Origin of the sequence: Brevundimonas lutea, assembly GCF_003704105.1 — a bacterium.
GTDB lineage: Bacteria > Pseudomonadota > Alphaproteobacteria > Caulobacterales > Caulobacteraceae > Brevundimonas > Brevundimonas lutea.
In genome coordinates this window covers 1-113,815 of the sequence record NZ_QUOQ01000005.1, presented here as the reverse complement: position 1 = coordinate 113,815, position 113,815 = coordinate 1, and the positions used below count along the sequence as shown (strand labels likewise).

104 protein-coding genes and 1 riboswitch (1 of these 105 cut by a window edge) are annotated in these 113,815 nt (G+C 68.7%); of the genes, 46 read left to right on the top strand and 58 right to left on the bottom strand.

Going from position 1 to position 113,815, the window contains the following annotated elements; all coding sequences use genetic code 11:
• The 3 genes in view from EES48_RS10370 to EES48_RS10360 are tightly spaced (at most 15 nt apart) and all read left to right on the top strand, a layout consistent with a single transcriptional unit that may run on beyond the window.
• Nucleotides 1-960 carry the 3' portion of an MJ0042-type zinc finger domain-containing protein gene (locus EES48_RS10370; protein ID WP_122466482.1) on the top strand. 3 nt of this gene lie to the left of the window's left edge, so only the last 960 of its 963 coding nucleotides appear in the window; the start codon falls outside the window, past its left edge; it ends in the stop codon at nt 958-960.
• A gap of 15 nt (nt 961-975) precedes the next feature.
• Nucleotides 976-1,512, top strand: coding sequence for a phosphoribosyltransferase (locus EES48_RS10365; RefSeq protein ID WP_122466479.1), 537 nt, complete (start codon nt 976-978; stop codon nt 1,510-1,512).
• On the top strand, nt 1,422-3,251 hold the full coding sequence (locus EES48_RS10360; protein ID WP_122466476.1) for an FAD-dependent oxidoreductase: 1,830 nt from the start codon (nt 1,422-1,424) through the stop codon (nt 3,249-3,251). Before EES48_RS10365 ends, EES48_RS10360 begins: the two co-directional genes overlap by 91 nt.
• On the opposite strand, the gene EES48_RS10355 is transcribed toward EES48_RS10360, so the two are convergent.
• The 12 genes from EES48_RS10355 to EES48_RS10305 form a co-directional block, all read right to left on the bottom strand.
• Nucleotides 3,248-3,847 (bottom strand): response regulator, encoded by a 600-nt coding sequence (locus tag EES48_RS10355; protein ID WP_162998119.1) that lies wholly within the window; start codon nt 3,845-3,847, stop codon nt 3,248-3,250. The two genes, EES48_RS10360 and EES48_RS10355, sit on opposite strands and share 4 nt — an antisense overlap.
• Nucleotides 3,848-3,945: 98 nt before the next feature.
• Nucleotides 3,946-5,148: a divergent polysaccharide deacetylase family protein gene (locus tag EES48_RS10350; protein WP_122466470.1), complete on the bottom strand. Its 1,203-nt coding sequence runs from the start codon at nt 5,146-5,148 to the stop codon at nt 3,946-3,948.
• Nucleotides 5,149-5,248: 100 nt separating this feature from the next.
• Nucleotides 5,249-5,986, bottom strand: coding sequence for a methyltransferase domain-containing protein (locus EES48_RS10345; protein ID WP_162998118.1), 738 nt, complete (start codon nt 5,984-5,986; stop codon nt 5,249-5,251).
• Nucleotides 5,983-6,627 carry a hypothetical protein gene (locus tag EES48_RS14875; RefSeq protein WP_162998117.1) on the bottom strand — a complete coding sequence of 215 codons (645 nt, stop codon included), beginning with the start codon at nt 6,625-6,627 and terminating at the stop codon, nt 5,983-5,985. The genes EES48_RS10345 and EES48_RS14875 overlap by 4 nt, the downstream gene beginning before the upstream one ends.
• Nucleotides 6,624-8,351 carry a hypothetical protein gene (locus EES48_RS10340; protein WP_162998116.1) on the bottom strand — a complete coding sequence of 576 codons (1,728 nt, stop codon included), beginning with the start codon at nt 8,349-8,351 and terminating at the stop codon, nt 6,624-6,626. Before EES48_RS10340 ends, EES48_RS14875 begins: the two co-directional genes overlap by 4 nt.
• On the bottom strand, nt 8,348-10,048 hold the full coding sequence (locus tag EES48_RS10335; protein WP_162998115.1) for a heparinase II/III domain-containing protein: 1,701 nt from the start codon (nt 10,046-10,048) through the stop codon (nt 8,348-8,350). The genes EES48_RS10340 and EES48_RS10335 overlap by 4 nt, the downstream gene beginning before the upstream one ends.
• Before the next feature lie 61 nt (nt 10,049-10,109).
• A complete protein-coding gene (locus EES48_RS10330) occupies nt 10,110-12,032 on the bottom strand; it encodes a glycosyltransferase (RefSeq protein ID WP_122466460.1) in 1,923 nt (640 codons plus the stop codon).
• A 69-nt stretch (nt 12,033-12,101) separates the two neighbouring features.
• Nucleotides 12,102-13,370, bottom strand: a complete 1,269-nt coding sequence (gene wecC / locus EES48_RS10325) for a UDP-N-acetyl-D-mannosamine dehydrogenase (RefSeq protein WP_276309609.1) — start codon at nt 13,368-13,370, stop codon at nt 12,102-12,104.
• Nucleotides 13,361-14,575, bottom strand: coding sequence for a non-hydrolyzing UDP-N-acetylglucosamine 2-epimerase (gene wecB, locus EES48_RS10320; RefSeq protein WP_276309608.1), 1,215 nt, complete (start codon nt 14,573-14,575; stop codon nt 13,361-13,363). The genes wecC and wecB overlap by 10 nt, the downstream gene beginning before the upstream one ends.
• Nucleotides 14,464-15,615: a glycosyltransferase family 2 protein gene (locus EES48_RS10315; protein WP_122466457.1), complete on the bottom strand. Its 1,152-nt coding sequence runs from the start codon at nt 15,613-15,615 to the stop codon at nt 14,464-14,466. The genes wecB and EES48_RS10315 overlap by 112 nt, the downstream gene beginning before the upstream one ends.
• 196 nt (nt 15,616-15,811) lie before the next feature.
• Nucleotides 15,812-16,228: an adenylyltransferase/cytidyltransferase family protein gene (locus EES48_RS10310; RefSeq protein WP_122466454.1), complete on the bottom strand. Its 417-nt coding sequence runs from the start codon at nt 16,226-16,228 to the stop codon at nt 15,812-15,814.
• A 91-nt stretch (nt 16,229-16,319) separates the two neighbouring features.
• Complete coding sequence (locus EES48_RS10305) at nt 16,320-17,966, bottom strand: hypothetical protein (RefSeq protein WP_122466452.1); 1,647 nt, start codon at nt 17,964-17,966, stop codon at nt 16,320-16,322.
• Nucleotides 17,967-18,267: 301 nt separating this feature from the next.
• On the opposite strand from EES48_RS10305, the gene EES48_RS10300 reads away from it, so the two are divergent.
• The 4 genes from EES48_RS10300 to EES48_RS10285 all read left to right on the top strand — a co-directional run bounded on the left by EES48_RS10300 (nt 18,268) and on the right by EES48_RS10285 (nt 22,642).
• Nucleotides 18,268-19,695 carry a heparinase II/III family protein gene (locus tag EES48_RS10300; protein ID WP_240623315.1) on the top strand — a complete coding sequence of 476 codons (1,428 nt, stop codon included), beginning with the start codon at nt 18,268-18,270 and terminating at the stop codon, nt 19,693-19,695.
• Nucleotides 19,696-19,740: 45 nt separating this feature from the next.
• On the top strand, nt 19,741-20,151 hold the full coding sequence (locus tag EES48_RS10295; protein WP_122466447.1) for a TadE/TadG family type IV pilus assembly protein: 411 nt from the start codon (nt 19,741-19,743) through the stop codon (nt 20,149-20,151).
• Nucleotides 20,152-20,189: 38 nt separating this feature from the next.
• Complete coding sequence (locus EES48_RS10290; RefSeq protein ID WP_205679433.1) at nt 20,190-21,770, top strand: TadG family pilus assembly protein; 1,581 nt, start codon at nt 20,190-20,192, stop codon at nt 21,768-21,770.
• Nucleotides 21,771-21,862: 92 nt separating this feature from the next.
• Nucleotides 21,863-22,642, top strand: a complete 780-nt coding sequence (locus tag EES48_RS10285) for a tryptophan 2,3-dioxygenase (RefSeq protein WP_122466925.1) — start codon at nt 21,863-21,865, stop codon at nt 22,640-22,642.
• Nucleotides 22,643-22,766: 124 nt separating this feature from the next.
• On the opposite strand, the gene EES48_RS10280 is transcribed toward EES48_RS10285, so the two are convergent.
• On the bottom strand, nt 22,767-23,441 hold the full coding sequence (locus tag EES48_RS10280) for a hypothetical protein (RefSeq protein WP_122466441.1): 675 nt from the start codon (nt 23,439-23,441) through the stop codon (nt 22,767-22,769).
• A 366-nt stretch (nt 23,442-23,807) separates the two neighbouring features.
• On the opposite strand from EES48_RS10280, the gene EES48_RS10270 reads away from it, so the two are divergent.
• Nucleotides 23,808-24,335 carry a PAS domain-containing protein gene (locus EES48_RS10270; protein ID WP_162998113.1) on the top strand — a complete coding sequence of 176 codons (528 nt, stop codon included), beginning with the start codon at nt 23,808-23,810 and terminating at the stop codon, nt 24,333-24,335.
• A 76-nt stretch (nt 24,336-24,411) separates the two neighbouring features.
• Nucleotides 24,412-25,470, top strand: a complete 1,059-nt coding sequence (locus EES48_RS10265; protein WP_122466436.1) for a S41 family peptidase — start codon at nt 24,412-24,414, stop codon at nt 25,468-25,470.
• On the opposite strand, the gene EES48_RS10260 is transcribed toward EES48_RS10265, so the two are convergent.
• Genes EES48_RS10260 through EES48_RS14865 form a run of 3 tightly spaced genes read right to left on the bottom strand, consistent with a single transcriptional unit; the run spans nt 25,442 to nt 28,356 of the window.
• Complete coding sequence (locus EES48_RS10260; RefSeq protein WP_122466434.1) at nt 25,442-26,413, bottom strand: TraB/GumN family protein; 972 nt, start codon at nt 26,411-26,413, stop codon at nt 25,442-25,444. The genes EES48_RS10265 and EES48_RS10260 overlap by 29 nt on opposite strands.
• A 2-nt stretch (nt 26,414-26,415) precedes the next feature.
• Complete coding sequence (locus EES48_RS10255) at nt 26,416-27,423, bottom strand: fumarylacetoacetate hydrolase family protein (RefSeq protein ID WP_122466431.1); 1,008 nt, start codon at nt 27,421-27,423, stop codon at nt 26,416-26,418.
• Between the two features lie 48 nt (nt 27,424-27,471).
• Nucleotides 27,472-28,356 (bottom strand): hypothetical protein, encoded by an 885-nt coding sequence (locus EES48_RS14865; protein WP_162998112.1) that lies wholly within the window; start codon nt 28,354-28,356, stop codon nt 27,472-27,474.
• A 255-nt stretch (nt 28,357-28,611) separates the two neighbouring features.
• Between EES48_RS14865 and EES48_RS10235 the strand changes: the two genes are divergently transcribed.
• Nucleotides 28,612-29,205: an OmpA family protein gene (locus EES48_RS10235; RefSeq protein ID WP_122466422.1), complete on the top strand. Its 594-nt coding sequence runs from the start codon at nt 28,612-28,614 to the stop codon at nt 29,203-29,205.
• Nucleotides 29,206-29,266: 61 nt separating this feature from the next.
• Here the strand turns inward: EES48_RS10235 and putP are convergent, their stop codons facing one another.
• A complete protein-coding gene (gene putP / locus EES48_RS10230; RefSeq protein WP_122466419.1) occupies nt 29,267-30,778 on the bottom strand; it encodes a sodium/proline symporter PutP in 1,512 nt (503 codons plus the stop codon).
• 104 nt (nt 30,779-30,882) lie between these two features.
• Here putP and EES48_RS10225 point away from each other — a divergent pair, with 104 nt between their 5' ends.
• Nucleotides 30,883-31,881 (top strand): LLM class flavin-dependent oxidoreductase, encoded by a 999-nt coding sequence (locus tag EES48_RS10225; protein ID WP_122466923.1) that lies wholly within the window; start codon nt 30,883-30,885, stop codon nt 31,879-31,881.
• Here the strand turns inward: EES48_RS10225 and EES48_RS10220 are convergent.
• Genes EES48_RS10220 through EES48_RS10205 form a run of 4 tightly spaced genes read right to left on the bottom strand, consistent with a single transcriptional unit; the run spans nt 31,878 to nt 35,687 of the window.
• A complete protein-coding gene (locus EES48_RS10220; protein WP_122466417.1) occupies nt 31,878-32,204 on the bottom strand; it encodes an Mpo1-like protein in 327 nt (108 codons plus the stop codon). The two genes, EES48_RS10225 and EES48_RS10220, sit on opposite strands and share 4 nt — an antisense overlap.
• A gap of 41 nt (nt 32,205-32,245) precedes the next feature.
• Nucleotides 32,246-32,974 (bottom strand): ligase-associated DNA damage response endonuclease PdeM, encoded by a 729-nt coding sequence (gene pdeM / locus EES48_RS10215; protein ID WP_122466414.1) that lies wholly within the window; start codon nt 32,972-32,974, stop codon nt 32,246-32,248.
• On the bottom strand, nt 32,971-35,460 hold the full coding sequence (locus EES48_RS10210; RefSeq protein ID WP_122466411.1) for a ligase-associated DNA damage response DEXH box helicase: 2,490 nt from the start codon (nt 35,458-35,460) through the stop codon (nt 32,971-32,973). Before EES48_RS10210 ends, pdeM begins: the two co-directional genes overlap by 4 nt.
• On the bottom strand, nt 35,457-35,687 hold the full coding sequence (locus tag EES48_RS10205; RefSeq protein WP_122466408.1) for a hypothetical protein: 231 nt from the start codon (nt 35,685-35,687) through the stop codon (nt 35,457-35,459). The genes EES48_RS10210 and EES48_RS10205 overlap by 4 nt, the downstream gene beginning before the upstream one ends.
• 65 nt (nt 35,688-35,752) lie before the next feature.
• Here EES48_RS10205 and EES48_RS10200 point away from each other — a divergent pair, with 65 nt between their 5' ends.
• From EES48_RS10200 to EES48_RS10175, 6 genes are all read left to right on the top strand, one after another.
• Nucleotides 35,753-38,602 (top strand): ATP-dependent DNA helicase, encoded by a 2,850-nt coding sequence (locus EES48_RS10200; RefSeq protein WP_240623331.1) that lies wholly within the window; start codon nt 35,753-35,755, stop codon nt 38,600-38,602.
• Nucleotides 38,603-38,610: 8 nt separating this feature from the next.
• Nucleotides 38,611-39,672, top strand: coding sequence for a DUF2125 domain-containing protein (locus EES48_RS10195; protein WP_122466405.1), 1,062 nt, complete (start codon nt 38,611-38,613; stop codon nt 39,670-39,672).
• Nucleotides 39,672-40,349: a hypothetical protein gene (locus EES48_RS10190; RefSeq protein ID WP_122466403.1), complete on the top strand. Its 678-nt coding sequence runs from the start codon at nt 39,672-39,674 to the stop codon at nt 40,347-40,349. The genes EES48_RS10195 and EES48_RS10190 overlap by 1 nt, the downstream gene beginning before the upstream one ends.
• 32 nt (nt 40,350-40,381) lie before the next feature.
• The gene (gene hisC, locus EES48_RS10185; RefSeq protein WP_122466400.1) at nt 40,382-41,485 is read left to right on the top strand and encodes a histidinol-phosphate transaminase; all 1,104 of its coding nucleotides are present in this window, start codon (nt 40,382-40,384) and stop codon (nt 41,483-41,485) included.
• 616 nt (nt 41,486-42,101) lie between these two features.
• Nucleotides 42,102-42,827, top strand: a complete 726-nt coding sequence (gene phbB, locus EES48_RS10180; RefSeq protein WP_122466398.1) for an acetoacetyl-CoA reductase — start codon at nt 42,102-42,104, stop codon at nt 42,825-42,827.
• A 49-nt stretch (nt 42,828-42,876) separates the two neighbouring features.
• Nucleotides 42,877-43,671, top strand: coding sequence for a DUF4908 domain-containing protein (locus tag EES48_RS10175; protein ID WP_162998111.1), 795 nt, complete (start codon nt 42,877-42,879; stop codon nt 43,669-43,671).
• Nucleotides 43,672-43,674: 3 nt separating this feature from the next.
• On the opposite strand, the gene EES48_RS10170 is transcribed toward EES48_RS10175, so the two are convergent.
• On the bottom strand, nt 43,675-45,933 hold the full coding sequence (locus tag EES48_RS10170) for a hybrid sensor histidine kinase/response regulator (RefSeq protein WP_122466392.1): 2,259 nt from the start codon (nt 45,931-45,933) through the stop codon (nt 43,675-43,677).
• A gap of 178 nt (nt 45,934-46,111) precedes the next feature.
• Here EES48_RS10170 and EES48_RS10165 point away from each other — a divergent pair, with 178 nt between their 5' ends.
• Together EES48_RS10165 and EES48_RS10160 are read left to right on the top strand one after the other, a co-directional pair.
• Nucleotides 46,112-47,482, top strand: coding sequence for a sensor histidine kinase (locus EES48_RS10165; RefSeq protein ID WP_122466389.1), 1,371 nt, complete (start codon nt 46,112-46,114; stop codon nt 47,480-47,482).
• A gap of 47 nt (nt 47,483-47,529) precedes the next feature.
• On the top strand, nt 47,530-48,420 hold the full coding sequence (locus EES48_RS10160; RefSeq protein ID WP_240623314.1) for an aldo/keto reductase: 891 nt from the start codon (nt 47,530-47,532) through the stop codon (nt 48,418-48,420).
• On the opposite strand, the gene EES48_RS10155 is transcribed toward EES48_RS10160, so the two are convergent.
• Nucleotides 48,404-50,218, bottom strand: coding sequence for a TonB-dependent receptor plug domain-containing protein (locus tag EES48_RS10155; RefSeq protein WP_122466387.1), 1,815 nt, complete (start codon nt 50,216-50,218; stop codon nt 48,404-48,406). The genes EES48_RS10160 and EES48_RS10155 overlap by 17 nt on opposite strands.
• Nucleotides 50,219-50,368: 150 nt before the next feature.
• A riboswitch (cobalamin riboswitch) is annotated at nt 50,369-50,569 on the bottom strand.
• Between the two features lie 57 nt (nt 50,570-50,626).
• Here EES48_RS10155 and mutS point away from each other — a divergent pair.
• Complete coding sequence (mutS, locus tag EES48_RS10150; RefSeq protein ID WP_122466384.1) at nt 50,627-53,341, top strand: DNA mismatch repair protein MutS; 2,715 nt, start codon at nt 50,627-50,629, stop codon at nt 53,339-53,341.
• A 13-nt stretch (nt 53,342-53,354) separates the two neighbouring features.
• Complete coding sequence (gene glnD, locus EES48_RS10145) at nt 53,355-55,991, top strand: [protein-PII] uridylyltransferase (RefSeq protein WP_122466382.1); 2,637 nt, start codon at nt 53,355-53,357, stop codon at nt 55,989-55,991.
• On the opposite strand, the gene EES48_RS10140 is transcribed toward glnD, so the two are convergent.
• The 3 genes from EES48_RS10140 to EES48_RS10130 are packed head-to-tail and all read right to left on the bottom strand — an operon-like array spanning nt 55,988 to nt 58,689.
• Nucleotides 55,988-56,833: an alpha/beta fold hydrolase gene (locus EES48_RS10140; RefSeq protein WP_122466379.1), complete on the bottom strand. Its 846-nt coding sequence runs from the start codon at nt 56,831-56,833 to the stop codon at nt 55,988-55,990. The genes glnD and EES48_RS10140 overlap by 4 nt on opposite strands.
• Before the next feature lie 30 nt (nt 56,834-56,863).
• Entirely contained in the window at nt 56,864-58,153 is a 1,290-nt protein-coding gene (locus EES48_RS10135) for a pentapeptide repeat-containing protein (RefSeq protein ID WP_122466376.1), read from the bottom strand.
• A 47-nt stretch (nt 58,154-58,200) separates the two neighbouring features.
• On the bottom strand, nt 58,201-58,689 hold the full coding sequence (locus EES48_RS10130; protein WP_122466373.1) for a Fur family transcriptional regulator: 489 nt from the start codon (nt 58,687-58,689) through the stop codon (nt 58,201-58,203).
• Between the two features lie 174 nt (nt 58,690-58,863).
• Here EES48_RS10130 and EES48_RS10125 point away from each other — a divergent pair, with 174 nt between their 5' ends.
• Nucleotides 58,864-59,685, top strand: a complete 822-nt coding sequence (locus EES48_RS10125; RefSeq protein WP_122466371.1) for a hypothetical protein — start codon at nt 58,864-58,866, stop codon at nt 59,683-59,685.
• Nucleotides 59,686-59,706: 21 nt separating this feature from the next.
• Here the strand turns inward: EES48_RS10125 and EES48_RS10120 are convergent, their stop codons facing one another.
• Nucleotides 59,707-60,189: a hypothetical protein gene (locus EES48_RS10120; protein ID WP_122466368.1), complete on the bottom strand. Its 483-nt coding sequence runs from the start codon at nt 60,187-60,189 to the stop codon at nt 59,707-59,709.
• Nucleotides 60,190-60,327: 138 nt separating this feature from the next.
• Between EES48_RS10120 and EES48_RS10115 the strand changes: the two genes are divergently transcribed.
• Complete coding sequence (locus tag EES48_RS10115) at nt 60,328-60,669, top strand: TFIIB-type zinc ribbon-containing protein (protein WP_122466365.1); 342 nt, start codon at nt 60,328-60,330, stop codon at nt 60,667-60,669.
• 13 nt (nt 60,670-60,682) lie between these two features.
• Here the strand turns inward: EES48_RS10115 and EES48_RS10110 are convergent, their stop codons facing one another.
• The gene (locus tag EES48_RS10110) at nt 60,683-62,401 is read right to left on the bottom strand and encodes a hypothetical protein (RefSeq protein WP_122466363.1); all 1,719 of its coding nucleotides are present in this window, start codon (nt 62,399-62,401) and stop codon (nt 60,683-60,685) included.
• 188 nt (nt 62,402-62,589) lie between these two features.
• Between EES48_RS10110 and EES48_RS10105 the strand changes: the two genes are divergently transcribed.
• From EES48_RS10105 to EES48_RS15265, 6 genes are all read left to right on the top strand, one after another.
• On the top strand, nt 62,590-63,297 hold the full coding sequence (locus tag EES48_RS10105) for a response regulator transcription factor (protein WP_122466361.1): 708 nt from the start codon (nt 62,590-62,592) through the stop codon (nt 63,295-63,297).
• Nucleotides 63,266-64,897: a sensor histidine kinase gene (locus tag EES48_RS10100; RefSeq protein ID WP_122466359.1), complete on the top strand. Its 1,632-nt coding sequence runs from the start codon at nt 63,266-63,268 to the stop codon at nt 64,895-64,897. Before EES48_RS10105 ends, EES48_RS10100 begins: the two co-directional genes overlap by 32 nt.
• Nucleotides 64,897-65,331, top strand: a complete 435-nt coding sequence (locus EES48_RS10095) for an HPr kinase/phosphorylase (RefSeq protein WP_122466356.1) — start codon at nt 64,897-64,899, stop codon at nt 65,329-65,331. Before EES48_RS10100 ends, EES48_RS10095 begins: the two co-directional genes overlap by 1 nt.
• A 71-nt stretch (nt 65,332-65,402) precedes the next feature.
• Nucleotides 65,403-65,807, top strand: a complete 405-nt coding sequence (locus tag EES48_RS10090; protein WP_122466354.1) for a PTS sugar transporter subunit IIA — start codon at nt 65,403-65,405, stop codon at nt 65,805-65,807.
• Nucleotides 65,804-66,082, top strand: coding sequence for an HPr family phosphocarrier protein (locus EES48_RS10085; RefSeq protein WP_122466351.1), 279 nt, complete (start codon nt 65,804-65,806; stop codon nt 66,080-66,082). The genes EES48_RS10090 and EES48_RS10085 overlap by 4 nt, the downstream gene beginning before the upstream one ends.
• Before the next feature lie 59 nt (nt 66,083-66,141).
• Nucleotides 66,142-67,320: an aspartyl/asparaginyl beta-hydroxylase domain-containing protein gene (locus tag EES48_RS15265; protein WP_122466349.1), complete on the top strand. Its 1,179-nt coding sequence runs from the start codon at nt 66,142-66,144 to the stop codon at nt 67,318-67,320.
• Here the strand turns inward: EES48_RS15265 and EES48_RS10075 are convergent.
• Complete coding sequence (locus tag EES48_RS10075) at nt 67,317-67,646, bottom strand: hypothetical protein (RefSeq protein WP_122466917.1); 330 nt, start codon at nt 67,644-67,646, stop codon at nt 67,317-67,319. The genes EES48_RS15265 and EES48_RS10075 overlap by 4 nt on opposite strands.
• 144 nt (nt 67,647-67,790) lie before the next feature.
• Here EES48_RS10075 and EES48_RS10070 point away from each other — a divergent pair, with 144 nt between their 5' ends.
• From EES48_RS10070 to EES48_RS10060, 3 genes are read left to right on the top strand one after another with little or no spacing between them, the layout of a single operon-like run.
• Nucleotides 67,791-68,552 carry an electron transfer flavoprotein subunit beta/FixA family protein gene (locus EES48_RS10070; protein WP_122466346.1) on the top strand — a complete coding sequence of 254 codons (762 nt, stop codon included), beginning with the start codon at nt 67,791-67,793 and terminating at the stop codon, nt 68,550-68,552.
• Nucleotides 68,552-69,481: an electron transfer flavoprotein subunit alpha/FixB family protein gene (locus EES48_RS10065; RefSeq protein WP_122466343.1), complete on the top strand. Its 930-nt coding sequence runs from the start codon at nt 68,552-68,554 to the stop codon at nt 69,479-69,481. The genes EES48_RS10070 and EES48_RS10065 overlap by 1 nt, the downstream gene beginning before the upstream one ends.
• Before the next feature lie 28 nt (nt 69,482-69,509).
• Nucleotides 69,510-69,875, top strand: coding sequence for a bleomycin resistance protein (locus EES48_RS10060; protein ID WP_122466340.1), 366 nt, complete (start codon nt 69,510-69,512; stop codon nt 69,873-69,875).
• A 56-nt stretch (nt 69,876-69,931) separates the two neighbouring features.
• Here EES48_RS10060 and pnp read toward each other — a convergent pair whose 3' ends face one another.
• The 6 genes from pnp to EES48_RS10030 all read right to left on the bottom strand — a co-directional run bounded on the left by pnp (nt 69,932) and on the right by EES48_RS10030 (nt 75,680).
• Entirely contained in the window at nt 69,932-72,175 is a 2,244-nt protein-coding gene (gene pnp, locus EES48_RS10055; RefSeq protein WP_122466338.1) for a polyribonucleotide nucleotidyltransferase, read from the bottom strand.
• Nucleotides 72,176-72,425: 250 nt separating this feature from the next.
• Nucleotides 72,426-72,695, bottom strand: a complete 270-nt coding sequence (rpsO, locus tag EES48_RS10050; protein WP_122466336.1) for a 30S ribosomal protein S15 — start codon at nt 72,693-72,695, stop codon at nt 72,426-72,428.
• A gap of 81 nt (nt 72,696-72,776) precedes the next feature.
• Nucleotides 72,777-73,709: a tRNA pseudouridine(55) synthase TruB gene (gene truB, locus EES48_RS10045; protein WP_122466334.1), complete on the bottom strand. Its 933-nt coding sequence runs from the start codon at nt 73,707-73,709 to the stop codon at nt 72,777-72,779.
• 2 nt (nt 73,710-73,711) lie between these two features.
• Entirely contained in the window at nt 73,712-74,158 is a 447-nt protein-coding gene (rbfA, locus tag EES48_RS10040; RefSeq protein WP_122466332.1) for a 30S ribosome-binding factor RbfA, read from the bottom strand.
• Nucleotides 74,159-74,255: 97 nt separating this feature from the next.
• Nucleotides 74,256-74,942: a response regulator transcription factor gene (locus EES48_RS10035; RefSeq protein WP_122466330.1), complete on the bottom strand. Its 687-nt coding sequence runs from the start codon at nt 74,940-74,942 to the stop codon at nt 74,256-74,258.
• Between the two features lie 63 nt (nt 74,943-75,005).
• Nucleotides 75,006-75,680: a YggS family pyridoxal phosphate-dependent enzyme gene (locus tag EES48_RS10030; protein WP_122466327.1), complete on the bottom strand. Its 675-nt coding sequence runs from the start codon at nt 75,678-75,680 to the stop codon at nt 75,006-75,008.
• On the opposite strand from EES48_RS10030, the gene EES48_RS10025 reads away from it, so the two are divergent.
• A complete protein-coding gene (locus EES48_RS10025) occupies nt 75,679-76,317 on the top strand; it encodes a thiamine phosphate synthase (protein ID WP_122466325.1) in 639 nt (212 codons plus the stop codon). The genes EES48_RS10030 and EES48_RS10025 overlap by 2 nt on opposite strands.
• On the opposite strand, the gene EES48_RS10020 is transcribed toward EES48_RS10025, so the two are convergent.
• Nucleotides 76,307-76,714 (bottom strand): NtrZ family periplasmic regulatory protein, encoded by a 408-nt coding sequence (locus EES48_RS10020; RefSeq protein WP_122466322.1) that lies wholly within the window; start codon nt 76,712-76,714, stop codon nt 76,307-76,309. The genes EES48_RS10025 and EES48_RS10020 overlap by 11 nt on opposite strands.
• 333 nt (nt 76,715-77,047) lie before the next feature.
• On the opposite strand from EES48_RS10020, the gene EES48_RS10015 reads away from it, so the two are divergent.
• The 4 genes from EES48_RS10015 to holA are packed head-to-tail and all read left to right on the top strand — an operon-like array spanning nt 77,048 to nt 81,674.
• Nucleotides 77,048-77,488 (top strand): DUF3576 domain-containing protein, encoded by a 441-nt coding sequence (locus tag EES48_RS10015; protein WP_122466319.1) that lies wholly within the window; start codon nt 77,048-77,050, stop codon nt 77,486-77,488.
• Nucleotides 77,489-77,538: 50 nt separating this feature from the next.
• The gene (gene leuS / locus EES48_RS10010) at nt 77,539-80,100 is read left to right on the top strand and encodes a leucine--tRNA ligase (protein ID WP_122466317.1); all 2,562 of its coding nucleotides are present in this window, start codon (nt 77,539-77,541) and stop codon (nt 80,098-80,100) included.
• The gene (gene lptE, locus EES48_RS10005; protein ID WP_240623313.1) at nt 80,097-80,609 is read left to right on the top strand and encodes an LPS assembly lipoprotein LptE; all 513 of its coding nucleotides are present in this window, start codon (nt 80,097-80,099) and stop codon (nt 80,607-80,609) included. The genes leuS and lptE overlap by 4 nt, the downstream gene beginning before the upstream one ends.
• Nucleotides 80,610-80,624: 15 nt before the next feature.
• On the top strand, nt 80,625-81,674 hold the full coding sequence (holA, locus tag EES48_RS10000) for a DNA polymerase III subunit delta (RefSeq protein WP_122466314.1): 1,050 nt from the start codon (nt 80,625-80,627) through the stop codon (nt 81,672-81,674).
• Here the strand turns inward: holA and EES48_RS09995 are convergent.
• From EES48_RS09995 to hemE, 10 genes are all read right to left on the bottom strand, one after another.
• Nucleotides 81,671-82,546, bottom strand: coding sequence for a ParB/RepB/Spo0J family partition protein (locus EES48_RS09995; RefSeq protein WP_122466311.1), 876 nt, complete (start codon nt 82,544-82,546; stop codon nt 81,671-81,673). The two genes, holA and EES48_RS09995, sit on opposite strands and share 4 nt — an antisense overlap.
• Nucleotides 82,547-82,556: 10 nt before the next feature.
• A complete protein-coding gene (locus EES48_RS09990) occupies nt 82,557-83,354 on the bottom strand; it encodes a ParA family protein (RefSeq protein WP_122466913.1) in 798 nt (265 codons plus the stop codon).
• A gap of 7 nt (nt 83,355-83,361) precedes the next feature.
• A complete protein-coding gene (gene rsmG, locus EES48_RS09985) occupies nt 83,362-83,952 on the bottom strand; it encodes a 16S rRNA (guanine(527)-N(7))-methyltransferase RsmG (protein ID WP_122466911.1) in 591 nt (196 codons plus the stop codon).
• A gap of 50 nt (nt 83,953-84,002) precedes the next feature.
• On the bottom strand, nt 84,003-85,853 hold the full coding sequence (gene mnmG / locus EES48_RS09980; RefSeq protein WP_122466908.1) for a tRNA uridine-5-carboxymethylaminomethyl(34) synthesis enzyme MnmG: 1,851 nt from the start codon (nt 85,851-85,853) through the stop codon (nt 84,003-84,005).
• 103 nt (nt 85,854-85,956) lie between these two features.
• Nucleotides 85,957-87,252: a tRNA uridine-5-carboxymethylaminomethyl(34) synthesis GTPase MnmE gene (gene mnmE, locus EES48_RS09975; protein WP_122466309.1), complete on the bottom strand. Its 1,296-nt coding sequence runs from the start codon at nt 87,250-87,252 to the stop codon at nt 85,957-85,959.
• A gap of 7 nt (nt 87,253-87,259) precedes the next feature.
• Complete coding sequence (locus tag EES48_RS09970; RefSeq protein WP_122466306.1) at nt 87,260-87,493, bottom strand: DUF6489 family protein; 234 nt, start codon at nt 87,491-87,493, stop codon at nt 87,260-87,262.
• Nucleotides 87,494-87,565: 72 nt separating this feature from the next.
• Nucleotides 87,566-89,050, bottom strand: coding sequence for a transcription termination factor Rho (gene rho / locus EES48_RS09965; RefSeq protein WP_122466304.1), 1,485 nt, complete (start codon nt 89,048-89,050; stop codon nt 87,566-87,568).
• Nucleotides 89,051-89,280: 230 nt separating this feature from the next.
• Complete coding sequence (locus EES48_RS09960; RefSeq protein WP_122466302.1) at nt 89,281-89,745, bottom strand: CopD family protein; 465 nt, start codon at nt 89,743-89,745, stop codon at nt 89,281-89,283.
• A 13-nt stretch (nt 89,746-89,758) separates the two neighbouring features.
• Nucleotides 89,759-90,811: a ferrochelatase gene (gene hemH, locus EES48_RS09955; protein ID WP_122466300.1), complete on the bottom strand. Its 1,053-nt coding sequence runs from the start codon at nt 90,809-90,811 to the stop codon at nt 89,759-89,761.
• Nucleotides 90,808-91,848 (bottom strand): uroporphyrinogen decarboxylase, encoded by a 1,041-nt coding sequence (gene hemE / locus EES48_RS09950; RefSeq protein WP_122466298.1) that lies wholly within the window; start codon nt 91,846-91,848, stop codon nt 90,808-90,810. Before hemE ends, hemH begins: the two co-directional genes overlap by 4 nt.
• Before the next feature lie 469 nt (nt 91,849-92,317).
• Between hemE and EES48_RS09945 the strand changes: the two genes are divergently transcribed.
• The 8 genes from EES48_RS09945 to smc all read left to right on the top strand — a co-directional run bounded on the left by EES48_RS09945 (nt 92,318) and on the right by smc (nt 100,739).
• The gene (locus EES48_RS09945; protein WP_122466296.1) at nt 92,318-93,172 is read left to right on the top strand and encodes a pyruvate, water dikinase regulatory protein; all 855 of its coding nucleotides are present in this window, start codon (nt 92,318-92,320) and stop codon (nt 93,170-93,172) included.
• Nucleotides 93,169-93,762 (top strand): Maf family protein, encoded by a 594-nt coding sequence (locus EES48_RS09940; protein ID WP_122466293.1) that lies wholly within the window; start codon nt 93,169-93,171, stop codon nt 93,760-93,762. The genes EES48_RS09945 and EES48_RS09940 overlap by 4 nt, the downstream gene beginning before the upstream one ends.
• A complete protein-coding gene (locus tag EES48_RS09935; protein ID WP_122466291.1) occupies nt 93,759-94,595 on the top strand; it encodes a shikimate dehydrogenase family protein in 837 nt (278 codons plus the stop codon). Before EES48_RS09940 ends, EES48_RS09935 begins: the two co-directional genes overlap by 4 nt.
• Nucleotides 94,592-95,221 (top strand): dephospho-CoA kinase, encoded by a 630-nt coding sequence (gene coaE / locus EES48_RS09930; protein WP_122466288.1) that lies wholly within the window; start codon nt 94,592-94,594, stop codon nt 95,219-95,221. The genes EES48_RS09935 and coaE overlap by 4 nt, the downstream gene beginning before the upstream one ends.
• A 6-nt stretch (nt 95,222-95,227) precedes the next feature.
• Nucleotides 95,228-95,935, top strand: coding sequence for a DNA polymerase III subunit epsilon (dnaQ, locus tag EES48_RS09925; protein ID WP_122466286.1), 708 nt, complete (start codon nt 95,228-95,230; stop codon nt 95,933-95,935).
• A 124-nt stretch (nt 95,936-96,059) separates the two neighbouring features.
• Nucleotides 96,060-96,683, top strand: coding sequence for a DsbA family protein (locus EES48_RS09920; RefSeq protein ID WP_122466284.1), 624 nt, complete (start codon nt 96,060-96,062; stop codon nt 96,681-96,683).
• The gene (locus EES48_RS09915) at nt 96,680-97,294 is read left to right on the top strand and encodes a DsbA family protein (protein WP_122466282.1); all 615 of its coding nucleotides are present in this window, start codon (nt 96,680-96,682) and stop codon (nt 97,292-97,294) included. Before EES48_RS09920 ends, EES48_RS09915 begins: the two co-directional genes overlap by 4 nt.
• A 10-nt stretch (nt 97,295-97,304) precedes the next feature.
• Nucleotides 97,305-100,739, top strand: a complete 3,435-nt coding sequence (gene smc / locus EES48_RS09910; RefSeq protein ID WP_122466280.1) for a chromosome segregation protein SMC — start codon at nt 97,305-97,307, stop codon at nt 100,737-100,739.
• On the opposite strand, the gene EES48_RS09905 is transcribed toward smc, so the two are convergent.
• The 3 genes from EES48_RS09905 to EES48_RS09895 are packed head-to-tail and all read right to left on the bottom strand — an operon-like array spanning nt 100,736 to nt 102,134.
• Nucleotides 100,736-101,308, bottom strand: a complete 573-nt coding sequence (locus tag EES48_RS09905) for a cob(I)yrinic acid a,c-diamide adenosyltransferase (RefSeq protein WP_122466278.1) — start codon at nt 101,306-101,308, stop codon at nt 100,736-100,738. The genes smc and EES48_RS09905 overlap by 4 nt on opposite strands.
• Nucleotides 101,308-101,508 carry a twin transmembrane helix small protein gene (locus tag EES48_RS09900; RefSeq protein ID WP_122466275.1) on the bottom strand — a complete coding sequence of 67 codons (201 nt, stop codon included), beginning with the start codon at nt 101,506-101,508 and terminating at the stop codon, nt 101,308-101,310. Before EES48_RS09900 ends, EES48_RS09905 begins: the two co-directional genes overlap by 1 nt.
• Nucleotides 101,509-101,537: 29 nt before the next feature.
• Nucleotides 101,538-102,134 (bottom strand): lipid A-modifier LpxR family protein, encoded by a 597-nt coding sequence (locus EES48_RS09895; protein ID WP_122466273.1) that lies wholly within the window; start codon nt 102,132-102,134, stop codon nt 101,538-101,540.
• Nucleotides 102,135-102,510: 376 nt separating this feature from the next.
• On the opposite strand from EES48_RS09895, the gene EES48_RS09890 reads away from it, so the two are divergent.
• Nucleotides 102,511-105,381, top strand: coding sequence for a M16 family metallopeptidase (locus tag EES48_RS09890; protein WP_122466270.1), 2,871 nt, complete (start codon nt 102,511-102,513; stop codon nt 105,379-105,381).
• A 55-nt stretch (nt 105,382-105,436) separates the two neighbouring features.
• Here EES48_RS09890 and EES48_RS09885 read toward each other — a convergent pair whose 3' ends face one another.
• From EES48_RS09885 to EES48_RS09845, 9 genes are all read right to left on the bottom strand, one after another.
• On the bottom strand, nt 105,437-107,491 hold the full coding sequence (locus EES48_RS09885; protein ID WP_122466267.1) for an NAD(+) synthase: 2,055 nt from the start codon (nt 107,489-107,491) through the stop codon (nt 105,437-105,439).
• 51 nt (nt 107,492-107,542) lie between these two features.
• Nucleotides 107,543-108,202 carry a hypothetical protein gene (locus EES48_RS09880; RefSeq protein ID WP_122466265.1) on the bottom strand — a complete coding sequence of 220 codons (660 nt, stop codon included), beginning with the start codon at nt 108,200-108,202 and terminating at the stop codon, nt 107,543-107,545.
• Nucleotides 108,165-108,968 carry a DUF72 domain-containing protein gene (locus EES48_RS09875; RefSeq protein ID WP_122466263.1) on the bottom strand — a complete coding sequence of 268 codons (804 nt, stop codon included), beginning with the start codon at nt 108,966-108,968 and terminating at the stop codon, nt 108,165-108,167. The genes EES48_RS09880 and EES48_RS09875 overlap by 38 nt, the downstream gene beginning before the upstream one ends.
• Nucleotides 108,969-109,009: 41 nt before the next feature.
• Nucleotides 109,010-109,378, bottom strand: coding sequence for a hypothetical protein (locus tag EES48_RS09870; protein ID WP_122466261.1), 369 nt, complete (start codon nt 109,376-109,378; stop codon nt 109,010-109,012).
• Between the two features lie 43 nt (nt 109,379-109,421).
• A complete protein-coding gene (locus EES48_RS09865; protein WP_122466259.1) occupies nt 109,422-109,832 on the bottom strand; it encodes an OmpA family protein in 411 nt (136 codons plus the stop codon).
• A gap of 28 nt (nt 109,833-109,860) precedes the next feature.
• Nucleotides 109,861-111,291: a metalloprotease TldD gene (gene tldD, locus EES48_RS09860; RefSeq protein WP_122466257.1), complete on the bottom strand. Its 1,431-nt coding sequence runs from the start codon at nt 111,289-111,291 to the stop codon at nt 109,861-109,863.
• 46 nt (nt 111,292-111,337) lie between these two features.
• On the bottom strand, nt 111,338-112,615 hold the full coding sequence (locus EES48_RS09855) for a lytic murein transglycosylase (RefSeq protein WP_122466255.1): 1,278 nt from the start codon (nt 112,613-112,615) through the stop codon (nt 111,338-111,340).
• 228 nt (nt 112,616-112,843) lie between these two features.
• Nucleotides 112,844-113,404, bottom strand: coding sequence for a TspO protein (locus EES48_RS09850; RefSeq protein WP_240623312.1), 561 nt, complete (start codon nt 113,402-113,404; stop codon nt 112,844-112,846).
• 112 nt (nt 113,405-113,516) lie between these two features.
• The coding region (locus EES48_RS09845) for a M10 family metallopeptidase C-terminal domain-containing protein (RefSeq protein ID WP_205679429.1) at nt 113,517-113,815 on the bottom strand (299 nt) is incomplete at its 5' end.

The window sequence follows — 113,815 nt, the reverse complement described above, 5'->3', positions numbered from 1 at the left end:
ATACTGACCTGCCCGGACTGCGCCACCAGCTATTTCGTGGCCGACGCCGCGATCGGTCCTGAAGGGCGAAAGGTGCGCTGCAAGTCCTGCGGGCACATCTGGCGCGCCCAGTCGGAGGAGCCGCTGGAGCTGACGCCGGCCGACGCCGCGCCAGTCCCCTCAACCCCGGCCGCCGGCTTCGGAAAGCGCGAGGAGACATCCGAGGCCGAGGCCCTGAGCGCGCCCGAGCTGCCGCGCGCCTATCGCACCCGGGTCGAGCAGCAGCGGCGCTTCCGCCGCGCGGCGGTGGCCGGCGCGGTCTGGGCCGGGATAGCCGGCGTTTTCGTGGCCCTGATCGGGGCCGCCTGGCTGTTCCGGGTCGATGTGGTCACCCTGTATCCCCGCGCGGCCGCCGCCTATGCCGCCGTCGGTATGCCGGTGAACCCCGTGGGGCTTGAGTTCGAGGCGACCACGGCGAGACCCGCGCCCAGCAACCCCGACATGGTTCTGGTGTCGGGCGCGGTGCGCAACATCCGTGACCGATCGATCACTCCGCCGCCGGTCCGCGTCGCCCTGCTCGACGCCGACGGGGCGGAAATTCGCCACCGGGTGACGCCGATCCCGGCGCGCTCGATCCGCCCGGGCTCCGTGGCCGGCTTCGCCGTGCTGATCCCGGACCCAGGCTCGCGCGCCGCCGATGTCGGCTTCGCCTTCGCCGAACTCGCGCGCGTCGCCCCCCGCCCGACCCCTCGGTCGGAGACCGACGCCGAAGCACCCGCGCAGGAAGCGGCGGCGCCGGCGGACACGGGCGAGACGCGATTGGCCGAGGCCGTGACGCCGCCCCCACCGTCGGCCCTTCGCGGCTCGCTCGACCTCGGGCCCGGCCCCTCCAGCGAAGGGGTCGCGTCGGAATTGACGCCCGTCGACGCCGTGCCGATCAGCGGCGCGACCAGTGAAGGCCTCGACAGCGCAACGCACTAGGGGCTAGCAGCGGCGATGGCCTCTCCCGTCGACAGCCCTCGCACCGTCCTGCTTCCCGAGACCGAGGTGGCCGCTCGCGTCGCCGACATGGCCGCCGCCATCGCCCCCGCCATCGACGATGAGACGGTGGCGGTCTGTCTGCTGACCGGCGGTCTGTGGTTCGCCGCCGATCTGACGCGAGCCTTGGCGCGGATCGGGCGGCACGTGCGCTTCGACGCCCTGTGGCTGGCGTCCTATGGCGACGGCGAAACGTCGAAGGGGCGCGTCGAGGTGCGTGCGCCGTTCCAGCGCCCCATGAAGGGCCGCACCGTGCTGGTCCTCGACGACGTGTTCGACACCGGCCTGAGTCTTTCCGAAGCGGCGCGGCTCGCGAGGGAGGCTGGAGCGGACCGCGTGCTGACCGCCGTCTTCGCCCGCAAGCCTTGGCCCGAGCCCCGCGCGATCCAGCCGGACTTCGTCGGATGGGAGGCTCCGGCGCGATATCTGGTCGGCTACGGCCTGGATTCGGCCGGCGCCCTGCGCGGCCTGCCCGACATTTGCGCCCTGGACTGAAGACGCGAGGGTTGTCAGGCGCTAGAGCTCTTCTACCGCCATGGCGCATCAAGGAATGCAGGAGCGAAGACGCTTTGGAATTCGACGTCGTGTTCTACGGTGCGACGCCAGGCGGCATCGCTGGGGCGTACGAGGCCAGGCGCCAGGGCTTGACCGCCATCATCGTAGGTGGCTGGCGAGAGCGACATCTCGGCGGGATGATGAGTGGTGGACTGGGCGGGACGGACCTCCACGGTCTGGACAGCGTCACCGGCCTGGGGCGCACGGTGTTGGCGCGCATCGCTGAGCAGGAAGTACGAGACGCCGGCAGCGTCAAGTTCCAGCCGCGGTTCGCCGAGCAGGTTTTCGAGGACATGGTGCGCGAGGCCGCCATTCCCGTCGTGTGGTCCGACGGCGTCGTGGGAGTCGAGCGCACCGGCGATCGTCTCACGGCCCTGAGACTGGCCGACGGACGCGTCGTTCGCGGGCGTTACTTCGCGGACTGCGGATACGAAGGCGACCTCATGGCGCTCGCTGGAGTGACCTACGCTGTTGGTCGGGAGCCAGCCGACCAGCAGAACCCGCTGAACGGCTACCGAGGCCTGTCGACCGACGCACGCGGGCGGAACCACAACTGGAGCTTCGCCGCCGGACGTGTTGACCCCTTTGTCGTTCGAGGGGACCCGTCGAGCGGCCTCTTGCCGGGGGTGGTTTACGAGACCCGTCAGAGAGTCGGGAGCGGGGACGATAGGGTTCAGGCCTATTGCTTCCGCATGATTATGACGACCGATCCGGATCGACGCGTCGATCTTCCATCAGACACGCCTGCCGGCTTCAGCCCAGGGGATTACGAACTCCTGTTTCGGTGGCTGGCCAGTCTGACGCGCTCGGGAGCTCGCTACGGGGTCGACTACTCATTGCGAAGCCACTTCCTGCTGACCAAGTTTTTGGGATCGCGCGTGTGGGACGTGAACAATCGAGGAGCCTTTTCTCTCGATCTGATCGGGGGGTCTCATGCGTATCCGGACGCCACCTATCGGGAGCGCGAAACGATCTGGAAGCGACATGAGCAGCACATCCGCGGCTATTTCTATGCGCTTCAGCACCACGCCGACGACCGGGTCCCTGCGGAGCTTCGGGAGGACATCCGCCGGTTCGGCCTGGATCGCCTCCACTTCCGCAAGCCCAACTCCAGGGACGAGCCGCACTGGCCCTACCAACTCTATGTACGGGAAAGCCGAAGGATGGTGTCGGACTGGGTTTGCCGCGCCGCCGACCTGGCGCCGCGTGGCGAGAAGTCTGACCGGCCGGTGGCCAATGGCGCCTACCGCCGGGACTCGCATCATGTGCAGAGGCTGGCCGTGCGCCGCGGCGCGCGCTGGCGGCTGTGGAATGAAGGAAACTTCGAGGCGTCAATCGATGGCGGCCGGTTCAGCGTGCCGTGGGACGTGGTGCTTCCGTCGAGGCGAGACGTCGCGAATTTGATGGTCGGCTTCTGCGTGTCCGCCACGCACGAGGCCTTCGGCGCCATACGGATGGAGCCGACCCTCATGGGCCTGGGTCAAGCCATCGGTGCGGCGTCCGCTCTCGCCCTGAAAAGCGGCGGGTGCGCCGTTCAGGATATCGATTACGCCCAACTCCGAGCCATTTTGTCGGGATCGTCGGATACTGTGCCGTTCGCGCCCGTTGCGCCGCGGCTGCCGGCCTTTGCAGGCGAGACGGATCCGTCCCCGCGACAGGCGACTGTGGGACCCCGCTAGGCCGCAAGATTCGCAGGATTGACCGCAGCGGACAGGGCCTCCAGGACCTCACCCTCTCGCCAGGGCTTGAACACGATCCGGCGCGCCAGTTCCGCATGCCGGGCGCCAAGGGTGACGTCGCCGGACAGGAAGACGATCGGCGGACCGCCGCGCGCCGTAACCCGCGCGGCCAGATCGACCCCGGTCTCGATCCCGGCGAGATTTATATCGAGCAGCAGGGCGTCGACGGCCGCGTCCATGGACAGCGCCAACCAGGCCGCCTCGGCGGTGGTGAAGGGCCCAACCACCGCATGGCCGGCGTCAGTCAGCAGGCCGGCGAGGTCGGCCCCCATGACAGGATCGTCCTCGACCACCATGACCCTCATCTCGGGACAGGTCGTGACCGGAAGGTCCGCGAAATCCGATTGGCGTTCGATCAGCGAGCGCAAACGACGCCAGACCTCGACGGGCGGCTGATCCGTCTCCAGATCGAAGACGCGGGCAAGGCCCAGCAGGTCCTCCTCGTCGCGAGGGGAGAGGGAGGCCGACGCGAGGAGGGGGTCGAAACGATCGAACAGGGACCGGGCTTCGGGGGTCAGGGCGCTCGGAACGGACACGACAAACAACACATGAGCTCGCCGCTCGGGTCGCGGCCGAGGCGACAACGAACCACGTCTCGCCCGGGTCCATCACACCGGCGCTATTGTCGCGTGTTCTAGCGGCCGGCGCGCGTGGTCAGGGCCGAAGCGGGGGCCAGCTGCACGCCACGCGCCGACAGGCCGGCGCTCCAGCGGGCGGCGGCCTCGACCGTCACCGGATAGCTGAAGCCGGTTCCCAGCGCCTGACCCGACGACTTGGCCGCCGCCTCGAGCGCATTCAGCTGGGCGACGATGGCCGCCGGGGTCTGGGTCTCGTCGACGATGAGGTGCGCGCTGGTTCGGGACCAAGCGCCGCCACGGCGTCGGGCCGAGCCGTCGTCGACGAAGGCCAGACCGCGCTGACGCAGCTGGCTCGTAAAAGCGTTCATGGCGGAATCGGACGCGACGAACCGGTCGCCCAGATAGTTGGTGACGCCGAAGTATCCAGTGGCGCGGCCCAGCAGCCACTGCATCTTCTGCTGCATGTCCTGGGCGCTGTCTCGGGCCAGCAAGGTCTGGGGGCCAGGGTCGTTGTCGGGATATCCGGCCGGCTCCATCGGCATTTCCAGCAGCACTTCGTGGCCGTGGGCGCGGGCCAGGTCGATCCAGCCCTGCAAGCCTTCGGCATAGGGCACGAAGCTGAGGGTCACCTCGGCGGGCAGGCGCTCGATGGCGGCGCGGGTGGTGACCGCATTCAGGCCGAGACCGCCGACCACCAGCGCCACGCGGGGCTGGCCGTTCGGACGATAGGGCCGGGCGTAGGCCTGGGCCGGGGTGCGGCCGTCGGGCGCGATGACCGGCAGGACGCCGTCGGGTCCGGGCTGGGCCAGGCCCGCGATCGGGGCCGCAGGCAACGGCGCGGAGGGGCTGAGACGCGGTGCGCTGACGGCGATGCCGCCGGCCGCGCCCTGATCGCCGCCCAAGGCCACGGCGCCGGCAACCATGGGCAGGCCGGTTGCGGGATCAATCCCGCCGGCGGACAGATCCTGATACAGGCCGAGGCTGTCGACGGTGAAGGCCTCCATGCCCGTCGGGACGGCGGCGGGCGCGGCGGCGGCGGGGCGCTTCAGCGCCACGGTGCGCTCGGGCGCTCCGGCGCGGGGGTCGCCCAGGACGGTGATAAACAGGGCCACGGCGCCCAGCATCGCCAGGCCGGCGGCGGCGACGGCGACAGGCGGCTTCTTCAGCTGCTGCCCCAGACGCGCGAACGAGGGCTTCCCACGCGGCGCGGGCGGAGCGCCGGCGGTGGCGGCGAGGGCGGATTGTCTCTTGGCGAACATGCGGCTGAACGGCTCTCGGGATGGTCAGGCCATCGAGGCCAACCCTGCCGTGTTCGAGTTAAGAAAGCCTAACGCCGGTTCACCATGTTTGGGCCGCTCGTCACCGGCGACGCTTCGACCGTCGGGCGGTGAGGGCGGCCAGCTCCCAGCTTTCCCAAGGTCGAACGAGGTGAAGGCGCATTTCGGCGCAAGCGCGCTCGGTCGGACTTGCGTCCGGCAGGATGATATCCACGGCCGACTGGTTTCGGTCGTCTCGCCAAACCTGGGCGCTGTCGATGATTTCAAAGCCGGCGCGCATGACGACTGCGGCCCAGGCGGTGGGCGTCATCAGACCATAGCCAGGGCCCTCGCCAAGCCGCCCTCCCGGCGCGAAACATCCGACCCGCAGCACCGCTTCGCCCCCCGGCCTCAGCAGCTCGTAGATGCGGCCGAGCCGGCGTTCCAGCCCGTCCAGCGGAAGCGCGGTGTCGACATCGCGCGCCAGAACCAGATCGAAGACGCCATCGTCGAGCGTGTCGAGCACGGCCAGATCGGAGGACAGGGTCAGGCGCCCTTCCAGGGTATCGTACGGGCCGAAGTCGAAACCGGGCTCGACGCCCGTTGCGGACCGCGCCGCGCCGTGGGTGACCAGGCGGGAGGCCAGGCGACCGTCGGCGCAACCCACCTCCAGAATGTCGGCGTCCTCGACCAGCGGGCCGAAGGGCTGGAACAGGTCGCGCCAGACGGCTACGGCACGCTCCTGCGCCGCATCCTCTTCTGGGTGCAGCTCATAGCGGGGCGGAAAGACGGTCTCCCGCGCCAGGGTCACCAGACGCTCTGCCTTGCGGTTCAGCTTCACGTCGGCGCCCCCGGCTTCTCGGCCACCACCAGAAGGCGGCCCGTGGCGATCTCGCGGCCATCGAAGGCGGCCAGACGGGGGGCGTGGCGATCCAGAACTTCGTCGGCCAGAGGTTCCTCGGCGTATCCCGCGGTGGCCTTCACCTTGAGCCCCGCCGACGACAGCAGCGCCAGCCATGCGGCCGGCGGCAGAGGCGTCCGCACTTCGACATCGGGCCCGAGTAAACCCAGCGCGCCTAGGTCCGGGAACAGGACAACCTCCTCCGCTCCGTTTGCCCCTGCCGCCGCATAGGTCTCGATCGCCGCCGCCAGGCAGCCTCCTGGAGCCAAGGCCTCCACGAAGGCGCCGAGCCGCCGCGCCGTGTCCGCGATCGTCCCCGCCCCGAGCACACCGCTGGTCACAATCAGATCATGACCCGAAGTAAGGTCGGGGTCGCGCACTCCGTGTCGATCGAAGGAAGCGGTCCGGGTCTCGGAGGACCCCAGAACCTCCTCCACGGCCTCTGTCAGGAACGCCCCCGGCGCCTGAACGATCAGACGGCTGCGGGCATCCCGGGGGGCGCCGAGCGCCGCCAAGCCCCGTAGGCAGGCCAGGTCGATCTTGGCGCGGTTGTCGGTCTTGGCTCGGGCCGCGCGGGTCATGCCGGCCTCGTGGCCAGAGCCTGGCGGAAGGCGTTGTCGTAACGCCTGACGGCGGAGCGGCGCATCCGCCTCGGCCCGCGCCGCTGTTCAACAACGAGATCCCAGGCTCGCCCGTCATCGATCCAGGCGGTAAGGCCGTCACGATCGAGACCCGATGTCGGATCGAGCGTCGCCGCGCCGCCGCGCGCAAGGCCCACGATCATGTTGTCGAGGATGTCCACCGCCACCTCGCTGATCCCACTGGCGAAATCGTAGCCGTCATCGCCGCGCATCCAACCGGCGCGCGTCCAGTCCGCCTGCCGGCGCACGGCCGCGTTCCAGACCTCCGCCGCCTTGGGATTCACCGTCCGCTGCACGGCCAGGAGAGAGAGGGGGTCGATATAGGCGATCACCAGCTCACCGCTCGCGGCTCCCGGGCGAGTGGGCGGCTGCGCCTCGACGATCGCCTGGGCGGTTGCGGCCACCAGGGCGTCCGTCGCCGTCAGCTCGTGGCGCACGACGCGATCGCGGGCATGGGCCGGCGTCGACAGCACCGTGCTGACCGGCAGCACGGCCAGGCCGTCGACGGCCGCGAAGGGGCGGACCCGGCCCTGCATCCAGCGCGGCAGCGAGCTTGTCTGTCCCGGACGCACCACGAGGCCCGCCAATCCTTCGCGCGCGAAAGCCTCCAGAACAGGCCAGGTGGCCTCCGCGCCACCGAGCCGCGCCAGACGAGGGCGGCGGCCGACGATCTCGACAAAGCGCTTTACGGAACGCGCCACGGCGGCGTCGGGCGCTTCCGCCTCGTCGATCTCTCCGGCGATCCGCCAAGGCTGAGGATCGTGCAGCAGTTCAACGCCGTGGCCCTGCGATTCCAGTCTCTTGGCGAGGCGCGACGCCGCTTCCACGCCGAACACGGCGGCCGCCTCCACATCGAGGAAGAACACGCCGCTTAGGCCCGCGGACGCCAGGCGGTCAGCGACCAGGGAGACGAGGCCTGCGCCCTTCGCATCGAGCCACTGCTCAGCGGTCAGACGGTCGGCGTCGGGCGCGTCGGCGAGAAGGGGCGCCAGGGTGGCGTCGATCGCCACGAGGGTCGCCAGTCGGGCCGCCGGGGGGGTGGCGGACCGCGCCCATCCGGGAGGCGCCTTGGCGTCATTGGGATGGTCGCGCGGACTGGGCTCTCGCGGCAGCTCGATCAGTCGCTCGGATCGGGCCTGGGCCGCGGCGACCATGGCCTCTGTGACCGGCCTCCACCGGCTACCGACCCACCGGTCATCGACCCGGGGCAGGATGGCGTATTCGGCGGAGCGCCCCTCCAGGCGGCCGGGCGGCAGGAGGAAGCGCGGATCGGCGCGCTGGAAATCGGCGAAGCGGTCGTCCCGGTTCTCCCGATCGCGGACCACCAGACGATAGGCGGTGGCGCGCGGATGCGCCTCCGCCGTCAGAAGATCAGGCGCATCGGTCTCGAAATCGTCGCCGATACGATCGATGCCGGTGAATTCGATGTGTCGACGGAAGGGCGCGTAGCTGTCGTCGGCCAGACGCGATTCCACGCGGTAGGACAGCTGGTCGGGTGAGAGGCGGAAATCAGCCGGCAGCCGGCAGCCGGGCCGTGTGCCGTCGTAGATGGTGCGCTTTTCGCCGGTCTCTTCATTGCGCACCGCGACCCGGAACTGACGCCCCACCCCGCCGGGCGGCCAGCTGAGGTTCGGCTCTAGAGGACGACGACGGGCGGTTGTCACGCGCTGCGGCTCCGAAAGGCGATCTCGATATCGTCGCGGTCGCGGGTGATCCTAATGCGCTTTCGGCCAATATCGAGCGTGATCTGGCCATGAAGGTCGGGATTCATGCGCGCCGCGCCAGAGGCGCCCTGGTCGTCGAAGGCGAGCAGGGTGACAAAGGCCGTCGAGCGCGCCCTCTTGGAGATGGCGATCGCCGGCGCGGGCTCCAGCTTGTTGGCGGCCGGCGACCACCACCCTTGGCGCTTGGGATCACCGCGGCCCAGGATCGGTCCATCGCGGCGTCCGGACGTCAGCGGCAGGATCCGGAGCTGGTCGCCCGCGCCCTCGACCTCGGCCAGGAAGCCGTCATCGGCGGCGGTCACCGACCACTGGGGCGCGAGATGCAGCCACTGGCGGTAACGGTGCGTGGTCGCCGCCGTCGACCTCAGACCATCGACGATGCAGAGCCATTGCCCAGGGGCCAGGAGCAGCAGCCGGGAATGGGTCACAGGCCCATGCTGAACGGCGCCCAACACATAACGGACCCCGCCGAGATCGCCCGCTGCCCGAAGCGCCGATCCATGCTTTTGGCGACGGCGATCGTGGCTCTCGCCGTCGATCTCGATGGTGTTGTGGGCCGCGGCCGATTCCATGAAGACGCGGATGGGATCGGTGTACCAGTAGCCCTTCTTCCACAGCTCGGATCCCGGCTCGCTCTTGGCGCCGTAGGCGTAACGCCCCGCGTCGATCAGGATGTCGCGACCGCGATCGGTCCAGACCAGGCTGAGATCGTCGGCCTGCTTGTGGGTTCGCGAGTGGAAGCAGAGGGTCTGGGCCAGATAGGTCGGGCCGCGATCGCCCCCCGCCCGAACCACCGCATAGCCGCCGTCGGCGAACGCGCGCATTCCCGATTTCAGCGGCCGCAGGTCCTCCAGAATGGCGGGCGGCAACAGCCGGTTATCGCTGTCGCCGAAGTTGACCAGCCGGCCGTCCGGCTTGACGAACCAGGACAGAGCCCGCTCCGCGCGGGCGATGCCCTCAAACATCGCGTCGTCCTTGAGCAGCTCGGCGCGAATGAGCGCCTTGAAGCCTTCAAGAACCGCCAGGTGGTAGTCGGGCGAGTGCTCCTTATGCACGCCATCCGGCGCGAAATGGGTGTCGAGGATGGTGCGCAGCCGGGCGGTCGCCAGAGCCACGCCCGCATCCTGATCCTGTGCGCGCAGGACGCGGCGACACAGGGCCAACAGGCCGGCCGACTGAAAGAAGCCATGATTGGAATGGGCCGTGAACCGCGCCTCATCGACCAGCAGCTCGAGGTGCCGCTGAAGCAATCTGAGCAGCCGATCCTCATCCTCGCCATCAATGAGGTTGGCCCGGCGCGCCTCCTCCAGGAGGTAGGACAGGCGATACGCCCGCAGGCCCGTGGCCATGTCGTACCAGACCCGGGGCCATTGCGCCGGATCTTTCCGGTCGGCATGCGCTCCCGCCCAGTCCAGGGCGACGGACACCGCCAGCTCCAGGGCTTCGAGGTCGCCGATGGCGGACCACTGAGCCAACGCCGGTTCGATCGGATCCAGCGCCTGGAGATGGTAGAACCACGATCGCCGCTCGGCCTCGGGCTCCTCCCAGTCGATCGGCTCGTCCATAGGGACCGCCGGGGCTGATCCCAGCCGCCACCCCAGCCTGATCAGCTGATCGTAGCGGGCGGGCGTGGTCAACGGCAGATAAGGTCGAGGCCTTACGCGTCGCGTCGGCTCGTTGCGGGCCGCCGCTTCCACCTCAGGTGAACTGGGCATTCTGGCCGTACACGAGCCCAAGGTTCTCGGCTGCGCGAGTCCAGGTAAAGCGTCGCTCCACATCGGCGCGCGCCGCGCGGCCGATAGCCCGGGATTCATCGGGCTGATCGAGCACGCCGCCCAGCACCTGGATCAGACCGTCAAGATCACCCTTGTCGAACAGGAAGCCGTTCGAACCGTGGATGACCGTCTCCGAAATGGCCGAGACGTTCGACGCCACAACCGGCAGCTCCATGGCCATGGCCTCCAGCGGCTTAAGCGGCGGAACCAGTTCGGTCACCCTCGCCGGGCGACGCGGATAGACGGCGATGTCCATCACCGAGTACCAGCGCGGCGCGTCGGCGTGAGGCACGCGCCCGGGCATGATCAGATGCTCCTCGACGCCCTGTTCGCGCGCCGCCTCGCGGACCTCCCGGAACGCCGGCCCGTCGCCGACCAGCAGGGCGCAGACGTCAAGCCCGTCCTTGCGCAGCCGCGACAGCGCGCTGACCAGATCGACCAGTCCCTCGTAGCCGGTCATCGAGCCGAGGAAGCCCAAAACCCTTCTGTCACCGAGCCCCAGAGACGTCTGCAGCCGCTCATCCTTGGGGCGCGGGCTGAAGACCTGCGGATCGACGCTGTTCGGAACGACCGCGATCTTGCGTTCATCGACGCCGCGCGAAACGAGTTCGCGACGCAGGCCCTCCGAAATGGCGACGACCGCATCCGCCTCCTGGGCGACGAACGTCTCCTGCTGGCGCTGCAGCTCGAATCGCTCGGAGCCTTCCCAATGCGGCGCGCGCGCGGCGTTGGTCAGCTCCCACAGGCCTCGAACCTCATAGAGGAACGGCAGCCCCGCCCGTCGCGCGGCCGCCAGGGCCGGCGCGGCGTTCACATAGTTCGACGCGGCGTGGACCAGGGCCGGCCGGCATTTCTCGATGTGTCCGAACAGCGATCGCGAGGCCGCCTCGACATATTCGTCATAAGGCGTGGTGTTCGACGGCGGACCGGCCAGCCGCGTGTAGACCACGCCGTCGGTTTCGAACGAGGCCTCGCGCCCTGTCATGGCCTGGCTGTCATTGCGGTCGGCCGGATAGCCGGGCCGGGTCACGGTCTCGACCCGCCATCCCGATCGACCGATCGCCTTGACCAGCGAATGAGTCCGCGCGGCGTACCCCGTGATGTGATGGGGGAAGGAGCTCGCCGCCACATACATCAGGGAGCGATCGACCGGCGTGCGATAGGCCTTGCGCGGCGCAACGGACAAGCCCTGCCTGCGCACCCGCGAGAGAGACTTGAGCAGGTGGTGGCGCCGCTGCGCCGCCGCGCTGATCCCGCCAACGCCGGTGGCCGCGTCGTCCAGCAGACGCAACGGCTCCTCGATCATGCCGACATCGTAAAGAAAGCCGGCCAGCCAGACCTTGCGCCGCGGCGTAGGCTCGATCTCCAGAGCGCGCCGGGCCAGACCCAGGCTTTTCGCAAAATCCATAGACTGAACAGCTGCGGCGAGATCGGCGAGCAGGCGCGCCGTCAGGGCCGGCGTGCGGCATTCCCGGAGCGCCGCCTTGGTGATTTCGTCGATGGACATATCAAGCGCGCGGGCGCTGAGGCGCGAAATCCGCTCAGCCGCCTGGGCGTCGAATTCCGCCGCCTTGTTTCGCCGCCCGCGCAAGGCCAGCGAATGCTGGCGCAGCTTCAGCAATCCGCCCGGAAGTTCACAAAACCCCCGCCACGTGCGCGCATGCACGATCAGATTGCCCAGCTGATAGGAGACGGTGTCGCGGAGTCGCTCGTTCTCGGCGGCCAGCGACATCACCTTCAACCGCAGATGCGCAGCCTCCGCGGCCAGCCGCGCCACGGCCTCGGGCGAGGCGTCAGGCAGGACCGACTCTCCGGGCGCAGCCTCGGCCAACGACGGAGCGTCCATTTCGATATCGCTGTCGGGATGAGGTGTTTGCTGCGCCAACGAAGGCCCGCCTGCGTGACTAGACGCGTCCTACTGCCACAGTCCGCAGGCATCCACCAGTACGCCCGCCGGTCGGTCCACTTGCCGAAACGCGCTATGTGGCACCAGGGCCGCCACGATGGGCTGGACCAGCGCCTCTTCCAGGCTGACCACCTGAATCTCGGGCGGCGCCTTGAGGGCTTCGGCGAACGGCTCGGCGCACACCACGCGCCCCGGGAAGCGACGGCTCAGGCGCAGGGCGATCTCTAGGGCTGGGCTCTCCCTGAAATCGTCCACGTCCGCCTTGAAGGTCAGGCCCAGGCACCCGAGACGCGCCTCGGGGTCCAGCTCGAGCATCGCCGACACCTTGTCGGTCAGCCAGGCGGGCTTGTGGTCGTTCACCTCGCGCGCCGCGCGGATCAGCTTGGCCTCCTCCGGAGCCTGATCGACGATGAACCAGGGATCAACCGCGATGCAGTGCCCCCCGACGCCGGCACCGGGCTTCAGGATCTCGACGCGGGGATGGCGATTGGCCAGCTGAATGACGTCCCACACGTTCAGTCCCATGCGATCGCAAATGAGAGACAGCTCATTGGCGAAGGCGATATTGACGTCGCGGAACGCGTTCTCGGTCAGTTTCACGAATTCGGCCGAGCGATCGTCGGTCAGGAGGAGTTCGCCCTGGGTCAGGGCGCGATAAACGGCCGCTGCGCGCCGCGCAGCGCGGGGAGTCGCGCCGCCGACGATGCGCGCATTCGACGCAAGCTCGTTCAGGGTCTTTCCCGGGATCACCCGCTCCGGCGAATAGGCGATATCGACATCCACGGCCTCGTCGTCGGCGCCGGGTTGCGGGAAGCGGAGCTCCGGTCGCGCGGAGGCCATGATGTCGATCATACGCCGCGTGGCCCCGACCGGCGACGTGGATTCCAGCACCACCAAGGCTCCAGGCCTGACGGCCTCGGCGACGGCTCGGGCCGCGGCGAACACGTGGCTGAGATCCGGGCGGTTGGACTCCGCGACGACCGGCGTCGGCACGGTGATCAGATAGACGTCCGCCTCAGGGATGGTGGTCTGGGCGCGAAAGGCGCCGTCGCGCACGACGCGCGCGACCAGCGGCTCCAGCCCCGGCTCGATGATGTGAACCTTCCCGGCGTTCACCGACTCGACGATGGCGGGGTCGATGTCGACCCCGATGACGTTGTAATCGGCGTCAGCCAAGGCGGCGCCCGTCGGCAGGCCGATATAGCCGAGGCCGACGATGCACAGGGTCTGGCGCTCCGCCGGCCGGGGCTGAAATTCCGCATACAACGTCAGGGGCAAGCCGTCAGTCCTTCCACGATCCGGCGTGCGGCCTGGCCGTCGCCGTATGGATTGCGCGAGATTCGAGGCCACCCCGAACCCAGCGCCGCCATTACGCCCCCCACGATAGCGTCGGGACTGGACCCGACCAATCTGGCCGCCCCCGCCTCGACCGCTTCCGGTCGTTCCGTCACCTCGCGCATGACGAGGACCGGCTTGCCGAAACTGGGCGCTTCCTCCTGAACGCCGCCCGAATCGGTCAACACAACCCGCGCCCGCATCATCAGCCGGACGAAGGCCTCATAGTCCACCGGCGCGATGAGGTGAACCCGCGATCGATGCGAAAGCAAGGCCTTGACCGGTTCCTGCACATTCGGATTCAGATGTACGGGATAGACGATCTGGACCTGGCCGGTGTCATCCAGGCGCGCCAGCGCCTCGCAGATCTGGCGGAACCCGTCGCCGAAGTTCTCCCGTCGATGACCGGTGACCAGGACGATCGGCAGGTCCGGGTCCAGGGCAGGGCCCGCGGCATCCAATGCCTCACAACGCGCCGGCGACGCCTCCAGTCGCGCTCGGGTCGCCAGAAGCGCGTCAATGACTGTGTTGCCGGTCACGAGGATCGAGCGATCGGCGACCCCTTCAGTGAGGAGGTTCTGACGTGCGGACTTGGTGGGGGCGAAATGAAGATCAGCCACCATGTCGACCAGGCGGCGATTGAACTCCTCGGGCCAGGGCGCGTCCATCCGATGGCTGCGAAGTCCGGCTTCGACGTGTCCGATCCTGACCTTTCCGTGGAATGCCGCGATCGCAGCCGCACCGGCAGTCGACGTGTCGCCGTGCACCAGCAGCCAGTCGGGCCGGTCTTCTGCGATCAGGCGCGCTGTTCCCTGAAGGACGGCGGAAAAGGCCGCGCTGAGCCCCTGATCGGAGGTCATGACCCCCAGTTCGCGATCCGCGCTCAAATCGAACAGGTCGAACACCTGATCGAGCATCTCGCGATGCTGGCCGCTCGACCATACTACGACCTTGATACGCGGCGCGGCTTTCAAGGCCTTCACCACCGGCGCCATCTTGATGGCTTCCGGCCGAGTGCCGACGACGACGGCGACTCTCATGTCGGGCCTCGCGCTGCTGGAACCTCCAGTTCGGGAGGAACCGCGAAAGGTTTTGCGTTTGCGGCCAGCTTCAGCGCGCCGGGCCGGCGACGGCAGGACAGATGCCATCGGTTCCAGCCTTCCCAGTAGGCCAGCCTGGAAAGGTTCACGCCGCCGGCGCCGTAGCCCTCCTGTGCGGACACGGTCTGGGACCCGTCACGCCAGGCTCCGAGAATTAAAAGGTGCGGCAGAAGGGCAACCCTGCGCGGCCCGAACAGGAGCGTCATGCGCCACCAATACTCGTTGTCCGCTCCGCTCGTCACCTCATGCATCAGGCCAGCGCGGTCGAGGACCCTTTTCCGATCGATCATCATTGTGGAAGGCGCAAATCGAACCAGGGGCCAGACGCCGCGGGCGCGCGGCCGCCCCGCGGAGTCGATCCGAACGCTGCGCCCCGCCGAAGCGACGAGACCCCGCGACGTCATCTGTCCGATCTGCACGCGCAGCCTGTCGGGGTGGGCCCACTCGTCGGCGTCATGAAAGGCGATCCAGCGCCCCGTCGCTGCGGTCAGGGCGCGGTTGCGAGCAACATAGGGGCCCCGTCGCGAGCTTTGTCGCAGAACCTGAAGGCGCGGGTCGCCGTCGGCCGCCTGCCTTGCAACCTCGATCGAACCGTCGGTCGAAGCGTCGTCCACCAGGATCAGTTCCAGGTTGCGCCAGCCCTGGTCAAGGACTGAGCGAACGGCGGCGCCGACATGGTCCGCCGTGTTCCAGACGGGCATGATCACGCTGACCGGTTCGCCATTCCGCACCGCCTGCCCCGAGGCCTGGGCGGTTTCCAGGACGATTTCGGCGCCGCCGCGACCCGTGACGCTCGACATCCCTCGAGACTGGAAGAGATCGGACCACGCGCTGGCGGAGCGGTCACCTGCCGCCAGGCGGCGCTCGCAGTTCTGCGCTTCGCCTCCGGCCCTCGGAACGGCGACAGCCTTTCCGGTGTCGGCCTGTGCGACCCTGGAGCCCAGCTCGGCATCGATAGCCGCCAGAGCCAGGGCGAGGCGCGCCTGACCGGGACGCGCGATGACCGACTCGGCCGTCGCGCGGGCGTCGGCGGGGCGACCGGCGGCGAAATAGCTCGTGACAGCCTCTGCGGCCCAACGGCGCGCCAACCGAGGCGCCCGGTCGAAGCCCGTCGCCGCAGACGCGTGCAAGCCCAAGCGAGACAGGGTTACCGGATCCTTCAGGCCTCCAGCCTCAAGGGCGGCGACGCGGCTCCGTCGCTTGACCAGCGCAAGCCGCAGGGCGCGCGTCGCATCATCGGGCGCGAACCACCCAGATTCGGGAAACAGTCCTCTCACGATCGCCTCAACGGCTCGCGGCGACGCGAACCGGCGTGGGCGAGACGATGGATTCCTTGATCAGGCTGGTGCTGATGCCTTCGGTGCGGGGAAGGTACACGACCTCGCACAAGGCCTTGAGGTCGTCGAACTTGCCATCCCAGTCACTGCCCATGCCGAAGACATGAATGCCCAGCCGTCGGATGTCGTCCGCCTTCTGCTCCCAAGCATCTTCGGCAATGACGTCATCCACGCAGCGGAGCGCCCGGAGGATATGAGCGCGCTCCTCGTAGCAGACGGTGGCCGACTTTCCTTTGCCGGCATTGAAGGCATCGCTGGAGACCGCAACCGTCAGGTGGTCTCCCATATCCCTGAGCCTCTCCAGCAGCCGAAGATGGCCCATATGGAACAGGTCGAAAGTTCCGTAGGTGATGACCTTGCGCATGATCTACGTTCCGGAGCGGCCGAACATCGCGGGGTGACGCGCCGCGAAAGCCTCGCCGTTACAGTTTTTTCGGATTAGCGCAACGCAACCGTCACGTATCCACCTCGGATTGCTCCTGTTGCGCGCGGATCGCCTCCATCGGCTGCACAAGCGCCGCGTCGCCGCCGTCGTCCTCGATCGCCCCCAGACCCTCGCCCAACGCCTCGAAGCCGATCGGAGGAAGGTTGTCATCGTCCGACTCCGCCCCGTGACGAAGGCCGGACAGCGCCCGATCGGCGATCACTTGAACGGCATGGTCGCCAGGCCTCAGTCGCTTCAGCGCCGCCGCCACCTTACCAAATTGAGCAACACGGCCCTGCAGGTAGTAGTCGAACAGCTTGCAATAGAAATACCAAACGATCTCGCCTTCGCTGGTCACAACCATGTTGGGCGTGTCGACGAATGTCTCGAATTCGGTGTCCGGGCGCTCCCAATCTCCGTAATTTTCGCCAAGGTACCGTCCAAAATTCGCGGGAATTCTGTGTGTGTCGCCCAAGAACTGAAAATCGGCGAGCGAGAAGGGCGTATTCCACCATTTCGACTTCATGCCCTCGTGGACGATCAGCCCGCCCTCTTCCCGGTGCCAGAAGACATCGACCATGACGCCGGAGGCATGCTGAACACGCAACAGCGCGGGGTTCTGATAGGGTTTGACCGAGAAACGCCCGCTGCTTCCCAGCGCCTCTTCGACCCGCCGCTTGTCGAGCCCCGGGGCGTCCATGACCCCAACGTCGATGTCCTTGTCGTGGCCAAGGATGTCGCCTTCACGAACAGCTCCCAGCAGGGTGCCGGAAATGAGGAACATCTCGGCTTCGGCGGCGGCCATCGAGGCCTTGAGATCCGTGAGGGTCTGGCGAGCGTCCTGCACCCACTGGGGCTTCGGCCCAAGACTGGCTGGACGGGCTCCGAACGCCTCCATTGCGGACGCGGAAAGGAACCTCTGCCGGATCGCCAGCTCGGCTCGCTCGTAGAGCCCGAGGTCGCGGCACGCCATGGAGAAATGATACAGGGCCGCGCGCGAGCGAATTCCGGGAAAGGCGAAATAGGACGCGAGGAAAGCGTGAAATTCCGCCAGGGACCGTTCATCGGTGACGGTTCGGCGGAGCGCCTTGATGTCTTCGGTCGTCCAGACGGACTTGTGAGCAAAGGCGTGATGCAACAGAACCCTTGCTTCGTCGTGGCGCTCCGCGAGACATAAACACTCGGCATGGAAGCGGACGATCTGGCTGTAGGCCTTGCCGGGCGTCTTAGCGGGCGGAAGCAGGATGATCGCGTCGGCGCATGCTTGCGCCGCCGCTTCGAAATCCCCGCGGAAATAATTCAGCTGAGCCTTGAGGAGACGGCTTTGGTGCGTGGCGCCGTGGTCTCGTTCATGCCGGTGGAGGTCCTGTTCCGCACCCGCAGGATCGCCGGATCGCAGCTTGGCCTCAATCGCCCACAGGCGCATCGCCAACAACTGCGACGACGCCGCTGTGTCGCTCGCCGACAATCCCGCGACCTGAACAACCCAGCGGGCGGCGTCTGTGCGCTCGCCAGCGGCGACAGCCTGGGCCCACCCCGCGTGAGCCCGCGCGATGGCGAGCCGCGCTTCGAGCGCGGTCGGAGACGAAGGCGACATGTTCAGGGTGGCGAGCGACGAGGTCATGCGGCTGGAATAGCAGTTGACGGAGATTGAGGCGACGGCCAGAAGCGCGCCCACGACTGGCGGCGCTTCTGGCCGCGATGGCGGGGGCGCGACCCTGATCCTCACCCACCGACAAGCCTTGTGCGGGGCGTTCCGCGATCCCGCCGCCAAGGCGTCGGCGACCTTGGCCGACGGGTGGGCGCCCAGGCCGGAACACGAACTCTGGTCTCTAAAGACGCCGATAAGCTGGCTGGCCGACCCGTTCGATGATCGAAACTGGCGTTTCCAGCTCAATGCCTGGCGACCTCTGGACGTCCTGGTGACCGCGCATTCGACCACGCGCGATGACATCTGGCTGCAGCCCCTGGCCGACTTGATGCTCGACTGGGCATCCTTCGAAGCGACCCATGCCAATGACCCGGAGCTCTGGAATGACATGGGCTCCGGGCTGCGGGCGGCGAAGCTGGCCTATCTGATCTCGCAGCCGGGCCTCGAGGAGCAAGTCGGCGGGAAACGCCGGGACGCGCTGATCCTGCTGGCGCGACGTCATCTGGCCCGTCTGCGCGATCGAACCTTCATCGGCGATTCCAACCACGGCCTGTTCCAGGTTCACGGCGCCATGGCGCTGATCAAGACCTTGACCGACGCGCCGGAGGCCGAGGGAGGCGAAGCCTATATCGAGGGCGTTTTCGATGACCTTCTCGATCGACAGTTCAGCCCGGAGGGCGTCCACCTCGAACACTCGCCTGGCTATCAGCACTTCGTGCTGAAAACACTGGAGCGTCTCCGGCACAGCGGCTGGTACGAATCCATGGGCCACGTGACCGATGTCATAGACCGAGCGCGCTACAGCCTGAGATGGTTCGTGTTTCCCGATGGCCTTCTGTCGCGGATCGGCGATTCCTCGCCGGTCAAAACCCCCGCCAAGTGGTGGCCGCGACCTCCGGGGGTGATGGGACAGCTTTACGACAAGGCAGGGTACGCCATCATCCGCACGACCGCCGCGACGCCGGCGCCCAGTTCGTCGATGTTGCTGGTCACGGGAGGCCATCACTCCAACGTTCACAAGCATGCTGACGACCTTTCGTTCGAGTTGTTCGAACGCGGACGGCTGATTGTCGTCGACAGCGGCAAATACAGCTACTCCCGGAAGGCGTGGCGCGATTTCACCGACAGCGCCGCGGCCCATAACTCGGTCGATCTCATACCGGAGCGCCTGGACAACGGAGTGCGCGCCAGTCGGCCCGTCGGGTCCGCCGTGCATGAGCTGAGGACCGCGCAGTGGGGGTGGGTGGTTGAGGGGGGCTTCGAGCGACCTGAATTCGGCGTCAGCCATCACCGGCGCTTCCTGTACCGACCGGGCGAATGGCTTGTCCTCATCGACAAAGTCGCCAGGCCCGAGCGCGCCCAGATGACGGCCTGGCTGCACCTGGCCCCAGACCTGGAAGCCGCTCCCACCGAAGACGGATGGCGCTTTCCGGGGGGGACAGTGACCTATGCCGTGGACCAGCCGTCGGAACGACGTCGCTATCGCGGGCAGGAGATTCCGAAGATCCAGGGATGGATGGCGGGCGGCTACCACCACCGAACCCCCAATGACGCCCTGGCGCTGGCGGTGACCGCCGACCAGATGGAATTGGCCACAATCGTCGATCTGACGCCGGATGGCAGCGCTCCTGTCGGGACATTCGAGGGCGGCGCCTTGACGCTCACATGGCGCGGCAGACCAATCGTTGAGCAAGGCCGGGTTCTGGATCTGTCCCCGTCACAGACCTTCTGGGGGCCGCGACCCTTAACCTCTTAGCAACGGAAGCCCATCACAAATATCCCGGGATACGGGATATTTGTGATGGGTCAGCTGGTTTCCCGCCGCCGTGGCGGCGTCGCCGCGGTTGAGTTCGCGATCATCGTTCCCCTGCTCATGCTCGTACTCGCGAGCATCGTTGTTTGGGGCGGGTGGCTCTGGTTGGCTCAAGGCGTTCAATCGCTCGCATCCGAAAGCGCACGCGCGGCCTTGGGCGGGCTTGATGCCACGGAGCGTCGCAGCCTGGCGCGGGCTTACGTCGCCGACCAGGGCGAAGCTGTCGTCGGCTTGCCCGCGGAGCGGGCCGTGGTCGACGTCACGAGCAACAGCTCTGTGATCCGTGTTGATGTCCGCTACGACGTGGCGGGCCACCCCATCCTCATCCTCTCGAGTCTGACTCCGTCGCCCCCGCAGGTCATCACCCGCACGGCCATCATCCGGACAGGCGGCTACTGATGAGACCCCTCATCCATGACAGGCGCGGAGCGACCGCCGTGATAACGGCCGTTGCATCCAGCATCATCGCGGCAGTAGCGGCACTGTCGGTCGATCTCGGCACGGTCGCCCTGGAAGCTCGAAGGCTGCAGGGCGTCGCAGATCTGGCGGCCCTGACAGCCGCGACTGACCTGGTCCGGGCGAAGGAAGGCGCCGAGGCCACGGCGCAGGCGAACGGCCGCGTAGACACCGTCGAGGTCGAACTCGGCGTCTATCGCCCAAGGCGCGAGCTCGACCGGTCGGAAAGGTTTTCGCCCTCGGACCACGAGCAGGCCAGTGCGGCGAAGGTGACCCTGACCTCAACGGCGCCGCTCTATTTCGGCCGCGCGCTGGGCCTCAAGCCTGTCGCTGTTACGCGACGCGCCATCGCCAGTCGGGTCGCCAGCGAGCCCCGCGCCGCCTTCTCCATCGGCTCCCGTGTGGCGAGACTGGAGGGGGGCGTGGCCAATGCGCTGCTGTCGGGACTGGCCGGCGGGCAGATCGGTCTCGATGTGATGGACTACGAAGCCCTGGCCGACGCCGACGTTTCGCTGTTCCGCTGGATGGACGCCTTGAAGACCGAGCTTGGCCTCGAGGCGGCGGGATATGATGAGGTGCTGGCCACAGAGGTCGAGGCCGGCCGCGCCCTGTCGGTGCTGGAGACCCTGCTCGGCGACGACCGGGCCGGCCGGGCGGTCGGCCGCATTGCCGACGCCACCAGAGGGCGGTCGCTGACAATCGGCGATCTGGTCGCCGGAGAGCTGATGGAGACGCCCGGCTTGGGACTCGAGCTCTCGGCCCTGGACCTGGCCTCGACGGTGCTGGAGATCGGCAATGGCGATCGCCAGCTGATGCTGGACCTGGGCGCTCGGGCCGGGCTGGCGGACCTGGACATCGACCTGGCGATCGGCGAGCGTCCGAACGGGTCGCCGTGGCTGGCGGTGACGGGCGATGGGCAGCCGGTGATCCGCACCGCTCAGGCGCGGTTGAGGCTCAGGGCGCGCACCGCCCAGTCCCTCGCCGGTCTGGCCCAGGTGACCTTGCCGGTGGTGGTGGAGCTGGCGGCGTCCGAAGCGCGCCTGGCCGAGATCGACTGCCAGGCCGATCGCGTGACTCTGGAGGCGCGGCCCGGCCTGGCCCGCGCCTGGGTCGGCGATGTGGACGACGACGCCCTCTCTGACTTCAAGCGACCCTTGGCGCCGTCACAGACGACCCTGGTCTCCGTCGCCGGCCTGGTGCGGGTCAAGGCGCGGGCCGACGTCGAGATGGCCAACCAGGGGTTCCAGCCGCTCACCTTTTCCGAGGCCGACATCGCCGCCGAACGCATCCGCACCGCCAGTACGCGCGAGGCTGGCAGCTCTCTGGTCTCGACCCTGCTCGGCCGTCTCGATATCGAAGTTCAGGCGCTGGGACTGGGGTTGGGTCTTGGCGGTCTGGCGGGCGCGGCCACGGCCCTGCTGACGCCCTTGGGGCCGGTGCTGGATGGTGTGCTCAATCCGCTGCTCGACACCCTGGGCCTGAAGCTGGGTCAGGCCGATCTGCGGCTGCATGGCCTGGAATGTCCCTCGACCGGCGGACCCGGCGTCGAACTGGTCGGGTAGCTCGGTGGAGCCGCTGGCGTCCGTCCGCGACGCCTTCTAGGGTCCCGCGCATGACGACCGACACCGATGACCGGGCCGCCGCGCCCCCGTCCATGACCTATGCCCGCTATCTGACGCTGGATACCCTTCTGGGCGCGCAGAACCCGCTCAGCGACGAACATGACGAGATGCTGTTCGTCATTATCCACCAGACCAAGGAGCTGTGGCTCAAGCAGATCCTGCACGAGGTCGGACTGGCCCAGCGGCTGGTCCACGCCGGCGATCTGGTGCCCGCCTACAAGAGCCTGGCGCGGGTCAGCCGCATCCAGGCGGTGATGACCCAGAGCTGGGACATCCTGGCCACCATGACCCCGGCCGATTATCTGCGTTTTCGCGGTGAGCTGGGCGCATCCTCCGGTTTCCAGTCCGACCAGTTCCGCCGGCTGGAGGCCATGCTGGGTATCAAGGACGACAAGTTCCTCGCGTTCCACGAGGACAGGCCCGCGGCCCACGCCGCTCTGGCCGACGCGATGGCCCGGCCCAGCCTCTATGACGACGCCCTGGCGCAACTGGCGGCGGCCGGTCTGCCTGTTCCGGCCGAGGTGCTCGATCGCGACGTCTCGCGGCCCTATGAGGCCAGCGAGGGGGTCGAAGCGGCCTGGCTTGAGGTCTATCGCGACACCGAGCGGTGGTGGGCGCTCTATCAGCTGGCCGAAAAATTGATGGATCTGGACGACGCCCTGCTGACCTGGCGGCACAAGCATGTCGTGACGGTCGAACGGATCATCGGCCGCCGTCGGGGCACGGGCGGCACGGCGGGCGTCGACTATCTGGCCTCGACCCTGAACCGCCGGGCCTTTCCGGAGCTTTGGTCGCTGCGCACCCGTCTGTGAATGGAAAAGCGGCCCCGATCCATGCGGACCGGGGCCGTTGAAGTTCCCAAGGTTCGCCGACGGAGCCGACGATACCCAGATTTTACAGGGGCTTATATGACCCTCGGGTGAACGCGGTGTTCAATCAGAACACCCGGCCGCCCACGCCCCCGTCCAGCATGATCGAGGCGCCGGTGATCTGTTCGCCCGCGACCTGGACCACTTCCTCGCGATAGGCGGTGATGATCTCCTCGCGGTAGATCTCCAGCACCTTGATGCCGGCGCCGTAGCGACGCAGCAGAGAGCGTTCGTTGCAGTCCCGCTCGCGTTTCTGGGTGCGGCATTCCAGCTTGCCGCCGCGGCCGTGATAAAGGGCCTCGCCCTTGGCGCAGGTGGTGGTCTCGCCGCCGTCGAAGCTGACGGTGTCGACATATTCCGCCCAGGTCCACTGCAGGCGCGTACCGGCCAGGCAGCGATAGAGCTCGCCGTCATAATCGCCCATTACGTCTCGGTCCGGGCGCACCTGGCTGGCCGGATGCGGCACGTTGCGATCGTCGATGCAGACGGCCTGGATGACCACGCGCTTGTAAAAGCTGCGCATCTCCTCGTAAGGCACCTGGATCACCTGGTTCACCGCCGCCGCGCCGACGTTCAGGCCGGAGATGACGGTGGGATAGGGCTGGTCGACGTTGAAATAAGCGCCGCCGCCGCCGCCGACATAGACGGTCGAACCGGCTCGGGCGCTGGCGCCCGCCCGCGCCGAGGCGCTGGCGTTGACGTTCACATTGACGTTCACATTGCCGCCGTTACCGCAGCACACGGGCGGCGGTGGCGGGGTGCAGCAACCCGGGCCCGGAGGCGGGGGTGGCGGCGGAGGCGGGGGCGGAGGGGGAGGCGGCTTGCAGCAACCACCGCCGCCGCCGTCATGAGGCGGTCCGCCCGCAGCCTGTGCTTCACCGGCAAAGGCCGCCAGAGCGATTACGCCGAGCGCGGCCGGCAACCAGGTCTTTGTCCTTACCCGCATGGGTCGGCTCCCAGAAATTGTGTCGGACGCCATCCAGCAAGAACGGGGCCGTCTCAATCCGCATCAGATCACGACAGTCTTTCGTTTCCGTTTCTCCCGACAGGCGATGAATCGCCCGCGAACGGCCCGCGCCTTGCGAAATCTCCGGAAAAGGAGGCGATCATGTCCCATTCCGGAACACAGCGGGTCATCCAGGCCTGGAGCGACCTGCCCGAGGCGCATCGCATTCCCTCGCGCGCCAGTTTGGACCCGACAGTGCTGTCGGACCTGTTGCCGCAGATCTTCATGGCCGAGCAGACCGAGACCGGTCTCGGCTTTCGCCTGGCCGGCGCCTGGGTCGAGCGACTGTTCGGCGGCTCGCTGCGCGGCGTGCACTGGCTTCCCCTGTGGGATCGGGCCAGCCGCCTGGACGCCCACCGGGCGGTGACTCGCGCCTTTCGCGAAGGTCGACCGATCATCGTCGTCGCCGAGATGGGCGAAAGCGAAGAGCCCGTTGAGGTCGCGCTCTGCCCCCTGCGCGGTCCCTCCGGCGCGGCCGACCGGATGCTGGGCCTCGTACAGCCGCTTAGCCTCAAGGGTGTGGGCCTGAAGGACATCACCGAACTGCGCCTGATCGATGTCGAGGCCGTCCGTGCGCCGGGCCGCGCTCCGCTCAGCCTCGCCGCCCTGGACGGACGGCTGATCGCCTGATGACCAAAGCTTAATCCTGCGGTCGCATCCGCGAGATCGTCGGCGCGCCTCTCCTCGAGATTGATGGAGAGACGCCATGCGCCGCCTGCCCCACCGCTCGCCCCTGAAGGCGATGATCATCGCCCTGATGGCGTCGACCTGCGCCTCGCCGGCGCTTGCCGAGCCGCTTGACCGCGCCGACCGCGTCGAGGCGCTGGATATTCTGGCCCGACGCCTCGACCATTACGTCATGGCTGGGCGCAAGCCCGACATCCTGGCGCGGCTGGCTGCGGACCGTGAGGTCCTCTTGGCTCTGGAGGATGACGAGGCTTTCCGCGCGGCCGTGAACCGGGCGCTGCTGGGGGCGTCGCGCGACAAGCATCTGCAGCTGTGGCGCGAACAGCCGCGCTCCGCCGACGAAGCGCTCTCGGCCCCACCCTCGCCGGATCAGATGGCCGAAGTGGAGGCGCGAGACCGCTTCGGCCTGGCCGAGGTTCGCCTGCTGGAGGGCGACGTCGCCTATGTGAAGCTGAATCGGTTCAGCGGACACCCGGATGTCGCCGGCGCCATCGACGCCGTGCTGGCGGAGATCAGCGGCGCGCGTGCCTTGATCCTCGACTTGCGGGGGAACGGCGGCGGAGGGGAGGCGGCGCTGAACCGACTGATGGGCCACCTGGTCCCGGCCCCGATCGAGCTCGCGACCCTCTATCACCGCCAGTGCGCGCCGCCGCCGGCCGATCGGCCCGACGCCTGCGTTCAATTGCCCGAGCGGGCGGTCCAGCGTCGGTGGTCCGACACGGTGGCCCGCCCGACCTTCCCGTCCCAACCGATCTTTGTGCTGACCTCGAACGCCACCTTCTCGGCCGCCGAGGAGCTCGCCTACGACCTCCGCGCCGAGGGCCGCGCGACGATCATCGGCGAGACCACCGGCGGGGGCGCTAATCCCAGTGGCATGATGGACGCAGGGCCGCATTTCTCGGTGGTCATGCCCCTGGCTGAGGCGCGCCACCCCCGCACAGGCGGTAATTGGGAGGGGGTCGGAGTCGCGCCGGACGTAGCCGTCCCCGCCGACGCCGCGCTGGATGTCGCGGTCTCGCTCGCTGCTGCTGGCGACAAGTCGGCGCGCGTCAGTCCGCCCGCCAGTCCGGTCCGATGATCTCCCGGTCTTCGGCCTGAAGCTGATCGAGGACGCCGGCGGGCTCGGCCAGGACACGCAACTGGACCACCGCCAGGGTCACGCCCGGTTGCTCCAGCGCCGCGCGAATGGCGTCGGACCACTGGCGACGGAGCAGATGCGCGATATCGGCGTCGCCGCTGGGCCAGCAGACGTTCAGCGCCCGATCCAGAGGACTGGTGAGAACGTCGGGCACGCGTCGCGCCCGCCAATCGTCCAGCCGTGCGCTCGCCCCGGCCGGACCGACCTCCGCCGCGCCGACCGCCTGTTCGATACAGGGCGCATGGGTTTCAGGCGGCGCGGTGATGAGATTGTCGATGATGTCGTCGCCTCGCACCGTGCCCACGGGATCGCCGGGAATCCGGGCTTCGCGGGCCGCGCGACGAACCACATCGGCCGCGCCGTAGCCGCGCTGCTCGTATCCCGACTTTTCCATCAGATCGAGGCCCAGGCTCAGAAGGCTTCGCCGCCGCCAGCTTTCGTTACGCGCATCGGCCATGACCGTGTCGACCCGGGCCTGAATGTCTGGCGGAAGATAGTCCGCCGTGGTCCGGTCGGCCGGCAGTCCGGCCACGGTGCGAATGCGCCAGATCAGGCGCAGAATGTCGCCGACCGACAGCCGGCCCTGCTGGGGATACAGAATTCTGTCCGACCGCCGCGTCGCCGCCTCGAGGGCGTCGCTTCGCCAGGCGTAGTCCTTGGGGACGCCGGAGATGGCGCCGGCGAGGATGACCGTGGAGTCCCCGTCCGAGACTTCCCAGATCGGCATGTCGGCGCGGCGCGCGGTCACGACGATTTCGTCGAGTTGCGTCACCGGGCCGTCGCAAGCCGGCGGGTCCGTCACCGACTGGCCGGTCGTGGGCGGCGCCGCCATGCTCAGGACGAGCGCGAAAACCGAGGCGAGACTCGCTCGGGCGGCGGGCACGGTCAGGCCGCCTCGACCGCCTGCTCGATGGCGCCGAAGACGGTGTGGTGACGGTCGTCGCGCATCTCGATGCGGACGGTGTCGCCGTGGCGCAGGAAGGGCGTTTCCGGCTTGCCGCGTTGAATCGTCTCGACGGTGCGGACCTCGGCGATGCAGGAATAGCCGAGACCGCCTTCGCTGACCGGCTTGCCGGGGCCGCCGTCGGCGCCCCTGTTCGACACCGTGCCGGAGCCGATGATCGTGCCGGCGCCCAGCGGCCGGGTCTTCGCCAGATGGGCGATCAGAACGCCGAAATCGAAGGTCATGTCGACACCGGCGTCGGCGCGGCCGAAGGATTGGCCGTTGATCTCGACCTCCAGCGCGCCGTGGAGCTTGGCGTCCTTCCAGCGGTCACCCAGGGCGTCGGGCGTAACGAACACGGGCGACAGGGCGCTGGCGGGCTTGGACTGGACGAAGCCGAAGCCCTTGCCCAGCTCGGCCGGGATCAGGTTCCTCAGCGACACGTCGTTGACCAGGCCGATCAGGCGGATGTGATCGCGCGCGGCCATCGGATCGACGCCCTGCGGCACATCGCCGGTGACCACCACGATCTCGGCCTCCAGATCGCAGCCCCAGGCCTCGTCGGCCAGCGGGATCGGATCGCGCGGACCCAGCATCCCGTCGGATCCGCCCTGGTACATCAGGGGATCGGTCCAGAAGCTGGCGGGCATTTCGGCGCCGCGCGCCTTTCGGACCAGTTCGACGTGATTCACATAGGCCGAGCCGTCGGCCCACTGATAGGCGCGGGGCAAGGGCGCGGCGGCCTCTCGCTCATGAAACCGCTCGCGCGGGGCGCCGCCGTGCTCCAGGCTCTCGGCCAAGGCCCGCAGCTCCGGCTCGACCCGTTCCCAGTCGTCGAGCGCGGCTTGCAGCGTGGGGGCGATCAGGGCGGCGTCGGTGTACCAGGCCAGGTCGTTGGAGACGACGACGAGATGGCCGTCACGGCCGGACTTCAGGGATGCGAGCTTCATAGGCTCTGGCTTAGGGGGTTTGCCGGGCTCGCGTAAAGAGGCGAGGGCTCACCGTCGCGCCTGAAGCAGGTCGCTCCAGCGCCAGGCGCCGGTCCCCAGCGCGATCGCGGGCGCGCCGGGCGCATCCGCCAGCGTCAACAGCACCAACCCCCGCATCGGCGGAGCCTTGCACTCGGCCGGAGCGAAACCGACCTCGACGGCGATGGCCTGACGCACGGCGGCCAGCCCCTCGCCATCCTGGCCGTCGCTGCGCACCCAGGCGCCGTTCCAGATCAGGGGCGTTCGACCGGATGGCGCGGCGGCGTGGACCCGGGCGATCTCGGCGCGAACGCTGGCGGAGGCGCGCACCGTGTCCTGAAGCCGCCGCACCATGTCACAGCGCCCACCACCCCCCGAGCCGGACCCCGCGCCCGTGCCGGCCCCCACGCCCGATCCAGAGCCGCGCCCCGAACCCGGTCCGGTCCCGGCGCCGGAGCCCGCTCGCATCGCCCCGGCCAGTTCGCCATGGCCCACGGTCGGCGCGGGTCGTGGCGCGGGCTCGGCCTCCGCATCGAGCTGGGCCGTCTGAGAACTTGGGGACGCGGGACGCTCGCGTGGCGGGGTCGGCTGCGGGTCCGGCCGGGGCGCCGGGCGTGGTTCAGGGGTGGGCGCGGGGCGTGGCTGAGGGGTCGGCTGAGCTTGTGGCTCCACCGGCGTTCTGGCGGCGGCCTCCGCAGCGGCCGCCTCCGGTGCTTCAGCCTGGGCGGGCGCGCCTCCGCCTCCCGGTTCGCCGCCCTCGTCTCCCCCGCCCGCCCCGGGCGCCGGAGCCGGCGGCTCGGGCGACACGAGAGTGACCTGAACGACCGGCAGGATTTCCGGCGGCTCCGGCCGCGCCAGCAGGATCAGCGACAGCAGCCCGCAATGCAGTGCGGCGCTGCCGAACGCGGCCAGCATCCGGCGGCGAGTATTTCGTTTCGGAGAACGCAGATCATCCATTCCGCTTCAAGGTTGATCGTGTGATCGAGACAGAATCAGGGCGATCCGCGTCGGTTGAACGGCGTCTGCAACCGACCCGTGATTTTCGTCCGATCTGGGGCGAACCGGACAATTTGCCGCCCCATACCTGTCATCACATGGCCGTGAGCGGCTCGCTTTCTAAGGGCCGCGCGCGACGACTGGACGCACGCCTAGGAAAACCAGGAGACCATCTTGAACCGATCCATCCTTCGCACGGGCACGCTGATCGGCGCGACCGTCGCGCTGGGCCTGACCGCCTCGGCCTGCGCCAGCCACCGTTTCGTTCGCGACAACATCGCCGTGGTCGACGCCCGCGTGGACCAGACCGACGCCCGTCTGGGCCAGACCGAAACCCGCGTCGCCCGCGTCGAGGGCACGGCCGGCGAGGCCCTGCAGCGCGCCAACGCCGCCCACCAGCTGGCCGAGGGCAAGTTCCTCTATGAGGTGGTGCTGTCCGACGACTCGGTGAAATTCCCGGTCAATGGCGACGAGCTGTCGCCCGAGGCCCAGCAGCGCCTGGCCGAGCTGGCCAACCGGCTGAAGTCCGAGAACCGCAACGTCTTCCTCGAGATTCAGGGCCACACAGACGCCACCGGGCCGGAAGAGGTTAACGTCCGACTGGGTGAACAACGGGCCGAGGCCGTGCGTCGCTATCTCAGCCAGGGCGGCATCGCCCTGAACCGCATGTCGACCATCTCCTATGGCTCTGAATCGCCGGTGGCGCCGAACGACAGCCGTGAAGGCCGGTCGCAGAACCGCCGCGTGGCGATCGTCGTCCTGACCTGATCGGACGACAGCGGCGATCGAACAGGGGCGGACCCGCCGGGTCCGCCCTTTTTCGTCCGCGTTAGCCGGCGGCGGGTCGCCGCGCCTCGGCCAGCTCCGCCTCGACCCGCTCGAAGGTCTCGACGACCGGCGCCGGCGGGGCCTTGTCCGCCAGGCTGACCCCAATGATGGTCAGGAAGCTGAGCAGGAAGCCCGGCACCATTTCGTAGATCACGCCGGACAGGGGTGCTCCGCCCGGGCCGATCGGGGCGAAGATCCAGATTAGCACCGTAACCGCGCCCACGATCATGCCGGCTAGGGCGCCGTTGCGGGTCATCCGCCGCCAGGTCAGCGACAGGATCACCAAGGGCCCGAAGGCGGCGCCGAAGCCGGCCCAGGCGTTGGACACGAGGCCCAGCACATTGCTGTTCGGATCATAGGCCAGGGCGATGGCGGCCAGAGCCACGGCCAGCACCGCCAGCCGGCCGATCATCACCAGCTCCTTCTGCGGCGCGCTCTTTCTCAGGAACACCGCATAGAAGTCCTCGGTCAGGGAGCTGGAGGACACCAGCAGCTGCGACGAGATGGTGCTCATGATCGCGGCCAGGATCGCGGCCAAGAGGAAGCCGGTGATCAACGGGTCGAACAGAATGTCGGACAGGATGATGAAGATGGTCTCGGCGTCGGCCACCTCGATGCCGTTGGTGGTGGCGTAGGCCAGACCTGCCAGGCCGGTGCCCAGCGCGCCCAAGAGGGTGACCAGCATCCAGCTCATGCCGATGTTGCGGGCGGCGGGGATGTCGCGCACCGAGCGGATGGCCATGAAGCGCACGATGATGTGCGGCTGGCCGAAATAGCCCAGCCCCCAGGCCAGGGCCGAGATCAGGCCGATGATCGAAAAGTCGCGGAACATGTTGAGCAGGGCCGGATCCACCCCGTTGGCCACCGCCGCCACCTCGCCGGGTCCGCCGACCGAACTCATCGCCACGATCGGCACCAGGATCAGGGCCACGAACATGATGCAGCCCTGGACAAAGTCGGTCAGGCTGACCGCCAGAAAGCCGCCGACCATGGTGTAGGCCAGCACCACCCCCGCCGTGACCCACAGGCCCAGGCCGTAATCGAGGCCGAAGGCGCTCTCGAACAGCTTGCCGCCGGCCACCAGTCCGGACGAGGTGTAAAGGGTGAAGAACACCACGATGACCAGGGCCGAGATGACCCGCAGCATCCGCGATCCGTCCTCGAACCGCTTGTCGAAATAGTCCGGGATGGTGATCGCGTCGCGCGCCACCTCGGTATAGACGCGCAGCCGCGGGGCGACGATCAGGTAGTTGGCCAGGGCGCCGACGAACAGGCCGACCGCGATCCACGCCGACGACAGGCCGGTCAGGAACATCGCCCCCGGCAGCCCCATCAGCATCCAGCCGCTCATGTCGGACGCGCCCGCCGACAGCGAGGTGACCCACGGCCCCAGCTTTCGCCCGCCCAGCATATAGCCCTCGACGTCGCCGGTGGAGGTCCTCCACGCATAGACGCCGATGCCCAGCATCAGCACGAAATACAGGGCGAGAGAGATGAAGACGCCGGTTTCCATGCGGCAAGGGGTAGCAGCGCGTTTCGGGCTGGGCCAACCCCCTCGCCGCGAAAAGGCCATGTTCCGGAGTTGGGCGCGGGCGGACGCCAACCCATATGGCGGCCATGACCTCCCCGCGCATTCCCCTGTCCGTCCTCGACCTGTCGCCCGTGCCGGAGGGGTCGGACGTGTCCGCCTCCCTGGCCAACACCCTGACCCTGGCGCAGCGCGCCGAGACGCTCGGTTTCAAACGCTTCTGGCTGGCCGAGCACCATTCCATGCCGGGGATCGCCTCGGCGGCGACCAGCGTGGTCATCGCCCATGTCGCGGCGGGCACATCGACCATCCGCGTCGGCGCCGGCGGGGTCATGCTGCCCAATCACGCGCCGCTGCAGATCGCCGAACAGTTCGGTACCCTGAACGCGCTTCATCCCGGCAGGATCGACCTGGGCCTGGGTCGCGCGCCGGGTTCTGATCAGGCCACGGCGCGGGCGCTGCGGCGAACGCTCTCGGGCGATGTCGACAGCTTTCCCAACGACGTGATGGAGCTGATGCACTGGTTCGCGCCGGCCCAGCCGGACCAGCGCGTGATCGCCGTGCCGGGCGAGGGCCAGGACGTGCCGATCTGGATCCTGGGTTCGTCGCTCTACGGCGCCCAGCTGGCCGCGCATCTGGGCCTGCCCTACGCCTTCGCGAGCCATTTCGCGCCGGGCGAAATGCACCGGGCGCTCGACGTCTATCGCCGCACCTTCCGACCGTCCGAACGGCTGACGGCGCCGCATGTGATGCTGGGCTTCAACGTCTTCGCCGCCGACACCGACGCCGAGGCGCGCGACCTGTTCACCTCGATCCAACAGGCCTTCGTCAACCTGCGCACCGGCAACCCCGGCAAGCTGCCTCGCCCCCTGCCCGGCTACGCCGAGGCGCTGGATCCCGCGGCCCGCGCCATGATCGATCAGGCCCTGGCCTGTTCGGCGGTCGGCTCGGCAGAGACGGTGCGGTCGCGTCTGGAGGCCTTCGTCACCGACACCGGCGCCGACGAGGTCATGGTCACCAGCCAGATCTGGGACCCGGCGGCGCGGCTCCGATCGTTCGAAATCCTGGCGGAGGCCTGGGCGGCCTAGAAGGCTCGCCGTCCCGAGACCGTCTCGAAGAAAAGCCGGAAGTCCCCCATCAGGCTCCACAGCGGATATTTGAACGTCGCCGGCCGGTTCTTCTCGAAGAAGAAATGCCCGACCCAGGCGAAGCCGTAGCCGATCAGCGGCATGGCCAGCAGCCACCAGGCGTTCAGGCTGATGATGGCGATGGCGAAGGCCACGATCACCAACCCTGTCCCCACGACGTGGATGCGGCGGCAGATCCGGTTGGAATGTTCGTGGATGTAATACGGATAGAAGGCCTCGAACGAGGCGTATCGGGCGCCGTCGGCGGGAGGATGCTGGGCCATGGCCGGACGGTGACGCGAGCGACGCGGCTTGGCAAGCGCGCTCAGCCCACGGCGCTCCAGGCCAGGGCATGGACGCGATCGCGGCCGAGCGCGGCGGCCATCGGGGGATGTTCGAACATTCGGTCAAAGGCCGCGTCGCGCACGCTCAGGCCTCCGGTGAAGGCCCCGAAGGCCGGCAGGATGATCCGTCGGCCGTCCGTCACGAAGCAGGCGCGACGCACGCCCCGGCCATGCCGCACCACCCGGGCGCAGGGGTGGAGGTGCCCCGCGACCTCGCCGGGACGCGGCCCGGGCAGCGGCTCGTGGGTCAGGGTCAGAGCGCCGACCGTGAGGGTCTCGACCACCACGCCCGGCAGGGGCGAGGGGGCGAGCAGAGCCTCGCGATCATGATTGCCCTCCACCCAGATCCAGTCGCGACCCACAGCCATGACATCCAGCCGCGCCCGGTCCTCGGCCGCCATTCGTGCGATCGAGCGGGCGTCGTGGAAGCTGTCGCCGAGCAGGACGACGGCGCGGGGGTCGAGCAGGGCGATCTCGGCCTCCAGCCGGTCCAGGGTCGCGCGGCTGTCGTAGGGCGGCAGCATCTGGCCGCGCGCGGCGAAGGCCGAACCCTTCTCCAGATGCAGGTCGGCGGCGATCAGCACGCCATGCTCCGGCAGCCACATCGCCCCCGAACAGCGCAGCCGCGCCGACTCGCCCTCGATGCGCACGGTCAGGGACCCGCAGGCCGCCATCCGGGGGACCAGCCGCTCTCTCAGCGCCGCGTTCACGCCGCGACCTCTTCGCCCATCACCTCGGCGATCAGGGCCTCGGCGGAGTCCTCGAGGATCATCTCGGCGGCGTCGCCGCCGACCCGCTCGCGCCCGATCTGCACCAGTGCGGGCACCGAAAAGGGCGACGGCTTGTCCAGCGGCGCGTGCCGAATTCGTCCCCGAATGCGACCGAGCAACTGCCCCAGCCGCTGCACGTCCAGCAGCCCGGAGGCGGCGTCGGCGCGGGCGGCGCGGAGCAGCAGATGATCGGGCTGATGGCGGCGGAGCACGTCGTAGATCAGATCGGTGGAGAAGGTCACCTGCCGACCGGTCTTCTCCTGGCCCGGCATGCGGCGCTCGATCAAGCCGGAGATCAGGGCGCAGTTGCGGAAGGTGCGCTTCATCATAAAGCTTTCCTCCAGCCAGGCCTCCAGATCGTCGCCCAGCATGTCCTCCTGGAACAGGGCGTTCCAGTCCAGCCCGGCCATGTCGCGGATCGACCAGACGGCGAGCGCATAGTCGGTGACCACGAACCCCAGCGGGCCCACGCCCAACCTGTCCAGACGGCGCGTCAGCAGCATGCACAGGGTGGTGTGGGCGAGGCGTCCCTCGAACGGATAGGCCACCAGGAAGTGGCGCGTCCCGCGCGGGAAGGTCTCGATCAGCATGGCGTCGCGGCCGGGGATGACCGAACGGGCTTCCTGAAGCTCCAGCCATTCCTGCACATCGGGCGGCAGGACACGCCAGTGGTCGCGATCCTCGACCATCGACCGCACCCGGTCGGCCAGGGAGGTCGACAGCGGAAACTTCGACCCGCCCCAGGACGGGATCTTGGGCTCCGTCGCCTTGGATGGGACCACCAGGGCGTCCATGCCGGCGATGCCCATGAAGGCCCAGATCTGACCGGCGAAGATGAAGGTGTCGCCGGTCGTCAGCTGTTCGAAATACCACTCCTCGGCCTCGCCGACCTTGCGGCCACCGATCAGCTGCTTGCCGCCGGCGCGGCGCGAGGCCACCCGGACGTTCAGCGTGCCGGCGGTGACGATGGCCCCGACATTCATCCGGTGGCGCTGGGCGATCATCTGGTTGCGGACCCTCCAGCGACCGTCGTGGCCCTTCACGATCCGGGCGAAGCGATCATAGGTGCGCAGGGCGTAGCCGCCGGTGGCGACCAGATCGACCACCTCCTCGAACCGTTCCCACGACAGGTCGCGGTAGGGGCCGCAGCCAATAATCTCCGTATACAGATCATCGAGCGTGAACGGCTCCCCGCAGGCGGCGCCCATGATGTGCTGGGCCAGGGTGTCGAGCGTGCCGATATGCACCGGCTCCCAGTCAAAGGCGTTGGCGGCCACGGCCTCGCGCGCCGCCTGACACTCCAGCATCTCGAATCGGCTGGCTGGCACCAGCAGGGCGCGGCTGGGCTCGTCCAGCCGGTGGTTGGCGCGGCCGATGCGCTGGACCAGGCGGCTCGATCCCTTGGGCGCCGCCAGCTGGATGACCAGATCCACATCGCCCCAGTCGATGCCGAGATCGAGGGTAGAGGTGCAGACCACCGCCCTGAGGTCGCCCCGCGCCATGGCCGCCTCCACCTTTCGACGCTGCTCGGCCGCCAGGGAGCCGTGATGCAGGGCGATGGGCAGATTGTCCTCGTTGATGGCCCACAGCTGCTGGAACACGAATTCCGACTGCCAGCGGGTGTTGACGAAGATCAGGGCGAGGCCGGCCTGGCGGATCGCCTGATAGACCTCGGGAATGGCGTGGGTGCCGGTATGCCCGGCCCATGGAACGCGCCCTTCGGACACCAGCACATCGATCACCGGTGGCGCGCCGGGATCACCGAGGACGAGCTGGACATCGGAGGCCGAGGGTGCGCCTCCAGTCCTGGGGCTCAGCCAGTCCCGGATCAGATCAGGATCCTCGACCGTGGCGCTCAGGGCCACCCGGCGCATGCCTGGCGAAAAGGTCTGCAGCCGCCCCAGCCCGAGGTTCAGCAGATCGCCCCGCTTGCCGCTCCAGATGGCGTGGACCTCGTCCAGCACCACGCATTTGAGATCGGCGAAATAGGCGCGCGATCCCTCCCAGGCGCAGAATAGCGCCAGCTGCTCGGGCGTGGTCAGCAGGATGTCGGGCGGGAAGTCGCGCTGGCGCTGGCGCTTGGACTGCTTCGTATCTCCGGTGCGGCTCTCGACATGGATGTTCAGCCCGATCTCACGGATCGGCGCCATCAGGTTGCGCTCGACGTCGGTGGTCAGGGCCTTGAGCGGCGAGAGGTACAGGGTGTGGATGCCAGACCCCGGTCCGCTCTCCGGCTTCGGACCCCGCTCGGCCAGTTCGATCAGACTGGGCAGGAAGCCGGCCAGGGTCTTGCCGCCACCGGTCGGCGCGACCAGCAGGGCGTGGCGCCCGGCCTCGGCGGCCGCGACCATCTCCAGCTGATGCCGGCGCGGCGCCCAGCCCCGCGACGCGAACCAGTCGGCGAACAGAGGGGGAAGGGTGGTCACGCGGCTCCCGCGTCCGCGCTCGTATCGCACGCGCCCTCGACCCAGCGGCCGCCCGAATTGAGGCAACGATCCTGCGCCGCCCACTCCGACCCATTGGCCCACCACAAGAGGCCGGCGATCAGGATGAGGATCAGCGCCCCCGCGCCCAGTAGCCCCAAAGGCGGCTTCAGCGGTTCGGGCGCGATCGGCGGGCGGGAGGAGGCCATGCAGTCACGATAGGCGGTCACCCGGCCGCGCGCCAGATGTTCCCGTTCCGTTTCGGCTGCTTAACCGCTATATCCAAGCGGTGACTCTGCCCACCGCCATCGTCGAGACCGCGCCCCCGCGCATCGCCAGACCCGCTGAGCCCCTGCCGCCGGCCTTGGCCGTGCCGCCCGGGGCGGGCGCGGTATGCGACGAGGAGGGCGCGCGCCGCATCGGGCGCGGCGCGGCGGAGGGCATATTCACCGGCGGCCCGGTATTGGTCGCCCACGCCGGTCTGACGGCGCGTCGCTTGGGGCTTGCCCCGCCGCCACGCAGCCGCGACCTTCTGGACGTGCTGGAGCTGTGGGCCTTCGTCCGGCCCGCGACCTTCTGCGCCCCCTCCCCGTCCGGGCTGGCCTTGGGCCTGGGTCTGGAGGAGCCGCGCGGCGCCGAGGCCCAGGCGGCGGCGCTGCGCGACGCGGCGGCGACCCTGCTGGCCGAACTCGCCGATCCTGCCTATCCGGAGCGGGAAGCCGCCTTCACCCTGGCCGAAACCCTGGACCGCGCCGGCTGGGCCTGGGGACCGCGCGTCACCGCAGCCTTGGCGTCGAGTCCGCTGCGCGAACGCCGCCATCGCGGCTCGGGGCTCGATGTCTGGTCGCGGCTGGCGGAGTGGGAGGACGAGGCGCCGCGCGGCGAGGCGGGCTCGGCGCCGGTCGATTCCGAGAGCGCCCGCATCCGGCTGGACAAACTGTTGCAGGCCTCGGGACTGGACGAGACCCGCCCGACCCAGTCCGACTACGCCGCCGAAGCCGCCTTCGCCTTCTCGCCGCGCGACGAGGAGGGCCGGCCGCGCGTCCTGCTGGCCGAGGCGGGCACCGGGACGGGCAAGACGCTGGGATATTTGGCCCCGGCTTCGGTCTGGGCCGAGCGCAATCAGGGGGCGGCCTGGATCTCGACCTATACCCGTGCGCTTCAGCGGCAGATCGATCGCGAGAGCCACGCCCTGTGGCCTGACGAGGCTGAGCGGCGCCGCAAGACCGTGGTCCGGAAAGGCCGTGAGAATTATCTCTGCCTGCTGAACCTGCAGGACATGGCGCAGTCGGCCCAGCTGGGCAACGGCGACCTCATCGGCGTGGCGCTGGCCGCCCGCTGGGCCATGCACAGCCGCGACGGCGACATGACCGGCGGCGATTTCCCCGGCTGGCTGCCGGGGTTGTTCGCGGTCGGCGCGGGCGCCCAGGCGGGGGCGGCCAATCTGGTCGACCGGCGCGGCGAGTGCGTCCACGCCGCCTGCCCGCACTACCGGACCTGTTTCGTCGAAAAGACCATCCGCGCCAGCCGCCGCGCCGACTTGGTGGTGGCCAATCACGCCCTGGTCATGACCCAGGCCGCCTTCGACGGCGCGCGGCGGGCGCGGGGCCAGGCCGCCGACGCCGAGACCGCTACCCTGAAGCGGGTGGTGTTCGACGAGGGCCATCACCTGTTCGAGGCCGCCGACAGCGCTTTTTCCGCCGCCTTCTCGGGTCAGGAGACAGCCGAGCTGCGCCGCTGGATTCGCGGGCCGGAGGGGCGCGGGCGCCGCGGGCGGGGGCTTGAGCAAAGATTGGGCGAACTGGTCGCCGACACCGACAGCGCCCGTCAGGCCCTGTCCGACGCCATCCGCGCCGCCGCCGCCCTGCCCGGCGAAGGGATATCTGGCCGCATCGCTCCGCCGTCGGGCGAGGTCAATCCGATCGGCCCGATCGAGGCCTTCTTCGCCGCCGCCCTGGAACAGCTCCGGGCACGGACCAGTGAGAGCCGGCAGGGGCCGGAGTTCGGCATGGAATGCGCGCTCCAGCCCGCCATCGAGCCTCTGGTTGAAACGGCGCGCGGCGCGGCAACGGCGTTGGCGGCGATCGAGGCGCCGCTGCTGACCCTCGCCCGTCATCTGGAGGACATTCTAGACGACGAGGCGGCCGAGCTTGACGCCTCGGCCCGCGCCCGGATCGAGGGGTCGCTCCGCGGTCTGGAGCGACGCGCCCGCATGACTCTGCCGGCCTGGCGGTCGATGCTGCAGGCGCTGGAGGAGGCGGGCGCCGAGCCCGACCCGGATTTCGTCGACTGGCTGTCGGCGGAGGTCGCCTTTGGCCGCATTCACGACGTGGCCCTGCGTCGCCACTGGATTGACCCCACCGTGCCGCTGGAGGCGGCCGTGATCATGCCCGCGCACGGGGTTCTTGTGACGTCGGCGACGCTGTCAGACCCGATGCAGGACGACCCGTTCGACCTGGCCCGCCTGCGTACCGGCTCGGCCCGGCTGATCGAACCGCCGCGCACCCTGAAGGTCGAGAGCCCGTTCGATTACGCGGCCAACAGCCGGGTCATTGTCGTCACCGACGTGGCCAAGGATGATCCGCGTCAGACAGCGGCGGCCATGCGCGAGCTGTTTCTGGCGGCGGGCGGCGGCAGCCTGGGCCTGTTCACCGCCATCCGCCGGCTGAAGGCGGTCTATGAGCGGTTGGGGCCGGAGCTTGCTCGCCATGGACTGCCCCTCTACGCCCAGCACGTCGATCCGCTGGAGGTCGGCGCCCTGGTCGATATCTTCCGGGCCGAGGAAGACAGCTGTCTTCTGGGCACTGATGCGGTCAGGGACGGGGTGGATGTCCCCGGCCGGTCCCTGCGCCTGCTGGCCTTCGACCGGGTGCCCTGGCCGCGCCCCGACCTGCTGCACAAGGCGCGGCGAGAGCGGTTCGGCGGCGCGCGCTATGACGACGCTCTGGCACGCGCCCGCATCGCCCAGGCCTTTGGCCGCCTGATCCGCCGGGCCGACGACAAGGGTGTGTTCCTGATGCTCGACGCCGCCGCCCCGACTCGCCTGTTCGCCAGCCTGCCGCCGGGCTGCGAACTGCAGCGCTTGTCTCTCGTCGAAGCCATCGAGCAGGTTCAGGCGTTCCTGCAGGCCCCTGAACCTGCTTAAGAGGCCCCATGGCCGCCGACACCTCCGCTCCCCGCCCGCGCCGATCCGGGCCATCGCCGATGGCCGGGCTGTTCGTCCTGCTCATTGTCGGATTGGTGGCCTGGACCGGCTGGTGGTTCTGGCTGGTCAACCGGGTAGAAGGCGAGATCGAGGCCCGGGCCGAGGGGCTGCGCGAGCGCGGCTGGACGGTCGAGTGGCATGATCAGCGCATCTCGGGATGGCCGTTCCGCGCACGGTTCGAGGCCCGGCACGTCACCATCGCCGCGCCGTCCGGCCATGCGATCTCGACGCCTCGCATGATCGCCGAGGCCAACGCCTACGCCCCGACCCACTGGGTCGCCGTCGCCGAGGAGGGCCTGGTGCTGACGCGCGGCGAGGACAAGGGACGAGTGGCGATCGGGGGCGGAGCGGCCCGTGCCAGCGTCACGCGTCTGACAGCCCCGCAGCCGACGTTTGCGCTGCAGCTGGTCGAGCCTGAATTCACGGCGCTGCCGGGGTCCCAACCCTTTCCGCTGTCCGGGGCCGATCGGGTGGAGGTGCACCTGCGCCAGCATCAGGTGCGAGACGACGAACCCTCCAGTCCGGGTCGACAGATCGACGTCTTTTTCCGCCTGGAAGGGGCGCGCGGCCGGCCGCAGGGGCCGATTGATCGCATGACCGCCGACGCGCGGCTGGATCTGCTGGTCGAGGCCGTGGTGGACGACGCCGAGGCTCTGCGCGGCGCCGACATCCCGACGGCCTTGGCGGCCTGGAGCGCGGCCGGCGGTCGATTCCAGACGGTCAAGGGCGAGGTCCGCGCCGGCGACGCCGAGGCCCTGATGACCAGCCCGGTGCTGACACTGTCGGAGGACGGACGGTTGCAGGGTGTGGTCACGCTGGACGCACGTCGCGCCACACCAATGCTAGATAGCCTCGCCGGTCGCGACGCCTCCGGCCAGGTCGAGGGTGCCCCCGCCGCACCGGCACCGACGCCGGATACCGCACGGCCGGTAGAGCTGGAGCTGATTTTCCGCGACGGCCGCGCCTATCTCGGCGCCTTCCCCATCGCCCCCGCGCCCAAGCTGTTCTGATGCTCGAGGAGCCGCATCTCGACGAGGCGCGGTTGGCGCTGGACGCGGACCTCGGCCTGGCCCTGGCGGCGAGGATGCGGGCCCCGACTCTTTCGCGCGACGCAGAGGCCATCGCCCTGAGACGCCTGGTCACGGCTGCGCGCAGCAGGGCCGAGGCCGAGGCGCTCAAGGCGCTATGGGGGCGGATAGAGGCGGCCGCGCGACCGCCGCTGATGGTCACGGCGCATACCGCCGCCCTGGCGGCAGACCGCTGCGGGCGCGGCTTCGATGTCGCCGCCGATCCCGAGGCGGCGCTGCGCGGCGCCGAGGCCGGCCGCCCGGCCCTGATCGAACTGGAGGGTCGCGCCTGGTGGGGTAAGCTTTTGGTGCGGCCCTCGCTTGCGGTGGTCGCCGCCCTCCCCGACGATCCGCACGGCCGCCCCACCGCTCTGATGATCGCGTCAGAACCGCCGGGGCCGACCGGCGAAGACCGAAGTTTTTGGGTCACGGACTCCGCCGAGGCCACGCCCGTTATCGAGGACGCCCTGGCCCGCGCCGGCCTGCCCGGGCGACTGCTGCACGCCGGTGGCGGCTTGAAGCTGTTCATGCTGGCGGGCTATGTGCAGCGCGAGGACGGGCGGCTGGCAGGGCTGCCCGGCGACTTGGCCGGCGTCATCGGCGCGGCCCCGACCTTCTGACCGCCCGACCTACTGATCGACAGCGAGAGCCGATGACCGACACCCCCACGCCCAAACCCGGCATCCTGGACATCGCGCCCTATGTCGGTGGCAAGTCAGCCATCGCCGGCGTCGCCGAACCGATCAAGCTGTCATCCAACGAGAACGCCCTGGGCGCCGGCGAGAAGGCGCGCGCGGCTTATGAGGCGGCGATCAAGAACCTGGCTCTCTATCCCGACGGCCGCGCCGCCAGGCTGCGAGACGCCGTGGCCGAGCATCATGGGCTGGAGCCCGAACGGCTGATCTTCGGCAATGGCTCGGACGAGGTCTTCGCCCTGCTGAACCAGACCTATCTGGAACCCGGCGACAATATCGTGACCGGCCAGTACGGCTTCCTGGCCTATCGGATCAGCGCCAAGGCCTGCTCGGCCGAGGTCAAGCTGGCGCCCGAGCCCGACTTCAAGGCCGAGGTCGATGCCCTGCTTGCCCAAGTCGATGACCGCACCCGCATCGTCTATGTGTCGAACCCGTCAAATCCGACCGGCAGCTTCAACAGCGCCGAGGAGATCCGGCGGCTGCACGACGAGCTGCCCCGCCGCATCATTCTGGTGGTCGATGAGGCCTATGCCGAGTTCGTGACCGAGCCGTCGTGGGAGAGCGCCTTCGATCTGGCGCGCGAAAGCCAGAACCTGGTGGTGACCCGCACCTTCTCGAAAATCCACGGCCTGGCCGGCCTGCGTGTCGGCTTCGGTTACGCGCCCCTCGGCGTGGCCGAGGCGGTGGACCGCATCCGCCTGCCGTTCAACGTGTCCGTTCCGGGCATCGAGGCGGCCGTCGCGGCGCTGGGCGACGAGGCGCACGTCGAGGCCTCGCGTGATCTGGTGGACACCTGGCGGCCGCGCCTGACACAAGCCTTGCGCGGTTTCGGCTACGAAGTTCTTCCCAGCGCAGGCAACTTCGTCCTGATCCGCTTCACCGATCCCAAGCGATCGGCCCAAGCCGCGAACGATTATTTGAATTCCAAGGGAATTATCGTGCGCCCGGTGGGAGGGTACGGCCTGACGGACGCGCTGCGCGTCACCATCGGCACGGAAGACCAGAACCGCGCCGTGATCGACGCCTTGAGCGAATTTGCGGCCTCCGATCCGAAATCCTGAATAACTCTGTTATAGCGCTTTAGGCGGGACGCACCTCCGCGAACTTCGCAGACGTAATCTGTTGCCGGGCGCCCATCGCCCGGTCCAACGGCAAGCGCCAACAGACCTCCGCGGTCCTCGCAATCCGAACGAAGCGCCTCCAGTTCCCGGCTGTGGGCGGATGGACCCGTCGCGACGCAACCCGCCAGATTGATTGCCAGGCTCGCGCCAAGACTGACGACGACACGTCTCACCGGCGCCTATTCTCGGATCCGACCTGAAGAGACGCCCGTGACCTGGCAGACATAGTCGCTTTGGGGCCGGGCGTAGGTGGCGTTTGTGCGCGGCGAGAGGGTTCCACCCCGCGCCAGACAGTCAGCTTCCATGCGCTCAAGGTCTGACTGATAACTCGTCGAAGCGCCGCTTGCGCAAGCCGATACGGTCAGCAGACCCATCAGCGGAATGATCGTGAAGAGTTTCATCGTCAGCGCTGCTCTCGAGAACTGTTGGGTCATTAGGAAGGTAATGCCGGAGCCGCCGCGACGTTGCCTGATCTTTCGTCGCAACTCCGTGAGGCTTAAGACGTAAGTGACACACAAGCCTCGAACTCAATCGCGGCGACAGGGAAGGATACACCATGGCGAGAACAGCCTTCGTGACGGGCGGCACCCGCGGCATCGGCAAGGCGATCGTGCAGCGGCTGAAAGAGGACGGCCTCCAGGTCGCGGCCGGTTATTCCGGTAATGAGGAGGCAGCCCGCGCCACGGCCGATGCGCTCGGCGTCACCGTGATCAAGGGCAATGTCGGCTCGTTCGAGGACTGTCAGCGGGCGGTGGCCGAGGTCGAGGCGGCGCTGGGCCCTGTCGATGTGCTGATCAACAACGCCGGGATCACGCGCGACGGCTTCTTCCACAAGATGACGCCGGAACAGTGGTCCGACGTGATCCGGGTCAACATGGACTCCGTCTTCAACATGACCCGCCAGGTCATCGGCGGCATGCGTGATCGCGGCTGGGGCCGGATCGTCAACATTTCCTCGATCAACGGCCAGAAGGGTCAGATCGGTCAGACCAACTATTCCGCCGCCAAGGCCGGAATGATCGGTTTCACCAAGGCCCTGGCGCTTGAGAACGCCCGCAAGGGCGTGACGGTGAACTGTATCGCCCCCGGATATATCGACACCGAAATGGTCGGCGCCATGGACCAGAAGGTGCTGGACTCCATCGTGGCGCAAATCCCCGTGGGTCGCCTGGGCAAGGGCGAGGAGATTGCCGACATGGTGTCCTGGCTGTCGGGCGAGCGTGCCGGATATGTCACAGGCTGCACGCTCAGCCTCAATGGGGGCCAGTATCTGGTCGGGTGACCGCCGTTCCGCCCAAAATCCGCCGGGGTGAAACGGCTTAGTGCTGATCATGCAGTTTGTAACCCGATCCGGCGCGACACGGTCGTCGGACGTGGGGGCGCTCGCCCTCGCGTTCGCGGCGGCCCTCGCCGTGATGGGGGTCGCGCCTGCGGCAAGCGCTCAGCAGCGTTCGAACGTTCAGGCCGAGCAGAACCGGTCGATCGGCCAGCGGGTCTTCAGCCGCGGTCTGCCGATCATCGCGCGCTACGCCAGCGCATCGGGGGAGGTCTTTGTGCTGGACCGCAGCGGCCCTCGAACCCTGCTGCGCTTCGAGGATGAGGAGGAGGTGTTCGCCCTGCGCGCCCAGGCGGCGCCGCGCGGCGACGTCGTCTATCGCAACGATGCCGGTGAAACCGTGCTGCGGATCAGCCGGGAGGGAGGGCTGACGCTCTACTCGGATCAATCGCCCTCCGGCTCGCCGGTCTTCTCTTTTGGGGCCGGTGAGCCCCTGGAGCTGGACCAGATGAGCTCGGCCGAGCTGGCCGCTCATCTCGGACGCCAGAGCCGCCGCGCCAACATCGCGTTGGGGCGGATCGTGTTCTTTCTCGCGATCGAATTGCCGCGAGGCAGCGAGGCGACGGTTGCTGACGCGGCCACCGGCGCCGCCAATGTCCTGATCGCCATGGCCGCCAATCCCGCAAGCCGCGAGGCCGCGCGCTCGGTGCGGCGGGTGGAGATCCTTCAGGGGAGGCGCGCCGGCGCCAACCTCTCGGGCGGGACGCTTCGGGTGTTCATCGATCCCGGCGCGGGCGCCTCGGGGCGTCCCTCGTCGGCGCGACTGGTCGCGGCCATTCAGGGTCGTTGAGCCTCAGGCCGCTTCGGCGGCTGCGGGTTCGGCGGCGCGCGCGATCAGACCGATCAGGTCCGCCGCCGAAAAGGGTTTGGCGAGATGGGCGTCGGCCCCCGCCGCGGCCGCAGCCGCGATATGCTCCGGCAGGGCGTTGGCCGTCAGCATGACGACGGGCGTGGGCTGGAGGCCCATAGCCGCTTCGTGCAGCCGGATTTCGCGCGTGGCCGTAAGCCCATCCATCACGGGCATCTGCATATCCATCAGCACAATGTCGAAGGCTTCATTTCGGAATGCGGCCAGAGCGTCGAAACCCGTTTCCACCGAGGTCACGCGGGCGCCCGTGGGGCCGAGGATGAGCTCGACCACCCGCCGGTTGGTGGCGTGATCGTCGGCCAGAAGCACGGAAAGCGGCCCGACAATCGCATCCTGCTCGGCCTGCGCCGGAGACACGGCGCGCGGCGCCTCGGTCGGCGGGAGGGGAATGTCCAGAACGAAGACGGAGCCTCCGCCGGGTTCACTCTCGCAATCCAGCGCGCCCCCCATCCGTTCTGTCAGTTGGCGACAAATGGCGAGTCCAAGTCCCGAGCCGCCGAACCGTCGGGTGATGGCGCCGTCGGCCTGTTCGAACCTGTCGAACAGCCGCTCGCGCGCCATGGCGTCGAAGCCGACACCGGTATCCTCGACGGTGAAACGCACCAGTGGGCCGCGTCGCTCGGCGTGCAGCACCACCCGGCCGTGATCGGTGAACTTGACGGCGTTGGAGACCAGATTGGTGAGCACCTGCTTCAGACGGACGCAATCACCCGCGACCCAGCCGTCGGCGCTACCGCCGACCTCAATCTCGAGCCGCAGCCCTTTGGCCCCGGCCGCGTCGGCGTAGAGACCCCCGGCTTCGTTCACCGCGCGCGTCAAATCAAACGGCTCGGTGGCGATTTCAAGCCGCCCGCTTTCTACTCTCGCCAGATCCAGGATGTCGCTCAGTAGCTGTTTCAGCGTCGCGCTGGACGACTGCACCAGATCAAGCAACTCACGCTGGCGCACATCCAGGTCCGTCGTCGCCAAAGCCTCGGAAATGCCGATGACGCCATTCAGCGGTGTTCGAATTTCGTGGCTCATATTGGCCAGGAATTCGCTCTTGGCGCGGTTGGCGGCCTCCGCGGCGTCGCGCGCCTGGGCCAGGGCCTCCGCATCCCTCTTCAGGTCGGAGATGTCGTTGACCACGGTGACGAGGCCCCCGTCCGACGTTCGTCGGTCCTGGACACGGAGCCAACAGCCATCGGCCGTGTGCTGTTCGACGGTGGATGAGAGCGCACGCCGGGCGGCCATGCGGTCGGACAGCCACGCTTCCTCACAACCCTCGGCCTCGGGATAATGGCCCTGTTCCAGTTCAAAGCGGATCAGGGATTCAAAGCTTTTTCCGGTCTTCAAAATTTCCGCTGCTTCGGGATTCATCTCCGCATAGCGTGCGTTCCACACCACCAACCGGTCGTCCGCGTCGAAGAACGCCAGTCCATCCGGCATGGCGTCGATCGCCTCACGCAGGCGATCCAGCATCGCGGAGCGGGACAGCACGGTCGCGAAAATGGCGAGTGTCGCCCCCGCCACCGCGACAGCTCCTCCAAGGATGATCAGCACCCAGACGCCGAGCTGGCTGATCACGGTCCCGGCCGGTTCGGCGGCGTCCGGCGCGAGGCTGACCGCCGACAGGGCCACCAGGTGCGCTCCGACAATGTTCAGTCCGCCGACCAGACCGCCGATCACAGCGCCCCGCCGCGCCCACCGCCGCCCCGCGTAGAATCCCAAGGCGCTCACCGCCATGGCGGTCGCCGCCATGGCGGCCAGGGTGTCGAGGCGCCAGACTAGGTCGGGTGCGCCTCTCAAACCGGAGGGGCCAAGACAGGTCATGGCCGCCAGAGCCATGCCCATCGCCGCGCCCGAGCTGAGCGCCTTGGCCCACCCCCGTCGCAGGGAAAGGCTGCAGGCGGCGGCGCAGCCCAGCACCGCAAGGCCGAAGGCGAATGCCGTGTCGGCTGGCGCGACGGCCAGACGCGCGCCCAGCGCGTGGCTCAGCATCACCAGCATGTGCGCGGTCCAAAGGGCCGCAGCCAACACCAGGACCGTGGAGAACAGCAGAGCGCTCCGACCCTCCCGCGAACGCGCGGCGCGCCGCACCAGGATCGCACAGGTCGCCGAGGCCAGGGTCGTTATCGCCCAGGCCGCCACCAGCAGTCGCCAGTCGTGCTCGACAGTCAGAATGGCGATCAGCCGATCCGGCAAACGGCGCTCCCCCACGCGTCAGAGACCGACACACAACCACGCCCAGATGAACAAAGCGTAGGCGCGGGTCATACGTCCGTCGCATGCGGCCGCCATCATGATGGACCGTCTCCAGCCTCGACCCCTCATGTCGCTCGCGTCATTGTCTCCGGATCATCCGCCCCCGTCGCGATTCGACATGCCCACAGAACTGTCGCCGCCTCGCCGTCCTCCGCGTCTGAGCCGCACGACGTGGCTATGGGGCGCGGCCGCTGTCGCCGTCGTGGTTGTCGGACTGGCGGGCCGCGTCGAAATCGCCATCGCCTTGGGGCTGGGCCTGATCGGAGGGGCCGCCCTGCAGCGTCTGACCCGGGCTCGGGCCGACACCCTGGCCCGCGCCGCTTCCTCGATCGAGGTCCCACAGGGCCCTCACCTGCTGGAAGCGGCTTTGGACGGACTGCCAGATCCGCATCTGGTGGTCGAGGCGACCAATCCCGCCGACCTGTCGGCGCGCCGCATCCGTTTCGCCAACGCAAAGGCCATCAGCGTGCTGAAGGTATCGCGCCAAGGTGCGGCTCTGGCTGCCGCGGTGCGTGACCCCGCGGTCCTGGAAGCCATCGACGAGGCCCTGTTCGGCGGCGCAGCGCGCGTCACCGACTACGAAACCGGGGGGGCGCAGACGCGGTTCTGGCGGGCCTACACCGCGCCCTTGCCCGCTGACGGCGTTTCACGCGCCGTGGTCCGACTCCGCGACGAGACCGACGCCCGGCGCATGGAGGCGATGCGGGTCGATTTCCTGGCCAACGCCAGCCACGAACTTCGCACCCCCTTGTCGGCTCTGGCCGGATTTATCGAAACCCTGCGGGGTCCGGCCCGCGACGACGAGATCGCCCGTGAGCGTTTCCTCGGCATCATGAGCGTGCAGGCCGACCGCATGAGCCGGCTGGTCGCCGACCTTCTGTCGCTCAGCCGCATCGAGATGAATGAGCATGTCCCACCCACGGGTGAGGTGGAACTCGGAGCCGTGATCCGTGACGTCATCGACGCCACCACCCAGATCGCCGCCCAGCGCGGCTCCGACCTGACCTTCAAGGACGAAACGGACGGACCGATCCGGGTGGTCGGCGACCGCGACCAGCTGGTGCAGGTGGTCCAGAACCTGGTCGACAACGCGGTGAAATATTCGCCGCGCGGGGATGAGGTCATCCTGACCCTGGCCAGTCCGCTGACGCACGACAAAGCGCTGGAGCCACGAGACTCCGATCTGTCGCGGCTGCCGCTGGTCACCCCCGACCGCCAGCGTCAGGCGACCTACGCCCTGATTACCGTGCGGGACCGAGGCGCCGGCATGGCGCGCGAGCACCTTCCGCGCCTGACCGAGCGCTTCTACCGGGTCGAGGGCCAGAAGAGCGGCGAGAAGTCCGGCACGGGCTTGGGTCTCGCCATCGTCAAACACATCATAAATCGCCACCGCGGCGGGCTGTCGGTCGAGAGCCGAAAGGATGCGGGGACGGTCTTCTCCGTTTTCCTCCCTCTGGCCGAACACGGCTTTCCCGGTAACGACCGGTAAGGGTTTCGATCAGCGGTCCTTAAACTTTGCCGGTCACTATCGGCATCGTGATCCGCCCGTCCGATCCTCACCCCTGCGCCAAGCTCGCGATCAGCGTCGCGACCGCCGAGGCGCGTCCAGTGATCGGCGGCCAGCCGCAGCCGGCCGAGGATCTGGTCCGCACCCTGCTCCAGACCGCCGCCGACGGAGGCGTCAGCCGCGTCGCCGTGCGACCGGGCGGCGAGGCGGAACGTCAGCTGGGTCAGGCCTGGCCCTTTCCCTCGCCCTTCTCGGTGTCCGTCCGCACCCTGCCGATCAGCGAGGGGCTGGACCGGGTCGAAGCCCGCGCCCGCCGCTCACTCGAACGCATGGGGCTGCCGCGCGGCGATGTGCTGATGGTCCAGGCGGCCGATGACCTGGCCGGCTCCGAGGGCCGCGCCCTGTGGGACCGCTGCCAGGCGCTGAAGGCGCGCGGTCTGTTCAAACGCGTCGGGCTGAAGCTGACCATGGACGACGGCCCCGCCCTGATGGCGCGGCGCTTTCTGCCCGATGTGGTCGAAATTCCCTGCGGCCTGCTGGATCAGCGGGCCGAGCGGGCCGGCGTGCTGGCCGAACTGGCCGAGCTGGGCTGCGAGGTCCGGGTCTCGGGCGTCTTCGCCAGGGGCCTGCTGTTCGGGCCGCGCGAGGCCATGGGCTTCGAGGCGCCGGACAGCCAGACCCGCGCCGCCGTCAGTCGGGTGCGCCTGCGCCTGGCCGAGGCGAGGCTGGACCCGATGCAGGCAGCCCTGGCCTATGCTTTGGGCCTTGAACATGTCTCCGTCGTGCTGATCGGCGCGCGTTCGGCCGCCGAATTGCGCGCCGTGATGGCGGCGGCCGGCCAGCCGGCGCCCCAGATCGACTGGGGCGCCTTCTCGCTGACCGAGGCGCCGACGGCGCGTCGGGTCAGTAGCGCAGCCTGACCCCGACATAGGCGCTGCGCCCCGGCTCACCGTAGCCGAGCACCTGCTGATAATGCTCGTCGGCCAGGTTCTCGATCCGCGCCGTCAACTCGACTTTGTCAGTGACCCGCCAGCCGCCATTCAGATTGGCGGTGACGAAGCCGTCACGCACGCCGCCCGCATCGTCCTGATCGCTTTCGGCCCGCACCGTCAGGGCGGCCGACAGCCGGTCAGCGGTCCAGCCCAGGGTGGCCGAACCTGAATGCTCCGGCACGCGCAGCAGACGGCTGCCGTCGCTCTCGTCAACAGCATCCGTCCAGGCGTAGGCCAGGGTGAGGTCGAAGCCGCGGCCCAGGATCGTCTGGCCCTCCAGCTCGATGCCATCGGTGCGGGTCTGGTCGATATTGACGTAGACGCTGTCGAAGGTGGTCAGATCGGTGACATAGGTGATCTGGTCCTCGACCTCGAGGCGATAGAGGGTGGCCCGCATGGACGCCCGGCCATCCGCCGCCTGCCAACCCAGGGCGATTTCGACCCCATCGGCCCGCTCGGGGCGCAGTACCGGGAAAGGCTCGGCGGAGAAGCAGAAGTCGCAGACCGCCTGGCTGATCGACGGAGCCTTGAAGCCCGTGCCGTAGGCGCCCGACAGGATCAGACCCCTGCCCAGATCGTAGGCCGCCGAGACGCGCCCGGTGGTCTCGGAGCCGAAGTCATCCGTGTCATCGAATCGGAGCGCGCCCGACAGGTTCAGGCGCGGCGTGAGGTCGCCCCGCGCCGTGGCGAAGACCGAGGTGGTCCCCAGTTCGTCGGACAGGCCGCTGGACAGGGAAGCCTCGCTGTCCTCGCGCTCGGCCCCGAAGGCAAAGGCCGCCGGCCCCGCCTGACCGTCCGCCTGCCAGCGCCACACCCGGCGCTCGCCGGAAAAGACGCTGGGGAAGTCCGAACGGATCTCGCGATCGATTTCTGACGCCGACCAGCTCAGTTGATGATCCAGACCCAAGGCGCTCAGGCGCAATCGTCCGTATCCGGACCATTGCTCCGACGACTGACTGTCCTCGGTGTCGGCCAAGGCGAAACTGGGGGCCGGAAAGCCGTCGATGTCGGCGTCGCTCTCGCTCCAGCGCACGGCGGCGTCCAGTCCGGCACGGGGGCTGAGCTCGACCCGCCCGCGCAGGCCGGCCGAGGTGTTGGTGAAGCCGTCGTCCTCGGTATTCCCATCCGCCTCGTCGGCGGCCGAGATGCCGTCGGTGTCGAACCGGGAGACCCAGCCGGACACCGCATAGGCCTCTTTGGCCACGCCCACGCCGATCCGCCCGCGCACGGTGTCGAAGCTGCCCGCCTCGGCCAGGGCCTCGATGCCTTCGGTCTCGCGTGTGGTGAAGGCGATCACCCCGCCGATGGCGTCCGATCCCCACAGCGACGACTGCGGGCCCGAAAGCACCTCGATCCGCTCGACCCCGCCCAGGTCCAGCCCGGCGAAGTCATAGGCGCCCGAGACATCGGCCGGATCGTTGACGGGGACGCCGTCGATCAGGACCAGGGTCTTGCCGACCCCAGCGCCGCGCATCCGGACCTGGGCGACGCCTCCGAACGCCCCAGTGCGCACCACCGACAGGCCGGGCACATCGGCCAGGATGTCGGCGGCGAAGACCGCGCCGCGCTGCTGGATGCGTTCTTCGGTGATGACCCGGGCGCCGGGCGTCTCGGCGACCAGACCATCGACGCGGGTGGCGGTGACGACGATCTCGGGCAGGGCCGTTGTGTCGTCAGTGGGCGCGCCGGCCAGGACAGCGAGCGCGGTGATGAGGGTGGCGGACATCTGTCCCGTCTCCATTCAGGCCCCTGGCGACAGCGCGCGCCCGGGGCGATGAAAAGCGACCGACCCGCCACGGCCGGGAGGCCATAACGTCGCGTGGTCGGGTCGCTTCGACGGATCAGTCCCCGCGTCTCTGTCTGGTCCCGGACAGCGGACGAGCGACGTCGGCGGCCAGGTCTCCTGGCTTGCGGGTCGTCAACCGTCGTCCAGGCCTTCCCGGATTTCCGAAGAGATCCAGTGGCCCCGATGCGATGCACCGGATCGGACGACGGCCTCGCCGCCTACAGTTGCGGGCACAGCCGCGGTGTCTGACCGCGTTCCCTTAACCGCCGGAGCCGCCTGTGGACCGTTTCGACGGCGGCATCAAGCCGCTTGAGGCCATGCGCCTGAGCCTTCATCCTCTGGCGGCCCATGAACGCTCACGTCCCCCCGCCCACGCTCCAGTCCGCCTATGACCTGTCGCCCGAGGGGGCGACGCCGGTCATGGCGCAGTTCATCGCGGCCAAGCAGGAACAGCCCGACGCCTTGGTGTTCTTTCGCATGGGCGACTTCTTCGAGCTGTTCTTCGATGACGCCGAGGTCGCGGCCAAGGCGCTGGGCCTGGCGCTGACCAAGCGCGGCAAGCACCGGGATCAGGACATTCCGATGGCGGGGGTGCCGGTCCACGCCATGGACGGCTATCTGGCCCGGCTGATCCGCCAGGGGTTCAAAGTCGCCATCTGCGAGCAGCTGGAGAGCCCGGAGGCGGCCAAGAAGCGCGGCTCCAAGGCCATTGTCAGCAGGGGCGTGGTCCGCGTGGTGACGCCCGGCACCCTGACCGAGGACAGTCTGCTCGACGCGCGTGGCGCGAACCGGCTGGCGGCGGTGTCGGTGCGTAAGGGACAAGCCGCCGTGGCGGTGGTCGAGCTGTCGTCCGGGGCGGTGGAGGTGGTCGGCTGCGCGCCCCAAGACCTGGCCGCGACCCTGGCCGCCTTCCGCCCGTCCGAGGTGCTGGTCCCCGACCGGCTGTTCTCCGATCCCGATCTGGCGGCGGCGCTGAATGCGTCGGGCGGTGTCGTTCAGTCCATGCCCCAGGCCCAGGCCGACCCGGCGGCGGGCGAACGACGCATCGCCGCCCTCTACGGCGTCAAGGCGCTGGACGCCTTCGGAGCCTTCGAGCCGGCCGAGATTTCGGCGCTCGGCCTCGCCGCCGCTTATCTGGAAACCACCCAGGCGGGACGACGCCTGGCCCTGTCGCCGCCGCGCCGGGCGGAGGACGCCGGGCGGCTGGCGATCGATCCGGCCACCCGCGCGGGGCTGGAGATCGACCGCGCCCAGGACGGCGGCCGCGAGGGCAGCCTGCTCAATCAGATCGACCGCACCGTCACCGCCGGCGGCGCCCGCGCCCTGACCGAACGGCTGGCGCGTCCTCTGACCGATCCCACAGCCATCGCCGGCCGGCTGGATGTGATCGACTGGTGGCTGGAACGACGGCCGCTCCGTCGCGATGTACGAGACGCATTGTCAGGTTCGTCTGACATGGCTCGGGCGGTGACCCGCCTGTGCCTGTCGCGCGGTGGCCCCCGCGATCTAGCCGCCGTACGGTCTGCCCTGGCCGTGGCTGAGCGGCTGGCCGGACAGGTCGCGGGTCCCGGCCCCCTGGACCCTCCTCCGCCAGCTGGCCTTTCCACGCTGCTGGCGGCATTGGGCCCGACACCAGACACGGGCGCCCTCCTGGCCGAGCTGTATGAAGGTCTGGTCGAAGAGCCGCCGCACCTCGCGCGCGATGGCGGCCTGGTCCGGCCTGGATTCCGGCCCGAGCTCGACGCCCAGCGCACCCTGCGTGACGACAGCCGCAAGGTCGTGGTCGAGATCGAACAACGGGCCCAGACCGACGCCGGCGTGCCCTTCAAGGTTCGCCACAACGCCGTACTCGGCTATTTCCTCGAGACCACCGCAAAACACGCCGAGCCCCTGCTGGCCGCGCGGCGCGAGGACGGCGAGGCCAATCCCTTCATCCACCGTCAGACGCTGGCTAGTCAGGTTCGCTTTACAACCGTAGAACTATCGGAACTGGACGCGAAGATCAGCCAGGCAGGGCAACGCTGCCTCGCGATCGAGTCCGAGATGTTCGAGGCCTGGCGGGCCCGCGTCGAGGCTTTGGCCGGCCCCTTGCGCGCCGTCGCCGAGGCCTTGGCCGAACTGGACGTCGCCACAGCCCTCGCCCAATGGGCCGAGGAGACAAACGCCGTCCGTCCCGAGGTCGACGACAGCCTGATCTTCGTCGTCGAGGCCGGCCGCCATCCTGTGGTCGAGGCGGCGGTGACGCGCGAGGGCCTGCCCTACACGCCCAACGACTGCCGCCTTGACGGCTCGGGCGCCGATTGCGCGCGGCTGGCCCTGGTCACCGGACCGAACATGGCGGGCAAGTCCACCTTCCTGCGTCAGAACGCCCTGCTGGTCGTGCTGGCCCAGGCGGGCTGTTTCGTGCCGGCGGCGCGGTTGCGGCTGGGCATGATCGATCGGCTGTTTAGCCGCATCGGCGCCGGCGACGATCTGGCGCGGGGCCGCTCCACCTTCATGATGGAGATGGTCGAGACCGCCGCCATCCTGACCCAGGCGACCGAGCGCAGCTTCGTCATTCTGGACGAGATCGGCCGTGGCACCGCCACCTGGGACGGCCTGGCCATCGCCTGGGCCACCGCCGAGGCTCTGCACGAGACCAACCGCGCCCGCACCCTGTTCGCCACCCACTATCACGAGCTGGCGGCGCTGGAGGACCGGCTGGACCATGTCTGCAACCTGTCCATGCGGGCGCGGGAATGGAATGGCGAGCTGGTCTTCCTGCACGAGGCCCACCCCGGCGCGGCCGACCGCTCCTACGGCGTCCAGGTGGCGCGGCTGGCGGGCGTCCCGCCCAAGGTCGTGGCCCGCGCCAAGTCTGTGCTGGAGCGGCTCGAGACCGAGAAGTCGGCGCCCGCCCGGCTGGAGGATTTGCCGCTGTTCGCCCTGGCCGAGACCACCGCGGCGTATGCGCCCGCTAAGCCCTCGGCGGTCGAGACGGCGCTGGCCGACATCGACCCCGACGACCTGACGCCGCGAGAGGCTCTGGAGGCGCTGTATCGGCTGAAGGGGCTTGAGACGTGATGGCGGGGGGCCGATGAGCGACGACGTCGTCCTCGCCGACGCCGCCCGGTCGGCCAAGCCCCGCGCCGCCATCACCGCCATTCTCTTCGAGCAATGGGATGCCGCGCGCCACAAGGCTCGGGCCAGACTCGAGGCCGGGGTGCCCGGCGTCGAGGTGGCGCGGCTCTATGCGGCGGCGGCGGACGGGGTGATCGACACCCTGTGGCGCTTCACCGCCGAGCATCTGCATCCCGCGCCCAATCCGACCGAGGCCGAACGGCTCAGCGTGCTCGCAGTCGGCGGCTATGGCCGGGGCGTGCTGGCCCCCTTCTCGGATCTCGACCTTGTATTCCTCCGCCCGTGGAAGACAACCGCTCGCAGCGAGACCCTGACCGAGTTCATGCTCTATGTGCTGTGGGACCTGGGCGCCAAGGTCGGATCGGCGGTGCGATCGGTCGACGAAGGGCTGAAGCTGGCCCGTTCCGACATGACCGTCCGCACCGCCCTGCTGGAAGGTCGGGTGATCGCCGGGGACACCGAGCTGGGCGACAGCTTCCTGGCCCGTTTCCGTCGCGAGGTGGAGAAGGCCGACCCGCGGCCCTTCATCGCCGCCAAGCTGGCCGAACGCGACCTGCGCCATCAGAAGGCCGGGGCGGTACGCTACCGGGTCGAACCCAACGTAAAGGATGGCAAGGGCGGCCTGCGCGACCTCAACGCCCTGTTCTGGATCGCGCGTTCCCTGTCGCCGGACAGTCCTCTCGGCGAGGCAACCCTGCGAGACATGCTGACGGGCCGGGAGCGGCGGCTGTTCAGGGAGGCGTTCGACTTCCTGTGGTCGATCCGATGTCATATTCACCTGACATCCGGCCGAGCCGAGGAAAAGCTGACCTTTGACCTGCAGCCCGAGGTGGCGCGGCGCATGGGCTGGCGCGGACGCGGCGACGAGCCGGCGGTCGAACGCTTCATGCGCCGCTATTTCATCGTCGCCCGCGACGTCGGCGCCCTGACCCGCGCGGTGTCGGCCCAGCTGGAGGCGCGGGGCCAGAAACAGGCGGGCGGCCTGGCCAGGCTGGACCTGACCCGGTTGATCCCGCGTCGCCGAAAGCTTCTGGATGACCCCGCCTTCGTCGCCGAGGGCGGCCGCCTGACCGTGGCCGGGCCTGACGTCTTTTCCGAGGACCCCACGCGGCTGATCCGCCTGTTCGCCGCCGCCGACGCCCAGGACCTCGACCTGCATCCCGACGCCTTTTCGGCGGTGACCCGATCGCTGGGTCTGGTCAGCCCGGCGCTGCGTCGCGATCCGGAGGCAGGCGAGGCCTTTCTGCAGGTGCTTGCCCACGGACAGAGACCCTATCGGGTCCTTTCGATCATGAACGAGACCGGCCTGCTCGGCCGCTTCCTGCCGGAATGGGGGCGGATCGTCGGCCAGACCCAGTTCAACATGTACCACGCCTATACGGTCGACGAGCACACGCTCCAGGCCATCGGCGTCATCAATGACATCGCCCGGGGCAAGCTGAAGGACGACCACCCCCTGGCCTCGGTCATCGTGCACCGCATCGCCGATCCGGAGGTGCTCATGCTGGCCATGCTGCTGCACGATGTCGGCAAGGGCGGCGACCGGGGACAGCTTGAGGACGGCGAGATCGCCGCGCGGCGCGCCTGCGAGCGGCTGGGGCTGGACCGGCGCCGGGCCGAGCTGGTCGCCTGGCTGGTGCGCCACCATCTGGCCCTGTCGGATTTCGCCCAGAAGCGCGACACCTCCGACCCCGCCACCGTGCGCGCCTTCGCCGAACTGGTCGGCGATCCCGAGCGCCTGCGGATGCTGCTGGTCCTGACCGTGGCCGACATCCGCGCCGTCGGGCCGACCGTCTGGAACGGCTGGAAGGGCCAGCTGATGCGGCAGCTCTACGCCGCCACCGAGGCGCTGTTCCGCGGCGAAGATGCGCCCACGGACGAGCCGGATCCTGAGCAGCTGGCCCTGGTCGCGCGCGCCGAATCTTCGGGCGGCGCAGTGCTGGCCCGGCCCGGTCAGGTCGACGCCACCGAGGTGGCCATCGCCGCTCGCGACCGAACCGGCCTGTTCGCCGAGATCGCCGAGGTCATGGCCTCGGCCGGGGCCGATGTGGTGGGCGCCCGGCTGCAGACAGCGCCGGACGGAGCCGTGCTCGACCGGATCCTGATTCAGGACGGCGCCGGCGCCCCCTACGGCCGGGCCGAGCCGCGCCGGCTGAAGGCGCTTGTCTCGGACCTCGAGCGCGTCGCGCGCGGCGAGTCAGCTCCGCGCCGCCGCGGCGACCCCACGCCCTCCGCGCGGCGGGCCGCCTTTGACGTGCGGCCGGTGGTGATGATCGACAACCAAACCAGCGAGGCGGCCACGGTGGTGGAGGTCTCCGGCGCCGACCGGCCGCGTCTGCTGGCCGACCTGGCCCGGGTCATTGCAGATCAGGATCTGTCGATCCGGTCAGCCCACGTCGCCAGCTTCGGCGAACGGGCGGTCGACAGCTTCTATGTGGTGGCCGCCGACGGTCGCCGCCTGACCTCGAAATCCCGACTGGCGGCGCTGACAGAGGCGCTGACCGCCGCCGTCGAACGCGCGCCGGAACCGTCGTCAAGCCGGCCCCGGGCCCGCGCCTCCATGCGCGATGTCTCGGAACTCAGACCGGGCTAGATCAGAGCGCGTGCGAGAAAGGCGCGCGTCGGTTCCGCATGGGTGAGAGGGAACATGTGCCGCGCGCCCTCCAGGGTCTCGACGGCCGCGTTCGGCAGGCTGGCCCTGGGTGCGGTAAACGTCGACCCGCTCTCGGCCTTCAGGATCGAGACCGGGGCCGGGGAACGCCGGATCGCCCGCCAGGCGTCATGGCCTTGGGCGGCGTAGTTGGAAGCCTCCCATTCGGTCGAGCAGGCCAGGCGGACGCCGTCGCCGTCATCAAGAAAGGCGCTGTCGGCATAGTCGCGCAGGGTTTCTTCCGGCCAGCCGCGAAAGGCCCCGCGCCCGCGATAGGCCTCGACGGCCGCCTCGCGGCTGGCGAACCGGTCCCGCCGTCTCAAGGCCGCCGCCACGAAGGGATGCCGTCGCGCCCCCCGCCCGATCAGCGGCAACGTCAGCAGCCGCGAGGCGACCGGCGGCATAACCACCGGATCGAGCAGGGCGAGACGCCTCACCTTGCCCGGCCGTCGGTGGGCGACCAGAGCGGCGATCGTGGCGCCCATCGAATGGCCCGCCAGCACCACTGGACGCTTCAGCCCATCCAGCAGCGTCGCCACGTCCTCGGCATGGTCAGACCAATCCCTCCGCCCGGTCGTCGAGGTGGGTAATCGGCTCGCCCCGTGGCCACGCAGGTCCGGAGCCACGACCCGCAGATCGGTCGCCAGCGGGCCCAGCAGGGCGCGGTAGGTTCCAGCGCTGAAGCCGTTGGCGTGCAAGAACACCATCGCCACCGGCGCCGACTGGGGTCCAAAGACGTGCACGGCGAGCCCGGAAACGTCGGGCGGTGAGGCGGCGGTCGTCATGAGCAGCGTCCGAAACGGCGGAGAGCCGACCTAAGCGCTCCGGGCGAGGGGCGCCAGAGCCTCGGGCGCGGTCTCGGAGGGCTGGCGCTCGCCCGGTCGCACCACGGGGTCAAACTCGGCCATGGCCACTTCGGCGCCGTCGAACCGCGCTCCGGCCAGTTCGGCGGCGAGCAGGCGCGCACGGGTCAGATCCGCCCCCGCCAGGTTGGCTCCGCGCAGCACGGCGCGGCACAGATCGGTCCGCGCCACCCGCCCCGCTCCGACCGTCAGCGGCGACAGGCGCGCGCCGCGCAGATTCGCTCGGGTCAGCAGGGCGCCGGCCAGTCGGGCTCCCCTGAGATCGGCGCCCGACAGATCACACTGCCTCAGGTCCGCGCCGCTCAGATCCGCGCCCTGAAGACGGCAGCCGGACAGATCCATGCCGAAGAACACCCCGCCCGGCGCGCGGATCGCGGCCAAGCGACGCCCGCGCAGCCGTCCGAGGCCGCGAAAATCGGCGCCCGGCAGGTGAGCAGCCCGGCCCTCCACCCCTTCGGTGTCGACCCATTCCTGATGCTCGGCGACCAACTGATGCAAGGGCTCCTCGTCGATGAAGACGATGGCCGGCGGCGCGGTCAGCAGTCCCTCGAGGTCCGCGCCCGCCATCCCTGCGCCGGACATGTCCACACCGGTGGCCAGGGCGCCCCGCAGGCTGGCCCCCCCCAGGTCAGCGCCCGTGACCCGAGCGCCCGACAGATTGGCCCCATCCAGCCGCGCGTCGGTCATCTGGGCGCCCGTCAGGTCGGCGCCCTTGAGGTCGGTGTCGCGCAGATCGACGACCCGACCGCCGCCGGCCCCCAGTTGCACATCGTCGAAGGTCGCGCCCGAGGCCACGGCGTAGTCCAGGCCGCCCTCTCGCGCCTCATGTTCCAGTATCTGAAAGCCGTGGACCGTGTTCTGAACGGCGATCCGACCTTCGCGCAGATCGGCGCCGGCCAGCCGCGCCTCACACAGATTGGCGCCACGTAGGGCCGCACCCCTGAGATCGGCCCCCTCCAGGCTGGCGCCGCGAAGATCGGCCCCGGCCAGGCCGGCCCCGAACAGGATGGCTCGGTCAAGCCGCGCCCCGGCCAGAGCGGCGTCGGTCAGCCAGGCCCCGCTCAGGTCCGCGCCCCGAAGATCGACCCCGTCCCAGACGATCTGGCGCAGGTCGGCATGAGAGAGATCGGCACGGCAGCCGCCGGTTTCGCCGTCCGCGAAGCGGGCGTGGTCGCGAACGATCCGGTCCAGTTCGCAGGGATCGATCTGACGCAGCAGGGGACGGTCGGACGCGGGCGGCATGCAGCGAAGTATAGCGAGGCCGACTTAACCAACCCCTCCAGGCGGCGTCAGGCGCCGCAGGCCTCGCACCGGCCATGACCCTCGACCGTGACGTGACCCAGGGAGAAGCCGGCCTCTCGCGCCGAGGCCTCCAGGCCGCTGCGTGGCATGGCCACCTCGCGCGTCGTTCCGCAGCAATCGCAGATCAGGAAGGCCGCGGAATGGTCAGCATCCGCATGAACGCAGGCCACATAGGCGCTGATGGACGCGATCCGGTGCGCCAGACCCATGCGCGACAGGAAATCCAGGGCGCGATAAACCGTGGGCGGCTTGGCCACGCCGCCCTCGCCGTCTGGGGCGTCGTTGAACGCGGCGATCAGATCATAGGCCTTCACCGGCTCACCGGCTTGCAGGAGCAATTCCAGCACGCGTCGACGCGGCGTGGTCATACGCTCGCCTGCCGCGCGGCAGGCGCCTTCGGCCGCGTCCAAGGCCGCGATCAGGCCGCCGCCGTGCAGGCCGCTGTCCGGATGATGATGCTCGCAGGCGGCGCCCATGGCCTACAGCTAGACACCGCAGTGTCCGAAAACAACTGACAGCACCCTCGTCTCGCCCCTCAGGCGACTGCTCGAAGCCCGATGACGCGGCATTTCCCGCCACGGGAGAAAGCCGAACCCAATGGTTAAGACGGCGTTAACCTCGCCGTTCAGGTTTAATCGGAGGCTGCCCTCGTGAAACGTCCCATCATCCTCGCCCTGGGAGGCGTCGCGGCGCTGGCCCTCTCCGCCGGCTCGGCGCTGGCCGACGGCTACGCCCGTGGTCAGGTCGGCGCGCCGCAAGTCCGCCAGCAGGTGCGCGTCCACGACGCGGCGCCGCGTGTCAGCCATAGCACAACCACGGCGCACCGCTGGAACGCCGCCTCCGGCATTCATCGCAGCGCCTACGGCTACGGCCATGGCGGATCCAACTACGGCCATGTGACCGGCTACAGTCACGGCTACACCGGCGTCGGCTACCCGCGCGCCCGGGTCGAGACCCAAACCGTCGTGCGCCGCTCCGGCGGCTATTACGGCGATGCCGGCTATCGCGGCGGCTACTACGGCTACGGCTATGACGCGGGCGGGGCGCGCGGCGCCCAGGTCGACGACCAGTCACGGTACTTCGATTACAGGTACCGGGCCTCGACCGATCGGGTCCGTCAGGGCTTCGGCCGCTATCAGGGCGGCTACGCAACCGCCTACTACGGCGGCGGCGATTACGGCGGTGGCGGCGACGGGTACAGCTACACCACCGACTACGGCGATCGCGGCGGCCGCTACGGCTACAGCGAGGAGCGGACCTACGGCGATTACGGCTACGGTCGGGGCTATGACGGCGGCGAGTACGGCCGGGACTGGAACGACGATCGTCGTGGGGACCGGGACGACCGCTGGGATCACGGTCGCGACCGGGGACACGACCGCCGCGGCGATGACGACCGTCGCGAGCATTGGTCGCGCCACGAAGGCCAGGACGGCCGTCGCTGGGAATGCAACTGCCGCGAAACCTGGTGAGGTTGAAACCCGACCGGCGGCTCAGGCCTCCGGTCGGGTGATCGTCTGCGCGAAACAGTCGGCCAGGGCCACCGGCATGTCCGGATCAAGGCCACGAGCCCAGGCGGCGATCTCCGCCTGATCCTCGGGCTCGGCCATACCGCCCCAGACCTCAAGAAAGCGCGGCTGCCCGTCCACCCGCCGGATGAAATAGACGCCGCGCTCGCGTTCGGCCGGAGTGGCCCAGACGGCCAGCCAGTCGCCGACCTCCATGCGCCGTTCAACCGTGACGGCGCCGGCCTCCGGACCCGCCTCAGCCTCGATCCAGGCTTTCAGCTCCGCCTCATGCTGCGGGATCAGCGACTGATCCACGCGCGCGCAGACGCCGCGACCTGGCGACATCGCCGGCTCACGTTCCACGACGACCGGGGCGGGCTGACCAGCTTGCGTCGGCGCCGCGGCGCCGGATGGCGCCGGAGAACAGGCCGCGGCGGCAAGGGCGAGGATGGAAAGCGATCGGATCATGACGAGCTGACTCCTTGGCGATGACGTCATCCTGACACGGCGCCGTCCCGGAAACATCCTCCGTCCGCGACGTTTCGACCGATTGCAGCCGATCCCCGGCGCGCGCCATCTGCCGTCAGCAGCCACGAGGATCTTTGAATGCCGCTCCTGATGTGTCCTAACGACTCCGCCTCGATGACCACGGTCGAACGGTCCGGGGTCCAGTTCGACATGTGCCCCCAATGCCGGGGTGTGTGGCTGGATCGCGGCGAGTTGGAAAAACTGATGGCCGCCAGCCAGCAGGAGGCTCTGGCCTCGGCGCCGCCTCCGGCCCAGCCCGCCTATGCGCCCCCGCCGCAGCAGCCCTATCCGCCGCAACAGGCGCCGCAGCCCTGGGGTCGCGACAGCCGCGGGTACGACGACCGGCGCCGCTACGACGACGACGATTACAAACGCCACAAATACAAGAAGAAGCCGTCGATCTTCGACATCTTCGACTGACTTCTGGACGGTCTCAGGCGGCCAGCCCCACCGCCTGAAGCATGGGCTTCAACACGGCCACCTCACTGGGCTGGCTGGCCAGCGCCCCGCGCGTATCTGGCGAGCGCAGCAGTTTAAGCGCTTCGGCCCGGGCGCGATCGGCGACCGGCCCCAGAGGCGCCGTTTCGCCCATCGCCATGCGCAGCAGCAGGGCCAGCTTTTGCGACGGCGTGGCGCGCGACCGCGCGATCGCGGCCGTCAGCCCCGCCCTGGCCTCGAGGGTGGCGGCGAGCTGACCCAGCGCTTGGGCGATGTCGTCCGTGTCCGTCTCCGACAAGCCGGCGCCCCCGGCCTCCTTCTGCAGCCGGGCCAGTCGCTGCAGGCGGCGCGCCGGCGTGTCCTCATGCGCGGGCGACAGAAGGTCGCTCTCGAACTTCAGTGACGTGATGCTGGCCAGGAACCAGCGCGCCGCCGCCCGCTTGCTTGACGCCCCGGTGACGTTCTCGCACAGGCGGAGCAGCGCTTCGGCTTCGGCCGCCACGCCTTCGAAACAGCCGGTATACTGACCAACGAAATCAGCCGTCACCAGGCTTTTGGAGCGTTCCACGAATGCGGTCTGGACCTCCTCGGCGGTCAAGAGGGTATCGCCCGTCGCGGTCAGCAGCGTGGCCAGAACGCGCAGGACGTCGATCTCGCCGGCCGCATCACGCGGCTTGAGGCGGCGCGGCCCGCGCAGTTCGCGCATCATCTGACGTGCGAGCGTCGCCCGGGTCTGGGGGAGCAGGCCGCTGCCGAGACGCTCCGCCAGGCGTTTCGCGGCGCCTTCTATCACCGGAAGATCCTGCGCCACCGCCGGGCTGGCCTGAATCACCAGCGCCGTCTCATCCGGCGCCAGCATGGCGACCGTCGCGGCCATAACCGCCCCCGGATCAAGCGATGGGCCCAGGATATCCGCCATGGCCGCGCGCTGGGTGGCCATCTCCGCCAGGATCTGGTCCAGCACGATATAGACCAGCGCCTTGGCAGGCCCGGCGGGCGGCGCCGCCTCCGCCATGTCCATCAGGGCTTTCAGCCGGGCGCGCGGGCCCCGCACCTCGCACAGACGCCGGGCAATCGCGCCGCCCATCAGAAAGGCGCGATCGGACTCTCCAGCCAGCTTCTCGGCAGTTCGCGCCAGATCAGCCTTTGTCAGGTCGGGAAACCGCCCCTTGCGCTCGGTGGTGATGATCCGCGCGATCGTGGCCTCGGCCAGTTTCTGATAGTGGCGCACCAGATCGTGCACGGATTGGCCGGTGTCCTGGCTCTCCGGCACCGCCACCTTCTGGATGGCGTGCTGCAGCTCGACCCCCGAGGCGTCCAGCAGTTCCGCGAGATCGGCGCGGTGCAGCAGCTCGAAAACCGTGACACCCTGGCGGACAAGCCAATCCTCCAGAACCCGGCCGATCAGGTCTCGCGCATGGGGGGCGTAGACGTCGGTGGGAGACAGACAGTTCGACTGCTGCCCATCATCACGGACCAGCTTCTTCTTCTTCATCTCGGGCGCGCCCTTGGTCAGCACCGTGACGCTCTGGAACTCCATGGTGTCGGGATCCAGCGTCTCTTTGGTGACGCGAACCGCCACCACGTCGCCGTCGGCCAGCAGGGTTTCGGCCTGTTCGATCGCCTGCGACCGGTCCTCCGTGGCCATCTGCAGGCCCCAGGGCGCGGGCGCCGTCTTGCGCACATAGAGTTCGTAATGGATCGGACCGGCCATCGCACGCCTGCAGGAAAACTCAGCGGACCAGCCTTAACCACGCCCCTTTAAGACGGGGTTTCGATGCCGCCATTGACGTTTTCGGCCCGCGCGGTCCTAGTTTCGCCGCGGATCGAACGGTAACGCTTACCGGGCGTTTATGTCCGTCGCGCCCTGGCAGGAGCGCGCGAACGAGCCGAGGAGAGATCATGGCCAACATCACCCTGGTGGACGACGACGAGAACATCGTGGCCTCGGTGTCGCTCGCCCTGGAAAGCCACGGCCATACCGTGACCGCCTATCACGACGGCGCGGCGGGCCTGGAGGCGCTGGAAACCAGCCCGCCCGATCTGGCTATCCTCGACGTCAAGATGCCGCGCATGGATGGCATGGAAGTGCTTCGCCGGTTGCGTCAGACCTCGCAGATTCCGGTGGTCATGCTGACGTCCAAGGACGAGGAGATCGACGAGATCCTCGGATTCAACCTCGGCGCCGACGACTACATCCACAAGCCGTTCAGCCAGCGCCTGCTGATCGAGCGGGTCAAGGCGCTACTGCGCCGCACCGGCGCCGATGGCCAGGACGCCGAACCCATGGCTACAGAGGGCTCCGGCAAGGCGATTCGGCGCGGCAAGCTGGTGATGGACCCGGCCCGGCACGAATCCACCTGGGACGGCCAGCCGGTCAAGCTGACCGTCACCGAATTCCTGCTGCTCCAGGCCCTGGCCCAGCGCCCCGGCTTCGTGAAGAGCCGCGACAATCTGATGGACGCCGCCTACGACGATCAGGTCTATGTCGATGACCGCACCATCGACAGCCACGTCAAGCGCATGAGGAAGAAGTTCCGCTCGGTGGACCCGGAATTCGACGCGATCGAGACCCTGTATGGCGTCGGCTATCGATACCGCGAAAGCTGACGCGCCGCAGAGGCGGCAAGCCCCCGGCCGGGGCTGGCGCTTCCCCGGTTCGCGCCTCGGAGGCCTGATCCTCGCCCTGAATCTGCTCAGCCTGCTGATTCTGCTTGGGGGAGCGCTCACGCTGAACGAATGGCGCAGCAATCTGGTCGAGGCGCGTCTGGAATCCCTCACCTCCCAGGCGCAACTCCTCGCGGAACTGCTGTCGGACGGCGGAGTCACGGCGGGCGATCCGCAGCCGACGCTGAACCCGCTGCTGGCGTCCGAAGCCCTGCTGGACGTCTTTATTCCCCAGGGCCAGCGGGCGCGCATCTTTGACGGCGATGGCTTTCAGATCGCCGACAGCTATGTCGTCTCCAGTCGGATAGACGGCGAGCCCCTTCCTCCCGCCCTGCCGGCCGACGCTCCGCCTCCAAAGGCGGCCGACGGCGTGACACGCTCGGAGACGCGCCGCGCCCAGGCCGACGCCGAGCTCTATATGGAGGTCGCCGCCGCGCTCGAAGGCCAGCCGCAGTCGAGCCTGCGGCGCAATGAACTGGGTGACCGCGTCGTTTCGGTCTCCATTCCCATTCGCCACGTGCAGGCCGTGCTCGGCGTGCTGACCATCGAGGCCGGCGATGTCGACGAGACCCTGGCCGCGCAACGTCGCGCCCTCATCCCCTTCGCCCTCGTGGCGGTCGCCGTCACCCTGCTGACATCCCTGCTGATCCATCTGTTCGTGGCCCGTCCGATCCTGCGGCTCTCTTCGGCGGCGGACCACGTACGGATGCAGCGCAGCCGCGCCATCTCCTTGCCCGACCTCGAGGACCGGAAGGATGAAATCGGCAATCTGGCGCGGTCGCTCGAGACCATGACCGCGACCCTGTCGGACCGCATGGACGCCATTGAGGCCTTCGCCGCCGATGTCTCGCACGAGATCAAGAATCCGCTGACCTCGATCCGCTCGGCGCTTGAGACCCTGGATCTGATCGAGGATCCAGAGAAGAAGGCGCGGCTGATCGCCGTGGTCCAGGCCGACGTTCGACGGCTCGACCGGCTGATCACCGACATCTCCAACGCCTCGCGCCTCGACGCCGAGCTCAGCCGCGACGCTCCGCGTCCGGTCGACCTATCGAAACTGCTGGGTGAAATCGTCACCGTGTACGAGACCACGTCCAAGCCCGGTGAGGCGCCGGTACGGCTCATCGATCGTCTCGAACCGTCTCCCAAGGGCGGGCGTCCGCGCGGCGTGGTGGTCGGGCGCGAGACCCCGCTGGGTCAGGTCTTCCGAAATCTTATCGATAACGCCCGATCGTTCAGCCCACCCGGTCGGCCGGTCGCTGTCATCCTCGAGCGCGCCGAGGGCGAGGCGCTGCCCATCCGCGTCCGCGTCGAGGACGAGGGACCGGGCGTCCCTCCAGAAAACCTGGAGACGGTTTTCGAGCGGTTCTACACGTCGCGGCCCAAGGGAACGAAGTTCGGCGGTAACTCGGGCCTGGGCCTGTCCATCACTCGCCAGATCGTCGAGGCGCACGACGGCCGCGTCATCGCCGAGAACCGCACCGGCCCTGACGGTGGCGTGACAGGCGCCCGCTTCACCGTCGCCCTGCCCGAGCCTCGCTGATGGCCGCCATTCACGCCACCGTCGCCGCGCGGTCCGCGCCGTTCGGTTGGGGCGGGGTGGCGCTGGTCGGCAAACCGGGCTGCGGCAAGAGCGACCTTCTTCTTCGCCTGCTCGACGCCGGCTGGAGACTGGTGGCCGACGACTACGCTGAGATTTTTCTCTCGGCGGGGAGGCTTTACGCGCAGGCTCCCCCGGCCATTGCGGGTCGGATGGAGGTCCGCGGCCTGGGCATTGTTCCGCGTTCGCCCTTGCTTATGGCGCGTCTGGTCCTGGCCGTGACCTGCGACCAGGGGTCGCCCGAGCGCCTGCCGGAGCCGGAGCGACTGTCGCTTTCCGGCGGCTCTTTGCCCCTCATCCGCCTGTCGCCGCTGGAAGCCTCGGCGCCGGCCCGGGTGGCTGCGGCGTTCGACCGCTTCCGTTCCGGGATGGATTGACCTAAAAGGCGCCCTTTCGCGGGTTGGGGCTGACCCGGTTGCGTCGCCACGGGGCGGGAATTGCAAGCTTCATGATCGGCCTGGTCATCGTCACCCACGGGGGCCTCGCCTCCGAATTCCTCTCGGCCATGGAACATGTCGTCGGTCCCCAGCGCGGGGTCGCCGCCATATGCATCGGGCCCGACGACGATATGGAGCGGCGCCGCCGCGACATCGTCGAGGCCGCCTCGGCGGTCGACGACGGACACGGCGTGATCCTGCTGACCGACATGTTCGGCGGTACGCCGTCGAACCTGGCCATCTCCGTCATGGAGCAGACCAAGGCCGAGGTCATCGCCGGTCTGAACCTGCCGATGCTGATCAAGCTGGCCAGCGTGCGGGTGCGTGAGCCGCTCGAGACCTGTGTGGCCCACGCTCAGGACGCCGGCCGCAAATACATCTCCGTGGCCTCCTGGGTTCTGGCGGGGGAGAAATGAGCCAGGTCGCCAGGGGGACGGCCGACATCTGCAACGCGCGCGGCCTTCACGCCCGCGCCTCGGCCAAGTTCGTCAAGCTGGCATCCACGTTCGACAGCGACATCCGCGTCACCCGCGACGACCAGACGGTCAACGCCCTGTCGATCATGGGCCTGCTGATGCTCGGCGCCGGCATCGGCTGCGGCATTCACATCGAGGCCGAGGGGCCCGACGCCGAACAGGCGGTGGAGGCGCTGGTCGCCCTTGTCGAAGGCCGTTTCGACGAGGATCAGTAGCCCCGTCGTCCGCCATGTCAGCTTGACGAAGAACGCTGGTCGGGGGAACCCTGTGTCGTATGACCGACACGGCCGGCCTCGCCCGCCTTCAGTCCGCCGCCGATCAGGGGCTCGCCGCCCTTCGCGCCGGTGACTTCGCCGCCGCCGTCTCTCATCTCCGCCTTGTCGCCGACAGCGGCCGTGCCGACGCCGATGTGTGGCTGGCGCTTGCCTACGCCTGTCGCGGGGCGGAGGACGACCACGGCGCGCTGACCGCCGTTGATCAGACCCTGAAGCAACAGCCCCGGCACCTGCGCGGCCTGATTCTCAAGGGCGATCTCCTGACCCGGCGGTCCGATGTAAGGTCGGCGACGACCTTCTACCAAGCCGCCTTGCGCGCGGCGGACGGACAGACCCGGGCGCCCGACGTTATCGCCGACCTGCGCCGGGCCGAAGCGGTCGTCGCCGGCAGCGCCCGCGCCTTCGCCGATCACATCCGCAAGGGTGTCGCCGAGGCGGGGTTCGATCCCCAAACTTCCAGCCGCCGCTTCGCCCGATCCCTTAATCTCGCCAGCGGCGAGGGGCGAATCTATCGACAGGAGCCGAGGTATTATTTCTTCCCGGGACTTGCCGACATCGGTTTTCGCGACCGCGCCGACCTGCCGTGGATTGAGGCGCTGGAGGCGCGGACCGAAGACATTCGGGCCGAGCTGGTAGCCGAGCTGGCGCGCGGCGACGGCTTTGCGCCCTATGTCGAGGCGCGCGACAATCGCCCGAACCACGGCCAGGCCGGCATGATGGGCAATCCCGATTGGGGGGCGCTGTATCTTTGGAAGGACGGCGTCGAACAAGGGGGGGCGGCGCGTTTTCCCAAGACCATGGCCGCCCTGGCCGACCTCGACATGACGCGCATCGAGGAGCGCACGCCGTCGATCCTGTTTTCGCGCCTCAAGCCTGGTGCGCGCATTCCGCCGCACACCGGACTGGTCAACACCCGGCTGATCGGTCATCTGCCCCTGATCGTGCCCCCGGGCTGCGGCTTCCGCGTCGGCGATGAGACACGCCAATGGGTCGAGGGCCAGGCCTGGGCGTTCGACGACACCATCGAGCACGAGGCGTGGAATGACGGAGCCCAAGACCGCATCATTCTGATCTTCGACCTGTGGAAACCCGAAATCACGCCCGAGGAGAGGGCGCTGATCACCGCCCTGTTCCGGTCGATCGACGCCTATGGCGGCGCCGAGCGCTGGGACGCCTAACCTTCCTTGAGCGCCTCTCTCTGGGCGGCCGCCTCGGCGTCACGGGCGGCCTCTCCGGCCGCGATCCGCCGTTCGATTTCAACCAGATCCTGGGCCTGGCGGCGCGAGGCGGCTTCCCGGCTCTCTCCCGGTTCCCGCCCGGTGATGTCGGGGATGTAGATCGGGATGGCGCACTCCCGGCCCGACAGATCGTACCAGCCGCCCTCGGCCTCGCAGCGATCGCGCGGATCGGCGAAGAAGTGCTCGAAGGCGAAGATGCCGGCCAGAACCACCGCGAAACAGGCGGCGAACATCAGGGTCAGGCGTCTCATGCTCAGATTGCGCATGGGCTTCGGCTCCGGGTCGAGGTTCACGTCGCGTTACGTTGACAGCCCGCACGGGCCGTTCCATGTCCCCTGCCACACCATTGCGGCCGGTCTCTGGCGTTGGACCGGGTGACGGCCGCCTCGCACCAGAGAGGCTCCAAAGGCATGAAGGTTCTCGTCCCCGTCAAACGGGTGATCGACTCAAACGTCAAGGCGCGCGTCAAGGCCGACCAGAGCGGCGTCGACCTGGCCAACGTCAAGATGAGCATGAATCCCTTCTGCGAGATCGCGGTTGAAGAGGCCGTGCGCATGAAGGAAGGCAAGGGCCACGCCGCCGAGACGGCGTCGGAGATCGTGGTTGTCTCCATCGGCCCGGCCCAGGCGCAGGAGACCATCCGCACCGCCCTGGCCATGGGCGCCGATCGCGGCATCCTGATCCAATCCGATACGGATCTCGAGCCTCTGGCCGTGGCCAAGCTGCTCAAGGCCGTGGTCGAGGAGGAGAAGCCTGAGCTTGTCCTGATGGGCAAGCAGTCGATCGACGGCGACAACAATGCGGTGGGCCAGATGCTGGCGGCTCTGCTGGACTGGCCCCAGGCCACCTTCGCCGCCAAGATCGAGATCGGCGACGGCAAGGCGACAGTTACCCGCGAAGTGGACGGCGGCGTCCAGACCGTGGCGGTCCAGCTGCCTGCCGTGGTGACCACCGACCTGCGCCTCAACACGCCGCGCTATGCCTCCCTGCCCAACATCATGAAGGCCAAGAAGAAGGAGATCGCCACAAAGGCGGTCGCCGACTACGGCGTCGATGTGACGCCGCGCCTGACGGTCCAGAAGGTGACCGAGCCGCCCAAGCGCCAGGCGGGTGAAAAGGTCGCCGACGCCGCCGAACTGGTGGCCAAGCTAAAGTCCAAGGGAGTGCTGTAATGGCTGTTCTCGTCATCGCCGACCACGACGGACAAAGCGTCCGCGACACCACCGCCAAGACCGTGACCGCGGCGCAAAAGCTGGGCGGCGACATCGACATTCTGGTCGTCGGCCAGGGCGCCCAGGCGGCGGCCGACAGCGCGGCCAAGATTTCGGGCGTGCGCAAGGTGCTGCTGGCCGAGTCAGCCGAGCTGGGCAAGACCCTGGCCGAGGCGGTCGAGGCCACCGTCCTGCCGCTGGCCGACGGCTATGACGCCATCCTGACACCGGCCAATATGGACGGAAAGAACTTCGCGCCGCGCATCGCCGCCAAGCTGGATGTTTCCCCGATCTCCGACATCGTCGAGGTGATCTCGGCCGACACCTTCGTGCGTCCGATCTACGCCGGCAACGCGCTTGAGACGATCAAGAGCTCGGACGCCAAGAAAGTCATCACCGTCCGCCCCACCGCCTTCGATGCGGCCGCCGACGGCGGCTCCGCTTCGGTCGAAAACGTGTCGGGCGGCGAGGCTCCCAAAACCGATTTCGTCTCCGAGGAAATGGTCAAGTCCGACCGCCCGGAGCTGGGCGCGGCCAAGATCATCGTCTCGGGCGGACGGGCTCTGGGCTCGGCCGAGGAATTCCATGCCGTCATGGACCCGCTGGCCGACAGGCTGGGCGCCGCCGTCGGCGCCTCGCGCGCCGCCGTGGACGCCGGTTATGCCCCCAACGACTATCAGGTTGGACAAACGGGTAAGGTCGTCGCGCCGGAGCTCTACATCGCCATCGGCATCTCGGGCGCCATCCAGCACCTGGCCGGGATGAAGGACTCCAAGGTCATCGTGGCCATCAACAAGGACGCCGACGCCCCGATCTTTCAGGTCGCGGACTACGGCATCGTCGGCGACTACAAGACCGTGGTGCCGGAACTGATGACGGCGCTGGGCTGAGGCCCGGCGCCGGTCGCTGGAGGGCGCCGTGACTGACCACGCCACACCGAACCTCCCGGCCCGGGATTTCGAGACCACCTCGCGCTTCTATCAGGCGCTGGGCTTCGAGCAGGGCTGGCGCGACGGCGGCTGGATGATCCTGTCGCGGGGCGGGGTCCAGCTGGAGTTCTTCCCCTACCCCGACCTCGATCCGGCCCAGAGCAGCTTCGGCGCCTGTCTGCGGCTCGACAACCTGATCGGCTTCTATGCGGCGTGCACGGCGGCCGGCGTTCCGGAGCAGCGAACCGGCGCGCCCCGCCTGCAGCCCCCGCGCCGCGAAAGCTCCGGCCTGACCATCGCCTACATGGTCGACCCCGATGGCAGCCTGCTCAGGCTGATCCAGAACCCGGAATAGAAAGAAGGCCCCGCCGTCGCCGGCGGGGCCTCCTTCATTTCAGATCGGCGATGCGATCAGTCGCGACGGCGGCCGCGGCCGCGGTCGCCGCCCCGGTCACGATCGCCGCCTTCGCGGCGCGGACGACCGCCGGTGTCGTCCGACAGCGGGGCTTCACCGCGTTCGGCGCGCTCGGCGTTGATCTTGTCGGTGATGTCCTCGCCGGTCGCCTGATCGACGACCTTCATCGACAGCTTGGTCTTGCCGCGATCGTCCATGCCCAGGAACTTGACCTTGACCTCCTGGCCTTCCGAAACGACGTCGGCCGGATTGGCGACCCGCTCCAGAGCCATCTGGGAGACGTGGACCAGGCCGTCCTTGGCGCCGAAGAAGTTCACGAAGGCGCCGAAGTCGACGACCTTCACGACCTTGCCGGTGTAGATCACGCCCTGTTCGGGCTCCGAGGTCAGCGAGGTGATCCAGTCGCGGGCGGCGTCGATCTTCTCCTGATCCGAGGCGGCGATCTTGACCGTGCCGTCGTCCTCGATGTTGACCTTGGCGCCGGTCTTTTCGACGATCTCGCGGATGATCTTGCCGCCGGTGCCGATCACGTCGCGGATCTTGTCGGTGGGGATCTTGATCGACTCGATCTTGGGCGCGAACTCGCCCAGCTCGGTGCGGGCGCCATCGATGGCCTTGTCCATCTCGTCGAGGATGTGAAGGCGGCCGGCCGAAGCCTGGGCGATGGCCTTCTTCATGATCTCCTCGGTGATGCCGGCGACCTTGATGTCCATCTGCAGCGAGGTGATGCCGTCACGGGTGCCGGCGACCTTGAAGTCCATGTCGCCCAGGTGGTCTTCGTCACCCAGGATATCCGACAGGATGGCGAACTCGCCCGACGGCTCCAGGATCAGGCCCATGGCGATGCCCGAGACGGGCTTCTTCAGGGGCACACCCGCATCCATCAGGGCCAGCGACGATCCGCAGACCGTGGCCATGGAGGAGGAGCCGTTCGACTCGGTGATCTCCGACACCAGACGGATCGTATAGGGGAAGTCTTCTGACGACGGCAGCATCGGACGGATCGCCCGCCAGGCCAGCTTGCCGTGACCGATTTCCCGACGGCCCGCGCCGCCCATCCGACCGGTCTCACCGACCGAGTAGGGGGGAAAGTTGTAGTGCAGGAGGAACTTCTCCTTGTACGTCCCGGTCAGGGCGTCGATGTACTGCTCGTCCTCGCCGGTGCCCAGAGTGGCGACCACGATGGCTTGCGTTTCACCGCGGGTGAACAGAGCCGAGCCGTGGGTGCGCGGGAAGACGCCGACTTCCGAGACGATGTCCCGGACCTTGTCGAGCGCGCGGCCGTCGACCCGGTGGCCATTGTCGATGATGTCGCGACGCAGGACGTGGGCCTCGCATTCCTTGAAGGCCGAGGCGAACTTGGCGCTCTCGACCCCGTCGGGGTTCTCGTCGGTCTTGACCAGGGCCTCGGCGGCCTTCTTCTTGGCCACGTCGACGCCGGTGCGGCGCTCGTACTTGCCGGCGTGGGTGTAGGCGGCCTTGATGTCCTCGCCGACCATTGACTGGATCTTGGCGACGACGTCGGAGTGGTCCTCGGCCTGGAAGTCGAAGGGCTCCTTGGCGGCGTGCTCGGCCATTTCGATGATGGCGTCGATCACCGGCTGCATGCCCTTGTGGGCGAACATCAGGGCGTCGAGGAAGGTGTCTTCCGACAGCTCCTTGGCCTCGGACTCGACCATCATCAGGGCGTCCTGGGTGCCGGCCACCACCAGGTCCAGGTCCGAATCCGGCATCTGGTCGATGGTTGGGTTCAGCACCAGCTCGCCGTCGACGTAGCCGACACGCGCGGCGCCGATCGGGCCCATGAAGGGCACGCCCGAAATGGTCAGGGCGGCGGAGGCGGCGACCAGGCCGACGATGTCCGGGTCATTCTCCATGTCGTGCTGCAGCACGGTGATGACGACCTGGGTCTCGTTCTTGAAGCCCTTGACGAACAGCGGGCGGATCGGACGGTCGATCAGGCGGGAAACCAGGGTTTCCTTCTCGGTCGGACGGCCTTCACGCTTGAAATAACCGCCCGGGATCTTGCCGGCGGCGAAGGTCTTTTCCTGATAGTTCACGGTCAGGGGAAAGAAATCGAGGCCGGGCTTGGGCGCGCGGCCATAGACGACGGTGGCCAGGACCACGGTCTCGCCGTAGGTCGCGAGCACCGCGCCGTCGGCCTGACGGGCGATACGGCCCGTCTCCAGGGTCAGCGGGCGTCCGGCCCACTCGATCGTCTTGCGTTTGATGTCGAACATTCTTCGTCTTTCGTCTCCCGGCGGCGAATTCCGCGCGGGGTCCCAGCATGGGGGTGGAGCGTCGGGCGTTCAGTCCTTCGGTCCAGGGATCGCCGCGCCATCGCGGACAATCCGGGAAGTTGAGGACCAGGTGAGGCCCTCGCGTCAAAGCGCCGGAAATCCCGCGGCGCGCGGGTGGTTCTGGATGCGGAACGAGGCGCGGGCATGACGCCCGCGCCTCGAAAAACTTTATCCGCTGCCGGATCGCGCCTTAGCGGCGCAGGCCCAGCTTGCCGATCAGGGCGGTATAGCGCTCGCGATCGACCTTGTTCAGGTGGTCAAGAAGCCGCCGGCGTTGCGAGACCATCTTGAGCAGGCCGCGACGCGAGTGGTTGTCCTTCTTGTGGGTCTTGAAGTGCTCGGTCAGGTTGGCGATGCGTTCCGACAGGATCGCGACCTGAACCTCGGCCGAGCCGGTGTCGCCTTGCGAGCGAGCGTTATCCGCAATGACCTCGGTCTTGCGTTCAGCGGTAATCGACATCGGGTGCTCCTTAAGTGGGCTATCGCTCGGGACGCGGTCCCTCGCTGCTTGAGCCCGGTTGGAGTCTCCGTCGGCAAGGCCTCAGGAGAGGTTGAAAACGCGGTCGGGTTCCAGCCGGCCGGCCCGCATTGAGCAGAGAGCGACGAGCGTTTCGCCATCGAAGGCGGAAACCGTTCGAGAGCCCGACGAAAGCCGGGTCTTGAGGGTCTCCACCTGTCGGGGAAGCAGAACGATCGGCCGACCTTGCCGAAGCTGGAGGGCGTCTTCGGTCGTCACGGCCAGCTCCGGGATGTCGTCCAGGGCGGTCGCGACGGGAAGCAAGCCTTCCGAGGCGGCGCCCCTATGCACCATTTCCGTCAGAGAATCCAGCGTCACGGCGTTCTGGAGCCCGAACGGCCCGACCCGCTCGCGCCCCAGCGCGGAAACGTGCCCCTCGGCGCCCAAGGTCCGGGCCAGGTCGCGGGCCAGGGAGCGGACATAGACGCCCTTGCCGGTGCGGATTGTGATTTCGACGTGATCGGCGTCCGGAGCATTGGTCACAGCCGCCTCGTGGATGGTCACCCGGCGAGCCTGAAGCTCCACCTCCACCCCCTCGCGGGCCAGGTCATAGGCGCGCTGACCGTCCACCCGGATGGCTGAGAAGGCCGGCGGAACCTGGTCGATCTCGCCGACGAAAGCCGGCAGGGCGGCGCGCACCGCCTCCAGCGTCGGCCGCACGTCAGAGCGGCCGATTTCGCGCCCCTCGCGGTCGACGCTGTCGGTCGAGACGCCCCACTGGATGGAGAAGCGATAGATCTTCTCGGCCTCCATCATGAAGGGCACGGTCTTGGTCGCCTCGCCCAGCGCGATCGGCAGAATACCGGTGGCCAGCGGGTCGAGCGTTCCGGCATGGCCGGCCTTCTGGGCGTCGAACAGACGGCGCACCCGCGTCACCGCCTCGGTCGACCCGAGCTCCAGCGGCTTGTCCAGGCAGACCCAGCCGTGGATCGGCTGGCCACGCTTTCGGCGGGCCACCCTCAGCCCTCGTCGTCGGGAGCGCGTTCCAGATCAGCCTTGACCTTGGGATCGTCGAGCAGGCGGTTCAGGCGTTCGGCGGCTTCGAAGCTTTCATCGTGGCGAAAACGCAGGTCCGGCGTGAATTTCATGTCGATGTGACGGCCCAGGACGCCGCGGAGGAACTTCGCGTGGGTGTTCAGCGCCTTGACGATCTCCTCGACGTGACCGGCGGTCGGCGCGGTCTGAACCCCGGCGCCGAGCGGCTCGACGAAACAGGTGGCGTGGCGAAGGTCGGGGCTCAAGCGGATTTCGGTCACCGTCACCGACACGTCCTTCAGGGCCGGATCATGGATTTCCTCCTCGCGGAGCACATCGACCAGGGCGTGACGGATCAATTCTCCGGCGCGAAGCTGGCGCTGGGACGGGCCGCTGCCGACGGCGTTGCGGGAAGTCTGCTTGCGGCCCATGAGGCGCTCCTTGTCCTGTCGGCGCCAGGGATCGGACCCGGCGGAAGGGGGCGCGGTGTTAGGCTTGGCCGGCCGGCCTGTCCAGACCGTCGTCCCGTCAGGGCTGCAGCCGATAGCCCCCCGCGTCGGTGACCAGCAGCCGCGCCTGGCCGGGCTCCGGCTCGATCTTCTGACGCAGGCGATAGATGTGAGTCTCCAGGGTGTGGGTCGTCACCCCGGCGTTGTAGCCCCAGACATCGGTCAGCAGCTCCTCGCGCGACACGGCCTTGCCGTCGGCGCGATAGAGATACTTCAGGATGCTGGTTTCCTTTTCCGTCAGCCGGATCTTCTTGCCCTGAGGATCGATCATCACCTTGGCCGCCGGACGGAATTCGTAAGGTCCGATCGAGAACACCGCGTCCTCGGACTGTTCGTGGCTGCGCAGATGGGCGCGGATGCGAGCCAGAAGCACGGCGAAGCGGAAGGGCTTGGTGACATAGTCGTTGGCGCCGGAGTCCAGCCCCAGAATGGCGTCTGCATCTGACGTCTGCCCGGTCAGCATGATGATCGGCGTTGATACTCCCGCCTTCCTCAGCATCCGGCAGGCCTCGCGACCGTCCATGTCAGGCAGGTCGACATCCAGCAGCACCATGTCGGCGCGGACCTCCTTGGCCTGGCGCAGGCCTTCGCCGGCGGTGCCCGCCTGGACAGCGCCGAACTCGTCATACATCTCCAGCTGCTCGGCCAGGGCCTCACGAAGCTCGGCGTCGTCATCGATGATCAGGATGGTCTTTGATTTGGCCATGCCGGGGAGAATGCCTTCAATCGTCGCCGCCGCAAAGGCGACGCTTGGGAGAGGGGAATTTTGTCAGACCGCGGGCCGTGCCCCGAAGATGGCCGAGCCGACCCGTACATGGGTGGCGCCGAAGCGGATGGCGGTCAGGTAATCGTCGCTCATGCCCATGGAAAGCACCGACAGGCCGTTTCGATCCGCCATGCGGCGAAGCAGCGCGAAATGCATGGCCGGCTCCTCCTCGACCGGCGGGATGCACATCAGGCCTGCCGGACCGAGGCCATAGTCCTTGCGCAGGGCGTCGATAAAGCCGTCGAGATCGGCCGGCGCGACTCCGGCCTTCTGCGGCTCCTCGCCCGTATTGACCTGCACCAGCAGCTCCGGCGCGCGGCCTTGGGTCTGGATCGCTTCGGCCAGAGCCTTGGCGAGGCTTGGCCGATCCACGGTCTCAATGGAGTCGAACAGGGCGACGGCGGCGCTCGCCTTGTTGGATTGCAGCGGGCCGATCATGCGCAGGGTGAGGTCCGTTCGATCCCTCTCCGCCCACCGCCCTTCCGCTTCCTGCACCCGGTTCTCGCCGAACACGCGCTGGCCCGCAGCCAGAGCCTGGTCTATCCGCTCTGGGGCCTGGGTCTTGGACACGCAGGTCAGGACCACCGACCCAGGCGCGCGACCGGCCAGCCGCTCGGCCTTGGCGATCCGGCGGCGCACAGTGTCGAGGGCGTCGGCGATCGAGGGAGCATCGGCCATGAGCCTGGATAGCGAAGCCGACCGCCTGTGGCGAGCCGCCCGAGCCCTGTCCGAGGCGGCCGTGACGCCGCATCTGCCGCCGCTGTTGTTCTTCACCGATCCGGACCGGACGCCCGAGCCCTGGATCGTCGCCGCACGGCTGCCGGTCGGAGCGGGGGTGGTGTATCGCGGATTTGGCCGACCGGAGGCGGAAGCGGAGGCCGGACGATTGCGCGCCGTCACCCGGTGCGCGGAGGTCCGTCTGCTGATCGGCAAGGACGCCGACCTGGCCGCAGCGGTCGAGGCCGATGGCGTCCACCTGCCCGGGAGCGACACCGATCGCGCCTCTGACATTCGCCACCGTCATCCCGACTGGCTGATCACAGCCGCCTGGCACCCGGCGCGCGATCCATCGCCGCCCAACGCGAAAGGCCTCGATGCGCTGATCGCCTCCCCGGCTTTCATGCCGGGCGGTCGGTCATCGGCCCCCCCCTTGGGAGCGGTGGGATTGGCGACCGCCGTCGCGGCGTCACAGCTGCCCGTCTATGCCTTGGGCGGCATCACGGCCCGACGTGCGGGCGATCTTGTGCAGTCCGGCGCGTGCGGGATCGCGGCGGTGGACGCGATTGTGAGCGCCTGGGGCGCGATCAGAACTTGAAAATGGTCTCGAGCCGCACGCGCGGTTGGGAGCGACGATCGGCCTCGCCGACGCGGGTCTCGACGTCATCCTGGGCCACCGGAGCCGTGACGCCGACGCGAAGGCGAGGGCTGACGCGGTAATAGGCTCCGGCCTCGACCTGATTCAGCGGGCGGGCGTCGTCTGGCCGAACCACATTGACCGGCGGAGGCGGCACTGCGGTGTCCACGTCCAGGCCGATCCGGCCGCGCAGCCACGACAGGGCGCGGCGCGGCAGCGTGCGCTGTTCGGAAAAGGCGGTGCTGTCGCCATTCAGACGAGGATCGTTGGAAACACGCTGCTGGGCGAACACAGGAGAGGCCCCGGCGACGAGCGCCAAGCCCAGCAGTCCAGCCGTGATCGCGGAAGATACCCGCATTTCCAACCCTCTGGTCCGGCGTCTCGTTTGACCGGACGCGGTTCCATAGCCTCGTCGCATGTCGAAATTCCGACAGTGACGCCGGCGATTAGACACCGCATGAACACCCGGTCAACGCAACGAGGCAGCGTGACCCCGGTTCCGTGACTCTTGGCCGCCGGTTGTGGCCTCCGCGTCACGGAGTCGCCGTCAGGCGGCGCATGAGGGGGATCAGCCGAATCAATCCCCATCCGGGTGTGCTTGTCAGGCCACGTTTTCGCCGTGCTATAGAGCCTTAAGCGATGATCGTGGCGTCGCCCGACGCGCCGCATTCCCACTGACGGAGTTTCTTCCATGGCCATTGTTCGCGGCGCGGTCGTCGCCCTGGTGATCGGCGGCATGACGCTTTCGGGCTGCGGCTCGCTGAACCCCTTCCGCGGCCCGGAGCCGACGGCCGGCGCGGCCGAGGTGGGTATCGGCGTCAACGCCTTCCTGTGGCGCGCCTCGCTGGACACCTTGGCCTTCATGCCCCTGGTCACCGCCGACCCCTGGGGCGGCGTGATCAACTATGACTGGTTCACCAGCCCCGAGGCGCCGAACGAGCGGTTCAAGGCCACGGTCTTCATCCTCGACAGCCGGCTGCGCGCCGACGCCCTGAATGTCTCGGTGGTCAAGGAGGCGCGCGACGCTTCGGGCCAGTGGATCGCTCAGCCGGTGGCCGCCCAGACCGAGACGGACCTGGAGAACGCCATCCTGACCCGGGCCCGCCAGCTCAACCTATCGACGGTTCGCTGAGTCTCCTCACCAACTCGACCGCTCCTCCTGCCTGAAAGTCTCCCCGCCTGATGGCGCGCTACGATCCCAAGTCGGCCGAACCCCGCCAGCAGGCTCGCTGGGCCGAGGCCCGGGCCTTCGTCACGCCTGACCACGACACCGGCCGGCCGAAATACTATGTCCTTGAAATGTTTCCGTATCCCAGCGGGAACATCCATATGGGCCACGCCCGCAACTATGTCATGGGCGACGTCGTCGCGCGGCTGAAACGGGCCCAAGGCTTCGACGTGCTGCACCCCATGGGCTGGGACGCCTTCGGCATGCCGGCCGAGAATGCGGCCATGGAACGCGGCGTCCATCCGGGCGACTGGACCTGGTCCAACATCGCGACCATGCGCGACCAGCTGAAGCTGCTGGGCCTGTCCCTGGACTGGTCCAGAGAATTCGCCACCTGCGATCCGACCTACTACGGCAAGCAGCAGGCCTGGTTCCTGGAGCTGTTCAGCCGCGGCCTGGTCTATCGCAAGGATGGCGTGGTCAATTGGGACCCGGTCGACAACACCGTGCTGGCCAACGAGCAGGTCATCGACGGACGCGGCTGGCGCTCCGGCGCGGTGGTTGAGAAGCGCAAGCTGAACCAGTGGTTCCTGCGCATCACCGACTACGCCGACGACTTGATTGAAGGCTTGGGCGAGCTGGAGCGCTGGCCTGACAAGGTCCGCCTGATGCAGGAGAACTGGATCGGCCGCTCCAAGGGTCTGAAGATGACCTGGCGCTGGATTGGGGACGCCCCCGCCGAAGCGCCGGAAGGTCTGGAAGTCTACACGACGCGGCCCGACACCCTGTTCGGGGCCAGCTTCATGGGGATCGCGCCCGATCATCCCATCGCCAAGGCGCTGGCCGAAGCGAACCCCGAGGTTGCCGCCTTCGTGGCCGAATGCCGCAAGGGCGGCTCCAGCCAGGCCGACATCGAACAGGCCGAAAAGATCGGCTGGAACACGGGCCTCAGGGTCCGCCATCCCTTCGATGGCCGCGAGGTGTCGGTCTGGATCGCCAACTTCATCCTGTCGGAATACGGCACGGGCGCCATCTTCGGCTGCCCGGCCCACGACCAGCGGGATCTGGAGTTCGCCGAAAAGTATGGCCTGCCAGTCATACCGGTGGTCAGGCCCGAAGGCGCCGGCGACGATTTCGTAGTCTCAGGCGAAGCCTATGTCGGCCCCGGACGTCTGTTTCACTCCGACTTCCTGGACGGGCTGGAGATCGAGGCCGCCAAGGCCGAGGCGATCCGTCGGATCGAGGGCATGGGCCAGGGGCAGGGCGCGACCATCTATCGCCTGCGCGACTGGGGCGTGTCGCGCCAGCGCTACTGGGGCTGCCCCATCCCCATCATCCACTGTCAGGCCTGCGGCGTCGTGCCGGCGCCGGCGGACCAGCTGCCGGTAGAACTGCCCCAGGACGTGACCTTCGACGTGCCCGGCAACCCGCTGGAGCGCCATCCGACCTGGAAACATGTCGCCTGTCCGTCCTGTGGCGGCGAGGCGACCCGCGAGACCGACACCCTGGACACCTTCGTGGACTCCAGCTGGTATTTTGCTCGTTTCGCCGATCCCAAGGCGGCCGAGCCGATCAACGCCGCCGCCGCCGCCCGCTGGCTGCCGGTCGACCAGTATATCGGCGGGGTCGAGCATGCGGTGCTGCACCTGCTCTATGCCCGGTTCATCAGCCGCGCCCTGTCCGACGCCGGCCTGATGAACGTCAGGGAGCCCTTCGCCGGCCTGTTCACCCAGGGCATGGTGGTTCACGAGACCTACAAGACCACCGACGGCAAATGGGTCGAGCCTGCGGACGTCGATCTGATAACCGAGGGCGGGCAGCGCCGCGCCGTGCGCCTGTCGACCGGCGAGGCTCTGACCATCGGCGACATCGAAAAGATGTCCAAGTCCAAGAAGAACGTGGTCGCGCCCCAAGACATCATCGACGCCTATGGCGTGGACGCCGGCCGCCTGTTCGTCCTGTCCGACAGCCCGCCCGAGCGCGACGTTCAGTGGACCACGGGCGGAGTGGAGGGCGCCAGCCGCTTCGTCCAGCGCGTCTGGGCCGAGTTCGACGGGTTCGATGCCGATGCGCCGGCCGACGCCGCCCAGGCTGAGAGCCTGGTCCGCGAAACCCACAAGGCCATCAAGGCGGTGACCGACGGCGTCCAGGGGTTCCGCTTTAACGCCGCCATCGCCAAACTCTACGCCTTCCTGGCCGTGGTGAAGGCTCATGACCGGGCGGGCGGGGCGGCCCGCGGAGAGGCGTTGTCCGCCCTGGCCCGTTTGATCGCTCCCTTCACCCCGCACCTGGCCGAGGAGGGCTGGGCGCGGTTGGATCACACCGGCCTGATCCTGGATGCTCCGTGGCCGGAGTATGACCCGAAACTGGCGGCCGACGACGCCGTCACCCTGCCGATCCAGATCGGCGGCAAGCGGCGCAGCGAGCTGGTCATGCCGCGCGGGGCCGATCCCGCCGAGGTCGAGGCCGCCGCCCTGGCCGACCAGGCGGTGCAGGCCTTTTTGTCCGCCAATGGCCTTTCGGTGAAGAAGGTGATCGTGGTGCCGGACCGCATCGTCAATCTGGTGGCGGCGTGACCGCGCGGTCCGTGGTCCTGGCCATGACCGCCGGTCTGGCGCTGGGCCTGTCGGCCTGCGGCTTCACGCCCCTCTACGGCGAGAACGCGCTGGGCGGCTCCACCGTGGGGGCGGAGCTGTCGCGCATCGCCGTGCAGACGCCGGACAGCCGACTTGGGTTTTCCCTCAAGACGGCGCTGGAAGACCAGCTGGGCTGGGATCGTTCGGCCAGTCCAGACTACACCCTGACGACCAAGCTTGAGCAGGAGCGTTTGCCGCTGGGTCGCCGGATCGACGACACCGCCAGCCGGTTTCAGCTGACCTTAACGGTCGACTGGGTGGTCACCCCGACGACCGGCGGCGCGCCTTTCGGTGACCGGACCACCGCCACCGTCACCTACGCCGCCGTCGATCAGGCCTACGGCTCCATCGCCGCCCAGACCGACGCCGAGGCGCGCCTGACGGCCGAGGCCGCCCGCCTGATCCGCCTCGACATCGCCCGTCGCCTCGCCGGCGCGCTTGAACCTTAGGTCCGGAGGCGGCGCGTGATCCTGTCCAAGCGCCCCGAGGTCGATCGCTTCCTCAGCCAGCCTGACCCGGCCGTGCGCGCCGTCCTGATACACGGCAAGGACCGTGGCGGAGTGGGGGAGCGGGCCCTGGTGCTCTGCCGCAAGCTCGTGCCCGACATCGACGACCCGTTCGACGTCACGGTGCTGACCGAGGCGGACATCGACGCCGATCCGACTCGGCTGGAGGACGCCCTGACCGCCCAGTCGATGACCGGCGGACGACGGCTGGTGCGGCTGCGGCTAGACGGCAAGGCAAGCGTCGACAAGGCGGCGGCCGAGGCGGTCAAGATTCATGCTGACGGCGGCTACAATCCCACCGCCGCCTTGGTGATCGAGGCCGGGGCGCTGGGACGCGACTCCGGGCTGCGCAAGGCCGCCGAGGGCGCCAAGGGCGCGGTCTCCATTGCTGTCTATGACGACGAGATCGGCGATGTGGCTCGCATGACACGAGAGGCCCTGGCCGCCGACCGGGTCGGCCTGGCCTCGGACGCCCTGGAGATCTTTGTCGCCCGGCTTCCACGCGAACGGGGCCTGATGCGGCAGGAGATCGAGCGTCTGATCCTCTATATCGGCCCGGGGTCCGAGCGCACGATCGGCCCTGAGGAGCTGGAAGCCCATCTTGGGGTGGAGCCCGACGCGAGCCTGTTTGATGCGGCGCTCCAGGCCTTCGGCGCCCGCGCCGCCCCGGCCCAGGCCTCGCTGCGACGCGCTCTGGCGGAAGGGGAGCATCCCGCGCAGGCCGTCCGCGCCGTCACCGGACATCTCGGAAAGCTGCGTCGAATCAACGCGCTGACCGCCAATGGCGCGACCGCCAAGGAGGCGGCCAAGGCCGCCGGCGTCTTCTGGAAACAGGAGGCCGAAATGCTGCGTCAGGCCCGCGCCTGGCGCCCCGAATCCGTGGCCGAGGCCGGGGCTTCGGCCCTGGAGGCCGAGCGCGCCTGCAAGTCCACCGGCAGCCCCGATGCCCTGATCGCTGAGCGTCTGCTTCTGGAAGTCGCCGGCCGGGCGCGGCGCCTGGGTCTTTAGCTCCGCATCAAGCGACGGAAAATCTCGTCCAACTGCTCAAGGTCGCGATAGGCGAGGGTCAGCTCGCCCTGGCCGCCCCGATCCCGCAGCGTGACCTTCAGCCCCAAGGCGTCGCCCAGGTCGCTCTCCAGCGCCGCGATGTCAGCCGAACCTTCCACCTGACGAGCGCTGCCAGGCTTCTTCGGCTTCGGCCCCTCGGCCGCCCGGCGGGCAAGAGCCTCCGTCTGTCGTACGTTAAGACCCTCCGCGACGATACGCTCGGCCAAGCTTTCGGCCTCAGGTGAGCCGATCAGGGCGCGGGCATGACCGGCGCTGAGCTCGCCTTTCAGCACCCGGTCCTGAACCGGGCCGGGCAGGTTCATCAGGCGCAGGGTGTTGGCCACATGGCTGCGGCTCTTTCCGACGATCCCGGCCACGGCGTCCTGGGTCCGCCCGAACCGGGTCATCAACAGAGCGTAGGCGTTGGCCTCTTCCAGCGGATTGAGATCCTCGCGCTGAACGTTCTCGATCACCGCCACCTCGAGGGTTTCGGTGTCGTCGAGGTCGCGCTCGACCACCGGCACCGTCTTCAGGCCCGCCAGCTGGGCCGCCCGCCAGCGGCGCTCGCCGGCGATGATCTGCCAGCCCTCACCGCTTGGAGCCTTACGAACCAGGATCGGCTGGATCACCCCACGCTCGCGGATCGACGCCGCCAGTTCGCCAAGCTCGTCGTCGGCGAAGATGTAGCGGGGCTGATCCGGGTTGCGGGCCAGAAGCTCGATCGGCGTTTCGCGTGCTGCGCTGGCCGGGGACACATCGGACGAGGGGGGAGGCGCGTCGGCCCCCATCAGGGCGGAGAGGCCGCGACCCAGGCCGCGCTGGCGTTCGGACATGGAGATCTCCTTAGGCAGCCAGGGTTTCGCGACGACGCCGCTCGCGCGTCACCAGCTCACGGGCCAGGCGCAGATAGGCCTGGCTGCCGGCGCATTTCAGGTCGTAGATCAGGGCCGGCTTGCCGAAGGAAGGGGCCTCGGACACCCGGACATTTCGGGGGATCACCGCCTCATAGACCTTGTCGCCGAAGTGCGCGCGGACATCGGCCGCAACCTGCCCGGACAGGGCGTTGCGACGGTCGTACATGGTCAGAACCAGGCCCTGGATCTCCAGCTTCGGATTGAGGCTATGCCTTACCATGTCGATCGTCTTCATCAGCTGGGTGAGGCCTTCCAGGGCGAAGAATTCGCACTGCAGAGGCACCAGCACGGCGTCGGCGGCGCTCATGGCGTTCAGGGTCAGTAGATTCAGCGACGGCGGGCAATCGATCAACACATAGTCGAACCCGACTTTGTCTCGCTCCACCAGCTGGCTCAGGGCATCGCGCAGGCGGTAGGACCGGCGGTCCGCCTGGCTGAGCTCGATCTCGACGCCCGACATGTCGGCGTCTGCCGGAATGATCGACAGCCCCGGCACGGCCGTCGGCACTGCGGAATCCTCGATCGAGCGCCCATCGACAACGACGTCGTAGATAGTGACCCGCCGTGTTTCACGTGGAACACCCAGCCCCGTGGAGGCATTGCCTTGGGGGTCCATGTCGACAATCAGCACCCGCTCGCCGATCGCGGCCAGAGCCGTACCGAGATTGATGGCTGTTGTGGTCTTGCCGACGCCGCCCTTCTGATTGGCGACAGCCATCACCCGCATGGGACGATCAGCGGCCACGGCGACCTCCCGCCGGCGCGAGCCGACGCGCGGCGGTGACGCGAACCACGCGCCCTCGGTCGTCACTCTGGGAAGGATAGGTCACGGCGTCGATCTTCCAGCTTTTGCGGGCGGAGACCAGTTCGTCATCGACGCTTTCGCCCTTGAGGAACAGCCCTTGCGCCCCGGTTTTCAACAGGGGTTCGGCATATCCCAACAGGCGATCCATCGGCGCCACGGCGCGCGCAGTGGCGATATCTACCGTCAGCCGCACGTCCTCGGCCCGCCCGTTGATGACGTCGGCTGGCAAGGACAGCGCTTGAACCACCGTTTCCAGGAAGCGACACCGCTTGCCCAGACTGTCGACGAGATGGACATGGGCGCCGGGTCGATCCTTGAGGAAGGCGGCGATAACCACGCCCGGCAGCCCGGCGCCCGTCCCAAGATCGGCCCATGTCAGTGCGTCGGGCGCGAGCGGCAACAGCTGCCAGCTGTCGAGCACATGCCGCCGCCAGAAGTCGGGCAGGGTGGCTGGGCCGACCAAGTTCATCACGGCGTTGCCCTCCGTGAGCATTTCGCCATAGCGGGCAAGGTCGCCCATGACGGCGTCGGAGGCGCCGCTCAGCGTTTGGAATTCGGCGGCGTTCACGGTCAGGCGGCGCGGCGCTGGACGTGGGCGAGCAGCGCGGTGAGCGCCCCCGGCGTCACCCCCTCGATCCGCGAGGCCTGTCCCAGAGTCAGGGGGCGAACCCGCTCCAGCTTCTCGCGCACCTCCGTCGAGAGGCCGCCGATGGCGCCATAGTCAAGCGCGGGCGGCAGCGACAGGGATTCCTCGCGGGTCAGGGCCTCCGCATCGGCCGCTTGCCGGTCGAGATAGCCGGCGTACCCCGCATCGACCTCGACCTGTTCGCGAACCTCGCGGCTCCATTCGGCGATTTCCGGCTGAACCGCCTCGAAAGCGGCGAGGGTCACGCCGGGGAAGCCAAGCAGGTCGCGGATCGAGCGTCGGCGGCCGTCGGCGTTGACCGCCAAGCCCAGAGCCTGAGCCTGTTGCGGTGTGAATGAGGTTTCCCTCGAGAGCGAGAAGGCTGCGTCCAAAGCGGAACGCTTGGCCTCAAAGGCTAGAGCCCGGGCGCGTCCAACGATACCTCCGTCGATGCCGATCGGCGTCAGCCGCTGATCGGCGTTGTCGGCGCGGAGAGTCAGACGGTACTCGGCGCGGCTGGTGAACATTCGATAGGGCTCAGTCACTCCCCGCGTCACCAGATCGTCGATCATCACGCCGATATAGGCCTGATCCCGCCGCAGGATTATGGGTTCATGCCCAGCGGCCGCCCGGGCGGCATTCCAGCCAGCCATCAGCCCCTGGGCGCCCGCTTCCTCATAGCCCGTCGTGCCGTTGATCTGGCCGGCGAGATAGAGCCCCGGGCGCGCCTTGACCTGCAGGGCCGGCGTCAGGGCGCGCGGATCGACATAGTCATACTCGATGGCGTAGCCGAAGCGGAACACCTCGACCCGCTCCAGGCCAGGAATGGTCCGCAGGAACTTCAGTTGGGTCTCGTCGGACACCGAGGTCGAAATGCCGTTTGGATAAACCGTCGGATCGTCCAGACCCTCCGGCTCCAGGAAGATCTGGTGTGAGGTCTTGTCGGCGAACCGCACCACCTTGTCCTCGATCGAGGGACAGTAGCGGGGCCCGCGCCCGGAGAGATGCCCGCCATAGACGGCGCTCTCGCCCAGGTTCTCGGCGATGATCCGGTGGGTTTCCTCGTTCGTATGGGTCACGCCGCAGGCGATCTGCGGAACCTCGATCCGGTCGGTCAGGAAGGAGAAGGGAACGGGCTCCGCGTCGGCTGCCTGCATCTCCAGTTGATCCCAGGCGATGGTGCGGCCGTCCAGACGGGCTGGCGTGCCGGTCTTGAGCCTGCCCATCGGCAGGCCCGCGTTAGCCAGATCGGCGGCAAGTCCAGTCGCGGGGGCCTCGCCATGCCGACCTGCCGGAATGCGCAGATCGCCGCGGTGTATGACGCCGTTCAGGAAGGTGCCGGTCGTCAGAACCACAGCGGCGGCGACGATCTCCTGGCCCTCACCCGTGATCACCCCGACAACGCGCCCGCCATCCAGCAGCAGCCGTTCGGCTGCCCCGGCGAGCAGGGTCAGGTTGGAATAGTCGGCGAGTTCCGCCTGCATGGCCTCGCGATAGAGGCGGCGATCAATCTGGCTGCGAGGACCCCGCACGGCGGCGCCCTTGGACCGATTTAGCAGGCGGAACTGGATACCCGAGCGATCCGCGAGCCGGCCCATAAGTCCATCGAGCGCGTCGATCTCACGTACAAGGTGGCCCTTGCCCAAGCCGCCGATGGCCGGATTGCAGGACATTTCGCCGATGGTTTCCAGCGACTGGGTCAGCAGCAGGGTGCTAGCGCCCGCGCGCGCAGACGCGGCGGCAGCTTCGCAGCCGGCGTGACCTCCGCCGATGACAATGACGTCGAAACTCAGCATGGCCGCCACATAGGCCAAAACCTTGGGTTCCGCCACCTCGGCCGCTTGGCAGCGGTACGGCCATACCGCTGTTTCACGTGAAACAGATAACGGTCCGGCGGCCCTACTTGCCGATACAGAAACTGGCGAAGACCTCGCCCAGCACCTCCTCGACGCCCACTTCTCCGGTCACGGAGGACAGGGCTCGACCGGCGGCGCGAAGATCATCGCCCGCCAACTCCGCTCTACCTCGCTCGATCGCGACGGATGCCGACCTTACGTACGAGAGAGCCGCGCCGAGACGCTGGGCATGACGCGCGCGCGTAACGGGGGGAAAGTCAGAGCCCGACAGATCACGCCCCAGCCGTCCGGCCAACCAGTCATGCAGAGCCTCAAGCCCATCGCCAGTTCGCACACTGACCGAAATGCCGGACCCGTCAACGCCCAGATCGCTCTTGGTTTTAACCACCAGATCGTCATCGCGAAACAGGGAGGCGGCGGGACCATCCGCGTCGCCGGGCGCTCGCACCCACAGCCGCAGATCAGCGCTTTCCGCGCGGGCGCGGGCCCGGCGGACGCCTTCGGCTTCAATGGGATCGGCGCTGTCGCGAAGGCCCGCTGTATCGGACAGAGTGACCACATAGCCGCCGATCTCCAGTCGCGCGTCGAGCACATCGCGGGTGGTGCCGGGGATGTCGGTGACGATTGCAGCTTCGCGTGCTACCAAGGCGTTGAACAGGCTGGACTTCCCGGCGTTGGTCTCGCCGATCAGGACGACGGAATAGCCGTCACGGACGCGCCGTCCGCGTTCGCCGTCCGCCAGGGCTGCCTCCAGCATTGCGGCCAGTTCGCCAAGAACGGGACTGGCCTGACGCGCCAGATTGTCCGGGACTTCCTCGTCAGGGAAGTCAATCTCTGCCTCGACAAGAGCCAGGGCGCGCAGCAGGCGCGCGCGGAACCCGCCGTAGGTTTCGGCAAGCGCGCCGCCGAGTTGACCCAGGGCCTGCCGTCTTTGCGCGTCGGATTCGGCATCGATCAGATCGGCCACCGCCTCGGCGCGGGTCAGGTCCAGTTTGCCGTGCTCGAAGGCGCGGCGGGTGAACTCCCCGGGTTCGGCCGGGCGCAGACCGAGATCGAGCAGAGCGCGGGTCACTCCTTCGACCACGGCCGCGCCGCCATGAAGGTGGAGCTCCGCCGCGTCTTCGCCGGTATAGGAGGCTGGCGCGACGAAGCGCAGAACCAGGGCGTCGTCCAGATGTTCGCCTGCGTGAACCAGTGTCCGCAGACTGGCCAGCCTCGGCGTTAGGCTCCCGGCGCCGAGGCGCTCCAGAACGACGCGGCTATCCGGACCAGACAGGCGAATGACGGCGATGGCTCCCCGACCCGGCGGGGTCGCCAGGGCGAAGATGGTGTCGGTCACGGGCGGCTCATTTCTGCCCTGTGACCGCCGCCTCCATCAGGCGGCGGAACTGGTCCTGCGCCTGGATGCCAAAGCTGGTCCAGGTTTTCATCAGCTCTTCGGGCTGCATGGCCGACATATTGTCCTGCATCCGCTTCTGCATCTCGGCCACCATAGCTTCATTCAACGGCGTGACGTCCGGCAAACCCATGAAGGCCCGCGCCTCGACCGGCGTGCACTCAATCTCGACGTTCATCTTCATGCGCGCGCTCCGGTTTCACGTGAAACAGACCCTTGAGCAGCCTCACATCGGATGCGAGGCGACGGGGCAGGATTAGGTGTTCATCGACTGGAAAAAATCCGCGTTGTTCTTGGCGTGCCGCAGTTTGTCGAGCAGGAACTCGATCGCGTCCTGTGGTCCCATCGGATTCAGGATGCGCCGCAACACATAGGTCTTGGTCAGCTGATCCTTGGGTGTGATCAGATCTTCCTTGCGGGTGCCGGACTTGAGCACGTCGATGGCCGGGAAGATGCGCTTGTCGGCCACCTTGCGGTCCAGCACGATCTCGGAGTTGCCGGTGCCCTTGAACTCTTCGAAGATCACCTCGTCCATGCGGCTTCCCGTATCGATCAGGGCCGTGGCGATGATGGTCAGGCTGCCGCCTTCCTCAATGTTGCGCGCGGCGCCGAAGAAGCGCTTGGGCCGCTGCAGGGCGTTGGCGTCCACGCCGCCGGTCAGCACCTTGCCTGAGGAGGGTACGGTGGCGTTGTAGGCCCGGCCCAGGCGGGTGACGGAGTCCAGCAGGATGACCACATCCTTCTTGTGCTCGACCAACCGCTTGGCCTTTTCGATCACCATCTCGGCCACGGCGACGTGCCGGCTGGACGGCTCGTCGAAGGTCGAGGCCACGACTTCACCCTTCACCGTGCGCTGCATGTCGGTGACTTCTTCGGGGCGCTCATCGATCAGCAGGACGATCAGGAAGACTTCGGGGTGATTGGCCTCGATCGACTTGGCGATGTTCTGCAGCATCACCGTCTTGCCCACCCGCGGCGGGGCCACGATCAGGCAGCGCTGGCCCTTGCCCAGAGGGGCGACGATGTCGATTACCCGGCCCGAGCGATCCTTGAGCGTGGGATCCTGGATTTCCATGACCAGACGCGAGTCCGGATAGAGCGGCGTCAGGTTGTCGAAATTGACCTTGGTGCGGACCGTTTCCGGGTCCTCGAAATTAATCGTGTCGACCTTGAGCAGGGCGAAATAGCGCTCGCCCTCGCGCGGGCCACGCACCGTGCCGTGGACGGTGTCGCCGGAACGCAGACCGAAGCGGCGGATCTGGGACGGCGAGACATAGACGTCGTCCGGACCCGGCAGATAGTTGGCGTCGGGGCTGCGCAGGAAGCCGAAGCCGTCGGGCAGGACCTCGAGCACGCCGTCGGCCGAGATCTCGACCTCTTCGTCGGCCAGGGTCTTGAGGATGGCGAACAGCAGATCCTGCTTGCGCAGGTTCGAGGCGTTCTCGATCTCCAGGCCCTCGGCGAAGGCGACCAGGTCGGCCGGCGTCTTGTCCTTAAGCTCCTGAAGGGAGATGCGGCCCGAGGGGACGACGGGGTCGCCGTCGTCGTCGCCGTCGTCGTCGTCCTGATCGACCTCGTCCTGACTACCCGCGTCGCCGGTCGCCGGCTCGGGCTCGGGTTGGGGTGCGGGCTCAGGATCGCGACGCAGGCTCAACCGGGCGCGCTTCTCCGGCGCGGCCTCGGCGGGCGCATCCGTTTCGGTTTCGGGGGTGTCGGGATCGGTGTCGCGCACGTCGGTCATGAGGTCTGCACTCGCTGGCCCGCCGGACGCAGTTCGCCCGTGGGTAATAATCGCTTTAATTTCAGGGCCTTGCGGCCAAGGGAGGGCGACGGGACCGCGCGGGCGTAGGGATTGCTCCCAGGGAGCAGGGGCCAGCGCGCGTCGCAAAAGAAGGGAAGCCGCCGAAGCGGATGCCCTAGCGGAACCACGGAAGGGGGCCCTGGGTCAAGGGAAAGCGCGTCAGTGGCGCTTCACCATCGCCATTCAGTGGTCACCGACAGCACCATGACGATGGCGAGCAGAAAGGGAATCTCGTTGGTCATCCGCCAGAACCGGGCCGAGCGGGTGGAGGTCCCGGCCGCGATCCTCTTTCGCTGTCCCGCCAGGAAGCCGTGCCAGGCGGTCAGCAGGATGACGCCGGACAGTTTGGCGACCATCCAGGGCTCGAGCAGGAAGCCCCACCCGCGCGCCTGGGTGTCGATGTGGATCAGCCACAAGCCAAATCCCCAGGAAAGGATCATCGCCGGGTTGAGGATGATGCGCAGCAGCCGCTTTTGCCAGGCCCGCAGCAGGGTCTGCATCTCAGAGCGCAGCGGCTCGGGCTTGGCCGCCTGTTCGGCGTCGTAGGCATAGAGCCGGGGCAGGAACAGCAGGCCCGCCATCCAGGCGATGACAGCCAGGATGTGCAGCCCTCGGGCCAGATCGTAGGCGGTCATGGCGCGGCCCTCCTCAGCGCAGCCCGTTCTGGCACGGACAGGCCTTCCAGTCGCCCTGGCAGCCTGGACCGAAGGGCGCGATCCCCTCGCGAGCCAAGGCATCGCTCACCGCCTCGGCGAGGCTGTCGATGAACACCGGCGCCGCACTGACCGTGGGCGTGCGCAGATAGGGCGTCACTCCGTGATCGCGGGCCAGATGGCCGTATTCGATGTCGAGCTCGACCAGGGTCTCGATATGCTCGGAGACGAAGGCGACGGGCACCACAACCGCGCCGACGCCGTCACGGCCCGCCGCCTCGATCGCCTCGGGCGTGGAGGGCCCCAGCCACTTCAGCGGACCGACCCGGCTCTGATAGCAGATCTGGTGGTCGCGAGGGCCCAGGCGCGCCATCAGGGCGGCGACGGTGGCCTCGACCTGCTCCTGATAAGGATCGCCCTTGGCGACGAGCTTTTCAGGGATGCCGTGGGCGCTGAACAGCAGACGCACGGGACGCTCACCGGCCTCGGCCAGAGCGGCGCGGATTCCCTCGACCTGGGCCTCTATCCAGCCGGCGCCTTGCGGATAGCAGCAGATGGTCCGCGAGCGGCCCGCCCCGCGGTAGACCTTGTCCCACAGGCGCAGAGACGACTGGCTGGTGGTGGTCGAGAACTGCGGATAGAGCGGAAGCAGCACGATCTCGTCGGGCGCGAAGGCCGCGACCTCGGCCGCCGTCTGATCGGTCAGCGGGTTCCAATAGCGCATGGCGATGAAGACGCGGGTTTCGTCGCCGGCAAGCCGATCAGACAGCGCGCTCTGGAGCGCTGCGGCCTGGGCTCGCGTTTCAGCCAACAGGGGCGAGCCGCCGCCGGCGTCCATCATGGCGTAATTGGCCTGGGCGCTTGCCTCGCGCCGGCTGGAGATCAGCCGGGCCAGCGGCGTGCGGACGATGCCGGGCAGGCCGATGATGGCCGGATCGTTGAACAGGTTGAACAGAAAGGGTTTGACGCTGGCGGCGTCGTCGGGACCGCCGAGGTTGAACAACACCACGGCGATGCGGCGGCCGGTGGGGGCGGCGCTTACGCTCATTGCGCCCCGATCCGGCGCAGAACCTGTTCAACATGGGCGATCGGTACGTCCGGCAGGATGCCGTGGCCCAGATTGAAGATCCACGGCCCCTGGCCCCAGGCCTCCATCAGCTGATCGACGCGGGCGTCCAAGGCCGGACCACCGGCGCGCAACAGCAGGGGATCGAGCGCGCCCTGGATCGGCCGGATCGCCTGAACCCGGCGGCCGACCGGCAGCGGACAGGCAGTGTCCAGCGCCACGGCCTGGACGTCGATCGCCTGTGCGTAGTCCTCGGCCAGAGCGGCGCCGCCGCGGGGAAAGCCGATGAGGGGGACGGTCACACCGAGTTCACGCACCCTCGCCACCAAGGCCTTATGCGGGCGCATGACCAGGCGCTGAAACAGGTCGTCGGGCAGACCCTCCGCCCAGCTCTCGAAAATCTTCAGCACCTGGGCCCCGGCGTCGGCCTGCATCTTCAGATAATGGGCGGTGGACTCGACCAGGATGTCGAGCAGGGCGTCGACCTGATCCGGTTGGTTATAGGCGTAGGTCCGGGCCTGAGCCCGCTCGCCCTTGCCGATGGTGCGGGCCTCGCCGTCCAGCATGTAGGTGGCCACCGTCCAGGGCGCGCCGGCGAAACCGATCAGGGCGCGCTCCGGCTCCAGGGCCGCGCGGACGCGGCTGAGCGTCTCGCCAACGGCGGACAGGGCCTGGCCGGCCCCGGCGGTGCGTTCGCGCATGCTGTCGAGCGAGGGCAGGGCGCCGAGACGCGGTCCCTCGCCGGGCTCGAACCAGACCTCTTGGCCCAGCGCGCCGGGGATCAGCAGGATGTCGGCGAAGACGATCGCGGCGTCGAAGCCAAAGCGCCGCATGGGCTGCAGCGTCGCCTCGGCGGCCATCTCCGGGTTCAGGCAGAAGGCGATGAAGTCCGGCGCCTGGGCGCGCAGGGCGCGGTACTCGGGCAGATAGCGTCCCGCCTGACGCATGAACCAGACCGGCGGCCGATCGGTCGTCTGGCCCCGGAGGACGGAGAGAAGGCGCGGTTCCACGAAGGCCATGAGCGCGACTTAGGCGACGACACGAGGCGTCTCAATCCTTCTTCTAGAAAGAAGAATCTTGAAAAGGGTTGGAGTGGTGGTTGGGCAGGGGGAAACAGGCGCCGTTCTCGTGGTCAGACCGGATGCGGACAGGGTCATACCGGGAACAACGCTTCGGGTGATGCGGCGAGGGCGCGCGGTTGTGAGTTATGGGGAATGCTCCTGATTTCGTTGGACCGACAGAGGGTTACCGGGATTGCACTGGCGTAATCAGGGTTTGAAGTCGTTAACCTTCGCTTAACTTCTCCCCAGTCGGGGACCGACCGTCGTCAGACTGTCGAAAACCTGACCCGGCTGAGCCTGATCGGCGCCCGCAATCCCCGATGGATGCGCGACGGCGCAAGCCGCGCTACACAAACCCCATGCCCTGTCCCGCCCCCGATCCCGTGGTTTTCCCCCGAACGGCGCCCGAACCTTGGGGACCGACGCCATGAGCTCCGGCGCGGTTCGGCCCGCCACCTATTTCCACGTCCATCTGGTCTCGGACTCGACCGGAGAGACGCTGAACTCCATGGCCAAGGCGGTGATCGCCCGCTTCGACGGCGTAATCCCGATCGAACACATCTACGCCCTGGTGCGCTCGGAGCGGCAGCTGGAGCGGGTGCTGGAGGAAATCGCCGCGGCGCCTGGCGTTGTCCTGCACACCCTGGTCGATCGCGATCTGCGCACCGCTCTGGAGGAGGGCTGCCGCCAGCTGGACATGCCCCAGATCGGCGCGCTGGATCCGCTGGTGGGCGCGCTCAGCCGCTATTTGGGCACGGCCATCTCCAGCCGGGTGGGCGCCCAGCACGCCCTCGACCACGACTATTTCAACCGCATCGGGGCCCTGGACTTCGCCATCGCCCACGACGACGGCCAGGGTCACGGCGAACTGGGCCAGGCCGATGTGATCCTGGTGGGGGTCAGCCGGACCTCCAAGACCCCGACCTGCATCTATCTGGCCAATCGCGGGGTGCGGGCGGGCAACATCCCCCTGGTGCCCGGACACGATCCGTCAGAGCGGTTGGCGGCGCTGAACGGCCCTCTCGTGGTTGGGCTGCTAGTCTCGCCCGATCGCCTGATTCAGATCCGCCGCAACCGGCTCACAGGTCTGGGGGCCGGGGACGACAGCGACTATGTCGACCTAGACGCCGTGCGCGACGAGACCATCCGGGCGCGCCGCCTGTTCGAGCGTCACGGCTGGCCGACCATCGACGTCACCCGCCGCTCGGTGGAGGAGACGGCGGCGGCCGTGATCAATCTGCTGAACGACCGTCGGGGCCGCGCCATGGGGACGCCGACATGAGCCTGATCCTGGCCTCCAACAGCGCGGCGCGAAAGGCGATCCTGACCGGGGCGGGGGTGGCCTTCGCGGCCCAGGGCGCCGAGGTCGATGAGGCGGCGGAGAAGACGCGGCTGCTGGCCGAGGGCGCGGGGCCGGCCGATGTCGCCCAGGCCCTGGCGGGACTGAAGGCCCTGGCGGTGTCGCGGGCGAGGCCGGGCGCCTGGGTGCTTGGTTCGGACCAGACGCTCGAGTTCCAGGGTCGTCTGTTTGACAAGGCCGCCTCGGCCGAGGAGGCCGGCGACCGGCTGCGGATGTTACGGGGTCATGCGCATCAGTTGCACAGCGGCGTCGCCCTGGCTCGGGACGGCCACCTGGACTGGACCGGGCGCGACAGCGCCCGGCTGCACGTTCGCGAGGTCTCCGAGGACTTCCTGACCGACTATCTCGCGGCCGAGGGCGAGGCCTTGACCAGCTGCGTCGGCGGCTATCGGCTGGAAGGACTGGGCGCCCAGCTGTTCGAGCGGGTGGAGGGCGACTATTTCACCGTGCTCGGCATGCCCCTGTGGCCGGTGCTGGCGGCATTACGCGAGCGCGGCGTGATCGCCCTATGAGAATTGCGGCCGCGACGCGGGTCGGCGGTGTCGTCGGGCGCCCGATCGGGCATTCGCTGAGCCCGGTGATCCACAACGCCTGGATCGAGGCGTTGAACCTCGACGCCGTCTATCTGGCCTTTCCGGCCGAGGACGAGGCGGGTCTGGCCGGTCTGGCCCAGGCGGTGCGCTCGAACGCGATCGCCGGTCTGAACGTCACCGCGCCCTACAAGGCCGCAGCCTTCGCCGCCGCCGACCATCATGATCCGGCCGCTCTCTCGTCGGGCTCGGTCAATCTGCTGACGCGTGACGACGGCGGGCTGGCAGGCGGCTCCACGGACGGGGCGGGGGTGCTGGCGGCCCTGGCCCAGCAGGGGCCGGCCTTTGAGCTGGCGGGGGCGCGGGTGCTGATCCTGGGCGCCGGTGGCGCCGCGGCGGCGGCCATCCCGGCGCTGGTCCAGGCCGATGTGCGGTCTTTGCGGGTTCTGAACCGCACGGCGTCCCGCGCCGTCGACCTGGCCGGTCGTTTCGGCGACCGGGTGTCGGCCGCCGCTGAGGACGACGACCTGTCGGACGTCGACCTGGTCCTGAATGCCATGTCTGGGGATGGCGCGCCCTTCGACTTCGGTCGCACGCCGGGCCTCCAAGCCGCGCTAGATATGACGTATCGCCCGGTCCGCACGGAATTCCTGATCGCAGCAGAATCGGCTGGGGCGGCGCCCGTGGATGGCCTGGCCATGCTGATCGGTCAGGCGCGCCCCTCGTTCGAGGCCATCTTCGGAACGTCCGCGCCGGACGTCTCCGACGTTGACGTGCGCGCCCTGTGTCTCGCCGCCCTGGAGGCGACGCCATGAGGCTGATCGGCCTGACCGGCTCCATCGGCATGGGCAAGTCCACGACGCTCAGGATGTTCGCCGAGGCCGGGGCCGCGACCTGGGACGCGGACCAGGCGGTGCATGCGCTCTATCGCGCGGGCCAGTCGGGCGCCGAGGCGGTGCGGACGCTGTTCCCGGCGGCGGTGGGGCCGAACGGCGTGGATCGCGGTGTGCTGGCGGCCTGGCTCTCGGGACACCCCGACCGGCTGGCCGAGCTGGAGGCGGCGGTGCATCCGCTGGTCGCCGATCACCGGCGCGAAGCGATCGAGGCGGCCCGCGCCAAGGGCGCGGGGCTGATGGTGCTGGATATTCCGCTGCTGTTCGAGACCGGCGGCGAGGCGGCGGTGGATGCGGTGGTGGTGGTCTCGGCGTCGCCGGAGATCCAGGCCGAGCGGGTCTTGGCCCGGCCCGGAATGACGCGGGAGAAGATGGCCATGGTCCTGGCGCGCCAGGCACCGGACGCCGAAAAGCGCACGCGGGCCGACTTCGTCATCGATACCGGCCTGGGGCTGGATCACGCGCGCGCCGAGGTTCAACGCGTTGTGGACGAGGTGTCGAAACCCGACTGGAGGCGGATTCCAAAAGCCGCCGAAACGCGCCACTAAGAGGTCATGGCCCGCGAGATCGTCCTCGACACGGAAACCACCGGCTTTGACCCGAAGACGGGCGATCGGCTGATCGAGGTCGGCTGTATCGAGATCGACGACCTGCTGCCGACCGGCCGGACCTTTCACGCCTTCGTCAATCCCGAGCGGTCGATCCCGGCCGACGCCATCCGCGTCCATGGCATCACCGACGACAAGGTGGCCGGCGCGCCGAAGTTCGGCGAGATGTGCGAGCAACTGCTGGAGTTTATCGCCGACGCGCCGGTGATCGCCCACAACGCCGCCTTCGACCGCAACTTCATCAACTGGGAGCTGGCCAACTGTGGCCGCGTGGAGCTGCACGAGAGCCGCTGGATCGACACCCTGCAGCTGGCCCAGGGAAGGTTTCCGGGCATGGCCAATTCGCTGGACGCCCTGTGCAAGCGGTTCAAGATTTCGCTGGTCGAACGCACCCTGCACGGCGCCCTGATCGATGCGCGCCTGCTGGCCTCGGTCTATCTGGAGCTGAAGGGCGGCAAGGAGCGGGTGCTGGATCTCAGCGCCGCGCGCGGCCCGCTCACAGCCGCCGCCGCCGAGGCCGCGACCCACGGCGCCCGACCCCGGCCGTTGTCGCCCCGTGTCACCGAGACCGAGGCCGAAGCGCATCTGGCTTTTCTGAACGCCAAGCTGAAGGACCGCTCGCTGTGGGCGGCGTATGGGCTGGCGGGCGTTTGACCGACGACGCCGCCCCTTGACGTTATTCCGCCACGGGCGTCATCGACAGGTCGCATCGCGCCGGTTGTCGGGGACCCGGCGAACGTCCATCATGCCCGTACCTGATCTCACGGAGTCATCGTTCATGCGCGCCTTTTCTCGCCGCGGTCTGGCTTTCGCCGCCGCCGCCACCGCCGGTCTGGTTCTCGCCGCCTGCTCGGGCGGAAGCTCCGGCGCTGGCTCGAATACGGGCGATATGGCGATCGGCGCGCCCGAAGGCGCGGCGGTGACGGTCGTTGAGTACGCCTCGGTCACCTGCGGCGTCTGCGCCGCCTGGAACCGCGACGTCATGCCGGCCTTCAAAGCCAAGTATGTCGACACCAATCAGGTGCGTTTCGTATTCCGAGAGCTGCCGACCCCGCCGCAGGACGTTGCCGCCGCCGGCTTCCTGCTGGCCCGCTGCGCGCCGGAAGGCGAGTATTTCAACGTCGTCGACCGCATCATGCGGGCCCAGACGGACTGGCAGGCCGGCACGCCGCCACTGACCTCACTGCAGCAGATCGCCCAGGGCGTCGGCCTGAACCAGGAACAGTTCCAGCAGTGCGTGACCGATGAGGCGGCCCTGACCGCCCTCAATCAGCGGGTCGATCAGGCCCGCGCCGACGGCGTCACCGGCACCCCGACCTTCATGGTCAATGGCGAGAAGGTCAGCGACATCACCCTGGAGGGTCTGTCGGCGGCGATCGACCCGCTGCTGGCCGCTCAATGATCCGCCGGGCGCTGTTCGCCGGCGCCCTGGCGCTGGGCCTCGTGGCCGGCGCCGTCTCGGCCCAGGCGCCGGGCCAGTTGGTGGAGGGTGACCGCACCACCGGCGCGGCCGGCGCGGCCGTGACGGTGACGGCCTATCTGTCTCCGACCTGCCCGCATTGCGCCGACTGGTTCACCTCGGACTGGCCGGCGTTCAAGGCGGCCTATGTGACGCCGGGCCGGGTGCGGATGGTGTGGCGCGAACTGCCGACCCAGCCGCAGCAGCTGGCCTCGGCGGGCATCATCATCGCCCGCTGCGCCCCGGCCGAGCGCTATGAAGATGTGCTGCAGGCCCTGATGGCGGGCCAGGAGGCCATGTACGAAACCCGTCAGCCGGGTCCGTGGCTGCAGGCCGCGGGTCGTGCCGCCGGGCTGGATGAAGCCGGGATCGACGCCTGCCTGGCGGACGAGGATAACCTGGCCGACCTGAACGCCCGCCTGGCTCTGGCCCAGGCGGATCAGGTCCGGGGCACGCCGAGCATGCTGGTGAACGGCGAGAAGCTGGCCGATCCGCACCTGGCCGCGCTCCGGGCCGCCGTCGACGCGCGGCTGGCCGCGCCGCGCGCCCCCTGACGACCGGCCGGTGGAGTTCCAGCGGCTCAGGCTGGCGGGCTTCAAGTCCTTCGTCGATCCGGCGGAGTTCCGGATCGAACCCGGCCTGACGGGCATCGTGGGGCCGAACGGCTGCGGCAAGTCCAATGTGCTCGAGGCGATGCGCTGGGTCATGGGCGCCAACTCCGCCAAGGCCATGCGCGGCCAGGGCATGGACGATGTGATCTTCGCCGGGGCGGCCGGGCGGCCCAGCCGCAACCACGCCGAGGTCACCCTCACCATCGACAACGCCCGGCGTCGCGCGCCCCAGCCCTTCACCGACGCGCCGGTGCTGGAGGTGTCGCGGCGGATCGACCGGGGCCAGGGCTCGACCTATCGGGTCAACGGCAAGGAGGTGCGCGCGCGCGATGTCCAGCTGCTGTTCGCCGACGCCTCGACTGGGGCCAATTCGCCCGCCCTGGTGCGCCAGGGGCAGATTTCCGAACTGATCGCCGCCAAGCCGCAGAACCGCCGTCGCATCCTGGAGGAGGCCGGTGGCGTGGCCGGGCTGCACACCCGTCGGCATGAGGCGGAACTTCGCCTGAGGGCCGCCGAGGCCAATCTGGAGCGGCTGGAGGATATCGCCCGCGAGCTGGAGACCAGTCTCAACCGGCTGAAACGCGAGGCGCGGCAGGCGGAGAAGTACCGCAAGATTTCCGGCGAAATTCGCGCCCTGCAATCAGCCCTGCTGCATGTTCGGTGGAACGACGCGCGGATCGCGGCGGAGGCCGCGGGCGAGGCCCTGACCCACGCCGAGCACGAGGTGGGGCGCACCGCCGAGGCCTCGGCAAAGGCCCAGACAGAGGCGCTGAAGGCTCAGGAGGCGCTGAAGCCCGCGCGCGAGGAGGATGCGGTGGCCGGCGCCTTGCTGCATCGCGCCAGCCTGGAGCGCGACCGGCTGGACATGGCCGAGCAGGCCGCGCGCGCCGAGGTCGAACGGCTGACCGCCGAACAGGCGCGACTCGCGGCCGACATCGAACGGGAGACCGATTTGGGCGAGGACGCCCGGCGCGAGCTGGCTGCGCTGGACGAAGCTCTGGCGGAGGTCGAGGCCGAGATCGCGGGCGCGCCGCAGCGCGGGCCGGCGCTGGAGGCGGCGCTGTCGGAGGCCGAGACGGCGCGGGCGGCGGCGGATACCGAGGTCGAGCGGCTCGCCGCGGAGCTGGCGGCCGTCGAGGCCCGGATCGCGGCCGAGGGGGCTCGGCGTCGAGACGCCGAGGCGCGGGTGGCGCGGCTGCGCCAGGCGCTGACGGCGGCCGAGATTGAGGCCGAGGCTCTGGGTCCGGCCGAGCCGGAGGGGCTGGCCGAGGCGAAGGAAGCGCTGGAAGCAGCGGTCGCGGCTTTGCAGGCGGCGCGGGCGGCGGTGGAGGCGGCCGAGCTGAGCTATGTCCAGACTCAGGCAGCCGAGACCGAGGCGCGAACCGAGGCGCGGGCGGCCGAGGACCGGCTGGCGCGACTGCAGACCGAGGCGCGCGGGCTGGCGCAGTTGCTAACGCCCGCACGGCGCGACTATCCGCCGGCGCTGGACGCGGTGGCGGCCGACAAGGGCTATGAGGCGGCCCTGGCGGCGGCCCTGGGCGACGATCTTGAGGCACCGGTCGATCCGCGCGCCGCCGCCCACTGGGCGGGCGCCGAAGTCGCGCCGCCGACCTGGCCCGAGGGCGTTGAGCCCCTGGCCGATCATGTGCGCGCGCCGACGGAGCTGGCGGCGCGGCTGGCCTGGTGCGGCGTGGTCTCGGCCGAGCGGGGGACCGAACTGGCGCGGACACTGCCGATCGGCGTCCGGCTGGTCAGCACGGCCGGCGACCTGTGGCGCTGGGACGGCTTCGTGCAGCGGGCCGAGGCGCCGCGCCCGGCGGCGGTTCGTCTCGCGCAGAGGACGCGGCTGGCGGAGATCGAGGCCGAGATTGACCGGCTGAAGCCCGAGGCGTCGGCGACGGCCGCCGATCTGGCGTCGGCCCAGGGGGCGGCTCGCGAGGCGGGCGAGGCCCTGAAGGTCGCGCGTCGCGACCCGCCCGAGCGCGAGAAAGCCATCGCCGCAGCCCGGGACCGCCACGCCGCCTTGGCGCGCGAGGCCGACCGGCGCGAGGCGCGGCGTCAGGCCTTGGACGAGACCCGCGCACGACTGACCAGAGAGGTCGAAGAGGCCGAGGCGGCCCTGGCCTCACTGGATGACGGCGAGGGTGTCGGCTCGGTGGAGGCCCTGCGCCAGCAGTTGACTGTTTCACGGGAAACGGCCGCTGCCGCTCGCACCGTCGCATCCGAGGCCCGCCGCAAGCGAGACGCCGAGGCCGGGGCACGCGCCGAGCGGGAACGACGACGAGATACCCTGACGGGGGGCCGGCAGGGCTGGGTCGCGCGAGCCGGGGCCTCGACGACGCGGATCAAGACGCTGGAAAGCGAGGCGGAAAAGGCCGCACGGCTGCTGACGGCGGCCGAGGCCCAGCCGGCGGCCCTGGCCGAGAAACGCTCAGGCCTACTGGACGCGCTGACCGCTGCCGAGACCCGCCGCGCCGCCTCCCAGGACGCGCTGGCTCAGGCTGAGGACGCTGCCCAGGCCGCCGACCGCGCCGCCCGCGCCGCCGAGGCCGAGGCCGGTCAGGCGCGCGAAGCCCGCGCTGGTCTGGTCGCCCAGGCCGAGGCCGCGCGCGAGCGATTGGCCGACGCAGAGCGGATGGTGCGGGAGACCGCCCAGATGTCACCCGAGGAACTGGGCGAGCGGCTGAAGTCCGACGCCATCGCCCGGCCGCCGGACGCGGCCGGGGCCGAGGCCTTGCTATTTGGTCTGGAGCGCGAGCGCGAGGCCCTGGGCGCGGTCAATCTGCGGGCCGAGGAGGAGGCGGGTGAGCAATCCGAGCGGCTGGACACCATGCGCGAGGAGCGCAGCGACCTGACCGGCGCCATCGCCCGCCTGCGCGACGGCATCGACGAGCTGAACGCCGAGGGGCGCGAGCGGCTGGTCGCCGCCTTCGACGTCATCAACGGCAACTTCCGCACCCTGTTCGAGGCCCTGTTCGGCGGCGGTCAGGCGGAACTGAAGCTTGTCGAGAGCGACGACCCGCTAGAGGCCGGGCTGGAGATCTACGCCTGCCCGCCCGGCAAGCGGCTGAGCGTGATGAGCCTGATGTCCGGCGGGGAGCAGGCCCTGACGGCGACGGCATTGATCTTCGCGGTCTTCCTGGCCAATCCGGCGCCGGTCTGCGTGCTGGACGAGGTGGACGCGCCGCTGGACGACGCCAATGTCGATCGCTTCTGCCGCATGCTGGACGAGATGCGCGGCCGCACCGACACCCGCTTCATCGTCATCACCCACAATCCGGTGACCATGAGCCGGATGGACCGCCTCTACGGCGTCACCATGCCCGAGCGCGGCGTGTCGCAGCTGGTGTCGGTCGATCTGACCCAGGCGGAGACGTTGGTCGCCTAGCGCGTCGCGCCCGGCTTCCACAGCACGTCGTCGGCGCCGTTGGCATTTGCCCGACGGGCGGCGACGAACAGGTGATCCGACAGGCGATTGAGATAGATCAGGGCGGCCTCGGTGACGGGCTCTCCGGTCTCGCGAAACGCCACCGCTGCCCGCTCGGCGCGCCGCGCCACGGTGCGGGCCAGATGCAGATGCGCAGACAAGGGCGAGCCGCCCGGCAGGATGAAGCTGTCCAAGGCTTTCAGGCTCTCGTTCATCCAGTCGATCTCGGCTTCCAGCCGTTCGACCTGCGAGCTCTGGATGCGCAGGGCCTCCCATTTCGGCGGCGGGTCCAGAGGCGTCGACAGATCGGCCCCCAGATCGAACAGCTCGTTCTGGATGCGGGCCAGCATGGCGTCGATGCGGTCGTTCTGCCCGGAGTGCTGGCGGGCCACGCCGAGGACGGCGTTGAGCTCGTCCACCGCCCCGTACGCCTCGACTCGAGCGTCGGTCTTGGAGACCGGCTGCCCCGTGGACAGCCTTGTCGAGCCGTCGTCGCCGGTGCGGGTGTAGATCCTGTTCAGCGTGACCATCAGCCGCCCTGGCCCTTGAGGAACAGGGCGACCAGCAGGATGACGATGGCCACGGCCTGCAGCCCGACCCGCAAACGCATCAGCTTGTTGGAATGGGAGCGGGCGAACTCGCCGCCCCGGAACAGCGAATAGAGGCCAAAGCCCAGGGTGATCGAAACCGCAGCGATGGCGACGACGATCAGGATGTCGATCAGGGTCATGCCGTCGTTCTAGACCTCGGCGGCGGGCTTCACCAGTCGGGCTTGATCGACAGCTGGAAGGCGACCAGTCCCTCCGAGCGTTCGCGGTCGAGGGTTTCGGACGTGCGCCAGCCGCTGACCTTGTGCTCGCGGTAGACGTAGCCGAACGAGGCCTGCATGTCGCCGCGCCGCCAGGCCACCCCGACCGAGGCGTCGCCGATATAGGCGCCGCGATCCTGGCTGAGCCCGGAGCGGACATAGTCGCCGTCGCGGGTGCGCGCGAAGTTATAACCCACGGCTCGGCCCTCGCCTGCGGCGAACAGATACCAGCGACCCCGTTCGCCGAAAGCCTCGCGGCCCTCCGGAGCCAGTTTGTCGATCCGCTCGCCGATGGTCAGGCTGGCCCCCGCGCGGGGCGCAAGCCCGCCTGTGCCGACACCGACCCCGGCGTGGGGCGTCACCGCAATCTCCAGCCCGCCGGCTTCGATGGCGGGCGACCGCCAGCCGCGGGTGTAGCTGAGTTCATAGGACTGAGGGTCGAGACGCGCCGCCTCGCCGACGGCGGGAGGCAGGGGCGAACCGTCGGTGCGGACCCAGGATCCTTCCTGCTCCAGCCTGACGCGATCAACGACGCGATCCCGGCTCATGCGCGATGCGCTGGTCACACTGACCGCATCGCCTGCCGGCGAGAGAGCGAGTCGCGCTCGCGTTCCGAAGGGCGCCACCGCCGCAAAGTCCTCGGCGGCGAACCTGGCGAAAAGGCTGCGGTCGGGGTCACCTTGTCCTGGATCATCGGCGCGAGCCGATGTGGCCAGCGCCGTGGCGGCCGTCACGCACACTCCAAGACAACGCCATGCTACGCCGCGCACACAAACACCCTCCAGCCCAGTCCAATTTGCAACGTCGGCTCGCGGCGCGGGGTTCCCGAGGTTGCGACGACGTGCCCTGCTTGCGGGCGGCGCACGGACTTGCGCCCCGCGGCGTGATCCTTAGGGTCGGCCGCCACTGTTTCGGGAGAATTCCATGCGTCTGAAGACCCTGTGCGCCGCCGCCGCCCTGCTCGCCCCCCTCGCGCCGATCGCGGCGCTCGCCCAAACAGCCGCGCCGCCCGCCGCCCAGGCTGGTCAGGGATCGCTGTCGCCCGAGACCATCGCCGCCCAGGCCGCGCCGGTCGCCGATCTGGTGGCCCAGGTCGACATTCCCTACCGCCAGTTCGAGCTGGAAAACGGCCTGACCGTGCTGGTCCACGAGGACCGCAAGGCGCCGGTGGTGGCGATCTCGGTCTGGTACAATGTCGGCTCCAAGGACGAGCCGCAGGGTCGAACCGGCTTCGCCCACCTGTTCGAGCACCTGATGTTCGGCGGCTCGGAGAATGCGCCGGGCAGCTTCTTCACGCCGATGCGCAACATGGGCGCGACGGACATGAACGGAACGACCTGGTTCGACCGCACCAATTACTTCCAGACCGTACCCAAGCCGGCTCTGGAGCAGGCGCTGTACCTGGAAAGCGACCGCATGGGTTATATGCTCGGCGCGGTCAGCCAGGAGGTGCTCGATCTCCAACGCGGCGTCGTCCAGAACGAAAAGCGCCAGGGCGACAACCAGCCCTATGGCCTGGTCCAGTACGCCCAGTTGGAAGGTCTCTTCCCCGAGGGTCACCCGTATCGCCACTCGACCATCGGCTCGATGGCCGACCTGGACGCCGCCAGCATGGAGACGGTGCGCGACTGGTTCCGCTCCAAGTATGGCCCGAACAACGCTGTGCTCGTGCTTGCCGGCGATATCGATGAGGCGGAGGCGCGCGAACTGACCGAGCGCTATTTCGGCACCATTCCGCGCGGTCCCGAGAACGTCCCGGCCCAGGCGGACGTGCCGACCCTCGCCGCGCCGGTGACCGAGGTGATGCATGACCGCGTCGCCAACGCCCGCATCTACCGCAGCTGGGCCATTCCCGGAATGCTGGATGAAGACTCCGTGCCGCTGCAGGTCGGCGCCCGCATCCTGGGCGGACTGGCCAGCTCGCGGCTGGACAACGAACTGGTGCGCGGCGACCAGACGGCCGTGCGGGTCTCGGCCGGCGCCTCGGCCTTCCATCGCCTGGGCATGTTCAACGTCACCGCCGACGTGAAGGCGGGCGAGGATCCCGAGGCGGTCGGCCAGCGCCTCGACGCCATCATGGCCGATCTGATCGAGAACGGTCCGACCGAGGAGGAGGTCGCCCGCGTCGCCACCCAGACGGCCTCCAGCCGTATCCAGGGCCTCGAGCAGGTCGGCGGCTTCGGCGGCAAGGCGGTGGCCCTGGCCGAGGGCGAGCTCTATGCCGACGACCCGGAATTCTACAAGAAGACCCTGGCCCGCTTCGCCTCGGTGACCCCCGCCGAGGTCCAGGCGGCCATGCAGGAGTGGCTGACCCGGCCGGTGTGGAAGATGACGGTGCTGCCGGGCGAGCGCGAAGCCTATGAGGAGGCCGCAGAGGCGCCTTCGGGCGCGTCCGCCTCGGGGCCGGCCGAAGAGATCGTCCGCGTCGAGCGCGAGGCGACCCCCGATATCGGCGAGATCGGCAATGTCGACTTCCCCGACACCCAGCGCGCCGCCCTCGCGAACGGGGTCGAGGTCGTCTACGCCCACCGCGACACCGTGCCGGTGACCCGGGTCATCATGCAGTTTGACGCCGGTCTGGCGGCCGACGATGCCGACAAGCTCGGCGTGCAGAGCCTGATGCTCGATCTGATGGAGGAGGGGGCCGCCGGTCTGAACGCCACCCAGCTGGCCGAGGCGCAGGAAGCCCTGGGCGCCAGCATCAATACCGGCGCGTCCATGGATCGCTCCCAGGTCAGCCTGGGCGTGGTCAGCGCCAATCTGCAGCCGGCGGTCCAGCTGATGGCCGGCATCCTGACGGATCCGACCTTCGCCCCGGCCGAGCTGGAGCGCCTGCGCGCCCAGCGTCTGTCGGAAATCGCTCAGGAGCGCACCAACCCCGGTGCCCTGGCGCAACGGGCGCTGCCGGAACTGATTTATGGCGCGGACCATCCCTATGGCCGTCCGACCTCCGGCAACGGCGACGAGGACAGCGTGCGATCGATCACGCGGGAAGACATCCTGGCCGCGCGCGACGCCTGGATCCGGCCGGACAAGGCCAAGGTCTTCGTGGTCTCGGACCGTCCTCTGGACGAGATCGTCGGCGTCTTGAACGCCGGCCTGCAGGGTTGGGCGGCGCCTCAGGCCCCGGCCGGCGAGAAGGACTTCTCCACCGCCATCCCGGCCAGCCAGCCGCGCATCGTGCTGATCGACCGGCCCCAGTCGCCCCAGTCCTTCATCCTGGGCGGCACGGTTCTGGAGGCCTCGGGCACGGACGATCTGCTGGCCCTGAACGCCGGCAACAACGTCCTGGGCAACGACTTCCTGTCGCGGATCAACTCGGACCTGCGCGAGACCAAAGGCTGGTCCTACGGGGTCAACGCCTCGGTGGGCGGTTTCGAGCACCGCGTGCCCTATATCGTCCGCGCGCCGGTCCAGGCCGACCAGACCGGACCCGCCATCGCCGCCCTGAACGAACAGTTCGACCGCTTCCTGTCGGGCGGTCAGGGCGTGACGGCCGAAGAGCTGCAGCGCACCGTCAATGGCAATTCGCGCCGCCTGGCCGGCAGCTATGAGACCGCTGGCGCGGTGCTGGGTGGGCTGGTCTCCAACGACCTCTATGATCGCCCGGACGACTATGTGGAAACGGTCGCGGCCCGAACCCTGGCCCTGACCGCGCCCGAGCTGGACGCGGCGGCCCAGGCCTCGATCGATCCGGATCGCTTCGTCTGGGTGGTGGTCGGCGACGCCTCGGTGGTCCAGCCTCAGCTGGAGGCCCTGGGCCTGCCGGTCGAGGTGCGTTCGACCGAGGACTGATCGGAAACGTCGGCGGCGTTTCGCGAAAGGCGCCGCCGATAGTCCGCCGGGAGAGTCAGTCGGGGACGTTCGTCTCGAGCTCGTCCAGCCACACCCGGGCGGTGGCGTCTGACGGCGCGCGCCAGTCTCCGCGCGGCGACAGGGAGCCGCCGGTCACCACCTTGGGCCCGTTCGGCACGGCCGAGCGCTTGAACTGGCTGGTCTGGAAGAAACGGATCAGGAATTTGCGCAGCCAGGTCTTTATCGTGCCGAGGTCGTATTCGACCTTCTCGGCCTCGGGCGTGCCGGCGGGCCAGTCGCCGCGCGAGGCGTCCTTCCACGCCTGATGCGCCAGCCAGGCGACCTTGGACGGCGTCATGCCGTAGCGGGTGATGTGGAACAGGAAGAAGTCGTTCAGCGCATAGGGGCCGACCGTTCCCTCGGTCGACTGGATCTGGCCGTCCTGGGCCGGCACCAGTTCGGGCGAGATTTCCGTGTCGAGGATGCCGCGCAGCACCGGCACGGCCTCCACGCCGACCAGTTCGCGATCGGCCACCCAGCGGATCAGGTGGCGGATCAGGGTCTTCGCCACCCCGCCGTTGACGTTGTAGTGGCTCATGTGGTCGCCGACGCCATAGGTCGACCAGCCCAGGGCCAGCTCCGACAGGTCGCCGGTGCCGAGCACGAAGCCCCGGTTCTGGTTGGCCAGGCGGAACAGATAGTCGGTCCTGAGGCCCGCCTGGACGTTCTCGAAGGTGATGTCGTGCACCGGCTCGCCCGCCGCAAAGGGATGGCCGATCTCCTTCAGCATCAATTCGGCGGTTGGCCGGATGTCGATCTCGGCGCCGGTGATCCCCAGCGCCTTCATCAGCGCCCAGGCGTTGGCCTTGGTCCCGTCCGAGGTGGCGAAGCCCGGCAGGGTGTAGCCGAGGATGCCCGTCCTCCGCAGATCCAGCCGGTCAAAGGCGCGACAGGCCACCAGCAGGGCCTGGGTCGAGTCCAGACCGCCCGAAACGCCGATGACCAGCCGCTTGGCCCCGGTCGCCGTCATGCGCCGCATCAGGCCCTGGACCTGGATGTTGAAGGCCTCGTAGCAGTCCTGATCCAGCCGCGCCGGGTCGTCCGGAACATAGGGGAAGCGGTCCAGTGGCCGGATCAGGTCGCTCGCCGCCGGCACCTCACGCGCCTCGAACAGCACTGTCTCGAAGGCGTGGTCGCCCAGCTCGAACCGGCCGGCGTCGGCGAAGGTGCCGTTCCGCAACCGATCGCCGCCGATGCGCGCCACATCGACGTCGGCGACGGTGAGGTGGCTCTTCAGGGCAAACCGTTCGCCCGAGGCCAGACAGGCGCCCAGCTCGTGGATCATCGCCTGGCCGTCCCAGGCCAGATCGGTGGTGGACTCGCCCCAGCCCGAAGCCGCGAAAACATAGGCCGCCATGGCCCGCGCCGACTGGCTGGCGCACAGCAACGCCCGGTCCTCCGCCTTGCCGATCAGGACGTTGGAGGCCGACAGATTGGTCAGGATGCGCGCCCCGGCCAGGGCCTGGCGCGTCGAGGGCGGCAGCGGCGCCCAGAAGTCCTCGCAGACTTCGACCCCGAACACGAACCCCGGCCGGTTGTCGGCCTCGAACAGCAGGTCCGTTCCGAACAGCCGCCACTCGCCGTTCAGCTTGACCGCCTGGCCGCCAGAGCGGACCTCGGCGCCCGAGGCGAACCAGCGTTTCTCATAATACTCGCGATAGTTCGGCAGATAGGTCTTGGGGACCACGCCCCGCACCTCGCCGTTGGCCGCCACGACGCCGCAGTTGTAGAGCCGGTCGCCCAGCCGCACCGGCGCACCGAACACCGCCGCCAGGCCCGCATCCTCGGTGGCCGCCGCCGCCCGCTCGATCTGGCGCTCGATTTCGTCCAGCAGGGCGTCCTGCATCAGCAGGTCGTCGATGGCGTAGGCCGACAGGCTCAGCTCCGGGAAGACGACCAGATCGCAGCCGCGTTCGCCCGCCTCGCGGATCAGCGTGAGGTGTTCTTCGGCGTTGGCGGCCGGGTCGGCGGTGTGGACCACGGGCGTGGCGGCGGCCACGCGGACGAAGCCGTGGGTCGCGGGGACGTGAAAGGGGTGGGGCCTGGCCATGCGACGAATGTAGGGGCCGGCGGGCGCGGCGTCACGTCAGGGGACGATCGCTCAGCCGCCGCCTGTGTCCGGTGCGCGGAACACAACCCCACCCTGGGCGTCCAGCACCTCGATCCGCGCGTTATCTTCGGCATCGACGACCAGGCGGATGCGCGGCCGCTGCTGGGTGTCGGTCATCAGGATTTCGGCGTTGCGTTCCGGTGTCTGGAGCTTGATTCGTCCCCAGTCGATTTGGGTGGCTTCGCGAGACAGCATATCTGCCGGCGGCTGGTCATTCAGGAAAATGCCGACCGAGCCGCGACCCTCAGCATCGATGCGCCGAAAGCTGGCCAGGGCCTCGCTCTGTCCGAAGTCCATCGTGTGGACCATGATGTCACCCTGGGCGTTTCGGCCAGACGCGTAACCGCCGATCTCGTCGCCTTCGTGATCGAAGAGGATAAGTCCGGACACCGGCATGTTTCGCGTTCCCTCCCGACCGTCGATGATCGGGCCGGGGGTTGCGGCGTCGGAGGTCAGGACGGCGCGGAGAGTGCCGTCGGGCTCGACGATATCGATCCGCTGGGCAGTCAGCCGGTCAAAGACGGCGGGTTCGGCCTGCTGCGAAAAGGCTGCAACGCCCGCGCCCACCATCACCACCGTGGCCGCGAGCGCATAGAGTTTGAGGCCGCGCATCTCACGCCGAAGCTGATCGATCTCCGTCTGGTCCGTCATGACCGCGGCTCCCTGGCTTAACGACACGCTTGATCAGCGCTTCGGCGGCAGCCGGGTTCCTGACCTTGGCCCCCGCGATCATGTAGGCGAAGACGTCGCCGCTCACGGCCCAACCCTTCAGCCGATTTGCCGCGGCGTCCAGTTCGGCGTCGGTCATGCCGGTCGGCTCGTCCTCACGGCTCGACATCAGCCGTGCGTAGCGGAAGTCGGCGGTCGCCCGGTCGATGCGGGGCCACTCCGGCGCCTCGTCGTCCTCGGCATAGACGATGGCCGCTCCATACTTCGCCGCCAGATCGTAGAATTGCTGGGTGTCGAAGGTTGGATTTCGGACCTCCAGGGCGTGGCGCAGACGCAGTCCGTCCTTTTCCCTGGGCAACAGTTTCAGGAAGCCCTCGAAATCCCCCGCGTCGAACTTCTTGGTGGCCATGAACTGCCAGTTGATCGGCCCCAACTTGTCGCCCAGCGCCGTCAGCCCCTGATCCAGGAACCGGTCGAAGCTCTCCTTGCCGTCGCTCAGCACCTTGCGATTGGTGCAATAGCGGCTGGCCTTGACCGCGAAGACGAAGCCGTCGGGCGTCTCGTCGCGCCACTTCATCCAGCTGTCGGGCTTGAAGGTCGAATAGTATGTGCCGTTGATCTCGATGGAGGTCAGCGCCCGACTGGCGAACTCCAGCTCGCGCTTCTGGGTCAGCCCCTCGGGGTAAAACACGCCCCGCCACGGCTCATAGGTCCAGCCGCCGATGCCGATGCGGATTGCAGATCCCATGATTCTTCATCTCGCTAATGAACGCCGACAGCTTCGGCGGATCAGGAAAGACCCCCCGGCACGGGCATGACCCATTCTGACGAGAGAGGATAGATATCCCCGAGATAGCGCCAGCGACCCGTCTCCAGATCCGTTTCGGCCAGTTGCCACTCACTCTCACCCCATTCGCCGGGCGCAAGAAACAGGCGCGTCCGGCCTAGGTCCGAGGTGAATCCGGACCCATCTTCCTTTGCATGGACGAACTCGCCGCAGAGAACGTCGCCGGAAGGCCAGTCCGCAAGCCGAGCCTGTCGCCAAACGAGGGGCGTCTGCCAGTAGGCCTCCACGGTTTCGCGCAGCCTTGCACGGCCGATCAGGGCCTGAAAACTCCCAGGCGCCGCCCACCACAATCCTGGAAGCTTCCTGGTCATGGCCTGACCTGTGTCCGGGCGCCGGCGCCGAGGTGGATGCAGGTCATGGGCGATCCCGGCTGTCTGCGACTGTCATGGTCACGACGACGCGTCGGTTCAGCCGTTCTTCGGCGTTGGGAGGCGTGGGGCGCGCCAGGGTGGACGCGCCGCGACCTTCGATGACGATCACCGACGGGTCGATGCCGAGTACGACCAGTTCGCTTGCGACAGACTGGGCCCGCCTGCGGCTTAGCTCATCGGAGAACTCGATATCCTCCATCGTGTCCATGTGGCCGGAAATCACGATGCGCCGGGGTGTAGTTCCTTGGGCGTAATGGAAGACGGATCGAACCATTCGATAGCCGGCGGGCGACAGCTCCGTGCGGCCATAATCGAAATAGTCAACGAACTCGTGAGCCCGAACCGGCGTCGCCAACGCCACCAAGATCGCAGTCAGGATGCCGAGGTTTCGCAACGGGCTTCTCCGCTCCTTCTCCCGGCTCCTAAACCGCCGTCCCGCCTACAGTCAGACCCCCGATCTTGAGGCTGGGCTGGCCGATGCCGACGGGGACGCCCTGGCCGGCCTTGCCGCAGGTGCCGACGCCGGGGTCGAAGTCGAAGTCGTTTCCGATCATGGTGATGTTCGACATCACCGTCGCCCCGTCGCCGATCAGGGTGGCGCCGCGCACCGGGCGGGTCACCTTGCCGTCCTCGATCAGATAGGCCTCGGTGCACTGGAAGACGAACTTGCCGTTGGTGATATCCACCTGGCCGCCGCCAAAATTGACCGCATAGAGCCCGCGTTTGGTCGAGGCGATCATCTCCTCCAGCGAGCCCGAACCGCCCTCCATGAAGGTGTTGGTCATGCGCGGCATGGGCACGTGGGCATAGGACTGGCGCCGCCCGTTGCCGGTGGCGGTCTGGCCCATCAGTCGCGCGCTCATCCGGTCGTGCATCAGTCCGACCATGATCCCGTCCTCGATCAGAACGGTGCGACCGGTCGGGGTGCCCTCGTCGTCTACACTGAGCGAGCCGCGGCGGCCCGAGATCGAGCCGTCGTCGACCACGGTCACACCGGGCGCCGCCACCCGTTTGCCCATCATGCCGTTGAAGACCGACGAGCCCTTGCGGTGAAAGTCGCCCTCAAACCCGTGGCCCACCGCCTCGTGCAGCAGCACGCCGGGCCAGCCGGGGCCCAGGACCACGTCCATCTCTCCGGCCGGGCAATCGACGGCCTCCAGATTGACCAGGGCCTGGCGCAGGGCCTCGTCGGCCTGGGCGCGCCAGCGGTCGGGGGCGACGAAGGTCTCGAAGGTCGAACGCCCGCCGGCGCCCGTGCCCGCGCTCTCGCGCCGGCCGTCCTTTTCCACCGTCACGGCGATATTGACCCGGACCAGCGGGCGCACATCACGGAACGACCGGCCGTCGCCGCGCAGGATCTCCACATGGCGACGCTCTCCGACCAGCGAGGCCGAGACTTGTACCACGCGCGGATCCCTGGCGCGGGCATAGGCGTCGATCTCCTGCAAAAGGGCGATCTTCTCGGCGAAGTCCGGCGCGGCGAGGATGTCCTGGTCGCCATAAAGCTTCTGGTTGGTGGCGCGCGGGGCCTCGGCGGCGACGCCGGAATAGCCGCGCTTGGCCAGGGCGGCGGCGTCGGCCGCGCGGCCGATGGCGGCCTCGGAAATCTCGTTGGCGTGGGCGTAGCCGGCCGTCTCATTGGCCACGACGCGAAGCCCGAAACCCTCGGTGGCGTCGTAGTTGGCCGCCTTCAGACGCCCATCGTCGAAGAGCAGAGCCTCGCTCTCGGACCGCTCCAGGAACAGCTCGCCGTCGTCGGCGCCGTCCAGCGCGCCTTTCAAAAGGCCCAGGGCGCGATCGGGATCGACGCCGGCGTGGTCGAGGATGGGCGGGGTCGGCACATGAACGGTCATGGCCGAAAGGTAGGGGCTCTGACCCCCCGCGTCATCCCCGCTGCGACTATCGATTCGCCGCGGCGATCAGGGTGTCGGCGAGATAGGAGGACAGATAGCCGTCGGCGCGCACGCCATTGGCCTGTTGCCAGGCCTTGAGGGCGCGACGGGTGCCCGCGCCGATCACGCCGTCCACGCCGCCGGGATCGTAGCCCAGGGCCTGAAGCGCCCGTTGTGCCCCGAAACGCTGGTCGCGCGACAGGCCCTCGTCGCTGGGCCAAGACGCCACCAGACCGGGCTTGTCGGCCAGACCGTCGGCGATCAGGCCGATGGCCAGGGCATAGGCCACCGAGTTGTTATAACGCCGGATCATGTAGTGGTTGGGCAGGGCCAGGAATGCCGGTCCGTCGGCGCCCTGGGGCAATAGGATGGTCGCCTGTTGGGCCGCCTCGGCGGTGCTCAGCGACCCGCCGCGCGCCAGGGTCACGCCCTGCCGCGACCAGTCGCTCCACGGCCGCTCGGCGCTGTCGGCCAGCCCGTAGTCGAAGCCTTGCGGCAGGACGACCTCATAGGCCCAGCCCTGACCGCGCTTCCACCCGGCCTTGTTGAGAAGGTTCGCGGCCGAGGCCAGGGCATCGGCGTCCGAGCCCCAGATGTCGACCCGTCCGTCGCCGTCACCATCGATGGCCAGGTTCAGATAGTTGTCGGGCATGAACTGGGTCTGGCCCATGGCTCCGGCCCAGGAGCCGAGCAGGCCGGACCGATCGCGGCGCCCCTCGATGACGATCTTCAGGGCGTTGGCCAGCTGGCCCTCGGCCCAGTCGCGGCGGCGGCCTTCCCAGGCCAGGGTGGCCAGCGAGCGGATCACGTCCTTGTCGCCCTGAATGGCGCCGAAGGCGGATTCCTGAGCCCAGATGGCGACCAGGATTTCCTTGGGCACGCCCAGCCGCTGTTCGACCTCCCACGGCACGCGGTCCAGCCGCTGCCTGCCCATGCGCACCTTGTCGGCGCTGGCGGCGGCCTGGACATAGGCGCCGACCGGGCGGCTGAATTCGGGCTGATTGCCGTCGCTGCGCACCACCGACATGTCCGGCGTCAGTCCGGCCAGTTCGCGCTCGAAGGCGCCGCGGTTCGCCCCGCCGTGGCGGCTGAGGAAGCTGGCCTTCCAGGCGTCGAAGGTCATCTGTTCCGTCCCGCCCGACGGCGGGGCCGGGGTGGGTGTCGGCGGCGGGGCCGGCGCGGGCGCCGGTTGGGGTGCCAGCGGCGCGGGCGTCATCGGCGGCGGAGCGACGGCCATCGGCGCGCAGGCGGCGACGAACAGCAGGAGGAGGAGGCGCTTCTTCATCCGACCGAGTCTAGCGGTCGCGGATGAACGGGAGCAATCACAACCCCTTGATGGGCCTCAGGACAGTCGGCGGCCCCGCCGGAGCGGCGGGGGGAACAGACGCCGATGTCGGCGACGCAGGCCGCATCAAACGAACCAGACTGGCCGCGCCCCCAGCGAGAACGATCATGGTGAAGCCCTCCTATAATTTGAGAGTGCCTCGCAAAATCGATCTTGCCAAGTCCCGGATTAGTGAACGGTCGGGCGGTCATCGACCGCCTTGTCGACGCGGTTGGCGATCCGGGTCGCCGCCCCGAACGGCGCGGCCAGCATGCCGGCGCGGCGATCCAGCTTGCGCGCCTGATGGGCGAAGGCGGCGGCGAGACCGGCTGTGGTCATGGCCGCCAGCACCTGGCCGGGCAGGCTGCGGGGCCGGGCCGCCAGCCAGGTGGCGTTGACCCCCTGAGCCAGCGCCCACAGCTGCATGGCCGACCGCCGCGCGGGGACCGATGGCGCGTTCCACACCCGAATGGCGGACAGGGTGGTTGCGGAGAAGACCGCCGGCAGGACCAGGCTGAGCGGGCCGCGTGGCCGCTCAGTCACGGGCGCGTCGCCGTGCAGGCGATGAGAGCGGCGGGCTGCAGCCGGCTTGATGGCGCCGGTCGCGGTGGCCGTGGCCAGCAGGGCCACCCCGAGCGTCAGGCCGATGCCCAGAGCGACGTGGGCGCCCGACCGGCCCTCGCTGTTCAGGAAATCGACGGCCTGGTCTCGGACGTCGTCGATCGTGTCTTCCAGCTGCTCCAGCATCATCCTCTCCTGTCGGCCTGCAGAGGGAATAGGACGTTGAGACAGTGGCGGTTCCAGAAAAGAAAAAGGCGGAGCCGAAGCCCCGCCTTTGTTTAGCGTCGATCGTCGCAATCGATCAGAGAACCCACGCCTCATGGCCTCTGTGGTCGCCCTGCATGCGGAGCATGAAGTCGGCGACACCGTCTCCGTTGACGTCGAGGTTCAGCAGGGTGACGCCGCCCTGGTAGGTCAGAGTGGCCTGGCCGGCCTGGTTGCTGAAGGCGTCGACAAAGGCGAAGGCCTGGTTGCCGTTGGTGGTGGTGTCGGCGTCGATGGCCGACAGGTCGATGATGTCGCCGGCGCTCAGATCGGTGATCCGATCAGAGGCAGCGACCGTCGAGTCCAGGATCGACCGGAACACGAAGGTGTCGACGC

Excerpts from the sequence above, each read along its gene's own strand:
- EES48_RS10310 (WP_122466454.1), bottom strand. The coding sequence starts at position 16,228 with ATGCGCAAGGTCATCACCTACGGAACTTTCGACCTGTTCCATATGGGC.
- EES48_RS14875 (WP_162998117.1), bottom strand. The coding sequence starts at position 6,627 with ATGACCCGCGCGGCCCGAGCCAAGACCGACAACCGCGCCAAGATCGAC.
- EES48_RS15265 (WP_122466349.1), top strand. The coding sequence starts at position 66,142 with ATGACCGACACGGCCGGCCTCGCCCGCCTTCAGTCCGCCGCCGATCAG.
- EES48_RS10075 (WP_122466917.1), bottom strand. The coding sequence starts at position 67,646 with ATGCGCAATCTGAGCATGAGACGCCTGACCCTGATGTTCGCCGCCTGT.
- EES48_RS10195 (WP_122466405.1), top strand. The coding sequence starts at position 38,611 with ATGGCCGCCGACACCTCCGCTCCCCGCCCGCGCCGATCCGGGCCATCG.
- EES48_RS10115 (WP_122466365.1), top strand. The coding sequence starts at position 60,328 with ATGCCGCTCCTGATGTGTCCTAACGACTCCGCCTCGATGACCACGGTC.
- mutS (WP_122466384.1), top strand. The coding sequence starts at position 50,627 with ATGAACGCTCACGTCCCCCCGCCCACGCTCCAGTCCGCCTATGACCTG.
- hisC (WP_122466400.1), top strand. The coding sequence starts at position 40,382 with ATGACCGACACCCCCACGCCCAAACCCGGCATCCTGGACATCGCGCCC.
- EES48_RS09905 (WP_122466278.1), bottom strand. The coding sequence starts at position 101,308 with ATGGTCACGCTGAACAGGATCTACACCCGCACCGGCGACGACGGCTCG.
- rho (WP_122466304.1), bottom strand. The coding sequence starts at position 89,050 with ATGACCGACGTGCGCGACACCGATCCCGACACCCCCGAAACCGAAACG.
- EES48_RS09995 (WP_122466311.1), bottom strand. The coding sequence starts at position 82,546 with ATGTCCGAACGCCAGCGCGGCCTGGGTCGCGGCCTCTCCGCCCTGATG.
- EES48_RS09850 (WP_240623312.1), bottom strand. The coding sequence starts at position 113,404 with ATGATGCTGGAGCAGCTGGAAGACACGATCGACGACGTCCGAGACCAG.
- EES48_RS09895 (WP_122466273.1), bottom strand. The coding sequence starts at position 102,134 with ATGAGCCGGGATCGCGTCGTTGATCGCGTCAGGCTGGAGCAGGAAGGA.
- hemH (WP_122466300.1), bottom strand. The coding sequence starts at position 90,811 with ATGAGCGTAAGCGCCGCCCCCACCGGCCGCCGCATCGCCGTGGTGTTG.
- EES48_RS10030 (WP_122466327.1), bottom strand. The coding sequence starts at position 75,680 with ATGGCCGATGCTCCCTCGATCGCCGACGCCCTCGACACTGTGCGCCGC.
- EES48_RS09920 (WP_122466284.1), top strand. The coding sequence starts at position 96,060 with ATGCGCGCCTTTTCTCGCCGCGGTCTGGCTTTCGCCGCCGCCGCCACC.
- EES48_RS09855 (WP_122466255.1), bottom strand. The coding sequence starts at position 112,615 with ATGAAGAAGCGCCTCCTCCTCCTGCTGTTCGTCGCCGCCTGCGCGCCG.
- EES48_RS10065 (WP_122466343.1), top strand. The coding sequence starts at position 68,552 with ATGGCTGTTCTCGTCATCGCCGACCACGACGGACAAAGCGTCCGCGAC.
- EES48_RS10330 (WP_122466460.1), bottom strand. The coding sequence starts at position 12,032 with ATGGACGCTCCGTCGTTGGCCGAGGCTGCGCCCGGAGAGTCGGTCCTG.
- EES48_RS10105 (WP_122466361.1), top strand. The coding sequence starts at position 62,590 with ATGGCCAACATCACCCTGGTGGACGACGACGAGAACATCGTGGCCTCG.
- EES48_RS10155 (WP_122466387.1), bottom strand. The coding sequence starts at position 50,218 with ATGTCCGCCACCCTCATCACCGCGCTCGCTGTCCTGGCCGGCGCGCCC.
- mnmG (WP_122466908.1), bottom strand. The coding sequence starts at position 85,853 with ATGCTGAGTTTCGACGTCATTGTCATCGGCGGAGGTCACGCCGGCTGC.
- wecB (WP_276309608.1), bottom strand. The coding sequence starts at position 14,575 with ATGGCATCTGTCCTGCCGTCGCCGGCCCGGCGCGCTGAAGCTGGCCGC.
- EES48_RS10020 (WP_122466322.1), bottom strand. The coding sequence starts at position 76,714 with ATGCGGGTATCTTCCGCGATCACGGCTGGACTGCTGGGCTTGGCGCTC.
- EES48_RS09885 (WP_122466267.1), bottom strand. The coding sequence starts at position 107,491 with ATGGCCAGGCCCCACCCCTTTCACGTCCCCGCGACCCACGGCTTCGTC.
- rpsO (WP_122466336.1), bottom strand. The coding sequence starts at position 72,695 with ATGTCGATTACCGCTGAACGCAAGACCGAGGTCATTGCGGATAACGCT.
- EES48_RS10140 (WP_122466379.1), bottom strand. The coding sequence starts at position 56,833 with ATGACGACCGCCGCCTCACCGCCCGACGTTTCCGGGCTCGCCGTGCAC.
- EES48_RS10135 (WP_122466376.1), bottom strand. The coding sequence starts at position 58,153 with ATGCCGCCCGCGTCCGACCGTCCCCTGCTGCGTCAGATCGATCCCTGC.
- EES48_RS09990 (WP_122466913.1), bottom strand. The coding sequence starts at position 83,354 with ATGCGGGTGATGGCTGTCGCCAATCAGAAGGGCGGCGTCGGCAAGACC.
- EES48_RS09870 (WP_122466261.1), bottom strand. The coding sequence starts at position 109,378 with ATGACCAGGAAGCTTCCAGGATTGTGGTGGGCGGCGCCTGGGAGTTTT.
- EES48_RS10365 (WP_122466479.1), top strand. The coding sequence starts at position 976 with ATGGCCTCTCCCGTCGACAGCCCTCGCACCGTCCTGCTTCCCGAGACC.
- EES48_RS10285 (WP_122466925.1), top strand. The coding sequence starts at position 21,863 with ATGACCTATGCCCGCTATCTGACGCTGGATACCCTTCTGGGCGCGCAG.
- putP (WP_122466419.1), bottom strand. The coding sequence starts at position 30,778 with ATGGAAACCGGCGTCTTCATCTCTCTCGCCCTGTATTTCGTGCTGATG.
- EES48_RS10120 (WP_122466368.1), bottom strand. The coding sequence starts at position 60,189 with ATGATCCGATCGCTTTCCATCCTCGCCCTTGCCGCCGCGGCCTGTTCT.
- EES48_RS10070 (WP_122466346.1), top strand. The coding sequence starts at position 67,791 with ATGAAGGTTCTCGTCCCCGTCAAACGGGTGATCGACTCAAACGTCAAG.
- EES48_RS10350 (WP_122466470.1), bottom strand. The coding sequence starts at position 5,148 with ATGTTCGCCAAGAGACAATCCGCCCTCGCCGCCACCGCCGGCGCTCCG.
- EES48_RS09880 (WP_122466265.1), bottom strand. The coding sequence starts at position 108,202 with ATGACGGACCAGACGGAGATCGATCAGCTTCGGCGTGAGATGCGCGGC.
- EES48_RS09915 (WP_122466282.1), top strand. The coding sequence starts at position 96,680 with ATGATCCGCCGGGCGCTGTTCGCCGGCGCCCTGGCGCTGGGCCTCGTG.
- pnp (WP_122466338.1), bottom strand. The coding sequence starts at position 72,175 with ATGTTCGACATCAAACGCAAGACGATCGAGTGGGCCGGACGCCCGCTG.
- glnD (WP_122466382.1), top strand. The coding sequence starts at position 53,355 with ATGAGCGACGACGTCGTCCTCGCCGACGCCGCCCGGTCGGCCAAGCCC.
- EES48_RS09970 (WP_122466306.1), bottom strand. The coding sequence starts at position 87,493 with ATGAAGATGAACGTCGAGATTGAGTGCACGCCGGTCGAGGCGCGGGCC.
- EES48_RS10360 (WP_122466476.1), top strand. The coding sequence starts at position 1,422 with ATGGGAGGCTCCGGCGCGATATCTGGTCGGCTACGGCCTGGATTCGGC.
- EES48_RS10225 (WP_122466923.1), top strand. The coding sequence starts at position 30,883 with ATGACCTCCCCGCGCATTCCCCTGTCCGTCCTCGACCTGTCGCCCGTG.
- tldD (WP_122466257.1), bottom strand. The coding sequence starts at position 111,291 with ATGACCGTTCATGTGCCGACCCCGCCCATCCTCGACCACGCCGGCGTC.
- EES48_RS10165 (WP_122466389.1), top strand. The coding sequence starts at position 46,112 with ATGCCCACAGAACTGTCGCCGCCTCGCCGTCCTCCGCGTCTGAGCCGC.
- EES48_RS14865 (WP_162998112.1), bottom strand. The coding sequence starts at position 28,356 with ATGCTGGCCGCGTTCGGCAGCGCCGCACTGCATTGCGGGCTGCTGTCG.
- EES48_RS10175 (WP_162998111.1), top strand. The coding sequence starts at position 42,877 with ATGCAGTTTGTAACCCGATCCGGCGCGACACGGTCGTCGGACGTGGGG.
- EES48_RS10220 (WP_122466417.1), bottom strand. The coding sequence starts at position 32,204 with ATGGCCCAGCATCCTCCCGCCGACGGCGCCCGATACGCCTCGTTCGAG.
- EES48_RS10270 (WP_162998113.1), top strand. The coding sequence starts at position 23,808 with ATGTCCCATTCCGGAACACAGCGGGTCATCCAGGCCTGGAGCGACCTG.
- EES48_RS09875 (WP_122466263.1), bottom strand. The coding sequence starts at position 108,968 with ATGGGATCTGCAATCCGCATCGGCATCGGCGGCTGGACCTATGAGCCG.
- EES48_RS09890 (WP_122466270.1), top strand. The coding sequence starts at position 102,511 with ATGCGTCTGAAGACCCTGTGCGCCGCCGCCGCCCTGCTCGCCCCCCTC.
- EES48_RS09960 (WP_122466302.1), bottom strand. The coding sequence starts at position 89,745 with ATGACCGCCTACGATCTGGCCCGAGGGCTGCACATCCTGGCTGTCATC.
- EES48_RS10190 (WP_122466403.1), top strand. The coding sequence starts at position 39,672 with ATGCTCGAGGAGCCGCATCTCGACGAGGCGCGGTTGGCGCTGGACGCG.
- EES48_RS10295 (WP_122466447.1), top strand. The coding sequence starts at position 19,741 with ATGGGTCAGCTGGTTTCCCGCCGCCGTGGCGGCGTCGCCGCGGTTGAG.
- hemE (WP_122466298.1), bottom strand. The coding sequence starts at position 91,848 with ATGGCCTTCGTGGAACCGCGCCTTCTCTCCGTCCTCCGGGGCCAGACG.
- EES48_RS10130 (WP_122466373.1), bottom strand. The coding sequence starts at position 58,689 with ATGGGCGCCGCCTGCGAGCATCATCATCCGGACAGCGGCCTGCACGGC.
- phbB (WP_122466398.1), top strand. The coding sequence starts at position 42,102 with ATGGCGAGAACAGCCTTCGTGACGGGCGGCACCCGCGGCATCGGCAAG.
- coaE (WP_122466288.1), top strand. The coding sequence starts at position 94,592 with ATGAGGCTGATCGGCCTGACCGGCTCCATCGGCATGGGCAAGTCCACG.
- EES48_RS10085 (WP_122466351.1), top strand. The coding sequence starts at position 65,804 with ATGAGCCAGGTCGCCAGGGGGACGGCCGACATCTGCAACGCGCGCGGC.
- EES48_RS10095 (WP_122466356.1), top strand. The coding sequence starts at position 64,897 with ATGGCCGCCATTCACGCCACCGTCGCCGCGCGGTCCGCGCCGTTCGGT.
- EES48_RS09900 (WP_122466275.1), bottom strand. The coding sequence starts at position 101,508 with ATGACCCTGATCGACATCCTGATCGTCGTCGCCATCGCTGCGGTTTCG.
- EES48_RS09945 (WP_122466296.1), top strand. The coding sequence starts at position 92,318 with ATGAGCTCCGGCGCGGTTCGGCCCGCCACCTATTTCCACGTCCATCTG.
- rsmG (WP_122466911.1), bottom strand. The coding sequence starts at position 83,952 with ATGGGCGACCTTGCCCGCTATGGCGAAATGCTCACGGAGGGCAACGCC.
- leuS (WP_122466317.1), top strand. The coding sequence starts at position 77,539 with ATGGCGCGCTACGATCCCAAGTCGGCCGAACCCCGCCAGCAGGCTCGC.
- EES48_RS10100 (WP_122466359.1), top strand. The coding sequence starts at position 63,266 with ATGGCGTCGGCTATCGATACCGCGAAAGCTGACGCGCCGCAGAGGCGG.
- EES48_RS09935 (WP_122466291.1), top strand. The coding sequence starts at position 93,759 with ATGAGAATTGCGGCCGCGACGCGGGTCGGCGGTGTCGTCGGGCGCCCG.
- EES48_RS10035 (WP_122466330.1), bottom strand. The coding sequence starts at position 74,942 with ATGGCCAAATCAAAGACCATCCTGATCATCGATGACGACGCCGAGCTT.
- EES48_RS09940 (WP_122466293.1), top strand. The coding sequence starts at position 93,169 with ATGAGCCTGATCCTGGCCTCCAACAGCGCGGCGCGAAAGGCGATCCTG.
- EES48_RS10300 (WP_240623315.1), top strand. The coding sequence starts at position 18,268 with ATGCTCGACTGGGCATCCTTCGAAGCGACCCATGCCAATGACCCGGAG.
- EES48_RS10090 (WP_122466354.1), top strand. The coding sequence starts at position 65,403 with ATGATCGGCCTGGTCATCGTCACCCACGGGGGCCTCGCCTCCGAATTC.
- rbfA (WP_122466332.1), bottom strand. The coding sequence starts at position 74,158 with ATGGGCCGCAAGCAGACTTCCCGCAACGCCGTCGGCAGCGGCCCGTCC.
- EES48_RS10110 (WP_122466363.1), bottom strand. The coding sequence starts at position 62,401 with ATGGCCGGTCCGATCCATTACGAACTCTATGTGCGCAAGACGGCGCCC.
- dnaQ (WP_122466286.1), top strand. The coding sequence starts at position 95,228 with ATGGCCCGCGAGATCGTCCTCGACACGGAAACCACCGGCTTTGACCCG.
- EES48_RS10255 (WP_122466431.1), bottom strand. The coding sequence starts at position 27,423 with ATGAAGCTCGCATCCCTGAAGTCCGGCCGTGACGGCCATCTCGTCGTC.
- EES48_RS10015 (WP_122466319.1), top strand. The coding sequence starts at position 77,048 with ATGGCCATTGTTCGCGGCGCGGTCGTCGCCCTGGTGATCGGCGGCATG.
- EES48_RS10265 (WP_122466436.1), top strand. The coding sequence starts at position 24,412 with ATGCGCCGCCTGCCCCACCGCTCGCCCCTGAAGGCGATGATCATCGCC.
- EES48_RS10025 (WP_122466325.1), top strand. The coding sequence starts at position 75,679 with ATGAGCCTGGATAGCGAAGCCGACCGCCTGTGGCGAGCCGCCCGAGCC.